Origin of the sequence: Pseudomonas abietaniphila, from assembly GCF_900100795.1 — a bacterium.
GTDB classification, from domain to species: domain Bacteria; phylum Pseudomonadota; class Gammaproteobacteria; order Pseudomonadales; family Pseudomonadaceae; genus Aquipseudomonas; species Aquipseudomonas abietaniphila.
Genome location: NZ_FNCO01000005.1, coordinates 115,343 through 227,191, shown reverse-complemented (window position 1 = coordinate 227,191; position 111,849 = coordinate 115,343). Strand labels below are relative to the sequence as shown.

The 111,849-nt window shown below is 59.1% G+C and carries 111 protein-coding genes, 4 tRNA genes and 2 pseudogenes (2 of these 117 only partly in view); 76 read left to right on the top strand and 41 right to left on the bottom strand.

Features of this window, described 5'->3' with window-relative positions:
* From BLS87_RS12065 to ispD, 5 genes are all read left to right on the top strand, one after another.
* Window positions 1-603, top strand: the 3' portion of a protein-coding gene (locus tag BLS87_RS12065; RefSeq protein ID WP_074752719.1) for a CTP synthase. 1,029 nt of this gene lie to the left of the window's left edge; the window shows 603 of its 1,632 coding nt (coding positions 1,030-1,632); the start codon falls outside the window, past its left edge; the stop codon is at window positions 601-603.
* Between the two features lie 16 nt (window positions 604-619).
* Window positions 620-1,465 (top strand): 3-deoxy-8-phosphooctulonate synthase, encoded by an 846-nt coding sequence (kdsA, locus tag BLS87_RS12060; protein ID WP_074752718.1) that lies wholly within the window; start codon window positions 620-622, stop codon window positions 1,463-1,465.
* A gap of 169 nt (window positions 1,466-1,634) precedes the next feature.
* Complete coding sequence (gene eno / locus BLS87_RS12055; protein ID WP_074752717.1) at window positions 1,635-2,921, top strand: phosphopyruvate hydratase; 1,287 nt, start codon at window positions 1,635-1,637, stop codon at window positions 2,919-2,921.
* Window positions 2,922-3,078: 157 nt separating this feature from the next.
* On the top strand, window positions 3,079-3,357 hold the full coding sequence (ftsB, locus tag BLS87_RS12050) for a cell division protein FtsB (RefSeq protein ID WP_074752716.1): 279 nt from the start codon (window positions 3,079-3,081) through the stop codon (window positions 3,355-3,357).
* Between the two features lie 10 nt (window positions 3,358-3,367).
* Window positions 3,368-4,078: a 2-C-methyl-D-erythritol 4-phosphate cytidylyltransferase gene (ispD, locus tag BLS87_RS12045; protein ID WP_074752715.1), complete on the top strand. Its 711-nt coding sequence runs from the start codon at window positions 3,368-3,370 to the stop codon at window positions 4,076-4,078.
* Between the two features lie 205 nt (window positions 4,079-4,283).
* Here the strand turns inward: ispD and BLS87_RS12040 are convergent, their stop codons facing one another.
* Window positions 4,284-5,177 carry a LysR substrate-binding domain-containing protein gene (locus BLS87_RS12040; protein WP_074752714.1) on the bottom strand — a complete coding sequence of 298 codons (894 nt, stop codon included), beginning with the start codon at window positions 5,175-5,177 and terminating at the stop codon, window positions 4,284-4,286.
* A 103-nt stretch (window positions 5,178-5,280) separates the two neighbouring features.
* On the opposite strand from BLS87_RS12040, the gene BLS87_RS12035 reads away from it, so the two are divergent.
* From BLS87_RS12035 to rpoS, 8 genes are all read left to right on the top strand, one after another.
* Window positions 5,281-6,393, top strand: coding sequence for an S-(hydroxymethyl)glutathione dehydrogenase/class III alcohol dehydrogenase (locus BLS87_RS12035; protein ID WP_074752713.1), 1,113 nt, complete (start codon window positions 5,281-5,283; stop codon window positions 6,391-6,393).
* A gap of 95 nt (window positions 6,394-6,488) precedes the next feature.
* Window positions 6,489-7,334 (top strand): S-formylglutathione hydrolase, encoded by an 846-nt coding sequence (fghA, locus tag BLS87_RS12030; RefSeq protein WP_074752712.1) that lies wholly within the window; start codon window positions 6,489-6,491, stop codon window positions 7,332-7,334.
* Window positions 7,335-7,443: 109 nt separating this feature from the next.
* Window positions 7,444-7,917 carry a 2-C-methyl-D-erythritol 2,4-cyclodiphosphate synthase gene (ispF, locus tag BLS87_RS12025; protein ID WP_074752711.1) on the top strand — a complete coding sequence of 158 codons (474 nt, stop codon included), beginning with the start codon at window positions 7,444-7,446 and terminating at the stop codon, window positions 7,915-7,917.
* Window positions 7,914-8,972: a tRNA pseudouridine(13) synthase TruD gene (gene truD, locus BLS87_RS12020; RefSeq protein WP_074752710.1), complete on the top strand. Its 1,059-nt coding sequence runs from the start codon at window positions 7,914-7,916 to the stop codon at window positions 8,970-8,972. Before ispF ends, truD begins: the two co-directional genes overlap by 4 nt.
* Window positions 8,960-9,709 carry a 5'/3'-nucleotidase SurE gene (surE, locus tag BLS87_RS12015; RefSeq protein ID WP_074752709.1) on the top strand — a complete coding sequence of 250 codons (750 nt, stop codon included), beginning with the start codon at window positions 8,960-8,962 and terminating at the stop codon, window positions 9,707-9,709. Before truD ends, surE begins: the two co-directional genes overlap by 13 nt.
* A gap of 41 nt (window positions 9,710-9,750) precedes the next feature.
* Window positions 9,751-10,386: a protein-L-isoaspartate(D-aspartate) O-methyltransferase gene (locus tag BLS87_RS12010; RefSeq protein ID WP_208605160.1), complete on the top strand. Its 636-nt coding sequence runs from the start codon at window positions 9,751-9,753 to the stop codon at window positions 10,384-10,386.
* 191 nt (window positions 10,387-10,577) lie between these two features.
* The gene (locus BLS87_RS12005) at window positions 10,578-11,498 is read left to right on the top strand and encodes a peptidoglycan DD-metalloendopeptidase family protein (protein ID WP_074752707.1); all 921 of its coding nucleotides are present in this window, start codon (window positions 10,578-10,580) and stop codon (window positions 11,496-11,498) included.
* A 104-nt stretch (window positions 11,499-11,602) separates the two neighbouring features.
* On the top strand, window positions 11,603-12,607 hold the full coding sequence (gene rpoS / locus BLS87_RS12000) for an RNA polymerase sigma factor RpoS (protein WP_074752706.1): 1,005 nt from the start codon (window positions 11,603-11,605) through the stop codon (window positions 12,605-12,607).
* Between the two features lie 584 nt (window positions 12,608-13,191).
* On the opposite strand, the gene fdxA is transcribed toward rpoS, so the two are convergent.
* Complete coding sequence (gene fdxA / locus BLS87_RS11995; protein WP_074752705.1) at window positions 13,192-13,515, bottom strand: ferredoxin FdxA; 324 nt, start codon at window positions 13,513-13,515, stop codon at window positions 13,192-13,194.
* Window positions 13,516-13,744: 229 nt separating this feature from the next.
* Window positions 13,745-16,312 (bottom strand): DNA mismatch repair protein MutS, encoded by a 2,568-nt coding sequence (gene mutS / locus BLS87_RS11990; RefSeq protein WP_167362057.1) that lies wholly within the window; start codon window positions 16,310-16,312, stop codon window positions 13,745-13,747.
* A 500-nt stretch (window positions 16,313-16,812) separates the two neighbouring features.
* Between mutS and BLS87_RS11985 the strand changes: the two genes are divergently transcribed.
* From BLS87_RS11985 to recX, 3 genes are all read left to right on the top strand, one after another.
* The gene (locus tag BLS87_RS11985) at window positions 16,813-17,313 is read left to right on the top strand and encodes a CinA family protein (RefSeq protein WP_482211657.1); all 501 of its coding nucleotides are present in this window, start codon (window positions 16,813-16,815) and stop codon (window positions 17,311-17,313) included.
* An 85-nt stretch (window positions 17,314-17,398) separates the two neighbouring features.
* Window positions 17,399-18,463 carry a recombinase RecA gene (gene recA / locus BLS87_RS11980; protein ID WP_074752702.1) on the top strand — a complete coding sequence of 355 codons (1,065 nt, stop codon included), beginning with the start codon at window positions 17,399-17,401 and terminating at the stop codon, window positions 18,461-18,463.
* A gap of 11 nt (window positions 18,464-18,474) precedes the next feature.
* Window positions 18,475-18,945 carry a recombination regulator RecX gene (gene recX, locus BLS87_RS11975; RefSeq protein ID WP_074752701.1) on the top strand — a complete coding sequence of 157 codons (471 nt, stop codon included), beginning with the start codon at window positions 18,475-18,477 and terminating at the stop codon, window positions 18,943-18,945.
* Window positions 18,946-18,983: 38 nt separating this feature from the next.
* Here recX and BLS87_RS11970 read toward each other — a convergent pair whose 3' ends face one another.
* Window positions 18,984-20,099, bottom strand: a complete 1,116-nt coding sequence (locus BLS87_RS11970; RefSeq protein ID WP_074752700.1) for an LOG family protein — start codon at window positions 20,097-20,099, stop codon at window positions 18,984-18,986.
* Window positions 20,100-20,595: 496 nt separating this feature from the next.
* Between BLS87_RS11970 and BLS87_RS11965 the strand changes: the two genes are divergently transcribed.
* Window positions 20,596-20,787 (top strand): hypothetical protein, encoded by a 192-nt coding sequence (locus tag BLS87_RS11965; protein WP_074752699.1) that lies wholly within the window; start codon window positions 20,596-20,598, stop codon window positions 20,785-20,787.
* Window positions 20,788-20,796: 9 nt separating this feature from the next.
* Here BLS87_RS11965 and BLS87_RS11960 read toward each other — a convergent pair whose 3' ends face one another.
* Window positions 20,797-21,222 (bottom strand): PA3611 family quorum-sensing-regulated virulence factor, encoded by a 426-nt coding sequence (locus tag BLS87_RS11960; RefSeq protein ID WP_074752698.1) that lies wholly within the window; start codon window positions 21,220-21,222, stop codon window positions 20,797-20,799.
* A 220-nt stretch (window positions 21,223-21,442) separates the two neighbouring features.
* On the opposite strand from BLS87_RS11960, the gene BLS87_RS11955 reads away from it, so the two are divergent.
* Window positions 21,443-22,171: a tRNA-uridine aminocarboxypropyltransferase gene (locus tag BLS87_RS11955; protein ID WP_074752697.1), complete on the top strand. Its 729-nt coding sequence runs from the start codon at window positions 21,443-21,445 to the stop codon at window positions 22,169-22,171.
* A 74-nt stretch (window positions 22,172-22,245) separates the two neighbouring features.
* On the opposite strand, the gene BLS87_RS11950 is transcribed toward BLS87_RS11955, so the two are convergent.
* Entirely contained in the window at window positions 22,246-23,136 is an 891-nt protein-coding gene (locus tag BLS87_RS11950) for a DMT family transporter (RefSeq protein ID WP_074752696.1), read from the bottom strand.
* 225 nt (window positions 23,137-23,361) lie between these two features.
* Between BLS87_RS11950 and erdR the strand changes: the two genes are divergently transcribed.
* Together erdR and BLS87_RS11940 are read left to right on the top strand one after the other, a co-directional pair.
* Window positions 23,362-24,009 carry a response regulator transcription factor ErdR gene (gene erdR, locus BLS87_RS11945; protein ID WP_074752695.1) on the top strand — a complete coding sequence of 216 codons (648 nt, stop codon included), beginning with the start codon at window positions 23,362-23,364 and terminating at the stop codon, window positions 24,007-24,009.
* Between the two features lie 105 nt (window positions 24,010-24,114).
* On the top strand, window positions 24,115-24,483 hold the full coding sequence (locus BLS87_RS11940) for a diacylglycerol kinase (RefSeq protein WP_074752694.1): 369 nt from the start codon (window positions 24,115-24,117) through the stop codon (window positions 24,481-24,483).
* A gap of 27 nt (window positions 24,484-24,510) precedes the next feature.
* Here BLS87_RS11940 and BLS87_RS11935 read toward each other — a convergent pair whose 3' ends face one another.
* Complete coding sequence (locus tag BLS87_RS11935; protein ID WP_074752693.1) at window positions 24,511-25,437, bottom strand: LysR family transcriptional regulator; 927 nt, start codon at window positions 25,435-25,437, stop codon at window positions 24,511-24,513.
* Window positions 25,438-25,558: 121 nt separating this feature from the next.
* On the opposite strand from BLS87_RS11935, the gene fpr reads away from it, so the two are divergent.
* Complete coding sequence (fpr, locus tag BLS87_RS11930; protein ID WP_002554680.1) at window positions 25,559-26,338, top strand: ferredoxin-NADP reductase; 780 nt, start codon at window positions 25,559-25,561, stop codon at window positions 26,336-26,338.
* 269 nt (window positions 26,339-26,607) lie between these two features.
* Here fpr and tsaA read toward each other — a convergent pair whose 3' ends face one another.
* The 3 genes from tsaA to BLS87_RS11915 all read right to left on the bottom strand — a co-directional run bounded on the left by tsaA (window position 26,608) and on the right by BLS87_RS11915 (window position 28,565).
* Window positions 26,608-27,309: a tRNA (N6-threonylcarbamoyladenosine(37)-N6)-methyltransferase TrmO gene (gene tsaA / locus BLS87_RS11925; RefSeq protein ID WP_074752692.1), complete on the bottom strand. Its 702-nt coding sequence runs from the start codon at window positions 27,307-27,309 to the stop codon at window positions 26,608-26,610.
* A 17-nt stretch (window positions 27,310-27,326) separates the two neighbouring features.
* Window positions 27,327-27,788: a YehS family protein gene (locus BLS87_RS11920; protein ID WP_074752691.1), complete on the bottom strand. Its 462-nt coding sequence runs from the start codon at window positions 27,786-27,788 to the stop codon at window positions 27,327-27,329.
* A gap of 66 nt (window positions 27,789-27,854) precedes the next feature.
* Window positions 27,855-28,565 carry an rRNA pseudouridine synthase gene (locus BLS87_RS11915; protein WP_074752690.1) on the bottom strand — a complete coding sequence of 237 codons (711 nt, stop codon included), beginning with the start codon at window positions 28,563-28,565 and terminating at the stop codon, window positions 27,855-27,857.
* Window positions 28,566-28,727: 162 nt separating this feature from the next.
* Here BLS87_RS11915 and BLS87_RS11910 point away from each other — a divergent pair, with 162 nt between their 5' ends.
* Window positions 28,728-29,723, top strand: a complete 996-nt coding sequence (locus BLS87_RS11910; RefSeq protein WP_074752689.1) for an alpha/beta fold hydrolase — start codon at window positions 28,728-28,730, stop codon at window positions 29,721-29,723.
* A gap of 140 nt (window positions 29,724-29,863) precedes the next feature.
* Here BLS87_RS11910 and BLS87_RS11905 read toward each other — a convergent pair whose 3' ends face one another.
* On the bottom strand, window positions 29,864-30,331 hold the full coding sequence (locus BLS87_RS11905) for a GNAT family N-acetyltransferase (protein ID WP_074752688.1): 468 nt from the start codon (window positions 30,329-30,331) through the stop codon (window positions 29,864-29,866).
* Between the two features lie 111 nt (window positions 30,332-30,442).
* Window positions 30,443-31,780, bottom strand: a complete 1,338-nt coding sequence (gene rimO, locus BLS87_RS11900; RefSeq protein WP_074752687.1) for a 30S ribosomal protein S12 methylthiotransferase RimO — start codon at window positions 31,778-31,780, stop codon at window positions 30,443-30,445.
* Between the two features lie 270 nt (window positions 31,781-32,050).
* Here rimO and BLS87_RS11895 point away from each other — a divergent pair, with 270 nt between their 5' ends.
* On the top strand, window positions 32,051-33,949 hold the full coding sequence (locus BLS87_RS11895; protein ID WP_074752686.1) for a potassium transporter Kup: 1,899 nt from the start codon (window positions 32,051-32,053) through the stop codon (window positions 33,947-33,949).
* Between the two features lie 194 nt (window positions 33,950-34,143).
* Here the strand turns inward: BLS87_RS11895 and BLS87_RS11890 are convergent, their stop codons facing one another.
* The 4 genes from BLS87_RS11890 to BLS87_RS11875 all read right to left on the bottom strand — a co-directional run bounded on the left by BLS87_RS11890 (window position 34,144) and on the right by BLS87_RS11875 (window position 38,834).
* The gene (locus BLS87_RS11890; protein ID WP_074752685.1) at window positions 34,144-35,445 is read right to left on the bottom strand and encodes a virulence factor family protein; all 1,302 of its coding nucleotides are present in this window, start codon (window positions 35,443-35,445) and stop codon (window positions 34,144-34,146) included.
* Complete coding sequence (gene mprF, locus BLS87_RS11885; protein WP_074752684.1) at window positions 35,445-38,087, bottom strand: bifunctional lysylphosphatidylglycerol flippase/synthetase MprF; 2,643 nt, start codon at window positions 38,085-38,087, stop codon at window positions 35,445-35,447. Before mprF ends, BLS87_RS11890 begins: the two co-directional genes overlap by 1 nt.
* Window positions 38,088-38,419: 332 nt before the next feature.
* Window positions 38,420-38,496: transfer RNA gene (locus tag BLS87_RS11880), tRNA-Met, on the bottom strand.
* A 261-nt stretch (window positions 38,497-38,757) separates the two neighbouring features.
* Window positions 38,758-38,834, bottom strand: a tRNA-Met gene (locus BLS87_RS11875).
* Between the two features lie 262 nt (window positions 38,835-39,096).
* Here BLS87_RS11875 and dinB point away from each other — a divergent pair.
* Window positions 39,097-40,155 (top strand): DNA polymerase IV, encoded by a 1,059-nt coding sequence (gene dinB, locus BLS87_RS11870; RefSeq protein ID WP_074752683.1) that lies wholly within the window; start codon window positions 39,097-39,099, stop codon window positions 40,153-40,155.
* Between the two features lie 7 nt (window positions 40,156-40,162).
* On the opposite strand, the gene BLS87_RS11865 is transcribed toward dinB, so the two are convergent.
* From BLS87_RS11865 to BLS87_RS11855, 3 genes are all read right to left on the bottom strand, one after another.
* Complete coding sequence (locus BLS87_RS11865; protein ID WP_074752682.1) at window positions 40,163-41,119, bottom strand: hypothetical protein; 957 nt, start codon at window positions 41,117-41,119, stop codon at window positions 40,163-40,165.
* Window positions 41,120-41,197: 78 nt separating this feature from the next.
* Complete coding sequence (locus BLS87_RS11860) at window positions 41,198-42,913, bottom strand: proline--tRNA ligase (protein WP_074752681.1); 1,716 nt, start codon at window positions 42,911-42,913, stop codon at window positions 41,198-41,200.
* A gap of 172 nt (window positions 42,914-43,085) precedes the next feature.
* Window positions 43,086-44,408 (bottom strand): OprD family porin, encoded by a 1,323-nt coding sequence (locus BLS87_RS11855; protein WP_074752680.1) that lies wholly within the window; start codon window positions 44,406-44,408, stop codon window positions 43,086-43,088.
* A gap of 1,001 nt (window positions 44,409-45,409) precedes the next feature.
* On the opposite strand from BLS87_RS11855, the gene BLS87_RS11850 reads away from it, so the two are divergent.
* The gene (locus BLS87_RS11850; protein ID WP_074752679.1) at window positions 45,410-45,841 is read left to right on the top strand and encodes an HIT family protein; all 432 of its coding nucleotides are present in this window, start codon (window positions 45,410-45,412) and stop codon (window positions 45,839-45,841) included.
* Complete coding sequence (locus tag BLS87_RS11845) at window positions 45,838-46,044, top strand: SlyX family protein (protein ID WP_074752678.1); 207 nt, start codon at window positions 45,838-45,840, stop codon at window positions 46,042-46,044. Before BLS87_RS11850 ends, BLS87_RS11845 begins: the two co-directional genes overlap by 4 nt.
* 57 nt (window positions 46,045-46,101) lie before the next feature.
* On the opposite strand, the gene BLS87_RS35200 is transcribed toward BLS87_RS11845, so the two are convergent.
* Complete coding sequence (locus tag BLS87_RS35200; protein WP_238591726.1) at window positions 46,102-46,299, bottom strand: cold shock domain-containing protein; 198 nt, start codon at window positions 46,297-46,299, stop codon at window positions 46,102-46,104.
* A 132-nt stretch (window positions 46,300-46,431) separates the two neighbouring features.
* A pseudogene (locus BLS87_RS35195) lies at window positions 46,432-46,707 on the bottom strand (cold shock domain-containing protein membrane protein); the annotation flags it as partial.
* A gap of 461 nt (window positions 46,708-47,168) precedes the next feature.
* Here BLS87_RS35195 and BLS87_RS11835 point away from each other — a divergent pair.
* The 17 genes from BLS87_RS11835 (at window position 47,169) to BLS87_RS11755 (ending at window position 60,921) form a co-directional block, all read left to right on the top strand.
* Window positions 47,169-47,642 (top strand): Dps family protein, encoded by a 474-nt coding sequence (locus BLS87_RS11835; protein WP_074752676.1) that lies wholly within the window; start codon window positions 47,169-47,171, stop codon window positions 47,640-47,642.
* A gap of 374 nt (window positions 47,643-48,016) precedes the next feature.
* Entirely contained in the window at window positions 48,017-48,358 is a 342-nt protein-coding gene (locus tag BLS87_RS11830; RefSeq protein WP_074752675.1) for a ribbon-helix-helix domain-containing protein, read from the top strand.
* A 288-nt stretch (window positions 48,359-48,646) separates the two neighbouring features.
* The gene (gene aspS, locus BLS87_RS11825; RefSeq protein WP_074752674.1) at window positions 48,647-50,422 is read left to right on the top strand and encodes an aspartate--tRNA ligase; all 1,776 of its coding nucleotides are present in this window, start codon (window positions 48,647-48,649) and stop codon (window positions 50,420-50,422) included.
* Between the two features lie 130 nt (window positions 50,423-50,552).
* Window positions 50,553-51,299 carry a YebC/PmpR family DNA-binding transcriptional regulator gene (locus tag BLS87_RS11820; RefSeq protein WP_074752673.1) on the top strand — a complete coding sequence of 249 codons (747 nt, stop codon included), beginning with the start codon at window positions 50,553-50,555 and terminating at the stop codon, window positions 51,297-51,299.
* 126 nt (window positions 51,300-51,425) lie between these two features.
* Entirely contained in the window at window positions 51,426-51,950 is a 525-nt protein-coding gene (gene ruvC, locus BLS87_RS11815) for a crossover junction endodeoxyribonuclease RuvC (RefSeq protein ID WP_074752867.1), read from the top strand.
* A gap of 114 nt (window positions 51,951-52,064) precedes the next feature.
* Window positions 52,065-52,673 (top strand): Holliday junction branch migration protein RuvA, encoded by a 609-nt coding sequence (gene ruvA, locus BLS87_RS11810; protein ID WP_074752672.1) that lies wholly within the window; start codon window positions 52,065-52,067, stop codon window positions 52,671-52,673.
* Complete coding sequence (ruvB, locus tag BLS87_RS11805) at window positions 52,674-53,729, top strand: Holliday junction branch migration DNA helicase RuvB (protein WP_074752671.1); 1,056 nt, start codon at window positions 52,674-52,676, stop codon at window positions 53,727-53,729.
* 138 nt (window positions 53,730-53,867) lie between these two features.
* On the top strand, window positions 53,868-54,338 hold the full coding sequence (gene ybgC, locus BLS87_RS11800) for a tol-pal system-associated acyl-CoA thioesterase (RefSeq protein WP_074752670.1): 471 nt from the start codon (window positions 53,868-53,870) through the stop codon (window positions 54,336-54,338).
* Complete coding sequence (gene tolQ / locus BLS87_RS11795) at window positions 54,328-55,023, top strand: protein TolQ (protein WP_074752669.1); 696 nt, start codon at window positions 54,328-54,330, stop codon at window positions 55,021-55,023. The genes ybgC and tolQ overlap by 11 nt, the downstream gene beginning before the upstream one ends.
* 14 nt (window positions 55,024-55,037) lie before the next feature.
* The gene (tolR, locus tag BLS87_RS11790; protein ID WP_062382730.1) at window positions 55,038-55,502 is read left to right on the top strand and encodes a protein TolR; all 465 of its coding nucleotides are present in this window, start codon (window positions 55,038-55,040) and stop codon (window positions 55,500-55,502) included.
* Window positions 55,502-56,572 (top strand): cell envelope integrity protein TolA, encoded by a 1,071-nt coding sequence (tolA, locus tag BLS87_RS11785; protein WP_074752668.1) that lies wholly within the window; start codon window positions 55,502-55,504, stop codon window positions 56,570-56,572. The genes tolR and tolA overlap by 1 nt, the downstream gene beginning before the upstream one ends.
* On the top strand, window positions 56,569-57,870 hold the full coding sequence (gene tolB / locus BLS87_RS11780) for a Tol-Pal system beta propeller repeat protein TolB (RefSeq protein ID WP_074752667.1): 1,302 nt from the start codon (window positions 56,569-56,571) through the stop codon (window positions 57,868-57,870). Before tolA ends, tolB begins: the two co-directional genes overlap by 4 nt.
* Before the next feature lie 52 nt (window positions 57,871-57,922).
* Window positions 57,923-58,423, top strand: coding sequence for a peptidoglycan-associated lipoprotein Pal (gene pal, locus BLS87_RS11775; RefSeq protein ID WP_074752666.1), 501 nt, complete (start codon window positions 57,923-57,925; stop codon window positions 58,421-58,423).
* A 6-nt stretch (window positions 58,424-58,429) separates the two neighbouring features.
* Entirely contained in the window at window positions 58,430-59,263 is an 834-nt protein-coding gene (gene ybgF / locus BLS87_RS11770; RefSeq protein ID WP_074752665.1) for a tol-pal system protein YbgF, read from the top strand.
* A gap of 179 nt (window positions 59,264-59,442) precedes the next feature.
* Window positions 59,443-60,090 (top strand): 7-carboxy-7-deazaguanine synthase QueE, encoded by a 648-nt coding sequence (queE, locus tag BLS87_RS11765; protein ID WP_074752664.1) that lies wholly within the window; start codon window positions 59,443-59,445, stop codon window positions 60,088-60,090.
* Window positions 60,091-60,106: 16 nt separating this feature from the next.
* Complete coding sequence (queC, locus tag BLS87_RS11760; protein WP_167362056.1) at window positions 60,107-60,781, top strand: 7-cyano-7-deazaguanine synthase QueC; 675 nt, start codon at window positions 60,107-60,109, stop codon at window positions 60,779-60,781.
* Window positions 60,782-60,845: 64 nt separating this feature from the next.
* Window positions 60,846-60,921: transfer RNA gene (locus BLS87_RS11755), tRNA-Lys, on the top strand.
* Window positions 60,922-60,994: 73 nt separating this feature from the next.
* Here the strand turns inward: BLS87_RS11755 and BLS87_RS11750 are convergent.
* Window positions 60,995-61,360: a hypothetical protein gene (locus tag BLS87_RS11750; RefSeq protein ID WP_244165829.1), complete on the bottom strand. Its 366-nt coding sequence runs from the start codon at window positions 61,358-61,360 to the stop codon at window positions 60,995-60,997.
* Between BLS87_RS11750 and BLS87_RS11745 the strand changes: the two are divergent.
* Window positions 61,341-61,826: pseudogene (locus BLS87_RS11745) on the top strand (O-methyltransferase); the annotation flags it as partial. The gene BLS87_RS11750 and the pseudogene BLS87_RS11745 sit on opposite strands and share 20 nt — an antisense overlap.
* 257 nt (window positions 61,827-62,083) lie before the next feature.
* The gene (nadA, locus tag BLS87_RS11740) at window positions 62,084-63,142 is read left to right on the top strand and encodes a quinolinate synthase NadA (RefSeq protein ID WP_074752660.1); all 1,059 of its coding nucleotides are present in this window, start codon (window positions 62,084-62,086) and stop codon (window positions 63,140-63,142) included.
* 108 nt (window positions 63,143-63,250) lie between these two features.
* Here nadA and BLS87_RS11735 read toward each other — a convergent pair whose 3' ends face one another.
* On the bottom strand, window positions 63,251-64,684 hold the full coding sequence (locus BLS87_RS11735) for a M48 family metalloprotease (protein ID WP_074752659.1): 1,434 nt from the start codon (window positions 64,682-64,684) through the stop codon (window positions 63,251-63,253).
* A gap of 150 nt (window positions 64,685-64,834) precedes the next feature.
* Between BLS87_RS11735 and BLS87_RS11730 the strand changes: the two genes are divergently transcribed.
* On the top strand, window positions 64,835-65,086 hold the full coding sequence (locus BLS87_RS11730) for a sulfurtransferase TusA family protein (protein WP_074752658.1): 252 nt from the start codon (window positions 64,835-64,837) through the stop codon (window positions 65,084-65,086).
* Window positions 65,087-65,132: 46 nt separating this feature from the next.
* On the top strand, window positions 65,133-66,203 hold the full coding sequence (locus tag BLS87_RS11725; RefSeq protein ID WP_074752657.1) for an AI-2E family transporter: 1,071 nt from the start codon (window positions 65,133-65,135) through the stop codon (window positions 66,201-66,203).
* Window positions 66,204-66,340: 137 nt separating this feature from the next.
* Here BLS87_RS11725 and BLS87_RS11720 read toward each other — a convergent pair whose 3' ends face one another.
* Window positions 66,341-66,814, bottom strand: a complete 474-nt coding sequence (locus BLS87_RS11720) for a peroxiredoxin (RefSeq protein ID WP_074752656.1) — start codon at window positions 66,812-66,814, stop codon at window positions 66,341-66,343.
* 10 nt (window positions 66,815-66,824) lie between these two features.
* Window positions 66,825-67,388 carry a glycine cleavage system transcriptional repressor gene (locus BLS87_RS11715; RefSeq protein ID WP_074752655.1) on the bottom strand — a complete coding sequence of 188 codons (564 nt, stop codon included), beginning with the start codon at window positions 67,386-67,388 and terminating at the stop codon, window positions 66,825-66,827.
* 313 nt (window positions 67,389-67,701) lie between these two features.
* Between BLS87_RS11715 and dapA the strand changes: the two genes are divergently transcribed.
* The 6 genes from dapA (at window position 67,702) to BLS87_RS11685 (ending at window position 71,983) form a co-directional block, all read left to right on the top strand.
* The gene (gene dapA / locus BLS87_RS11710) at window positions 67,702-68,580 is read left to right on the top strand and encodes a 4-hydroxy-tetrahydrodipicolinate synthase (protein WP_074752654.1); all 879 of its coding nucleotides are present in this window, start codon (window positions 67,702-67,704) and stop codon (window positions 68,578-68,580) included.
* A gap of 17 nt (window positions 68,581-68,597) precedes the next feature.
* Window positions 68,598-69,713: an outer membrane protein assembly factor BamC gene (gene bamC, locus BLS87_RS11705; RefSeq protein ID WP_074752653.1), complete on the top strand. Its 1,116-nt coding sequence runs from the start codon at window positions 68,598-68,600 to the stop codon at window positions 69,711-69,713.
* On the top strand, window positions 69,714-70,472 hold the full coding sequence (locus tag BLS87_RS11700; RefSeq protein WP_074752652.1) for an MBL fold metallo-hydrolase: 759 nt from the start codon (window positions 69,714-69,716) through the stop codon (window positions 70,470-70,472).
* 101 nt (window positions 70,473-70,573) lie between these two features.
* Window positions 70,574-71,287, top strand: coding sequence for a phosphoribosylaminoimidazolesuccinocarboxamide synthase (gene purC, locus BLS87_RS11695; RefSeq protein ID WP_074752651.1), 714 nt, complete (start codon window positions 70,574-70,576; stop codon window positions 71,285-71,287).
* 91 nt (window positions 71,288-71,378) lie between these two features.
* Window positions 71,379-71,468, top strand: a tRNA-Ser gene (locus BLS87_RS11690).
* A gap of 71 nt (window positions 71,469-71,539) precedes the next feature.
* Window positions 71,540-71,983, top strand: a complete 444-nt coding sequence (locus tag BLS87_RS11685) for a DUF86 domain-containing protein (RefSeq protein ID WP_143024364.1) — start codon at window positions 71,540-71,542, stop codon at window positions 71,981-71,983.
* Window positions 71,984-71,990: 7 nt separating this feature from the next.
* Here the strand turns inward: BLS87_RS11685 and BLS87_RS11680 are convergent, their stop codons facing one another.
* Window positions 71,991-72,218 carry a helix-turn-helix domain-containing protein gene (locus tag BLS87_RS11680; RefSeq protein WP_074752649.1) on the bottom strand — a complete coding sequence of 76 codons (228 nt, stop codon included), beginning with the start codon at window positions 72,216-72,218 and terminating at the stop codon, window positions 71,991-71,993.
* Between the two features lie 203 nt (window positions 72,219-72,421).
* Here BLS87_RS11680 and BLS87_RS11675 point away from each other — a divergent pair, with 203 nt between their 5' ends.
* Window positions 72,422-72,643: a hypothetical protein gene (locus tag BLS87_RS11675; RefSeq protein WP_074752866.1), complete on the top strand. Its 222-nt coding sequence runs from the start codon at window positions 72,422-72,424 to the stop codon at window positions 72,641-72,643.
* Between the two features lie 86 nt (window positions 72,644-72,729).
* Here the strand turns inward: BLS87_RS11675 and BLS87_RS11670 are convergent, their stop codons facing one another.
* Complete coding sequence (locus tag BLS87_RS11670; protein ID WP_074752648.1) at window positions 72,730-72,978, bottom strand: helix-turn-helix domain-containing transcriptional regulator; 249 nt, start codon at window positions 72,976-72,978, stop codon at window positions 72,730-72,732.
* A 338-nt stretch (window positions 72,979-73,316) separates the two neighbouring features.
* Between BLS87_RS11670 and BLS87_RS11665 the strand changes: the two genes are divergently transcribed.
* The 7 genes from BLS87_RS11665 (at window position 73,317) to BLS87_RS11635 (ending at window position 82,101) form a co-directional block, all read left to right on the top strand.
* Window positions 73,317-75,005: an NAD-dependent malic enzyme gene (locus tag BLS87_RS11665; RefSeq protein ID WP_074752647.1), complete on the top strand. Its 1,689-nt coding sequence runs from the start codon at window positions 73,317-73,319 to the stop codon at window positions 75,003-75,005.
* Between the two features lie 228 nt (window positions 75,006-75,233).
* Window positions 75,234-76,922, top strand: a complete 1,689-nt coding sequence (locus BLS87_RS11660) for a GMC family oxidoreductase (RefSeq protein ID WP_074752646.1) — start codon at window positions 75,234-75,236, stop codon at window positions 76,920-76,922.
* 246 nt (window positions 76,923-77,168) lie between these two features.
* Entirely contained in the window at window positions 77,169-78,818 is a 1,650-nt protein-coding gene (locus BLS87_RS11655; protein WP_074752865.1) for a phosphoethanolamine transferase, read from the top strand.
* The gene (locus BLS87_RS11650; protein ID WP_074752645.1) at window positions 78,811-79,476 is read left to right on the top strand and encodes a class I SAM-dependent methyltransferase; all 666 of its coding nucleotides are present in this window, start codon (window positions 78,811-78,813) and stop codon (window positions 79,474-79,476) included. The genes BLS87_RS11655 and BLS87_RS11650 overlap by 8 nt, the downstream gene beginning before the upstream one ends.
* A 133-nt stretch (window positions 79,477-79,609) precedes the next feature.
* The gene (gene rnd / locus BLS87_RS11645; protein ID WP_074752644.1) at window positions 79,610-80,743 is read left to right on the top strand and encodes a ribonuclease D; all 1,134 of its coding nucleotides are present in this window, start codon (window positions 79,610-79,612) and stop codon (window positions 80,741-80,743) included.
* A complete protein-coding gene (locus BLS87_RS11640; RefSeq protein ID WP_074752643.1) occupies window positions 80,740-81,033 on the top strand; it encodes a YcgL domain-containing protein in 294 nt (97 codons plus the stop codon). Before rnd ends, BLS87_RS11640 begins: the two co-directional genes overlap by 4 nt.
* A gap of 135 nt (window positions 81,034-81,168) precedes the next feature.
* Window positions 81,169-82,101, top strand: a complete 933-nt coding sequence (locus tag BLS87_RS11635) for a D-2-hydroxyacid dehydrogenase (protein WP_074752642.1) — start codon at window positions 81,169-81,171, stop codon at window positions 82,099-82,101.
* 329 nt (window positions 82,102-82,430) lie between these two features.
* Here the strand turns inward: BLS87_RS11635 and BLS87_RS11630 are convergent, their stop codons facing one another.
* A complete protein-coding gene (locus BLS87_RS11630; protein ID WP_074752641.1) occupies window positions 82,431-83,024 on the bottom strand; it encodes a nitroreductase family protein in 594 nt (197 codons plus the stop codon).
* A gap of 291 nt (window positions 83,025-83,315) precedes the next feature.
* Here BLS87_RS11630 and BLS87_RS11625 point away from each other — a divergent pair, with 291 nt between their 5' ends.
* Together BLS87_RS11625 and BLS87_RS11620 are read left to right on the top strand one after the other, a co-directional pair.
* Window positions 83,316-83,765 (top strand): YcgN family cysteine cluster protein, encoded by a 450-nt coding sequence (locus BLS87_RS11625; protein ID WP_074752640.1) that lies wholly within the window; start codon window positions 83,316-83,318, stop codon window positions 83,763-83,765.
* Window positions 83,766-83,833: 68 nt separating this feature from the next.
* The gene (locus BLS87_RS11620) at window positions 83,834-85,081 is read left to right on the top strand and encodes a hypothetical protein (protein ID WP_074752639.1); all 1,248 of its coding nucleotides are present in this window, start codon (window positions 83,834-83,836) and stop codon (window positions 85,079-85,081) included.
* A gap of 179 nt (window positions 85,082-85,260) precedes the next feature.
* On the opposite strand, the gene BLS87_RS11615 is transcribed toward BLS87_RS11620, so the two are convergent.
* From BLS87_RS11615 to BLS87_RS11600, 4 genes are all read right to left on the bottom strand, one after another.
* Entirely contained in the window at window positions 85,261-85,632 is a 372-nt protein-coding gene (locus BLS87_RS11615) for a YgaP family membrane protein (protein WP_074752638.1), read from the bottom strand.
* Between the two features lie 85 nt (window positions 85,633-85,717).
* Entirely contained in the window at window positions 85,718-86,206 is a 489-nt protein-coding gene (locus tag BLS87_RS11610; protein WP_074752637.1) for an RNA methyltransferase, read from the bottom strand.
* A 154-nt stretch (window positions 86,207-86,360) separates the two neighbouring features.
* Window positions 86,361-86,732 (bottom strand): YajD family HNH nuclease, encoded by a 372-nt coding sequence (locus BLS87_RS11605; protein ID WP_074752636.1) that lies wholly within the window; start codon window positions 86,730-86,732, stop codon window positions 86,361-86,363.
* Between the two features lie 59 nt (window positions 86,733-86,791).
* Entirely contained in the window at window positions 86,792-87,478 is a 687-nt protein-coding gene (locus tag BLS87_RS11600) for a spermidine synthase (protein ID WP_074752635.1), read from the bottom strand.
* A 111-nt stretch (window positions 87,479-87,589) separates the two neighbouring features.
* On the opposite strand from BLS87_RS11600, the gene BLS87_RS11595 reads away from it, so the two are divergent.
* Window positions 87,590-87,877 carry a hypothetical protein gene (locus tag BLS87_RS11595; RefSeq protein ID WP_074752634.1) on the top strand — a complete coding sequence of 96 codons (288 nt, stop codon included), beginning with the start codon at window positions 87,590-87,592 and terminating at the stop codon, window positions 87,875-87,877.
* A gap of 126 nt (window positions 87,878-88,003) precedes the next feature.
* Here the strand turns inward: BLS87_RS11595 and BLS87_RS11590 are convergent, their stop codons facing one another.
* A complete protein-coding gene (locus BLS87_RS11590; protein WP_074752633.1) occupies window positions 88,004-88,477 on the bottom strand; it encodes a Crp/Fnr family transcriptional regulator in 474 nt (157 codons plus the stop codon).
* Window positions 88,478-88,595: 118 nt separating this feature from the next.
* On the bottom strand, window positions 88,596-90,653 hold the full coding sequence (locus BLS87_RS11585; RefSeq protein WP_074752632.1) for a S9 family peptidase: 2,058 nt from the start codon (window positions 90,651-90,653) through the stop codon (window positions 88,596-88,598).
* Window positions 90,654-90,806: 153 nt separating this feature from the next.
* On the opposite strand from BLS87_RS11585, the gene BLS87_RS11580 reads away from it, so the two are divergent.
* The 7 genes from BLS87_RS11580 (at window position 90,807) to BLS87_RS11550 (ending at window position 96,099) form a co-directional block, all read left to right on the top strand.
* A complete protein-coding gene (locus BLS87_RS11580) occupies window positions 90,807-91,313 on the top strand; it encodes an MFS transporter (protein ID WP_074752631.1) in 507 nt (168 codons plus the stop codon).
* A gap of 46 nt (window positions 91,314-91,359) precedes the next feature.
* Window positions 91,360-92,133 carry a class II glutamine amidotransferase gene (locus tag BLS87_RS11575; protein ID WP_074752630.1) on the top strand — a complete coding sequence of 258 codons (774 nt, stop codon included), beginning with the start codon at window positions 91,360-91,362 and terminating at the stop codon, window positions 92,131-92,133.
* 13 nt (window positions 92,134-92,146) lie between these two features.
* Window positions 92,147-92,671: a DUF2937 family protein gene (locus BLS87_RS11570; RefSeq protein ID WP_074752629.1), complete on the top strand. Its 525-nt coding sequence runs from the start codon at window positions 92,147-92,149 to the stop codon at window positions 92,669-92,671.
* Between the two features lie 351 nt (window positions 92,672-93,022).
* Window positions 93,023-93,787, top strand: a complete 765-nt coding sequence (locus BLS87_RS11565; protein ID WP_074752628.1) for a 5-oxoprolinase subunit PxpA — start codon at window positions 93,023-93,025, stop codon at window positions 93,785-93,787.
* Entirely contained in the window at window positions 93,784-94,488 is a 705-nt protein-coding gene (locus tag BLS87_RS11560) for a 5-oxoprolinase subunit B family protein (RefSeq protein ID WP_074752627.1), read from the top strand. Before BLS87_RS11565 ends, BLS87_RS11560 begins: the two co-directional genes overlap by 4 nt.
* Window positions 94,485-95,405, top strand: a complete 921-nt coding sequence (locus BLS87_RS11555) for a 5-oxoprolinase subunit C family protein (protein ID WP_074752626.1) — start codon at window positions 94,485-94,487, stop codon at window positions 95,403-95,405. Before BLS87_RS11560 ends, BLS87_RS11555 begins: the two co-directional genes overlap by 4 nt.
* A 118-nt stretch (window positions 95,406-95,523) precedes the next feature.
* Window positions 95,524-96,099 (top strand): hypothetical protein, encoded by a 576-nt coding sequence (locus BLS87_RS11550; protein WP_074752625.1) that lies wholly within the window; start codon window positions 95,524-95,526, stop codon window positions 96,097-96,099.
* 67 nt (window positions 96,100-96,166) lie between these two features.
* On the opposite strand, the gene BLS87_RS11545 is transcribed toward BLS87_RS11550, so the two are convergent.
* The 3 genes from BLS87_RS11545 to BLS87_RS11535 form a co-directional block, all read right to left on the bottom strand.
* A complete protein-coding gene (locus BLS87_RS11545; protein ID WP_074752624.1) occupies window positions 96,167-97,099 on the bottom strand; it encodes a hypothetical protein in 933 nt (310 codons plus the stop codon).
* A 338-nt stretch (window positions 97,100-97,437) separates the two neighbouring features.
* Window positions 97,438-98,616 (bottom strand): vWA domain-containing protein, encoded by a 1,179-nt coding sequence (locus tag BLS87_RS11540; RefSeq protein ID WP_074752623.1) that lies wholly within the window; start codon window positions 98,614-98,616, stop codon window positions 97,438-97,440.
* 30 nt (window positions 98,617-98,646) lie between these two features.
* Window positions 98,647-99,492 carry an AAA family ATPase gene (locus tag BLS87_RS11535; protein WP_074752622.1) on the bottom strand — a complete coding sequence of 282 codons (846 nt, stop codon included), beginning with the start codon at window positions 99,490-99,492 and terminating at the stop codon, window positions 98,647-98,649.
* Between the two features lie 202 nt (window positions 99,493-99,694).
* On the opposite strand from BLS87_RS11535, the gene BLS87_RS11530 reads away from it, so the two are divergent.
* The gene (locus BLS87_RS11530) at window positions 99,695-102,529 is read left to right on the top strand and encodes an RHS repeat-associated core domain-containing protein (protein ID WP_167362054.1); all 2,835 of its coding nucleotides are present in this window, start codon (window positions 99,695-99,697) and stop codon (window positions 102,527-102,529) included.
* A 26-nt stretch (window positions 102,530-102,555) separates the two neighbouring features.
* On the opposite strand, the gene BLS87_RS11525 is transcribed toward BLS87_RS11530, so the two are convergent.
* Window positions 102,556-103,623 (bottom strand): DUF748 domain-containing protein, encoded by a 1,068-nt coding sequence (locus BLS87_RS11525; RefSeq protein ID WP_074752620.1) that lies wholly within the window; start codon window positions 103,621-103,623, stop codon window positions 102,556-102,558.
* Window positions 103,624-103,749: 126 nt separating this feature from the next.
* Between BLS87_RS11525 and cysK the strand changes: the two genes are divergently transcribed.
* Together cysK and BLS87_RS11515 are read left to right on the top strand one after the other, a co-directional pair.
* Entirely contained in the window at window positions 103,750-104,724 is a 975-nt protein-coding gene (gene cysK, locus BLS87_RS11520) for a cysteine synthase A (protein ID WP_074752619.1), read from the top strand.
* 180 nt (window positions 104,725-104,904) lie between these two features.
* Window positions 104,905-105,843 carry an aspartyl/asparaginyl beta-hydroxylase domain-containing protein gene (locus BLS87_RS11515; protein WP_074752618.1) on the top strand — a complete coding sequence of 313 codons (939 nt, stop codon included), beginning with the start codon at window positions 104,905-104,907 and terminating at the stop codon, window positions 105,841-105,843.
* Here the strand turns inward: BLS87_RS11515 and BLS87_RS34910 are convergent.
* The gene (locus BLS87_RS34910) at window positions 105,825-105,947 is read right to left on the bottom strand and encodes a hypothetical protein (RefSeq protein WP_279616210.1); all 123 of its coding nucleotides are present in this window, start codon (window positions 105,945-105,947) and stop codon (window positions 105,825-105,827) included. The two genes, BLS87_RS11515 and BLS87_RS34910, sit on opposite strands and share 19 nt — an antisense overlap.
* A gap of 270 nt (window positions 105,948-106,217) precedes the next feature.
* Here BLS87_RS34910 and BLS87_RS11510 point away from each other — a divergent pair, with 270 nt between their 5' ends.
* Window positions 106,218-107,072: a DMT family transporter gene (locus tag BLS87_RS11510; protein WP_074752617.1), complete on the top strand. Its 855-nt coding sequence runs from the start codon at window positions 106,218-106,220 to the stop codon at window positions 107,070-107,072.
* Between the two features lie 160 nt (window positions 107,073-107,232).
* Here BLS87_RS11510 and BLS87_RS11505 read toward each other — a convergent pair whose 3' ends face one another.
* Window positions 107,233-108,843, bottom strand: a complete 1,611-nt coding sequence (locus tag BLS87_RS11505; protein ID WP_074752616.1) for a methyl-accepting chemotaxis protein — start codon at window positions 108,841-108,843, stop codon at window positions 107,233-107,235.
* A gap of 205 nt (window positions 108,844-109,048) precedes the next feature.
* Here BLS87_RS11505 and aceK point away from each other — a divergent pair, with 205 nt between their 5' ends.
* Window positions 109,049-110,773, top strand: coding sequence for a bifunctional isocitrate dehydrogenase kinase/phosphatase (gene aceK, locus BLS87_RS11500; RefSeq protein WP_074752615.1), 1,725 nt, complete (start codon window positions 109,049-109,051; stop codon window positions 110,771-110,773).
* Between the two features lie 115 nt (window positions 110,774-110,888).
* Here aceK and BLS87_RS11495 read toward each other — a convergent pair whose 3' ends face one another.
* On the bottom strand, window positions 110,889-111,849 hold the 3' portion of the coding sequence (locus BLS87_RS11495; RefSeq protein WP_074752614.1) for a hybrid sensor histidine kinase/response regulator. It continues 2,513 nt past the right edge of the window; 961 of the gene's 3,474 nt are visible here — the last part of the coding sequence; its start codon lies off the right edge, out of view — the gene reads right to left on this strand; it ends in the stop codon at window positions 110,889-110,891.

The window sequence follows — 111,849 nt, the reverse complement described above, 5'->3', positions numbered from 1 at the left end:
GACGCGATTCTGGTGCCTGGCGGCTTCGGTCTGCGTGGCGTGGAAGGCAAGATCACGGCCGTCCAGTTCGCCCGCGAAAACAAGGTGCCTTACCTGGGCATCTGCCTGGGCATGCAGGTGGCAGTCATCGAGTTCGCACGTAACGTGCTGGGCTGGAAAGACGCCAACTCCACCGAATTTGACCGCACCAGCCCGCACCCTGTAGTCGGTCTGATCACCGAGTGGGAAGACGCCACCGGCGCGGTTGAAACCCGTACTGAGACGTCCGATCTGGGCGGCACCATGCGTCTGGGTGCTCAGGAGTGCCAGCTGGAACCAGGTTCTCTGGTGCACGACTGCTACGCCAACGATGTGATCGTCGAGCGTCACCGTCATCGCTATGAAGTGAACAACAAGCTGCTGCCGCAACTGATCGAGGCCGGTCTGAAGGTGTCGGGTCGCTCCGGTGACGGCGCGTTGGTTGAAGTGGTCGAGTCCAAGGACCATCCGTGGTTCGTGGCCTGCCAGTTCCACCCTGAGTTCACCTCGACTCCGCGCGACGGCCACCCGCTGTTCAGCGGCTTCGTGAAGGCTGCGCTCGCTCAACACCAGAAGAACAACTGATAGGGAATTCCATTACATGGCACAGAAAATCATCCGCGTCGGCTCCATCGACATTGCCAACGACAAGCCGATGGTCTTGTTCGGTGGCATGAATGTCCTGGAATCGCGGGACATGGCCATGCAGGTCTGCGAAGAATACGTACGAGTGACCGAGAAGCTCGGCATCCCTTACGTGTTCAAGGCCAGCTTCGACAAAGCCAACCGTTCTTCCGTGACCTCCTATCGCGGCCCGGGCCTGGAAGCGGGCATGCGCATCTTCGAAGAGATCAAGCGCACCTTCAACGTGCCCGTGATCACTGACGTGCATGAGCCGCATCAGGCGGCCGCCGTTGCCGAAGTCTGCGACATCATCCAGTTGCCGGCTTTCCTGTCGCGTCAGACCGATCTGGTGGTTGCGATGGCGAAAACCGGTGCCGTGATCAACATCAAGAAAGCCCAGTTCCTCGCGCCACAGGAAATGAAACACATCCTGAACAAGTGCGAAGAAGCCGGTAACGACCAGTTGATCCTCTGTGAGCGTGGTTCGAGCTTCGGCTACAACAACCTTGTGGTGGACATGCTCGGTTTCGGCATCATGAAAGCGTTCGAGTACCCGGTGTTCTTCGACGTGACCCATGCGCTGCAGATGCCTGGCGGTCGTTCGGACTCTGCTGGCGGTCGCCGTGCCCAGGTCACCGATCTGGCCAAGGCCGGCATCAGCCAGGGGCTGGCGGGCCTGTTCCTTGAGGCGCATCCTGATCCGGATAACGCCAAATGCGACGGTCCTTGCGCGCTGCGCTTGAACAAGCTGGAGCCGTTCCTGACCCAGCTCAAGGCGCTTGACGATCTGGTCAAGAACTTCCCGACCATCGAAACGGCTTAAAACCCGCTTCTCCGGCACTGAAGCCTCCGGTACAGTGCCGCTCGTTTCTTTCCCGACCAATGGGTCGGGAATTTTTGTCGTCTCGGGCCTGCCCGCTGTCTAGTGCCTCGAGATGCCAGTCGTTTTTCCCAGCTGCGTCGTTTTCGTCAATCTTGGAGTGTTAACAACAATGGCAAAAATCGTCGACATCAAAGGTCGTGAAGTTCTCGACTCCCGTGGCAATCCCACCGTGGAAGCAGATGTGCTCCTCGACAACGGCATCATCGGCAGTGCGTGCGCGCCGTCCGGTGCTTCCACCGGCTCGCGTGAAGCGCTTGAGCTGCGTGATGGCGACAAGAGCCGTTACATGGGCAAGGGCGTTCTGAAGGCAGTGGCCAACATCAATGGCCCGATCCGCGATCTGCTGCTGGGCAAGGACCCGGTTGATCAGAAAGCGCTGGATCACGCGATGATCAAGCTGGACGGCACCGAAAACAAAGCCAGCCTGGGTGCGAACGCAATCCTGGCGGTGTCCCTGGCGGCTGCCAAGGCTGCGGCACAGGATCAAGACCTGCCGTTGTATGCGCACATTGCCAACCTGAACGGCACACCAGGTGTTTACTCGATGCCGGTCCCGATGATGAACATCATCAACGGTGGCGAGCACGCCGATAACAACATCGACATCCAGGAGTTCATGATTCAGCCAGTAGGCGCCAAGACCTTCTCCGAAGGCCTGCGCTGGGGCACCGAGATTTTCCATCACCTGAAAGCTGTTCTGAAGGCCCGTGGCCTGAACACCGCCGTAGGTGACGAAGGCGGTTTTGCACCGAACCTGAACTCCAACGCCGATGCACTCGACGCGATCGCCGAAGCGGTGGCCAAGGCCGGTTACAAGCTGGGCACCGACGTGACCCTGGCGCTGGACTGCGCAGCCAGCGAGTTCTACAAGAATGGCAAGTACACCCTGAGCGAAGAAGGCGAGTATGACTCTGCCGGTTTCGCCGATTACCTGGCTGATCTGGTCAGCAAACACCCGATCATCTCCATCGAAGACGGCCTTGACGAGTCTGACTGGGACGGCTGGAAAGTCCTGACTGACAAGATCGGTGACAAGATTCAGCTGGTGGGCGACGACCTGTTCGTGACCAACACCAAGATCCTGAAAGAAGGCATCGACAAGAAAATCGGTAACTCGATCCTGATCAAGTTCAACCAGATCGGCACCCTGACCGAAACCCTGGAAGCCATCCAGATGGCCAAGGCCGCCGGTTACACCGCAGTGATCTCCCACCGTTCCGGTGAAACCGAGGATTCGACCATTGCTGATCTGGCAGTGGGCACGGCCGCCGGTCAGATCAAGACCGGTTCTCTGAGCCGTTCCGACCGTATCGCCAAGTACAACCAACTGCTGCGTATCGAAGAGCAATTGGGTGCCAAAGCGGTTTACCGTGGTCGCGGTGAGTTTCGCGGCTGATTGCAAGATGGTAAAAAGGCAGCAGGCGCTGTAGGGCATTTCGCTGAATGCGATTTATCCTGACGCCCTGATCCATGAGCCCGGTGACCACCGGGCTCTTGGTCATTTGAAATGGTCGGTTTTGCTGTCTTTCTCCACCGGGTAACAGATATTCACAATGCGCAGTCCTAACTGGTTGTTCCTCGTTCTGCTCTTGCTGCTCGCCGGCTTGCAATACCGCCTATGGGTGGGCAATGGCAGCCTTGCGCAGGTGGCCAGTCTGACCCAGCAAATCGCCGATCAACATGCCGAGAACGACGCTTTGCTCGAGCGTAACCGGGTTCTGGACGCAGAGGTGCTGGAGCTGAAGAAAGGTCTGGAAACCGTTGAAGAGCGTGCCCGTCATGAACTGGGCATGGTCAAGGACGGCGAGACCCTTTATCAGTTGGCACAGTGACGTTGGTGTAATGACTCAATCCCTTCCTGCCTTCTGGGCAGTGATTCCCGCAGCGGGTGTCGGTGCCCGTATGGCGGCAGACCGTCCCAAGCAATACTTGCTACTGGGCGGCCTCACCATTCTTGAACACAGCCTGCTTTGTTTTCTCGATCACCCCCGACTCAAGGGGCTGGTGATCAGTCTGGCTGTGGACGATCCTTACTGGCCGACCTTGCCCTGTGCCCTGGATTCACGAATCCAGCAGGTCGCGGGTGGCAAGGAGCGTGCGGATTCGGTCCTCAACGCGTTGCTTCATTTACACGCCAATGGCGCGGACGACAATGACTGGGTGCTGGTGCACGATGCCGCGCGGCCGAATCTTGCGCGCTCGGACCTGGACAACCTGCTCAGCGAGCTGAAGGACGACCCGGTTGGCGGCTTGCTGGCAGTGCCTGCCAAAGACACCCTGAAACGCGCGGACGCCAACGGCCGGGTCACGGAAACCGTGGATCGCAGTCTGATCTGGCAAGCCTACACGCCGCAGATGTTCCGTCTTGGCGCGTTGCACCGGGCGCTGGCGGACAGTCTGGTGTCGAATGTCTCGATCACCGACGAAGCGTCGGCAATCGAATGGGCCGGCCAGTCGCCGCGCCTCATCGAGGGGCGGGCCGATAACATCAAGGTCACACGGCCGGAAGACCTTGAGTGGCTGCGCCAGCGGCGCGGCGAGTTCAATCGCTGATCAGACCTGTGTTGCTACGGGTTGTACGCGCAGACTCCTGTAGGAGCGCGGCTTGTCCCGCGATCGGCTGCGAAGCAGTCGTGAAACCAGGCGCATTGGCCGTACCAGATACACCGCGCGTACAGGGTTTACGACGACTTCGGTCGGGCGCGACCCCGGCGCGATCGCGGGGCAAGCCACGCTCCTACAGGGGGCGCGTAGCGCTTCATCGGTATTCCTCGCGCATCGCCAACCCCGCTTTCAGATAATCCACCAGCTTCCGGACCTTGGGCGATAAGTGCCTTTGTTGCGGGTACAGCGCCCACACCGCCGTATTCGGCGGCTGATGGGCATCGAGCAGCGACACCAGCGCGCCGCTTTTAAGGTGCTCAAGCACGTAGTAATCCGGCAACTGACACAACCCCACACCGAGCAGCGCCGCATCCAGCACCGCCTGTCCACTGTTACAGCGCCAGTTCCCGTGGACACGCTGGGAAAACTCCTTGCCGTTCTGTTGCAGCAACCAACTGTCGGAACTGCCTATCAAGCAGTTATGGCGGCTCAACTCCGACACGCTGTGCGGCCGGCCGTACCGTTCCAGGTAAGAAGGCGATGCGCACAGGTACATGCGGCGGGGGGCAAGGCGCGTGGCGACCAGTCTGGATTCCTGCAAGCGACCAAGGCGGATCGCCAGGTCCATGCCTTCATGCACCAGGTCCAAGGTGTTGTTGGTCAATTCGATGTCGACTCGCAGCTGCGGGTATTCATCCATGAAGCGCGTCACCAATGGCGCAATGAATCGTTCCCCGTAAGCGACCGCGCAGGTCATGCGCAGCAGGCCCTTGGGCTCGCTGGTCAGATCGCCCACTGCCCGTAACGCTTCTTCACGCCCATCCTGTAAACGCTGGCAATGATGCAAGAACGTCTGACCCGCTTCGGTCAGTGCGACCTTGCGCGTACTTCGGTACAGCAGGCGTGTCTGCAAACGTTCTTCCAGGCGCGCGATCTGTCGGCTGATGTGGGACGAAGAGACACCCAGCCGCTCGGCGGCGGCCGTGAACTGACCGCACTCTGCCACGGCGACGAACTCGTCCAGACCTTCCCAACGATTGGCGTACATCGATTATCCCTGTACAGCATTAATGTTTTGCTTTTGCATGGATTATTAATCAAACGGCACTGCTTTACACTCCGGGTTCGTTTTTACTTCGCTGGAGATCATGATGATCAAGTCACGTGCCGCCGTCGCCTTCGCGCCCAACCAACCGCTGCAGATCGTCGAAGTGGACGTTGAGGCGCCGAAAGCGGGTGAAGTGCTCATCCGCACCGTGGCGTCAGGTGTCTGCCATACCGATGCCTACACCCTGTCCGGTGCTGACTCCGAAGGTGTATTCCCGTGCATTCTGGGCCATGAAGGCGGCGGTATCGTCGAAGCCATCGGCGAAGGCGTGACTTCGCTGGCCGTCGGCGACCACGTGATCCCGCTGTACACCGCCGAATGCCGCGAGTGCAAATTCTGCAAATCCGGCAAGACCAACCTCTGCCAGAAAGTCCGCGCCACTCAGGGCAAAGGCCTGATGCCGGACGGCACCACCCGCTTCAGCTACAACGGTGAGCCGGTCTATCACTACATGGGCTGCTCGACGTTCTCCGAGTACACCGTGGTCCCGGAAATTTCCCTGGCCAAGATTCCTAAAGAAGCGCCGCTGGAGAAGGTCTGCCTGTTGGGGTGCGGTGTGACCACTGGCATCGGTGCGGTGTTGAACACCGCCAAGGTGGAAGAGGGCGCTACGGTCGCAATCTTCGGCCTGGGCGGCATCGGTCTGGCGGCGATCATCGGTGCGAAAATGGCCAAGGCCTCGCGGATCATTGCGATCGACATCAACCCCGCGAAATTCGATGTTGCCCGTGAATTGGGCGCGACCGATTTCATCAACCCGAAAGAGCACACCAAGCCTATTCAGGACGTCATCGTCGAATTGACCGATGGCGGCGTCGATTACAGCTTCGAATGCATCGGCAACGTGCAGCTGATGCGCGCAGCGTTGGAATGCTGCCACAAGGGCTGGGGCGAGTCGGTCATCATCGGCGTCGCACCGTCGGGTCAGGAAATTGCCACGCGTCCCTTCCAACTGGTGACCGGTCGCGTCTGGCGCGGGTCTGCGTTCGGCGGCGTCAAAGGCCGTACCGAGCTGCCAAGCTACGTCGAGAAGTCTCAGACGGGCGAAATCCCGCTGGACACCTTCATCACCCACACCATGGGCCTGGACAAGATCAACGAAGCGTTCGACCTGATGCATGAAGGCAAGAGCATCCGTTCGGTCATTCACTTCTAACAGCAGGCCCAGGCTGCAAGCCGTAACGTGCAAGCAAGAGCGCCGCGCGCTTTTGCCGGTTGAGGCTTGCAGCTTAAGGCGGGGAGTTCACGACGTTGAACCTTGAAAATCTTTCGTGCCAGAAAAGCTTCGGCGGCTGGCATAAACGCTATAAACATCACTCCGATGTGCTGGGCTGCGACATGGTGTTTGCAGTCTATCTGCCGCCTCAGGCAGAACAGGGCGTCAAGCTGCCGGTGGTTTACTGGCTCTCGGGCCTGACCTGCACCGACGAAAACTTCATGCAGAAGGCGGGTGCTCAACGCATGGCGGCCGAACTCGGGCTGATCATCGTTGCGCCGGACACCAGCCCGCGTGGCGCCGATGTGCCGGGCGATCCCGACAACGCCTACGACTTCGGTCTGGGCGCAGGCTTCTACCTCAACGCCACGCAGCAGCCGTGGGCTCGCCACTACCGCATGTACGATTACGTGGTCAGTGAGCTTCCGGCGTTGATCGAAGCGCATTTCCCGGCCTCGGACAAGCGCAGCATCAGCGGCCATTCGATGGGTGGGCACGGCGCGCTGGTCTGTGCGTTGCGCAATCCGGGGCGCTACCAGTCGGTGTCTGCGTTCTCGCCGATCAGCAACCCGATGGATTGCCCGTGGGGCCAGAAAGCCTTCTCGCGCTATCTGGGCGAAGACCGCTCACGCTGGCGCGAATGGGACGCCAGTGTGCTGATCGCTGAAGCGCGGGAGCGTCTGCCGTTGCTGGTGGATCAGGGGGATCGTGACGATTTCCTCGCCCATCAACTCAAGCCCGAATCGCTGGTTCAAGCGGCGAAAGCCGCGGGTCATCCGCTGGAGTTGCGCATGCAGCCTGGCTATGACCACAGCTATTACTTCATCGCAAGCTTCATCGAAGACCATCTGCGCCATCACGCAGCGGCCTTGGCGGGCTGATGCCAGGGCACTCAATCGCAACCCGGTAACGTGCAATTGAGTGCCATCAGGCCCTAATGTCCGACAAAGTAGGTAGAATCACGCCCTGACTTTTTCAGGGCGTTTTTTTATGCGTATTGGCCACGGCTACGATGTGCACCGTTTCGCTGAGGGCGACTTCATTACCTTGGGTGGGGTGCGTATCGCGCACACGTTTGGGCTGCTCGCCCATTCTGATGGCGATGTCCTGCTGCACGCGTTGAGCGACGCCTTGCTGGGCGCTGCAGCGCTCGGTGACATCGGCAAACATTTTCCCGACACCGACCCGCAATTCAAGGGCGCGGACAGTCGCGTCCTTCTGCGTCATGTTCTGAAACAGGTGCAGGCCAAAGGCTGGAAGGTCGGTAACGTCGACGCCACCATCGTTGCCCAGGCCCCTAAAATGGCACCCCACATCGACACCATGCGCGCATTGATTGCCCAAGACCTGCAAGTCGACCTCGATCAGGTCAACGTCAAAGCCACCACCACCGAGAAGCTGGGGTTTACCGGTCGTGAAGAAGGCATCGCGGTTCATGCCGTTGCGCTGTTGATCGCCGCATGACCGAATTCGAACTTCTGGGCCCCCGAGCCTATGGCGATGCGTTGGGCACCGCAGTGCTCAAAGCGACGGCCGAGGACTTCCAGGTGGATGAGGTGCTGGACATTCCGCTATCTGGCGACGGCGAGCACCTGTGGCTGTGGGTTGAAAAACGCGGTTTGAACACAGAAGAAGCGGCGCGCCGGCTGGCCAAGGCGGCCGGCGTTCCCCTGCGCACGGTCAGTTACGCCGGTTTGAAGGACCGTCAGGCGCTTACCCGGCAGTGGTTCAGCATTCAATTGCCGGGCAAGGCTGATCCGCAGATGTCGGCAGCCGAGAACGACACCCTCAGGATTCTCGACAGCAAGCGGCACAAACGCAAGTTGCAGCGCGGCGCGCATGCTGCCAATGGCTTTACGTTGCGTCTGACGCAGTTGCAGGCTGAGAAGGCTGAACTGGATGCGCGCCTTGAAGCGATCAAGCTCGGCGGGATTCCCAATTATTTCGGCGCCCAGCGTTTCGGTCATGAGGGTGGGAACGTCGGCGAGGCGCGGCATTACGCCGAGCGTCAGGCTCTGCCGGAACAGCGCAATGTGCGTTCGCGCCTGCTTTCTACGGCGCGCAGCTATCTGTTCAATCGTGTATTGGCCGAGCGGGTTGCCAACGGCAGTTGGGACACGGCGCAAGTAGGCGATTTGCTGGCATTCACCGACAGCCGCAGCTTTTTCCCGGCGGGCGAGGCCGAGTGCAGTGATCCGCGTCTGGCGATTCTCGATCTGCACCCGACCGGGCCGCAGTGGGGCGAGGGCGATTCGCCTGCGGGCGGTGCCACGGCAGCGCTCGAAAACAAGGTCGCTCAAAACGAGTCGTCGCTCTGTAACTGGTTGATAAAAGCGGGAATGGAACACGAACGTCGCATCCTGCGACTGCCCATCGGGCGGTTGACGTGGCATTATCCCGAGCCTGACATTCTGCAACTGGAATTCGTCCTGCCGGCCGGATGCTTCGCCACCGCATTGGTGCGCGAACTCGTCGATCTGGCGCCTGCGGGACAGACGGACAGCTCATGCGTATTCTGATTTCAAATGATGATGGGGTCTCGGCACCCGGCCTGGCTGCGCTCTATGGAGCGCTGGCGGGCTATGCCGAGTGCGCAGTCATCGCGCCCGATCAAGACAAGAGCGGCGCCAGCAGTTCCTTGACGCTAGACCGGCCATTGCACCCCCATCTGCTCGACAACGGCTTTATCAGCCTGAACGGCACGCCCACCGATTGCGTCCATTTGGGGCTGAACGGCCTGCTGGAGCAGGAACCCGACATGGTGGTCTCCGGTATCAATCTGGGCGCCAACCTGGGTGATGACGTGCTGTATTCCGGCACCGTCGCTGCAGCGCTGGAAGGGCGGTTCCTGCAACGCCCGTCGTTCGCTTTTTCATTTCTGTCCCGTCAGGTCGATAACCTGGCAACGGCCGCGCATTTCGCCCGGCTCCTGGTCGAGGCCCACGAGCGACTCGATCTTCCACCGCGTACCGTATTGAATGTGAACATTCCGAATTTGCCGCTGGAACACGTCCGCGGCATCCAGCTGACCCGCCTGGGGCATAGGACACGCGCTGCTGCGCCTGTTCGGGTGGTCGATCCCCGTGGCAAGGCCGGCTACTGGATTGCGGCGGCCGGCGATGCCGAAGACGGTGGTCCGGGCACGGATTTTCACGCCGTGATGCAGGGGTACGTGTCGATTACGCCGTTACAGCTGGATCGGACCTATCAGGACGGTTTCAACAGCCTGAACGCATGGCTGGAGGGAATGGCCTGATGTCGCGTGAGCAAGATGATCTGTTACGTCGTGGCGTGGGAATGACTTCCCAGCGCACGCGTGAGCGGCTGATTCAGCGGTTGTACGAGGAAGGCATCAGCAACACGCACGTGCTGGACGTCATCCGCAAGACGCCTCGGCACCTGTTCGTCGACGAGGCACTGGCCCATCGTGCGTACGAAGACACCGCGTTGCCGATTGGCAACAACCAGACCATTTCCCAGCCTTACATGGTCGCTCGCATGAGCGAGTTGTTGCTGGCGGCCGGGCCGCTGGACAAAGTGCTGGAGATCGGCACCGGGTCCGGTTATCAGACGGCTGTGCTGGCGCAGCTGGTGGAGCGGGTGTTTTCCGTCGAGCGGATCAAGGTGCTCCAGGACCGAGCCAAGGAACGCCTGGTGGAGCTCAACCTGCGCAACATGGTGTTTCGCTGGGGTGATGGCTGGGAGGGCTGGCCGGCGCTGGCACCTTACAACGGCATCATTGTCACGGCGGTCGCGACTGACGTGCCGCAGGCGCTGCTGGACCAGTTGGCCCCGGGAGGGCGTCTGGTGATTCCGGTGGGGGCGGGTGAGGTGCAGCAGTTGATGCTGATCATCCGTGAAGAACACGGCTTCTCGCGTCACGTGCTTGGAGCGGTGCGGTTCGTGCCTTTGCTCAATGGGCCGCTGGCGTAACCACTGTTTTGCAGCTGCAATGAATTCCGTGAGGCGCAGCCTGTCTACAGGCTGGCGATTTGCGATGAGGGCCTTACCCACTCGCTGAGTGTCGTCATGAACACATTTGTAACTACTTTTTTCATGGCTGTCCGTCATCACCGCGACACAATGGGCAGCTTTAATTCAGTCACCAGTAAAGGGAGTGGCGGGTGAGTCTCACAGTCATTCGGCAGCGTACGTCTTCAACAAGCTTTCCACGTCTGGTGATTGGCATTGCCCTGAGTGTCCTTCTGGTTGGCTGCTCCAGCGCGCCGTCGGGCGGGGTGCGCGTTGTTGATCGCAACAATGGCAAGCCTGCAGCACCGACCCGTCAACCGGTGACCACGGGCCAGTACGTCGTCAAGCGTGGCGACACGCTTTTCTCGATCGCATTCCGTTACGGTTGGGACTGGAAGGCGCTCGCCGCCCGTAACAATATCCCGGAGCCCTACACGATCCACGTCGGTCAGGCGATTCGCTTCGACGGGCGTTCAAATTCAACATCCTCGGTCGTGGCGGTTGCACCTGTCGTTGTTCCTCAAACGGGGAGCGGTGGCGCCACCAGTAGCACGACAACCAATTCCAGTTCGCCTTCCGGCTCGCTAAAAACCACCGTTATTACACGGCCTGTCGGCTCAACTTCAGGTAGTGCGACAACCCCTGGCACTACCCCGATAACAACGCCGGTCAACACGCCTGTTGTGACAGGGGCGCGTTCAGCCAGCGGTTGGGGATGGCCAACGAGCGGTGTTTTAATCAGTAAATTTTCTTCAAACGGTAGTTTGAATAAAGGAATTGATATCGCCGGAGATTTGGGACAGCCTGTTTTGGCCGCGTCTGATGGTTCAGTGGTCTACGCCGGGAGTGGTTTAAGGGGCTACGGCGAGTTAGTCATCATCAAACACAGCGATACCTACGTCAGTGCTTACGGTCACAACCGTAGGCTGCTGGTTCGGGAGGGGCAACAGGTCAAGGCAGGGCAGACAATTGCCGAGATGGGTTCCACGGGGACTGACCGGGTGAAACTGCATTTTGAGATTCGCCGTCAGGGTAAGCCTGTTGATCCGCTGGAATTTTTGCCACGTCGTTGATCAGTTACCAGCCTGTTCCTGCCGTAGAGGGGACAGGCTCAAGTGTTGCCAAGGAAGAAGGCGTCACTGGAGCTTGAGGTCGAACTCACCAAAGGACTATAACAATGGCTCTCAACAAAGAAGTGCCGGAGTTTGACATAGACGACGAAGTTCTCCTTATGGAGCACGGGATCGTCCTGGATTCTGCAGCGGATGAGAAGCCAGCTACACCTTCTGTTCGTGCGAAGACCAAAAACTCCACAGCACTCAAGCAGCACAAGTACATCGACTACACGCGGGCGCTGGACGCCACGCAGCTGTATCTCAATGAAATCGGTTTTTCTCCTTTATTGTCCCCGGAAGAAGAGGTCCACTTTGCGCGTCTGTCGCAGAGCGGTGATCCGGCCGGACGCAAACGCATGATTGAGAGCAATCTTCGTCTGGTGGTGAAAATCGCCCGACGCTACGTCAATCGTGGTCTGTCATTGCTGGACCTGATCGAAGAGGGCAACCTTGGCCTCATTCGAGCGGTCGAAAAATTCGATCCGGAGCGCGGTTTCCGGTTCTCTACCTACGCGACATGGTGGATTCGTCAGACCATTGAACGCGCGATCATGAATCAGACGCGGACCATCCGCCTGCCCATTCATGTGGTCAAGGAGCTCAACGTCTACCTGCGCGCCGCACGTGAGTTGACTCAAAAGCTCGATCACGAGCCTTCCCCTGAAGAGATCGCCAACCTGCTCGAGAAGCCGGTCGGTGAGGTCAAGCGCATGCTCGGTCTCAACGAACGTGTGTCTTCGGTGGATGTTTCTTTGGGGCCTGATTCCGACAAAACCCTTCTCGACACGCTGACGGACGATCGCCCGACTGACCCGTGCGAACTGCTGCAGGACGACGACCTGTCGCAGAGTATCGATCAGTGGCTTTCGGAACTTACCGACAAGCAACGCGAGGTGGTGGTACGCCGCTTCGGCTTGCGCGGGCACGAGAGCAGCACGCTGGAAGATGTAGGGCTCGAAATTGGTCTGACCCGCGAGCGAGTGAGGCAGATTCAGGTCGAAGGCCTCAAACGTCTGCGCGAGATCCTGGAGAAGAACGGCCTTTCAAGTGAGTCATTGTTCCAGTAACGGTGCTCTCTGATTGCGCTGCTAGATAGCACATTAGCATCAACTAAAAACCCCGACGTGTCGGGGTTTTTTTATGCGACCGGTTCGAGTCCTCCCCATGAATAAACGATGAACTTCGCCTCCGATATGTCACGCTTTATATGAGTGATGCTCGTCGGCTGATATAACTTTCGTTGTAAGAAGCTTCGTACACGAGATGTCAGTTATTTCGCCAAATATCGGAGGCATAACTCCCGGTTGACAGAGCGAATATAGTCATGTTTTTGATTTTACAAGGGTTAATATTTTTAATTCGAACAGCCGTGTAGTGTTTTGAAAACTCAGGGGTGTTGCTCTCGCCGCTCAAATCACTAAGATCAGAACTGTGCCGAGGGATTGGCACAGGCGGTCAAGGAAGACAGCCGAAAGGACATCGCAGGATGCGATTCATCAGGATGATGAAAAAGGATTAAAGGGATTACGGAAAAAATGTGGGCGGGTCAAACCGCCCCTTTTTTTTGCCTGCTGAAAAGTGGGGCGATGGCGTTGCGATCCCGGCAATGCAAAAAGGCCCCGAGGGGCCTTTTGCAGAGTCCGGCTTGAGCTTAACGCTCCAGGTCGGCGATCTTGCCAGTCTTGCCGTCCCACTCTTCAGCATCCGGCAGCGCTTCTTTGCGCTCGGTGATGTTGGGCCAGACTTCTGCCAGCTCGGCGTTCAGCTCGATGAAGTTCTCCATGCCGGACGGAACCTCGTCTTCCGAGAAAATCGCGTTGGCGGGGCATTCAGGCTCGCACAGTGCGCAGTCGATGCACTCATCCGGGTGAATCACCAGGAAGTTCGGGCCTTCGTAGAAGCAGTCCACCGGACAGACTTCTACACAGTCGGTGTACTTGCACTTGATGCAGTTGTCGGTGACGACGAAGGTCATTTCTAATTCTCTCCTCAGGCGGCGGCAGCAGAGCCCTTCACGGCAGGGTTGCTCGGTTGGGAACGTTCCCGGGCCATTCAGAACGCAGTCAGCTCGCCTCATGCCGACAGGCGTGAGCGCGAAGCTTTGGTTCGCTGTGTTCGAACGCGGCTCGGATCTCTTACGGCCCGGCTACAAGCCGTACCATTCCCAAACCGCGCGGGATTCTAACAGCTTGTTGCAAATACCGTTAGATCCGGTTTTGCAGTCCATATAACCATTCGATAGCTTGGCGCGGCGTCATGTCGTCGATTTTCAGCTTCGACAGTTCCTCGAGCACCGGGTGCGGCAGCGTCGCGAACATGTCGGCCTGCTGCGGCGCTGGCGCCTTGCCGGGCTTTGGCTTGGGCTGTTCATGGGGCAGGCTGGTGGTTTCGAGGCGCTGCAAGTGCTCCTTGGCACGACTGATCACCTTGCCTGGAACGCCCGCCAGTTGGGCCACGGCCAGACCGTAGCTCTGACTGGCAGGGCCGGGCAGCACGCGGTGCAGGAACACGATACGTTCGTTGTGCTCCGTGGCATTGAGGTGAACGTTGGCCACCAGCGGTTCGCTTTCCGGTAGCACCGTCAGTTCGAAATAGTGGGTGGCAAACAGCGTGTAGGCGCGCAGCTGGGCGAGACATTCTGCCGCAGCCCAGGCCAGCGAAAGTCCGTCAAACGTGCTGGTGCCGCGGCCCACTTCATCCATCAGCACCAGGCTTTTGTCTGTGGCGTTGTGCAGGATGTTCGCGGTTTCGCTCATCTCGACCATGAACGTGGACCGTCCTCCCGCCAGATCGTCGCTGGAGCCGATACGGGTAAAGATGCGGTCAACCAACGAAAGCTCGCAACTGGCCGCGGGAACAAAGCTGCCAATGTGAGCCAGCAAGACGATCAACGCGGTCTGGCGCATGTAGGTGGATTTACCGCCCATGTTAGGACCGGTGATGACCAGCATGCGGGTGTTGTCGTTCAGGTCCAGATCGTTGGCCACGAAGGGCGAAGACAAGACTTGCTCGACCACCGGGTGACGACCTTGCTCGATGCGCATGCACGGCTCATCGGTGAAACGCGGTCGGTTCAAGTCAAGGTTCAGCGCACGCTCGGCGAGGTTGCTCAGCACGTCCAGTTCGGCAAGCGCTGCAGCGGTGTCCTGCAGCGGTGCCAGATGACCGATCAGGTCTTCAAGCAACCTTTCGTAGAGCATTTTTTCGCGAGCCAGTGCGCGGCTCTTGGCCGACAGCGCCTTGTCTTCGAATTCCTTCAGCTCCGGGGTGATGAAGCGCTCAGCACCCTTGAGCGTCTGGCGACGGATATAGTCGGCAGGCGCCTGTTCGGCCTGTTTGCTCGGCAGCTCGATGAAGTAGCCATGCACGCGGTTGTAACCGACCTTGAGGTTGGCAAGTCCGGTGCGCGCCTTTTCACGTGCTTCCAGATCGATCAGGAACTGGCCAGCGTTCTCGCTCAGTGACAGCAGCTCGTCGAGCTCGGCGTCATAGCCGGTTTTCAACACGCCGCCATCGCGGATCACGGCGGGCGGGTTATCGATAATGGCCCGTTGCAGCAGATCGGCCAGCTCCGGGTAAGTGCTGGTGGTCTGGGCCAGTTGCTGAATGTGCGGTGCTTCAAGGTCGGCCAGAGCCTGTTGCAGTTCCGGCAGCGCGCCAAGGGCGTCACGCAGACGCGCGAGATCACGAGGACGCGCATTACGCAGGCCGATGCGCGCGAGAATCCGTTCGATATCGCCAATTTCTTTCAACTGCGGCTGCAGGTTCTCGAAGCGATAGCGCTCAAGGAAGCAACCGATCGATTCCTGACGCGCCTGCAACACCTTCAAATCGCGCAACGGCCGATTCAGCCAACGCGTCAGCAGGCGCGTAGCCATGGCGGTCTGGCAGCGGTCCATGACCGATTGCAGCGTATTGTCGCGACCGCCAGCCAGGTTGGTGTCCAGCTCCAGGTTGCGGCGGCTGGCACCGTCCAGGATGACCGTGTCATCCATGCGTTCGTGACGCAGGCTACGCAAGTGTGGCAACGCCGTGCGCTGGGTTTCCTTGGCATAACCCAGCAGGCAACCCGCCGCGCCGATGGCGAGGGTCAGGGTCTCGCAGCCAAAGCCTTTCAGGTCTTGAGTCGAGAATTGCTGGCAGAGGCTCTTGTGCGCCGAGTCGCGCTCGAAATCCCAAGGGGCACGGCGACGCGCGCCTCGGCGTTTCTCGGCGGGCAGCCCTTGTGGCCAGTCGTCGGGAATCAACAGCTCAACCGGGTTGATGCGTTCAAGCTCGGCGAGCAGGTTTTCCCAGCCCTTGATTTCCTGAACGGTGAAGTTACCGCTGGTGATGTCCAGAACCGCAAGCCCGAACAGGCGCTCATCACCCAGCACCGCAGCAATCAGGTTGTCGCGACGCTCGTCGAGCAACGCCTCGTCACTCACGGTGCCCGGCGTGATGATGCGCACGACCTGGCGGTCGACGGGGCCTTTGCTGGTCGCCGGATCACCGATCTGTTCGCAGATCACCACGGACTCGCCCAGCTTCACCAGTTTGGCGAGATACCCTTCTGCCGCGTGATACGGGATGCCGCACATGGGAATGCTTTGCCCGGCCGACTGCCCACGGGCGGTCAGCGTGATGTCGAGCAGCTTGGCTGCCTTTTTGGCGTCTTCGTAGAAGATCTCGTAGAAGTCACCCATGCGATAGAACATCAACTGGTCTGGATGCTGATTTTTCAGCTTCCAGTACTGTTGCATCATTGGGGTGTGCGAAGAGAGGTCGGAAATTGCTTTATTCATCAGTTATTTAGGCAAATTCGTTGGGAGATTGAGGCAAATGAGGAGCGTCGCGTGGGACTCCACCTACGTGGGTCGACGTCAGATCCGATTGCTTTTTCGATGGGCGCAAGGTTACCACGCACGTTCGCAGGCCGCAGGTTCGGGTTATTCGTTGCCTCTCGTTTCCGAAGCGACACGAGGCGCTCCGGGCTGTCTAGGCTGTCGAGGCTGCTGTCCGATTCCGGGCAGGCATTTCGAAAAAGGACTTTGTGTATGCGACGTAAACGCGGAAGGGATTCCACCAATGGACGTTTTATCACCCTTGAGGAAGCGCGTCGGCGGCCTCGGGAAACCATCATCGAAACCGTGAGGAAACGATGCCCCGAAAAACAGGAGCGCACTTAGGTGACGGGAGCACGCGTGGCCGGGTTTTCAGTCACGCGTCTTCTTGCGCATGAGCAGGGCTCGTGTAGCGTGTGTCCATGGTGTGATCGATAGAGGAGCGTTTCGTGGACGACATCACTCAACTGGCTGCCACACTGGGCCATCGCTTGCTGGAGTCAGGTGCCCAGGTCAGCACCGCTGAATCCTGTACCGGCGGCGGAATCGCTGAAGCGATCACGCGTATCCCCGGCAGTTCGGCCTGGTTCGAGGCGGGATACGTCACGTATTCCAACCGCCAGAAGACGCAACAACTGAACGTGCCTGAAGTGTTGTTCAGTCAGGTGGGCGCGGTCAGCCGGGAAGTGGTCGAGGCCATGGCCCAAGGTGCTCGACTCAACAGCGCCGCGCAATTTTCGGTTGCGGTCAGCGGTGTTGCGGGCCCGGACGGAGGTTCTGCGGACAAGCCGGTGGGCACCGTCTGGATTTGCTGGGGCGCTGCGCAAGGGTTGATTGCGCAGCGCTTTCAGTTTGCCGGCGACCGCGATGCCGTGCGCCGACAAACGGTGAAGGCCGCGCTAGAGGGGCTGATTCAGCTCAGTCGCGGAGAAATACCAAATCAGGGGTAGGCGCGCGCCTAGCCCTGTGGAATAATACTGTCTACTTATACAGTTATATCGGCCATCAGGCCTAACCGATTACGAGAGGACTTCAATGGACGACAACAAGAAGAAAGCCTTGGCTGCGGCCTTGGGTCAGATCGAGCGTCAATTCGGCAAAGGCGCCGTGATGCGCATGGGTGACCATGACCGCCAGGCTATTCCTGCTATCTCCACCGGCTCGCTCGGTCTCGATATCGCGCTGGGTATCGGCGGCCTGCCAAAAGGCCGGATCGTTGAAATCTACGGTCCTGAGTCTTCCGGTAAAACCACGATGACCCTGTCGGTCATCGCTGAAGCACAAAAGATGGGCGCGACCTGTGCGTTCGTTGACGCCGAGCACGCACTCGACCCAGAGTACGCTGGCAAACTGGGCGTCAATGTCGACGACCTGCTGGTTTCGCAGCCAGACACCGGTGAGCAAGCGCTGGAAATCACCGACATGCTGGTGCGTTCCAACGCGATTGACGTCATCGTTGTCGACTCCGTTGCCGCGTTGGTGCCAAAGGCTGAAATCGAAGGCGAAATGGGCGACATGCACGTCGGCCTGCAAGCACGTCTGATGTCTCAGGCGCTGCGTAAGATCACCGGTAACATCAAGAACGCCAACTGCCTGGTCATCTTCATTAACCAGATCCGTATGAAAATCGGTGTGATGTTCGGCAGCCCGGAAACCACCACCGGTGGTAACGCGCTGAAGTTCTACGCCTCGGTTCGTCTGGACATCCGTCGTACCGGCGCGGTGAAAGAAGGCGACGAAGTGGTGGGCAGCGAAACCCGCGTCAAAGTCGTGAAGAACAAGGTAGCGCCTCCGTTCCGTCAGGCTGAATTCCAGATCCTGTACGGCAAGGGCATCTACCGTAATGGCGAGATCATCGACCTGGGCGTGCTTCACGGTCTGCTGGAGAAATCCGGTGCCTGGTACAGCTACCAAGGCAGCAAGATCGGCCAGGGCAAGGCCAACTCGGCCAAGTTCCTGCAGGACAACCCGGAAATCGGCGCGACCCTGGAGAAACAGATTCGCGAGAAGCTGTTGACCGCCGCTCCTGATGTCAAAGCCCAGTCGTCCCGGGTGGCCGAAGACGACATGGCTGCAGTCGAAGCTGACGCCGATCTCTGATTGTCGTCGTCATGCCGGTAGTGCTTGATACGCTCGTCGCCGTACGGCGTACCGCAATGGACCTGCTCGCACGTCGCGAGCACGGTCGAGTCGAGCTGACGCGTAAACTGCGTCAGCGCGGCGCCCCGCCTGAAATGATTGAAGCCGCCCTCGACCGGTTGACGGAAGAGGGTCTGCTTTCAGAATCCCGTTACCTCGAAAGCTTCGTGTCCTACCGTGCCCGGTCTGGCTACGGCCCTTTGCGCATTCGTGAAGAGCTGGGTCAACGAGGTCTGCAACGTTCGGATATCGAGCAGGCGCTGCGGGAATGCGGCGTCGACTGGCGAGAAAAGCTGGAAGAATCCTGGCAGCGAAAGTTCGCCGGACAGTTGCCCAGAGACGCCCGGGAGCGCGGCCAGCAGATGCGCTTTTTGAGCTATCGCGGGTATCCGCCGGAGCTCATCAGCCGCTTGTTAAGCGGGAAGGGCGGCGACGACTATTAGTCGCCGCGCCCATCTAAAGCCTGTTAACAGCTTTTCAGTCATGTCGCCTGCATTGGCTCTCGTCCGCGCGACGGTCTTGTCTGCGCAGGGTTTGCCCAGTTCTCGCTCTGATTAATGAAATCTACCAGCATGCGCAGTCGCCCGTGGTTGCGCCCGTTGAAGGTGAACGCCAGCCGGGTGAGGTGGCTGAACTGTTCTTCGTCATGCTCTTGTTGATACCCGTGCTGATGGAAATCATCGCTCAAACGCAGGTCGGCGAACGCCTGCTGCATATGGGCCAAGGCTTTCTCGCTCAGTGCGTGGTGCATGCGAATGACGAAGGTGTTTTTCAGCCAGCGGCTTGAATGAAAGTTGCTGTAGAACTGGTTGATCTCTTCGACCGCCTCGTCGGCGCTGTACACCAGTTTCAGCAGGTTCATGTCGGTGGGCAGGATATAGCGGTTGACCTCCAGCTCGTTTTTGATAAACGTCAGTGCGCCTTCCCAGAACGTGCCGCCAGGTGCGTCCAGCAACACGATCGGTACCAGTGGGCTTTTGCCCGTCTGAATCAGGGTCAAGACCTCCAGCGCTTCGTCCAGTGTGCCGAAGCCGCCGGGGCAGAGCACCAGCGCGTCGGCTTCTTTGACGAAGAACAGCTTTCGGGTGAAGAAAAAGTGGAACGGCAGCAGATTGCCGGTGCCATCCACGGTGGCGTTCGCGTGTTGCTCGAAGGGCAGGGTAATGTTGAACCCAAGGCTGTAATCCAGTCCCGCGCCTTCGTGGGCGGCAGCCATGATGCCGCCGCCGGCCCCGGTAATGACCATCAGATCAGACGCGGCGAGTTTCTTGCCCAGTTCCCGCGCCAACGCGTACATCGGATGCTCGACGGGGGTACGCGCGGAGCCGAACACCGTCACTTTACGACGGCCTCGGAATTGTTCGAGTACGCGAAAGGCATTATCCAGTTCGCGCAGTGCCTGGAGGGTGATCTTGGCGTTCCAGCGATTGCGGTCGTCCTGGGCCATGCGCAGGACGGTCAGTATCATGTCCCTGTACAGCGGAAGATTAGGGCTGTTGGGAGCGACCAGGTTCAACTGTTCTTCGACCTTGGCGGTGAGGTCGACGCCGTTGCTCTGGAAGTGACGAGACAACACATCATTGGGTACGTAAGGCATTCAGACTTTCTCCTTCTGCAGAATCATCGATCCTGACTGTCTCGACAGGATCACGACGCCTCATGCGTCGCTGCTGATAGCCCACCTCTGGCGAGGGTCAAGTACGGGATGGCGTCGCGTGGCGCCACACTGATTCTGTCTATGTCCTTGGGTTGAAAAGAAAAACGTTGAGATTGGCGACAGTGGAAAGGCAACCCCCTTTTGCCTGTAAAACGTGACCGAGACAAGACTGTCCGGGTAAAACCAATGGTTTGATGATGTGCCCGAAACATCGATGCTGGCAACGACTCTTTGTGCGGACAGCTGAATGTGTTTCCCGCTCGTCGGCGGGTGCGGTCAGCTCTTTTGCGTCTGATTTACTGAATGACAGGGCAGGTTAAATGCCTTTGCAACCTGGATAGCGCCGCCGCTGGCATCACTTGCAAATGCGTCGGCCGGAAGTCATCGAGGTTTGCCCGCGCAGGCACAGCGCGTGGACGAGCCAAGGAGGGATGAAATGGAAATCATCAGGCTGGAAGTCGATCAGGATCTGTTCCGCTCACTCAGCGAGGCGGCACGGTGTAACCATTCGACGCTGGAGCAGGAATGCGTGAAGCGCCTGAGGCAGAACGGCAGGCGTTCTTATTATCTGCAGGCCCTTGTGGCTGAACTGCGCGCCGAGGATCAGCAGCGGCGCGCGGCGCACTAGAGAGGGGAGTTACTTCTTCTTGGCAGGTGGTTTCGCGGCGCAATCGGCGGCAGTGATCTGCTGAGTCGTGATCGCGCGATTGGTTTTGTATTCCGTGAACTCGTAGCGCAGGATTGCGCCCTTGGCCATCAGTTGGCGGTAACCGGGGTTGCGGCATACGCTCGTGCCTAACTGACGCCCGACCAGCTCAGGGTTCTCGCGCATCTGCTGGGCTTGACCCGCCTGGACGCTCAGGTGGTCGATGAGGATGTTTCCCTGGACGGTGTAGCCTTGGTCAAGGATGTCTTCGCTGATCGCATTGGGCTTTCCGACGTTGCTTTTCGCCGCGACTTGTTCCAGCTCTTTGTTCAGTTCGTAATCCTGTTTGGACGCCGCGTTGGCGCACAGCGGAGCGATGAGCAAAAGCGTGAGAGCGGGGGCAATGAGGCGCAGCATTGGATTCTCCTGGGGCAGTGAACGAGGTTGGACCGGTGACATCCACGTGCGTTCACTCGTGACATAAGGCTTTCAAGGCCGGCCAGTATAGGTGAGTCGCATCGACGGACACCAGTGAACCGGGCGCCTCTGATAGACTGCGCCGACTTTTTTCCTGCCGGATATTCTTCGTGTCACTGCCTTCCTGCCGTCCAGCGCCGCGCTGCGGGTGCGTGAGCTCATGAGCCACGCAGTCTCGCGTTTGCGCGCCGAGCGATTGGCCCGCAGCACCAAGCCGTTCATTGCTCGCGGCTCGCGGGCGCCTCGGTGCCCTGGCTGTCGTGTCATCGAAAGTTATTGCCTGTGTGCCTGGAAGCCCTCGGTCAACGCCTCATCGGCCGTGTGCCTGTTGATGTACGACACCGAGCCCCTGAAACCCACCAACACCGGTTGGTTGATCGCCGACGTGATCAAGGACACCGAGGCATTTACCTGGTCGCGAACCGAGGTGGATGAAAAGCTGCCCGCGCTGCTGAACGATCCACAGTGGCAGCCCTATATCGTGTTTCCGGGGGAGTTCGTCGCGGCCGAGCGGGTGGTGACAGAGGTGAGCGTTGCGCCGGGTAAGCGGCCGCTGTTCATACTGCTCGATGCGACGTGGCCTGAAGCCCGCAAGATGTTTCGCAAAAGCCCATATCTGGATCATCTGCCGGTGCTGAGCCTGGCGCCGGAGCAGATGTCGCGTTACCGCTTGCGCCGTTCGAAGCGCGACGATCATTTCTGCACAGCAGAAGTGGCGGCCCTCTGCCTGGAGCTGGCGGACGACCAACAGGCGGCAGGTGTGCTGGATGCTTACCTGGATGTGTTCAGCGCTCATTACCTCGGGGCGAAGTTTCAGCGGTCCATCGATCCGGACGACGCCCCGCACAGCCACCTGAAAGCATTCATTCAAAAGGCCGTCCCGACCTGATGTCGCCCGGCGTATTCAAGGTGAACGTGGCCCCGTCGCAACCTCGGAGAAGCCGACCCGACCTGAGGAATGACTCAATGGGCGACGTCAGCTCTCCTTGGCCACAACTGTGCCAACAGCATCCCCGCCAACATCAGTGCGCAGCCCGCATAGCCGCGTAATTGCAGTGCTTCGCCCAGTAGCCAGGCACCGGCAATGGCGGCAAAGACGGCCTCAAGGGACAGGATGATCGCGGCGTGGGACGCGATGGCGTGCTTCTGCGCGACCACTTGCAACGTATAACCGATTCCCACGGCGACCACGCCGCCATACACCAGGGCGGGGCCCGCCGCGAATATGGCGTCCATTGCGATGGGTTCAAACACCAAGGCCAGGACCAGGCTGACCACCGAGCACGTCACGAACTGAAGAAACGCCAGGCGAATCGGGTCGTGGCGGCTCGCGAACACCCCGACCAGAATCACATGGCCGCCCCAGACGAACGCGCCCATCAATTGCAGCCAATCTCCGGAGGCGACATGGAAGTTGTCGCCTACGCTCAGCAAGAACATTCCGATGACGGCCAACAGGCAGCCCAGCCATGTGCCGATGCCGGTTTTATGGCCCAGGAACAGGCCCAGCAGCGGAACTACAATCACGTAAAGACCGGTGATGAAGCCTGCGTTGGTGACACTGGTGAACAGCAGGCCGACCTGTTGCAGGTTGATGCCCAGCGCCAATGCGAGGCCCATGACAATGCCGCCTTGCAGCAGGCCGCGGGTCAGTAATGGCTCGGGAGCGGGCCCCGTCGCAGGACGGCGTAACACCCATGGCAGCAGGCTAAGGGAACCCAATGCGAAGCGCAGCCCGGAATACAGATAAGGACCAATGTGGTCCATGCCGGCTGTTTGCGCGACGAAACCGGTGCCCCAGATCAGCGCGGTCAAGAGCATGAGCAGATCCGCTCGCAGGGCGTGTTTTTGCATGATGGCACTCGGAAGAATCGGGGGCGCAGACTGTGCCGCAAACCACCGAACTTGACCACCCTGAGTTCGCTGGGCATCCTTGGCGCCGCATGAGTGCTTGAACGCCACTCCCCGCGTGCGCTGGCGTTGTTTGCGTCGTACTGACGCGCTGTAAAAAAGTGGCATTTCCCGATGCCATCGTGAGCGCTGAATCCGTCGGCCCTCACCTATAAACAGGATCATGAAATGACCTACGAAATCCTGATCGCCGATGACCATCCCCTGTTCCGCAGTGCCTTGCACCAGGCCTTGACCCTGGGCTTGGGCCCCGACGCCCGACTGGTCGAAGCGGAAAGCATCGCCGACCTGGAGGCGCGTCTGACGGAGAAGTCCGATTGGGATCTGGTGTTACTGGACCTCAATATGCCCGGCGCGTACGGATTCTCAGGGCTTGTGCTGCTGAGGGGACAGTACCCGCAGGTGCCGGTGGTCATGGTGTCGGCGCAGGAAGAAGCGGCTGTGGTGGTCAAGTCGAAGGAGTTCGGCGCCAGCGGTTTCATTCCGAAGTCCAGTTCGCTGGAAACGATTCAACAGGCGGTGCGCACGGTGCTCGACGGCGACGTCTGGTGGCCGCCGCAGGTCAACGAAAATGTAAGCGTCTCGCCGGAGGCCAAGGCCGCCAGTGAAGGCCTTGCCAGCCTGACCCCGCAGCAGTTCCGCGTGCTGACCATGGTCTGTGAAGGCTTGCTGAACAAACAGATTGCTTATGAGTTGAGCGTGTCCGAAGCCACCATCAAGGCCCATGTGACCGCGATCTTTCGCAAGCTGAACGTGCGAACGCGTACGCAGGCTGCTTTGCTCTTGCAACAACTGGAATCGATTTCGCCCAACTGATGCGTCTGTTTTACCGCTTTTCGCGGCCTCCAGCGGCGGTTCTTCACACTTTTTTGACCGCCGCTGAACTAGCCTCCACCGTCTTCTTTTATCAGTAGTTTTCCTATGACGTCGCCTTTCAAAGGTCAAACCGGCCTTAAACGTATTCTCAATGCTTCCGGGTATTCACTTGACGGCCTGATTGCCGCCTTCAAAGGCGAAGCCGCGTTTCGCCAACTGGTGTTGCTCAACGTCATCCTGATCCCGGTGTCGTTTCTGTTTCATGTCAGCCGGGGCGAGCGGGCGATTCTCATCGCCGTGTGCTTGCTCGCGCTGATCGTCGAGTTGCTGAACTCGGCCATTGAAGCGGCCATTGACCGAATTTCCCTGGACCGCCACCCGTTGTCGAAGAACGCCAAGGACATGGGCAGCGCGGCGCAGTTCGTCGCGCTGAGCATGATCGCTGTGGTTTGGGCGTTGATTTTGTTGGGTTGACCGAACAGGCGTTTGCCCGGCGTCGCTTCAGGCGATACTGGGCAACACGATCTCGTCACTGCGCTGCACGCCGGCCGTGAAGGCGCGGCAAAGGTCCAGAAATTCGCGGATGGCCGAGGTCTGGTATTTTTGCTTGTGCCAGATGAAGTAGAACTGACGCACCAGATCCAGTTCCGGTGTTTCCACCGCCACCAGGCTGCCCCGGCGAAACGCGTCGCGCAACGCCAGCCGGGATATGCAACCAATCCCCAGCCCCGATTCCACCGCACGTTTGATTGCCTCCGTGTGCTCAAGCTCAAGGCGCACATTCAGGCTGTTGAGGTGGTGACGCATCGCCTGATCAAACGTCAGGCGCGTGCCTGAACCCTGCTCCCGAAGAATCCAGGCTTCCTGCGTCAATTCTGCCAGTGTGGCGTGCCCGCGCTTGGCCAGCGGGTGCTGAGGCGCACAAAACACCACCAACTCGTCCTCCACCCAGGTTTGCACCTCGATGTCGGGATGGCTGCAATCGCCCTCGATCAAGCCCAGGTCGATTTCGTAGTGCGCGACCTGCTGCACGATATTGGCAGTGTTCTGCACATGCAGCTTCACCTGGCTTTCCGGGTGACGTTGCATGAAGCTGCCGATCAACAACGTAGCCAGATAGTTGCCAATGGTGAGTGTGGCGCCGACCGCCAATGAACCGAAACCGGACTTGCCGTTGAGCAGGTCTTCGATTTCCTTGGCCTGATCCAGCAATGCAACGGCCTGAGGCAACAATTGCCGTCCGGTGGCATTCAGGCTCAGGCGTTTACCGGCGCGATCGAACAACTGGCAACTGGATTGCCGTTCGAGTTCGGTGATGGAGGTACTGGCCGCCGATTGCGACAGGGAAAGCTGCACGGCAGCGCGTGAAACGCTTTCCTGCTGGGCCACGGCGACGAAGACTTGCAGTTGACGAAGAGTAAATCGCATATCTATATAACCGATAACCCATATCTTGATAATTCAGTTAACAGATATTGTGTCTGCCACTAGAATATCGCGCAATGGCGCTTTGACCGGCGCAGGCACATTTCAGGAGTTCCCACGTACCATGAGCAACATGAATCACGAGCGTGTCCTCAGCGTTCATCACTGGAACGACACCCTCTTCAGTTTCAAGTGCACCCGTGATCCAGGCCTGCGCTTCGAGAACGGTCAGTTCGTCATGATCGGTCTGCAGCAGCCAAACGGGCGCCCGCTCATGCGTGCCTACTCCATCGCCAGCCCGAACTGGGAAGAGCATCTGGAGTTCTTCAGCATCAAGGTGCCGGACGGCCCGCTGACCTCGCAGCTGCAGCACCTCAAGGAAGGCGACGAGATCATCATCAGCAAAAAGCCTACCGGCACGCTGGTGCTCGATGACCTCAAGCCAGGCAAACACCTGTACCTGCTCAGCACCGGCACCGGTCTTGCGCCCTTCATGAGCGTGATTCAGGACCCGGAAACCTACGAGCGTTTCGAGAAGGTCATCCTGTGCCACGGTGTGCGTTACGTGAACGAAGTCGCCTACCGCGAGTTCATCACCGAGCACCTGCCACAGAACGAATTCTTCGGCGAAGCGCTGCGCGACAAGCTGATCTACTACCCGACCGTTACCCGCGAGCCGTTCGAAAACGAAGGCCGCCTGACCGACCTGATGCGCAGCGGCAAGCTGTTCAGCGATATCGGTCTGCCGCCGATCAACCCGCAGGACGACCGCGCCATGCTGTGCGGCAGCCCAAGCATGCTCGACGAAACCAGCGAAGTGCTGAACAGCTTCGGTCTGACCGTTTCGCCACGCATGCGTGAGCCGGGCGATTACCTGATCGAGCGTGCATTTGTCGAGAAGTGATACTGAACCCGCAGGTCTTCAAACTTGCGGGGCTTTTTTGACTGAAGATATTCAGCGTTTAATGCGGCCCCTTCCCGAGCACGCTCGGTCCCACAGGGTTTTGCAGCTGGCTGAATATCGGGGCTTCGTCTGGAGTCCTCTGTGGGAGCGAGTTTCCTCGCGAAGAAGTCAGTGCGGGCGCTAGAGGTTTAGTGCCTGACAAAAAAACCGCCTGGAGGTCACGGACCAGGCGGTTTTTTTGTGGGCGGTCGTTGAGTGGTGAGCAGGGATCAACGGGCAGGGACGACTTCCAGTACCCGAATCAGGCCGGCTTGCGGATAATGCCAGCGCACGTCCAGGTCCCAGAATTGCGCGCCATACACACGCTCTGGCGCTGGCACCTGATACGCCGGCCGCGGGTCCTGGGCCAGGCACTGATCGATCAGCTCCACCAGTGGCTCATCGAGGCGCAGGGCATGTTCACGCGCCTGCATGAGCGCTGCATCGTTCCATTGCACGGGAATCAGCGCCGGGGCGGCAGCAGCCATGCGGTTGCTCGCACCGGTCACAACATCGGCATAGGGCACATAAGGTTTGACGTCCAGCACCGGCGTGCCGTCCAGCAGGTCGATGCCCGACAGCCACAATCGTCCGGCCTCGACCTTCTCCAGCTTCACCACCGATTGCCCAATGCCGTTCGGCCGATGGGTAGCACGGGTGGCGAACACCCCCATCGACTGATTACCCCCAAGACGAGGAGGGCGCACTTTCAGTCGGGGTTTGTCCTCCAGCGCTTGATGGAACACAAACAGCAGCCAGACATGGCTGACCTGTTCCAACCCCTGTACGGCCTCACCCTGATCAAACGGCGCCACCAGTTCAAGTACGCCACGGGCGGCCGGTGCCAGTTGTGGCTGGCGCGGGATGGCGAACTTCTCCCTGAAGCAGGAGCGCACGAAACCGATGGGAGAGACGCTGTAACTCGGGTTCATTGGGTCATCGACAGCCTTCAGCCGCGTACGCGCAACGTCAGCCCGCGCAAGAAATTGCGCAGCAGCTGATCGCCGCATGGGCGATAGTTATTGTGCCCGGCTTTGCGAAACAGGGCGCTCAGCTCAGGCTTGGAGACGGGAAATTCGGCGGCCTTGAGGATCGCGTGCATGTCGTCTTCCTTCAGTTCGAAGGCGACGCGCAGCTTCTTCAGGACGATGTTGTTGGTCATCGGCAGTTCGATCGGCAACGGAGGGCGGGTTTCATCCTTGCCGCGCTTGAAAAACACCAGGCCGTCGAGAAAGTAGGCCATGACTTCGTCGCTGCAGGGTTCGAAACCTTCTTCTTCGTCTTTCTTCATGTAGGCCATGATCTGGGCCTTGGTCACGTCGAAGCCGCCCAGCTTGATGATATCCACCACCTTGGCGTCGCTGATATCGAGCATGTAGCGAATGCTACGCAGTACATCGTTGTTCATCATGATGCGTGAGTCCTGATCAATCGGGTGTGAGCGCGCGCGGGTGCCGCGCTGCGCTGGAAATGCGGGTTAGAACTTTTCTTTATCGGTCATGTAGCGCCATTGGCCTTCCGGCACCTTGCCGATCGAGACGCCGCCGACGCGGATCCGCCGGATCGACACGACTTTCAAGCCAACCGCTTCGCACAGTTGCGCGATGACACCGGGCTGGGGGTTCTTCATGGCGAAGCGCAGGCGGGTTTCGTTCTGCCAGCTGGCCTTGACCTTGGGCAGTTCCTTGCCCTTGTACATCAGGCCGTGGTTCAGGCGGTTGAGGCCGTGAGCAACCATCTCGCCATCGATCTCGACCACGTACTCCTGTTCGATCTTGCTGCGGTCGTCGGTCAGCTTGCGCAGGATTTTCCAGTCCTGGCTGAACACCATCAGGCCGCTGGCATTGGCCTGCAACGTCGAGATGGCTTCCAGGCGAAGGAAATGACCCTTGAGCGGACGCTTGCTGAAGCTGTGCTCGGCCGACAACGACTCGGGCGTAATCAGTGACAAGGCTTTTTCAGGGCTCATGCCGGCGGGGACGTTGAACAGGATGGTCACGGCTTCAGGGGTGACGGCCTTGGCATCGGGGCTGAGAACGACGGTCTGGTTCTCGACCTTGAATTGCGGCTCGTCGACGACAACGCCGTCCACCGTGACCCAGCCGCCTTCGATGAACAGCTCGGCTTCGCGGCGCGAGCAGCCGACCTGCTCGATAAGGCGTTTGGAAAGGCGAATGGGGTCAGTCATGAGAAAAGCCGTAACAGAAGGGAAAGGCGCCTATTGTACCCGTGCAAGCACCGTTAATCGCGGCAACATTGAAAATGCTTCTTGAATGAGACTCCATCTGAAGGATTTTTCCGGGAGTAGCGTTGGTCTGCTCTTGATTCCCACTTCATATGGAGCTTTTTCATGACCAAATGGTTACCCGCGCTGCTGATGGGCATCAGCTTGCCTTTGCTGGCGGCGCAGACGCCTTCCTATGGCCCGCAGCTGGAAGGGTTTCAATACCCGTTCGCGGCGCAGAATTTCAGCTTCGAGTCGCAGGGTGCGCAGGTGCAGATGGGGTACATGGACATCAAACCCACCGGCACGCCCAATGGCAGGAGTGTGGTGATGCTGCATGGCAAAAACTTTTGTGGCGCGACCTGGGAGGGCAGCATTAAAGCGCTGACGGCTGCGGGCTATCGTGTGGTGGCGCCGGATCAGATCGGCTTTTGTCGTTCCAGCAAACCCGCTGACTACACCTACTCGTTCGAGCAACTGGCGCAGAATACGAAGGCACTGTTGACTCACTTGGGCATCGATCATGTCACCGTGGTCGGACACTCCATGGGCGGCATGCTGGCGACGCGTTTTGCCTTGATGTACCCGGATCAGGTGGATCAGTTGCTGCTGGTCAACCCGATCGGCCTTGAAGACTGGAAAGCCAAAGGCGTGCCCGATCGAAGTTTCGACGATTGGTACGCCCGTGAACTGAAAACCAGTGCCGAAAGCATTCGCAAGTATCAGCAATCGACCTATTACGCCAACGAATGGCGGCCGGAGTTCGATCATTGGGTCGACATGCAGGCCGGCATGTTCAACGGCAAGGGCAAGGAAGAGGTCGCCCGGGCGTCGGCGAAGACCTACGGGATGATCTTCAATCAGCCGGTCTTCTACGACTTTGAAAAGCTGAAGATGCCGACGGTGTTGTTCATCGGCCAGAAGGACAACACCGCCATCGCCAAGGACGCCGCGCCGCAAGCCCTGCGCAAGACGCTGGGCAACTATCCCGAGTTGGGCAAGGCGGTCGCCAAGCGGATTGCGCAGGCGACGCTGATCGAGTTCGCCGGGTTGGGGCACGCGCCGCAGATTCAGGATCCGCAACAGTTCAATAAAGTGCTGCTGGAGAGCTTGAAGCGCTGAGCGAGTCGCTGATTTGCGCCTGACACGCTGCATGAACAACCCTGTAGTGTAGGAGCCGGCTTGCTGGCGAATGCTGTAGATCAGCCAACCATCAACGTGTCTGATTCAACGCGTTCGCCAGCCAGCCAGCTCCTACAGAATCACGCGTCACGTTCAAGTTTTGGTTTCAGGCGCATCCGCAACATCGGATACGGGCGTCCCAGACCGTCCACCTCAGAGCGGCCCACCTGCTCGAACCCCTGCTTCTCATAGAACCCCAAGGCTTGCGGGTTCTGCTCGTTCACGTCGAGTTCGGTCACCCTGTAGTGCTCGATGGCATAGTCCAGCAGCTTCTTGCCCAGCCCCAGGCCGCGATAATCCGGTGCGATGAACAGCATCTCCAGTTTGCCGGGGGTCGTTCCGCCGAAACCGGTAATGTTCAGGTGCGAGTCACGGGTGCAGAACAGGTTCACCGAGTCCAGGTACTGCGTCTCCAGCAGGTTCCTGAGCAGGGTGATGTAGTTTTCCGGCAGGAAGTCATGGGTGGCGCGAACCGAGGCCTCCCACACACGGGTCAGTTCGGCGTAATCGTGCTTTTTGGGCAGGTAAATGACCGAGTGGTGGGTCATGTTGCCTCTTCTCCTGTTCTGTCGTTGTCCTGATGTGGAGACGATAGCCAGAAAAAACAAACCCCGCCGTTTGAAGGGCGGGGTTGTCATGAAGCTTGACCGGATCGGCGCTTAGACCGGTTCGGCCCACAGGTCGTATTCGTCTGCGTCAACCACGCGGCACATGACCTTGTCGCCTGGCTTCAAATCACGATCGCTCTCGACAAAGACGTTGCCGTCGATTTCCGGCGCATCGAAGAAGGAGCGGCCCACGAAGCCTTGCTCGTCAACTTCGTCGATCAGCACTTCGATTTCCTTGCCGATCTTCATCTGCAGGCGTGCGGCGCTGATGGCCTGCTGGTGGGCCATGAAGCGGTCCCAACGGTCCTGCTTCACATCGTCCGGCACGATCGGCGCGTCCAGCAGGTTGGCGGGTGCGCCTTCGACTGGCGAGTACTGGAAGCAACCCACGCGATCAAGCTGCGCTTCGGTCAGCCAGTCCAGCAGGTACTGGAAGTCTTCCTCGGTTTCGCCCGGGAAGCCGACGATGAACGTCGAACGGATGATCAGGTCCGGGCACTGCTCGCGCCATTTTTTGATGCGCGCCAGGGTCTTGTCTTCAAAGGCCGGGCGTTTCATCAGCTTGAGGATCTTGGGGCTCGCGTGCTGGAACGGGATGTCCAGGTAGGGCAGGATCTTGCCCTCGGCCATCAACGGGATGATTTCGTCGACGTGCGGGTACGGGTAGACATAGTGCATGCGGACCCAGACGCCCAGCGAGCCGAGGGCCACGCAGAGTTCGGTCATACGGGTCTTGACCGGTTGGCCGTTCCAGAAGCCGGTGCGGTATTTGACGTCGACGCCGTAGGCGCTAGTGTCCTGGGAGATGACCAGCAGTTCCTTGACGCCGGCCTTGACCAAGCGCTGGGCTTCGTCGAGCACGTCACCGACCGGACGGCTGACCAGCTTGCCGCGCATGGACGGGATGATGCAGAAGCTGCAGCTGTGGTTGCAGCCTTCGGAAATCTTCAGGTAGGCATAGTGGCGCGGGGTCAGCTTGATACCTTGTGGTGGCACCAGATCGATCAGCGGGTTGTGATCGAGTTTCGGCGGCGCGGCGTCGTGGACGGCGTTGACCACTTGCTCGTACTGCTGCGGACCGGTCACGGCCAGCACGCTTGGGTGGACGTTGCGAATGACGCTTTCGTCCACGCCCATGCACCCGGTGACGATCACTTTGCCGTTTTCGGCGATCGCTTCACCGATGGTGTCCAGGGATTCGGCCTTGGCGCTGTCGATGAAACCGCAGGTATTGACCACGACCACGTCGGCGTCCTGGTAGGTCGGCACGACCTCATAGCCTTCCATGCGCAACTGAGTGAGGATGCGCTCGGAATCGACCAGGGCCTTCGGGCAACCGAGGCTGACAAAGCCGACCTTGGGGGCGGCAGACGTGGTGACGGTGGACATTGACTAACCTCGGCGTAGGTATGCCTGGGCGATTGACCGAGGCATTGATTGGGCGCTGGGTGCGCCTCTGATCAAAAAGTGCGCAATTCTAGCGATCAGTCGAACGATTGACCAGTGTTATACCGAGAATTACGACGAGTGCTGCGCTATGCTTCGCGCCTTGAGCCCGGCGGCGGTGTCGACCGGGCTCATCGGAATTTACCGGTGTGAGTCAGGTCCATGGGACAGCACCGCACCGTTGTGCTCGAGTCATGGTTTCAGGAGTGGTAAATGGGTCACGCAACTAGTCAGGCCGAGGCCGGACATCAAACGGCGAAACCACTGAGTCTGCTGGTAGGCGCGGTAGGGGTGGCGTACGGGGACATCGGCACCAGCCCGCTGTACACGATCAAGGAGGTATTCGTCGGTGGTTATGGCGTGCAGGCCGGTCACGATGCCGTGCTGGGTATCCTGTCGCTGATCTTCTGGTCGTTGGTGTGGGTGGTGTCGTTCAAGTACATGGCCTTGGTGCTGCGCGCCGATAACGACGGCGAAGGCGGCATCATGGCGCTCACGGCGCTGGCCCGTCGGGCATCGGCCAGGTTCCCGAAACTGCAGGCCACCATGATTGTGTTTGGTCTGTTCGGTGCGGCGCTGTTCTACGGCGACAGCATGATCACCCCGGCGATCTCGGTGCTGTCGGCGATCGAGGGGATGGAGCTGGCGTTCGACGGCCTCGATCACTGGGTCGTGCCGATCGCGCTGATCGTGCTGGTGGCCTTGTTCCTGATTCAGCGGCACGGCACCGCGCGGATCGGCGTGATGTTCGGTCCGATCATGGTGCTGTGGTTCGTGACCCTCGGCGCGCTCGGCATTTTCGGCATCGCGCGTCAGCCGGAAGTGCTCCACGCGGTCAATCCGGTCTGGGCTGTGCGCTTCTTTATCGACCATCCCGGTATTGGCGTGGCCGTGCTCGGCGCGGTGGTGCTGGCGCTGACCGGTGCCGAAGCCCTTTACGCGGACATGGGCCACTTCGGTCGCAAGCCGATTTCACGCGCCTGGTTCGGTCTGGTACTGCCCGCGCTGATGCTCAACTATTTCGGTCAGGGCGCGCTGGTCATCCAGGACCCTGAAGCCGTGCGTAACCCGTTCTACCTGTTGGCGCCGAGCTGGGCGCTGCTGCCACTGATCGGCCTGTCCACGCTGGCAACCATTATTGCGTCGCAAGCCGTGATCTCCGGCGCGTTCTCGATGACGCTGCAGGCGATTCAACTGGGTTACATCCCGCGCATGTACATCCAGCACACCTCGAGTGACGCACAAGGGCAGATCTATATCGGTGCCGTGAACTGGGCGCTGATGGTGGGTGTGATTCTGCTGGTGCTGGGCTTCGAATCTTCTGGCGCACTGGCCTCGGCATACGGCGTCGCGGTGACGGGCACGATGCTCTGCACCACCATTCTCGTTGCTTCCGTGATGCTGTTGGCATGGAAGTGGTCGCCCTGGATTGCAGTGCCTATCCTGGCGGGCTGTCTGTTTGTAGACGGTATGTTCTTCGCGGCCAACGTGCCGAAAATCTTTCAGGGCGGCGCTTTCCCGTTCCTGGCCGGCATCGCGCTGTTCATCTTGATGACCACCTGGAAGCGCGGCAAGCAACTGCTGGTGGACCGCATTGATGAAGGCGGCCTGCCGTTGCCGATCTTCATCAGCAGTATCCGCGTTCAGCCGCCGCATCGCGTTCAGGGGACGGCGGTGTTTCTGACTGCCCGTCCGGATGCAGTGCCGCACGCCCTGTTGCACAACCTGCTGCACAATCAGGTGCTGCATGAGCAGGTGGTGTTGCTGACGGTGGTTTATGAGGACGCGCCACGGGTGCCTGCTTCCCAGCGCTTTGAAGTCGAGGCGTACGGGGAGGGCTTCTTCCGGGTCATCCTGCACTTCGGTTTCATCGACGAGCCGGACGTGCCGGCGGCGCTGAAACTGTGCCATTTGCCTGACCTGGATTTCAGCCCGATGCGGACCACGTACTTCCTCAGCCGTGAAACCGTGGTGTCCACCAAACTGAAGGGCATGGCCCGCTGGCGTGAAGGGCTGTTTGCTTTCATGTTGAAGAATGCGAACGGCAACCTGCGCTTCTTCAAGCTGCCTTACAACCGGGTGATCGAGCTGGGGACGCAAGTGGAGATGTAGTCACCGCGGCTGCGCCTGTTTGCAGGCGCGAGCTTGCGTGGTCGCGATGCGGTGTGTCAGTCGACATACGCGTTTACGGACAGACCGCATTCGCCACCGTCGTAACCTCCGGCGGCTCCTAACGGTTGCAGTGTCTGGAGCCATAAAAAAATCCCCGCAGCCGTGAGAGTGCGGGGATTTTTTATGCTCCGGATTTACTCGGCGCCGGCCGACTCGGGCGCTTCCTTGCCTTTCCATTTGTCGATGACAGCAATCAGGCGCTTGGCCAGCGCCGGGTAGTCCTCGTCGAAGTGATGGCCACCCGGCAACTGCAGTTTCTGGCCAGGGGCGGTCGCTTCGGTGCAGCCGCTCTCATCCTTCTCTTCCACGCCATAGACGCAGAAGACCTTGTCACCCGGCAGCTTGGCCATTTCCGGACCGGTAGCCGCTTCCTTGCCCGACGCGCCGAGCCAGCCTTCGACAGCGATTTCGAAGCTGCCGCTGCGCGCGAAGGCGAGGAGGATGATGCCGTCGACACGGGCTTTGTCGTCTTCCGGCAAGCGGTTGTAGATCGCCGGCAGCACGTCGGCGCCGAATGAGTAACCGGCAAGAACGAAATGCTTGGCGCCCCATTTCTGGCGATAGTGGGCCATCAGCTCGGTGAGGTCCGCTGCGGTCTGCTCAGGGGATTTGTGCTCCCAGTAGTAGCGCAGGGTGTCGATGCCGACGACCGGATAGCCGCCCGACTTCGCCATGTCGCCGGCCACGTCCTTGTCCAGATCCCGCCAGCCGCCGTCGCCGGACAGGAACAGGGTGACGGTGTCCGATGGCTGGCTCGAAGGCACTTCAACCACGGGAATGTTCAGGCCGCCGCTGGCGTCATCGGCGATCAGCAGATGACGGACTTCGGTGTTCAGAATCTGTGGGTACTTGATGTCGTAGTCGCTGATTTTGGTCTCGGCGTTGGGCGTGTCACGCACGAATACAGCGGTTTCATCGTCCGGACCGTCGTTCCAGGCCACGGTCCATTTGCCGTGGGCAGCGGCCTTGGGTGGAGGGACCTTGCAGTGAGGCTGATTGAGGACAAAGTTCACGGAGATCGCTTGGGCTTTGTCATTGTTCTGGCCGGCCAGCCAGTCCCACGCCACCGACCCGCCAGCACTGATGCCAGCTACTACGTCCGGAGTGCCATCGAGCTTCTGCAACCCGGCGCTGAAGGTCTTCTCTTGCAGTTGGCAGTCGTCCTTCGGCAGGACAACCTGAATGACCTGAGCCGAGGCGTCGTAGCTGAGCGCGAGGACCTGCTTTTCGGTCAGTGCATCGTCAGTGGTCACGGCCAGTGCGACCCGTGTCTTGACCTTGGTCGATGGCGTGGCGCGAATCAACGCCGAGCCATCCTCCAGTGTCATGCGTTCCAGCGTCGGTTGTGCGGCAGGCCGGTTCCACAGCCAGAACCCCAATGCCACCACCAGAATTACCAGGGCTGCGAGTAAAAAGCGCCAGTAGCGTTGAATCATCAGCGTTTCACCAATCCAGTCAGGCCGCCCGCAATAAGGGCGGCGGTATCTGCCAGTGCCACCAGCGGATCGAGTCCTGCGGGCACAGCCATATAACGAGGTTCCCAGTCAGGCTGGAATTTGTCTTTGAAGCGGCGCAAGCCCTGGAAGTTGTAGAGCTGCTCGCCACGGCTGAACACCATCGAACCCAGACGCTGGGTCAGTGGGGCACCGCGCCGTGGCTGAAGGCCCGACAGCGGCACCATGCCGAGGCTGAAGCGCGCGTAGCCTTCCTTTTTGTAATGCAGAATCAGGCCGACCATCATGAATTCCATGGTCAGCTTCGGTGCTTCCGGGTGCGAACGCATCAGATCAAGGCTGGCCAGATCATGGCGAGAGGTTTCCAGCAGGTTGGAAAACGCCACGGGCTTGCCTTCGAAATGAACGATGGCGATGCGAAAGTGCTTGAGGTAATCCAGGCTGAAACGGCCGAGTGAGAAGCCTTTCTCGCGCACATTCTTACCGGTCAGCCAGGCATCGGAAATCACTTTCAGCTCATCCATCGGGGCCTGGCCGACTTCGTAGATTTCCAGTGACAGACCATCGCGACCACCCCGGTTCCAGGTGTAGCGCAGGTCCTTCATTTCCTTGCCCTTGGCCTCGATGTCGAACTTGTGCAGGTCGACGCGCGCCTCTTCACCCAATTTGATCGCGGTCAGGCCGATGTCCATGTAGAACGGCAGGTTTTCCGCGCGCACCTGATAGAACACGGGGCGGGCGTGGTGCACGTCACACAGGTCACGGAACTGCCAGATCAACTCGGCGCGCTGTTGGGTCGGGCCGATCGGGTCGTAAAGCGCGACCAGACTGCGGCCACGATGGGCATACATCAGAAAAGCATTGCCATCGGGGTGCAGCAACACCGCTTTGTCACCGGTCAGTACCAGGCCGCCGTCAGGCTGGTTGGAGGCCTTGATGATCTCGGCGGCCTTCGCCAGCTGTGCTTCGTCCGGCAAATCGATTTGCGGACGCGCGGTACGCAGCAGCCAGGTCAGCGAAACGATGACCAGCAACACCGCGCTGCCCAGTGCCGAGCGCAGCCCGCGCGGTGCATCGGCATCAAGGGTGAACTGCCACCACAGCTGATGGCTGTAAGGCACGTCCTGATAGGCGAACAGCAGCAACCAGAACGAGGCGCCCAGCACGCAGATACTGGCGACCAGATACAGCGGCGAGAACGGCAGTTCCAGCAGCCGGCTTGGGCGATAGAAGGAGCGACGGAAGATCGCCAACAGGCAGGCAGTCAGCAACAGCAGGCTGGCTTCTTCCCAGTCGAAGCCTTTGAGGATCGACAGGATGGAGCCGACGAACAGCAGAATCGTGGTCAGCATCCAGGCGGCGGACAGGCGACGACGCAGGCCCTGAGCGAGCAGCAGGCACAGCACGCCGATCAAGCTGGCGCCGAAGTGCGAGGCATCGATCAGGCGATGAGGGATCAAAAAGCCGAGGCTTTCCAGGCGCGTATCGATTTCGGGCGTCGCGCCGGAAAACAGCAGGACCACGCCGGACAGAAACACCAGCAGCGCCAGAATGGGTGCCCCCAATCCTGAGGCGACGCGCATGGCCTGACGGGCGAACAGGAACCGTTTGGCTTCGCTGAACAGCAGCACCAGGCACGCAATCAGCAACGGCAGGAGCACATAGATCAAGCGATACAGCAGCAGGGCCGCTGCAAGTGGCGCTGCTCCCAGTTCATCGGCAAAGGCGGTCAGCAGGATGGCTTCGAATACGCCAACGCCGCCCGGGACGTGGCTCAGCACGCCGGCCGCTAGCGCCAACAGGTACACCAGCAGGAACGCGCCGAACGGCGGGGCAGAAGGAAGCAGTAGATAAAGGACAGCGGCGGCGGCGGCCACGTCCAGCGCGGTGATCACCAGTTGCATCAAGGTCAGGCGCAGGCCGGGCAGACGCAGTGTACGGCGTCCGGCGCGCACCAGCAGATTGTGCGGGATGGTCTGTTCCGGGAGGCGACGGCGGTAAATCGCGAAGGCCAGAATCAGGCTGATCGCCAACACGGCAACCGCGACAGTCGCCAATACGGGAACCGACACATGCAGCGCCAGCGACGCCGCGGGCAGGTCACTCAACGTAGCCAGCGCGGCCAGCGGTGGCAGCGCGCAACCCAGCGACAGGCTCGCGAACAGGGTCATGTGGGCGACTTCGCCCGCCCCCAGTCCCAGTCTGGAATACAGCCGGTAGCGCACGGATCCGCCGGACAACATCGACAAACCTACGGCGTTACCGATGGCAAACGCGCAGAAGCCGCCCATGACCAATGACTTGGCGGGCAAATTAACGTTTGCATAGCGGCTGGCGGACCACTCATACCCCAGCAGGATGGTGAAGCCGATGGCGGTCGCCAGAACGGCGCCGCCCAGTGAAGGCAAAGGGACGCTGAGCAGGGAGTCCTGCAGGGCGTAAATGTCGAGTTCGGTCAGCATGTGCCGACAGGCAATCAACGCCAGGGCGAAGAGGAGGATAGTGACAGCCAGACCGATAGGCTGACGGTACTTGCTCACCAGTTCGCGCACGCGCAGTCGGGCAGGGGGGACCGGAGTATTCTCCGGAACTGCTTCGTTTGTGTCGGATGGGTTGGCGCGCATCAATCACTCCTTGGATCGTGCGCGACAGGATGGGGGTATACAGCCAAGTTACCAATCCCTACGCAAAAAATAATTCAGGATGTTAGCGCTTCAACGTCTAACGGGCGAATACAGCGGATACGTGTTGGTGACCGTTCAGTCTAGGTTCAGTTACTGGCAAGCGTATCGGCTGGGGGGACAAAAACTGTCGCACCCGGCAACATAAAGTAACAAGCCATTGAAGGCGAAGCCGTACTGACAATGAATTGTGACAAGCGTTTGGTCATGCTGTTCGGGAGCTTTTCGTCAGGGCAAAAAAAAGGCCACTCTTTCGAGTAGCCTTTTTAGACGTTTGGTTGCGGGAGCCGGATTTGAACCGACGACCTTCGGGTTATGAGCCCGACGAGCTACCAGACTGCTCCATCCCGCGTCTGTGAGGCGGCATTCTACAGTCGAACGACGAGGTGTCAACCTTTAATGCTCAGGATCGACAAAATAACCACATTCGTTGTGCCGGTACGCTTAAGTGACCGATGGACAAGGCTTTTATCCCGTCAGGCACTGATTGGCAGCTGGCCATGATCGACGGGCAATGTTTCAGTTGTATGAAGCGGCTGGGTCGGCGTGAAGGGGTAGCAAAAACAGACGCGCACAAAAAAGGCCACTCTTTCGAGTAGCCTTTTTTGATGTTTGGTTGCGGGAGCCGGATTTGAACCGACGACCTTCGGGTTATGAGCCCGACGAGCTACCAGACTGCTCCATCCCGCGTCTGTGAGGCGGCATTCTACAGAGGAACGACGGGCTGTCAAGCAAATGACAGAAAAAAGTGCTTTTTCTTCAATTGGTTAGCGCCCACCTTCAATAGAAGTGGCTTGCCGAGGCTTGCCACACGGGCCTGTCAGCGGATTCGAGTGGTTGCTTTTGCCGTTGAGGCTGCTGGTGCATTTCTCGTCAGTGATTTGGCGTGGTGAGTGTCAGACCGATACTTGAGTGAGATACTGCCCAACCTGTTTTCCTATGACCGCACGCTATGCCGCAGCGCAAAATTATCCATATCGACTGTGACTGCTTTTACGCTGCCATTGAAATGCGTGACGATCCGCGTTTGGCCGGCAAGCCGCTGGCAGTCGGTGGGTCGGCCGACCGGCGTGGCGTCATCGCAACCTGCAATTACGAGGCGCGCGCCTATGGCGTGCGTTCAGCGATGTCGTCGCGGCATGCGCTGACGTTGTGCCCGGATCTGACCATCGTGAAGCCGCGCATGGATGCATATAAAGAAGCGTCGAAGGAAATTCACACCATTTTTCGAGACTACACGGACCTCATCGAGCCACTGTCGCTGGATGAAGCCTATCTGGACGTCTCTGAATGCAGCCATTTTGCCGGGAGCGCCACGCGCATCGCCCAAGACATTCGCCGACGTGTGTCTAACCAACTGCATATCACCGTTTCCGCAGGTGTGGCCCCCAACAAGTTTCTGGCCAAGATCGCCAGCGACTGGCGAAAGCCGAACGGGTTGTTCGTCATCACGCCGGATCAAGTCGAAGCATTCGTGGCTGACCTTCCTGTCTCCAAGCTGCATGGCGTGGGCAAGGTCACCGCCGACAAGCTGGGTCGCCTGGGCATCGTCAGTTGTGCGGATCTGCGGGGATGGGCCCGGTTGTCACTGGTGCGCGAGTTCGGGTCGTTTGGCGAACGGCTGTGGAACCTGGCGCACGGTATCGATGAGCGGCCAGTCCAGAACGATAGCCGCCGCCAGTCGGTGAGTGTCGAGAATACTTACGACACCGACTTGCCTGATCTGGCCAGTTGCCTGGAAAAGCTACCCGCGCTGCTGGAGAACCTGAATGGTCGGATCGCCCGCATCGACACGCTTTACCGGCCAGGCAAACCTTTCGTGAAGGTGAAGTTTCATGACTTCACCCAGACGACGCTGGAGCAGGCCGGGGCGGGGAAGGATCTTGAAAGTTATGAGCAACTGCTGACTCAAGCCTTCGCACGCGGTGACAAGCCGGTGCGACTGCTCGGCATCGGGGTGCGGCTGCACGATCTGCGCAGCGCCCATGAGCAGCTGCAGTTGTTCAATTGACGTAACGTTATTCGCTGCCCACCGGCACAGCCACCAGACGACCCGCGTCTCTCGCCAGAGACTTCAGGAATTCATGCTGCAATTGAGGATCGTTGCGTGTCATCTCGATCAGCGACTGTTCGAGTTCGCTGGCTTCCTCTTCCAGGCCCAACTCCGACAAGCGTTTGACCCGGTGCACCCATTGGCTGACTTCATCGTCTTCCAGATCGTCGTAAATCAGGTCGTGTGCTTCGATCAACTTGCCGCGCAACGACTTGCTCAAGGGCAAGCTGGCGCTGGCTTGCACATGGGTTTGTTCATCCTCGACCTTGAGGCTTAGCTGGGTCACACGGCTCAGGTCCTTCTCGGCGAACGGGCTGTCCAGCAAGTTGACGCGCAGAACGCCGTTACGGTCTGTGTTCAGCTCGTCGGTGTCCTTTCCGGCTCTGACCTCAACCGGGCTCTCGCTCCACGGAAGGCTGGAGTGTTCGATTCGGTGGTCGCGCTGGACTTCGTCGATGCCGGCAAGGTTCTGTTGTGCGCGCCCATGCGAGGGGACGTTCATGAACGGGTTGATGCCTGCGATCCCGTAATTGAGCCAGTCTTTGGTCACGCTGTCGGGCAGGCTGCCAAAGGTCAGCACGTTGACCACATTCGCGCCGACCCCTGCGACGATTGCGACGGCCCCGAGCGGGATCTCGTAGATTTCGCGCCAGGGTTGGTAGGGGGTGTAACGGTCGTAATGACGAGTGACATCGTATTCGGTGATGTCGAAGGTCTTCAGCTCGTGAATACGGACACGGCGTTGCGGCAGCTCAAGGGTCTTGGGCTCGCCGACGTCGATTTGAAAGCTGTGGTCGAGCAGTTTGCGCTCGATGCGTTCTTCGTGTTCGCTGCGTTGAGACAGATGGTTGGCGCAACCGCTGACGAGCAGACTGCCGCACAATGCGGCGCCTGCGAGGCTTGAGGAACTTCGCTTAAACATGAGATCTCTTGTTGCAGGCGGACTTGCCTGGACAAAACAGGTAAAAGCGCGCCCGCTTGAAGCGGGCGCGCCATTGACTCAGCGCTTGATCCGGTCCTTGATGAAGGACAGTACGTCGGCCACCGGCAAGGCCCGAGCTTCAGCCTCGGTGCGGCTCTTGTACTCCAGATTGCCTTCGGCCAGACCGCGGTCGCTGACCACGATACGGTGCGGAATGCCGATCAGCTCCATGTCCGCGAACTTGATGCCGGGGCTGGTTTTCTTGTCACGGTCATCCAGCAATACCTCGAAACCGGCAGCGGTCAGTTCCGCGTAGAGTTTGTCGGTGGCTTCACGAACGGCTTCTGTTTCATAGCGCAGCGGAACCAGCGCGATCTGGAACGGTGCCAGTGCGTCGCTCCAGATGATGCCGTTCTCGTCATTGTTCTGCTCGATGGCAGCAGCCACCACGCGGGAAACGCCGATGCCGTAGCAGCCCATGGTCAGCGTGACCGGTTTGCCGTTCTCGCCCAGGACCTGACACTTCATCGCGTCGCTGTACTTGGTGCCCAGCTGGAAGATGTGACCCACTTCGATGCCGCGCTTGATGATCACGGTGCCGTGGCCATCCGGACTTGGGTCACCTTCGACGACGTTGCGCAGGTCGGCAACTTCCGGAACCGGCAGATCTCGCTCCCAGTTCACGCCGAAATAGTGCTTGTCGTCGATGTTGGCGCCAATGCCGAAATCGCTCATCAGCTCGACCGAGCGGTCGATGATGCAAGGCAATGGAAGGTTCAGCGGGCCAAGGGAACCGGCGCCTGCACCGATGGCGGCACGCAGTTCGGCTTCGCTGGCCATGACCAACGGGCCTGCAACCAACGGGTGGTTGGACGCCTTGATCTCGTTGAGCTCGTGGTCGCCACGAATGATCAACGCGATCAGCTTGCCTTCTTCAGCGGCATGAACCACCAGCGTTTTGACCGTTTTCTCGATCGGCAGACCAAACTGCTCGACCAGTGCGGCGATGGTTTTCGCGTTCGGGGTGTCGACCAGTCGCAACGCTTCGGTCGCGGCACCACGGGTTTTCTCCCGTGGGACGGCCTCGGCTTTCTCGATGTTGGCGGCGTAGTCGGAGGTATCGCTGAACACGATATCGTCTTCGCCGGATTCGGCGAGTACGTGGAACTCGTGGGAGCCCGCGCCACCGATCGAACCGTTGTCTGCCACCACAGGGCGGAAGTTCAGGCCCAGCCGAGTAAAGACGTTGCAGTACGCCTGATGCATGCGGTCGTAGGTTTCCTGAAGGGAATCCTGAGTCGCATGAAAGGAGTAGGCGTCCTTCATGATGAATTCGCGGCCGCGCATCAAACCGAAGCGTGGGCGGATTTCGTCACGGAACTTGGTCTGGATCTGGTACATGTTGATCGGCAGCTGTTTATAGCTGCTCAGTTCATTGCGAGCCAGGTCGGTGATGACTTCCTCGTGGGTCGGGCCGGCGCAGAAATCACGGTCGTGACGGTCCTTCAGGCGCAACAGCTCAGGGCCGTACTGCTCCCAGCGACCGGATTCCTGCCACAGTTCCGCAGGCTGAATACCGGGCATCAATACTTCCAGTGCACCTGCAGCGTCCATTTCTTCACGAACGACGGCTTCGACCTTGCGCAGCACACGCAGGCCCATCGGCAGCCAGGTGTAAAGACCGGAAGCGAGTTTGCGAATCATGCCGGCACGAAGCATCAGCTGATGGCTGATCACGACCGCATCGTTTGGCGTTTCTTTCTGTGTGGCGAGCAAATATTGACTGGTACGCATGGTCGGCCGTTGTCGGTTGCTGTGACTGGGAAATGACCTGGCATTGTACGGTGGTGATACGGTCGAGTACAGGGCGGACGGGGTTCGCAGCGCAAGGGATTGGCAGAGTTGCAGGCATGAAAAAGCCCGGCACAAGGCCGGGCTTTTCTATAACGAGTGTCAGACTGTTCGATTACAAGACCGAAATCGGGTAGTCGACGATCAGACGGAACTCGTTGATATCGCCTTCGCCCTCGTCGGTGTTGGCACGGTGCCAAGCTTGACGGATGCGGAACGACAGGTCTTTGGCCGGGCCAGTTTGAACGACGTATTTGCTCTCGAAGTCGATTTCGTGGTGGCTACCGTCAGCACCGTACAGACCGGCGTAGGTGCTGTTCGCTGGAGTGTTAGTACCATCGATATTGGTGCCGCTGACATAACGAGTCATGAAACTCAAGCCAGGTACACCATACGGCGCCATGTTCAGGTCGTAACGACCTTGCCACGACCGCTCACCCGGGGCGTTAAAGTCGGAGTATTGAATCGAGTTCGCCAGGAAGATCGAGTCGCCACCGCGGTTGTTGTCGCCGATACCGATGTAGTCGAACGGTGTATCACCGTTAACTTTCTGGAATGCCAGAGTCAGGGTATGGGCGGCCAGGAACGAGTAGGCTGCAGAAAGCGAGTAGGTGTTGTTGCTGATATCGCCTGCTTTCTTGCTGCCAGTGTCCTGGGTGTTGTAGTAGTTGAAGTCGAAGGCCAGGGACTGGTCATCGGTCAACGGCAGTGCGTAGTTCACGTTGCCGTAGTACTGGTTCCACACGTCTTCCAGTTTGTTGTAGTAGAAACCAACACCCAGGTTGTCGGTGATCGAGTACTTACCGCCACCGTAGGTGGACGACTTGGAGGTCACGCCCGCGTAGGTTGCCCAGATGTCGCCGTCACGGTTGGTTTCATCCTGGCTGGTACCCGACGTGAAGCGACCCGCTTCAACGTCCAGACCTTTGATCTCGCTGCTCTGCAAGGTCACGCCGGTCGCCGTTTGTGGCAACAGGCGGGAGCCGCCGACTGCAAAGACCGGGTTCTGCGGCTGCATGTCGCCGATTTTCAGTTCGGTTTTCGAAACGCGGAATTTAACAGCGCCACCGGCTTTGCCGAAGCTGTCTTCGTTTTTGCCGTTGCTGTCGGTGACCAGGTTGCCCGAACCGGAATATTTGTCGGAGCCGTCCAGTTTGAAGCCGGCATAGCCGAACGCATCAACGCCCACACCGATCAGACCTTGGGTGTAACCGGAGCTGTAGTTAGCCCAGAAACCTTGAGTCCAGTCTTTGTCGTCTACGGCAGTGTTCTTTTTGTCGCGGTTGAAATAGTAGTTGCGGGCTTTGACGTCCAGCTTGCTACCTTCAACAAAACCAGTTGCTTCGGACTGATCGCTTACGAATGCCGCAGCCGATGCCAATTGGGTACTGGCCGCAGTAACTGCCAGGGCGATTGCGCTCCACTTCATCACTCTCATCGTGACTTTGCTCCTTTGGTTTTAAGAAGAGTACTGCCGTCCACCTGTTTTTTTATCTGGGCGGCTCTTTCTTTTTGGTGTCGGCGAAACTTATAGCACGCTGACATTATTGGCGATAGTTACGAACCTATCCTTTCAATTTCTTTACGGCCATGTCGCAAATCAGCGCTGTCCATGTCGCTGCTGAACAGCTCCTTATCTACAGACGTACAACTACCGCAGTACTTTTCGACCGTCGGGGTCCGATCCGCAGTGATCGGGTCCCCGTCATTCCGAACGCCCCCACGCGCTTGCTCGCCGTTTTTCTCTTTGACCGCTGCTCAGGTCTTCGACCCGTGCTGTCCAATCCTGTGTGTGACAAAGCAACAACCGTGCACAAAGTTCCCACCTACGTGAAAAAAATGTGGTTCGGCGCCTAAATACTTTCATTTGTACGCCTAAATCATTGTTTTTAAAGAGTAAAAAAATTTCAGAAAAATGCTTTGCGATGGCTGTGGGAATGAGGTTAACCCCTAAAAATGTCACTGGCGTTACCTGTTACCGCGAGCAAGTGGGTAAATCGCGGATAGGTGTTGCAGTTTATGTGTCGGGAGTGAGTCGTTTTGGTGCGCAGAGGTGCCATGTCGCCTGAATTTGGTACGACTGTGCCGCTTCCGCAGGCGAGGTTGACCTGAGAGTCAGCGAGTGGATGACCCAAACATGCTGAATACCTTGATTCCCACGGTCTGTAGCCGGGTTCGCAACGCAGAGATGTTGTCCGGAGGTGCTTGATCGTCTGCGTCATGTCAGTGCGGGCACGATTTGCCTGAGCTGCGCTGGTGCGCCTGGAGCTTTTTATCTGGAGTGACTCCAGGCCAACAGCGTATGGGCAGAATGTTCGCAAAAAAGGAGTGGCGGGGTGATTCATCGTGTATTCCCGAGTATCCTGCTCGGTATTAAAGACAATGAGTTTCGACGGTTCAATATGTCGAAAACCTAACCCGGCGATCAGGAGTTATTGCGTGTTCGTTTTGGATCCGCGTTTGTTACAGGACACTTTACCAGTCGGCGATTTCCCGCTGTCTCGTCTTTTATTGTCGAATGACTCGCAATACCCCTGGTTCATTCTGGTGCCGCGCCGGGCGGAAATAAGCGAAATATTCCAGTTGCCCGACGCTGAGCAAACGCAACTGTGGAAGGAGGCAACTGCTCTGTCCAAGGCGCTTAGCCAGTTGTTTCAAGCGGACAAGATGAATGTCGGGGCTTTGGGTAACGTGGTGAGCCAGCTGCATATGCATGTCATTGTCCGTTACAGACACGACATTGCCTGGCCAGCGCCCGTCTGGGGCAAGCATCCGGCAGTGCCGTATTCGTCGGAGCAAGTGGCGGACATCCTCGCGCGTCTGAAGACGGTGCTGACAGAAGATTTCACGTTTACGGAAGCGCAGCCATGAACCTTGACGAGCGGGTAATGGAGTTGGAGAGCCGGCTGGCTTTTCAGGACGACACCATTCAGGCACTCAACGATGTCCTGGTCGCGCAGCAGCGCAGCCTGGAGCGCATGCAGTTGCAGATGGCGGCGTTGATCAAGCGTCAGGAAGAGATGGGTGGGCAGTTCGAAGCATTCGAAGAAGACGCGCCGCCACCTCATTATTAAGTGTCGGCTGGCATAAAAAAACCGCGCCCTTGAGCGCGGTTTTTTTTGAGGCAACGTTTAGCGACGTGGCAGTGCGGCGATCACGTCCTCGGCCTGCAGGCCTTTGTCACGGTTCATGACGGAGAACTCGACACGCTGACCTTCGACAAGCACACGATGGCCTTCGCCGCGAATGGCGCGGAAGTGCACAAAAATATCGTCGCCTGAGTCGCGCGAGATGAAGCCGAAGCCCTTGGAGGTGTTGAACCACTTCACGGTACCGGTATCACGGTTGCCGAGCTCATGGGGTTGCGCGACGGGAGAAGGAGACGACTTGTAGAAGCTGACGGCGAGGTGGATTGCCACAGCGACCACGACCGCCAGCAGGCTCACCAGAACAGCCGGCTGGCCAGCGATGGTTTCAAGCGGGACGAGCAGCGTAAGAATTTGAAGAACGACGGCCAGTACCAGCAACACACTGACCAGATTCTGCAGTTGGTGACGCGGACCTTTGTTCCAGTAAGGGATCACTGGCGCAAGCACCAGGTTGATAAGGCCAAAGAATGCCAGGTACAGCGCATCCGGTTGAGACAGGTAGGAAGACAGCGCTTCACTACGCAGGCTGGGTATGAATGAGAGCAGCAGGGCAGCTGCGCCCGTTAGCAGGTGGACTATTTTCAACATTTTGATAACTCACATTTAAGATGGATCACGAGGAAATAGCTGGCAGCGTTCGGTACGCTTCTGAAAAAAGGGAGGCGTAATACACGAGCGCGGGTCCAGCCTATGCGCTACAGCCTGTTGGCACGTCAGTAGCGACACATCTGTATTTAACAGCAAAGGCGAGAGCTACTCAAATCAAGCGCTTAGGGCGACTGATCACAGGGGATGCTGGCAATTTGTCCACTGTTTACGGGGTGTCGCTAAAGCCACGTTCCAGAGCCGTCATGGCGACAAACACGTATTTTCAAGGCGTGTGATGTTTACCAAGGCGTCCTTTGCCTGATGTTTAGTTGGGCAAGCGACTGCTCCGGCTCGTGTTCGCGTGCAGGTGTCATACCCTCAGATGGCTGCGCGGGCGTCCGTGTCTTGATAGAGTGCTGATAGCTAATTGGAAAAAAACCATCATATAAAGAGGGCAACGCATGGCAATCGATATCGGTATCAGCGAAGAAGATCGCAAGTCCATCGTGGAGGGTCTTTCCCGTCTGCTGGCAGATACCTATGTGCTGTATCTGAAAACCCATAATTTTCACTGGAACGTCACCGGGCCGATGTTTCGTACCTTGCACCTGATGTTCGAGGAGCAATACAACGAACTGGCGCTGGCCGTGGACTCTATCGCCGAGCGGATCCGTGCACTGGGCTTCCCGGCTCCAGGCACCTACTCGACGTATGCACGCCTTTCCTCAATTAAAGAGGAGGAGGGTGTTCCCTCGGCTGAGGACATGATCCGTTCGCTGGTGCAGGGCCAGGAAGCTGTCACGCGAACTGCCCGCGGTATTTTCCCACTGCTGGACAAGGTCAGCGATGAGCCTACAGCCGACTTGCTGACGCAGCGCATGCAGGTCCACGAAAAGACTGCATGGATGCTCCGTGCGATGCTCGAAGGCAAGTAATGCCTTGGGTGAGCGGCATGCATTGCCGCTCACTGAACCGCTTGAGTTCGAGACGCGCAGGCGGATTTACAGGCGCAAACGCAATGCTCAAAGCGCGAATACTGCAGTCCTGGGCTCGTGTTGAGTTGATACTTTTTTTGGCTGCGCCGTGTGCGTTTACTGGCAAAAATATACATATATAACGCCATTTTTTTATTTTGGATTTTTCGGGTCATGATTCTCGAAATTCCCCCTTTTACTGTGGTGATGTCCTACGCCATCTGAGTATGGGTTCTACTGGTTAACCCCCCGTGAATAGGGCTTGATAGACGTGTTGTTGATTTGATTTCAAACATTTCTATGGCCGTATTCGTCACTGCGTCAAAGGGGGTTAAATGAGTCAAGATGCTGCACGGGAAATCAAGGAAGCTCATCGATGTTTTAAGATTCAGCACGATCCATTCATCGAAAGCTTCAACATGAACCTCGCGCAGCCTCAAGCGCGTTCGGTCAGGCTTAACGGGCTGGCCACATGCCTGAGGCTGGAGGAGGTTTACTGGGGCATTCTGTCCGAGATTGCACGCTGTAACAGTTGCTCCATCAATGCCGTATTGTCTTACATCGATCGGGAAGTTCACCTGCGCTACGGCGGGGTAAAGAACTTCAGTGGTCTGATTCGCGTAGTGTGTGTCGCGCATCTGTTGAAAGCCCAAGGCTTCCAGCTGTCGCCTGTCTGAATCCGGATCAGTCCGGCAACATCTCTTTTTGCGGGTGCGCCCTCGGCGGGCCCGCCTTCGGTAACGGTTACCCGGCAGCGAGACACGTTCGTGCCGGGTGACTTCTTTACGCGTATCGCCCGACGCGGCTGCACAGCCTTGATTAACCCTATATAATCCCCCGCCTTACTATGGAAGGCAGGGACTGACCGTCGGGTTGAACTGCATGCCAAGGCTCCTGCACCATTGCGCACTGGCGACGGGCGAGAGCTCCACCGAATTCGAATTACGAGAAGTGAACACACGATCATGATGCGCAGCCATTATTGCGGCCAACTGAACGAAAGCCTGGAAGGTCAGGAAATTACCCTTTGCGGATGGGTCCACCGCCGTCGCGACCACGGGGGTGTGATTTTCCTCGACATACGCGATCGTGAAGGTTTGGCTCAAGTGGTCTTCGATCCGGATCGTGCTGACACCTTTGCAATCGCCGACCGTGTTCGCAGCGAGTACGTGGTCAAGTTGACCGGCAAGGTCCGTGCGCGTCCCGCCGGTGCGGTCAACCCGAACATGGCCTCCGGTGCCATCGAAGTGCTGGGTTACGAGCTGGAAGTCCTGAACGAATCAGAGACGCCACCGTTCCCGCTCAATGAATACTCGGACGTCGGCGAAGAAACCCGCCTGCGTTATCGCTTCATTGACCTGCGTCGTCCCGAGATGGCCGAGAAGCTGCGTCTGCGCTCGCGCATCACGTCCAGCATCCGTGGCTTCCTGGACGGTAACGGGTTCCTCGACGTCGAGACGCCAATCCTGACTCGCGCCACCCCCGAGGGTGCCCGCGATTACCTGGTCCCGAGCCGTACCCACGCCGGCAGCTTCTTTGCCTTGCCGCAATCGCCTCAGCTGTTCAAGCAACTGTTGATGGTCGCGGGCTTCGACCGTTACTACCAGATCGCCAAATGCTTCCGCGACGAAGACCTGCGTGCCGACCGTCAGCCTGAGTTCACTCAGATCGACATCGAGACCAGCTTCCTCAATGAAGCTGACATCATGGGTCTCACCGAGAGCATGATTCGCAAGCTGTTCAAGGAAGTGCTGGATCTGGAATTCGGCGATTTCCCGCACATGACCTTCGAAGAAGCCATGCGCCGCTACGGCTCCGACAAGCCTGACCTGCGTAACCCGCTGGAGCTGGTGGACGTTGCCGATCAGCTCAAGGACGTCGAATTCAAGGTTTTCAGCGGCCCGGCCAATGATCCGAAATGCCGTGTGACCGCCCTGCGTGTCCCGGGCGGTGCGAATATGCCGCGCAGCAAGATCGACGATTACACCAAGTTCGTCGGCATCTACGGTGCGAAGGGTCTGGCCTACATCAAGGTCAACGAGCGCGCCAAGGGCGTCGAAGGCCTGCAGTCGCCAATCGTCAAGAACATCCCGGAAGCCAATCTGAACGTGATCCTGGATCGCGTCGGTGCGGTTGACGGCGACATCGTGTTCTTCGGTGCCGACAAGTTCAAAGTCGTCAGCGAAGCGCTGGGTGCCTTGCGTATCAAGCTGGGTCACGACCTCAACCTGCTCACCTGTGAGTGGGCGCCGATGTGGGTCGTTGACTTCCCGATGTTCGAAGAGAACGACGACGGCAGCTTCACGGCGCTGCACCACCCGTTCACTGCGCCCAAGTGCTCGCCGGAAGAACTGGCAGCCAACCCTTCGACCGCACTGTCCCGTGCCTACGACATGGTATTGAACGGTACCGAACTGGGTGGCGGTTCGATCCGTATTCATCGCAAGGAAATGCAGCAAGCGGTCTTCCGTCTGCTGGGTATTGCCGAAGACGAACAGCAAGAGAAGTTCGGCTTCCTGCTCGACGCGCTGAAATACGGTGCACCACCGCACGGTGGTCTGGCGTTCGGTCTGGACCGTCTGGTCATGCTGATGACCGGCGCTCAGTCGATTCGTGAAGTCATCGCCTTCCCGAAAACCCAGAGTGCCGCCGACGTCATGACTCAGGCGCCTGGCCTGGTCGACGCCAAGCAGCTGCGTGAATTGCACATCCGCCTGCGCGAAACGCCGAAGGCTGAGTAACGACGGAGCGGGGCGAGTCGTTTCGACGATTCGCTCCGGTTCCCGGCCCGAGAGGGCAAGATTCGAGTAAAGCGTCCTCGTTCGAGTGATCGGATTGAGGACGTGTGTGTTTCAAGGTTTGGAGCGTGTTATGGCTGGTCATTCCAAGTGGGCGAACATCAAGCACCGCAAAGAGCGTCAGGATGCCAAGAAAGGCAAGATTTTCACCAAGTGGATTCGTGAACTGACGGTTGCGGCCCGTCAGGGTGGTGGCGATCCGGCTTCTAACCCGCGCTTGCGTCTGGCTCAAGACAAGGCGCTGGGCGCCAACATGAGCCGCGACATCATCGACCGGGCTATCGCTCGGGGCGCAGGCGCCGCCGATGCCGACGATATGGTTGAGCTGGGTTATGAAGGCTATGGCCCGGGCGGTGTGGCGGTCATGGTTGAAACCATGACCGATAACCGCAACCGTACGGCGGCGGCTGTGCGTCACGCCTTCAGCAAGTGCGGCGGCAATCTGGGCACTGACGGCTCGGTGTCGTATCTGTTCGAACGTAAAGGCCAGATTTCATTTGCGCCGGGCGTCGATGAGGATGCGTTGATGGAAGCGGCAATGGAAGCCGATGCCGACGACGTTGTGACCCATGAAGACGGTTCGATTGACGTATTCACCTCGTTCGCCGGTTTCTACGCTGTGCGAAACGCGCTGGAAGCGGCGGGTTTCAAGGCCGCTGACGCGGAAATCGTGATGCAGCCGACGACCAGTGCGGTGCTGGATCTTGAAATGGCGGAAAAGGTGCTCAAGCTGATCGACATGCTCGAGGACCTGGATGACGTGCAAAACGTTTATTCCAACGCAGACATTCCGGATGAGGTGATGGAGCAGCTTGGCTGATCACAACCCTTGTCTGGACCTGAGGCCGGAGGCACGAAGCGCTGATTCGATCATCGCTATCGGCCTCCGGCTTCTGCCTTTATGCTGCGTGCAATTGTGCGCATCACTTCTCAAGCTGCAGGCGTTATGACTCTTATTCTAGGTATCGACCCCGGTTCGCGAATCACCGGCTACGGCGTGGTACGTGACACTGGGCGCGGCTGCGAATACGTGGCTTCAGGTTGTATCCGCACCGGCAGTGGTTTGTTGCATGAGCGGTTGCAGATCGTTTATCGCGGAGTGCGTGAGGTGATTCAGACGTACGGACCGGTGACCATGGGCATTGAGAAGGTGTTCATGGCTCGCAACGCCGATTCGGCACTCAAACTCGGTCAGGCGCGGGGCGCTGCCATTGTCGCCGGGGCCGAGGAGGGGCTGGAGATTGCCGAGTACACCGCCACGCAGGTCAAACAGGCGGTCGCCGGTACGGGCGGGGCGACCAAGGATCAAGTCATGATGATGGTCATGCATTTGCTCAAACTCACACAAAAACCGCAGATTGACGCCTCGGACGCATTGGCAATTGCGTTGTGCCATGCTCATACGCGCTCCAGCCTGATCCCTCATGGTCTGAATACGGCGCGCAGTCGTGGTGGTCGCCTGCGTCTCTGATAGCATCATCCGCTTATAAATTTTCACTTGCAGCTCGTGTGAGTCCTGCAACCATGGCGACCAGGGTTCAGCCCGGTCCATCGCAGCGACGGGCTACTGGAAAGGATCTGATACGTGATTGGACGTTTACGTGGTGCGTTGGTCGAGAAGCAACCGCCGCACCTGGTGCTGGATGTGAATGGTGTGGGCTATGAGATCGAAGTCCCCATGACCACGCTGTATCGCTTGCCCCATCTGGGCGAGACGGTGACGTTGCACACCCATCTGGTGGTTCGTGAAGACGCGCACTTGCTGTTCGGCTTTTACGAGAAGCCCGATCGCGAAATGTTTCGTGAGCTGATCCGTCTCAACGGCGTCGGGCCCAAACTTGCGCTGGCATTGATGTCCACGCTGGAGGTCGATGAGTTGGTCCGCTGTGTTCAGGCGCAAGACACCTCCGCCCTGACGCGGGTGCCCGGCGTCGGCAAGAAGACGGCCGAGCGCCTGCTGGTCGAACTGAAAGACCGCTTCAAGGCGTGGGATGCGTTACCGGGTACGTTTGCGCTGGTGTCCGAAGGGCCGGGCGCGCCTGTTCAGGTTGCAACTGCCGAGTCGGATGCCATCAGTGCTTTGGTTTCGCTTGGCTACAAGCCGCAGGAAGCGAGTAAGGCGATAACCGCCATCAAAGACAAGAATCTAAGCAGTGAAGACCTGATTCGCCGCGCACTCAAGGGGATGATGTAAGTGATCGAAGCAGACCGGCTGATCGCCGCCACTGGCCGCGACCGAGACGAACAACTGGATCGTGCCATCCGGCCGTTGAGTCTCGCCGATTACATCGGTCAGCCGACGGTTCGCGAACAGATGGAGCTTTTCATTCAGGCGGCTCGCGGTCGCAACGAAGCGCTCGATCACACGCTGATCTTCGGCCCGCCAGGGCTGGGTAAAACCACGCTGGCCAACATCATTGCCCAGGAAATGTCGGTTTCGATCAAGAGCACCTCGGGACCTGTGCTCGAAAGGCCGGGGGATCTGGCGGCGATCCTGACCAACCTGGAGCCCCACGATGTGCTGTTCATCGACGAAATCCACCGTCTGTCGCCCATCGTCGAAGAGGTCCTGTACCCGGCCATGGAGGACTTCCAGCTCGACATCATGATCGGTGAAGGCCCGGCGGCGCGCTCCATCAAGCTCGATCTGCCTCCGTTTACGCTGGTGGGCGCAACCACCCGTGCCGGTATGCTCACCAACCCGCTGCGTGACCGCTTTGGTATTGTCCAGCGTCTTGAGTTCTATAGCACCGCGGACCTTGCCACGATCGTGTCGCGGTCAGCCGGTATTCTTGGCCTGCATATCGAAGACGAAGGCGCCTTCGAGATCGCTCGCCGCGCCCGAGGGACGCCTCGTATTGCCAACCGCCTGTTGCGGCGGGTCCGGGATTTCGCCGAGGTGCGAGCCCAGGGGCAGATCACCAAGGCCATCGCCGACCTGGCGTTGAACCTGCTGGATGTCGATGAGCGTGGTTTCGATCATCAGGACCGGCGCTTGCTGTTGACCATGATCGAGAAGTTCGATGGCGGTCCGGTCGGCGTAGACAACCTCGCAGCGGCGATCAGCGAGGAGCGCCATACGATCGAGGACGTACTGGAACCCTATTTGATCCAGCAAGGCTATATGATGCGCACACCTCGGGGGCGCATGGTCACGCGGCACGCGTATCTGCACTTCGGTTTGAACATCCCGTCCCGGATGGGCGAGCGGTCGATTCCGGATGAACCGGTCGGCGATGCTGATGAATAAAAGCAGCAGCGACCGATTTATTCGGGCGTTTGATGGTCAGACGGGCAGTCACGGCAATGTGATGGCCGCCTGACAGTGAAATTCGATGAAAAACAGTTGCCTGGCCGGATTGGCAACCTGAGGAGTAAGCACTAGAGTATGCGCGCGCAAAACGGGGCTCAGTCGTTCGCACATCGCTGTCGCGTTTATTACGAGGACACCGATGCCGGCGGCATCGTCTACTACGTCAATTACCTGAAATTCATGGAGCGGGCTCGGACCGAGCGGCTGCGGGAGTTGGGCTTCGCTCAATCCGCAATGGCCGGTGACGAGAACCTGTTGTTTGTCGTGCATTCGAGCGAGGCGCGGTATCACTCGCCGGCGCGCCTGGACGATGAGCTGCTGGTCAGCGCCGAAGTAACCGAATTGAACCGTGCCAGCCTGCGCTTTCTGCAACAGGTCAGGCGGGCCGCGGATGATGTACTGCTCTGCGAAGGGCAGTTTTTGGTGGCGTGTGTGCGCGCCGATAGTTTGAAACCCCGGGCCATTCCCGAAACTCTGCGCGCGGCCTTTGCCGGCCAGAGCGGCGCGGGTACACATTCAGAGCAGGAGATACAGCGTGGAAGCTAACGTCGTCGACCATTCCTCCATGTGGAGTTTGGTCAGCAATGCCAGCGTGGTCGTACAGTTGGTAATGCTGATCCTGGTGGCCGCATCGGTCACTTCGTGGATCATGATTTTTCAGCGCAGCGCCATGCTGCGTGCCGGGCGCCGTGCGCTGGACAGCTTCGAAGAGCGCTTCTGGTCGGGCATCGACCTGTCCAAGCTGTACCGTCAGGCGGGCAGCAACCCAGACCCTGATTCGGGCGTGGAGCAGATTTTTCGCGCAGGCTTCAAAGAGTTCTCGCGTCTGCGTCAGCAGCCGGGCGTTGATCCGGACGCCGTGATGGAAGGCGTTGCACGTGCCATGCGCGTCGCCATCTCCCGTGAAGAAGAGAAGCTGGAGCAAAGCTTGCCGTTCCTGGCCACCGTCGGTTCCACCAGCCCGTATGTCGGCCTGTTCGGCACCGTCTGGGGGATCATGAACTCCTTCCGTGGTCTGGCCACTGCGCAACAGGCCACACTGGCCACCGTCGCACCGGGTATCGCTGAAGCACTGATCGCGACCGCCATCGGTCTGTTCGCCGCAATCCCTGCAGTAATCGCCTACAACCGTTTCGCCGCCCGCGGCGAGAACCTGATCGGCCGTTACTACACATTCGCCGACGAATTCCAGGCCATCCTGCACCGTAAAGTGCACACCAGCGAAGACTAAGCAGGTATTTCCCAATGGCTTTAATCGCTCGCGGCCGACGCAGCAAACGCAAGCCGGTCGCCGAAATGAACGTGGTGCCTTACATCGACGTGATGCTGGTGCTGCTCGTCATCTTCATGGTGACGGCTCCAATGATTAACCAGGGCGTGAAAGTCGATCTGCCCAAGGTCTCCAGCGAGGCCTTGCCGCAGGACAACAACAATCAGGTCCTGACCATTTCGATCAAGGCTGACAAGACCTACTACTGGAACCTTGGCAGCGAAGTCGATACCGACAAACAGATGGACAAGGCCATGACCTTGCCACAGCTGACCAGCGCCGTGACCAAGATCATCGCCGCAGGTCGTGAAGCCGGCAAGCAGACCCAGGTCTTCATTCGTGGCGACAAAACCGTCGATTACGGTGCTGTAATGGGCACGATGGGCGGGTTGCAGAAGGCCGGAGTCGGGAACGTTGGTCTGATTACCGAGGCGCCCTGATGCAGCCGATTCGAGAGCCGTCAGCCTCGGAAAGCTACTTCTGGCCCTCAGTCTGGGCTGTGGCACTGCACGTCCTGATTTTTGGTCTGTTGTTCGTCAGCTTTGCGATGACGCCGGAGCTGCCTGAGTCGAAGCCGATCGTTCAGGCCACGCTCTATCAGTTGAAGTCGAAAAGTCAGGCGACGACCCAGACCAACCAGAAGCTTGCTGGCGAGGCAAAGAAATCCGCTGCGCGACAGACAGAAGTCGAGCAGATGGAGCAGAAAAAAGTTGAACAAGAGGCGATAAAGGCGGCGGAACAAAAGAAAGCCGATGCCGCTCAAAAAGCCGAAGAGCAAAAGGCCGAGGAAGCGAAGAAAGCAGAAGAGGCCAAGAAGGCCGACGATGCGAAGAAAGCCGAGGCCAAAAAAGCGGACGACGCGAAGAAAGCCGCAGAAGAGAAACAATTGGCTGATATAGCCAAGAAGAAAGCCGAAGACGACGCGAAGAAGAAAGCCGAGGAAGACGCCAAACGCGCGGCCGCCGAAGAAGCCAAGAAACAGGCTGCCGAGGACGCGAAGAAGCAGGCTGCTGAAGACGCGAAGAAAAAGGCCGCTGAGGACGCGAAGAAAAAAGCGTCTGAGGATGCCAAGAAAAAGGCTGCTGACGACGCGAAGAAGAAAGCCCAGGATGCTGCCCGTAAATCGGCGGAAGAGAAGAAGGCGCAGGCATTGGCCGACTTGCTTTCCGACAAGCCGGAACGCCAACAGGCGCTGGCCGATGAAAAGGGTGACGAAGTGGCTGGCAGCTTCGATGACTTGATTCGCTCGCGGGCTGCAGAAGGTTGGGCACGCCCACCGTCCGCGCGCAAAGGCATGACAGTCGTGTTGCAGATCGGCATGTTGCCGGACGGTACGGTTTCTTCGGTGACCGTGGCCAAGTCCAGTGGCGATGGTCCTTTCGACAGTTCGGCAGTAGCAGCGGTCAAGAATATTGGTCGTTTGACAGAGATGCAGGGTATGAAACCTTCGGATTTCGCACCTTACCGTTCATTCAAGATGACATTCACACCTGAGGACCTAGCCTTGTGATTAACCTTCTTCGAGGATTGCTTGTCGTTCTTTGTTGCGCAGCGGGTTTCGCCGCTGCCGACGAAAAGAACATTCTGGTCACCAGCGGCAGTGACCGCGCCACGCCGATCGCCATCGTGCCGTTTGGCCTGCAGGGTGGCAGCGTATTGCCAGAAGACATGGCTTCGATCATCAGCAATGACATGCTGAACTCGGGCTATTACTCGCCTATTCCAAAGGAAAACATGATCAGCCAGCCTAGCCAGGCCAGCGAAGTCATCTTCCGCGACTGGAAAGCGCTGGGTGCCCAGTACGTCATGGTCGGCAGCATCTCGCCGGCGGGTGGTCGTCTGCAGGTTCAGTACGCACTGTTCAACGTGGCGACCGAGCAGCAAGTGCTGACCGGTAACGTGTCGGGTACCACCGACCAGCTGCGCGACATGGCGCACTATATTGCCGACCAGTCGTTCGAGAAACTCACCGGCATCAAGGGTGCGTTTTCCACGCGTATCCTTTATGTCACCGCTGAGCGTTTCGCGGCCAATAACACGCGTTACACCTTGCAGCGTTCGGACTACGACGGTGCGCGCGCAGTGACCCTGTTGCAGTCCCGCGAGCCGATCCTTTCGCCGCGCTTCGCGCCGGATGGCAAGCGTATCGCGTACGTGTCGTTCGAGCAGAAGCGTCCGCGCATCTTCGTTCAGCACATCGACACCGGTCGTCGCGAGCAGATCACCAACTTCGAAGGCCTGAACGGCGCGCCTGCGTGGTCCCCGGACGGCAGCAAGCTGGCGATGGTTCTGTCCAAAGACGGCAACCCGGAAATTTATGTGATGAACCTGGCTTCGCGTCAGCTCTCGCGAGTCACTAATGATTCGTCCATCGATACGGAACCTTTTTTCGGTAAAGATGGCTCGACCATTTATTTCACTTCGGATCGTGGTGGTAAACCACAGATCTATAAAACGAGCATTAATGGTGGCGGCGCTGAACGAGTCACTTTCATTGGTAACTACAACGCCAACCCTAAGTTGTCGGCTGATGAAAAGACTCTGGTCATGATCCATCGTCAAGATGGCTTCACAAACTTCAAGGTAGCGGCTCAGGATTTGCAGCGCGGTAGCGTAAAAATCCTTACAGATAGCAACCTTGATGAGTCGCCTACTGTTGCGCCCAACGGCACCATGGTAATCTACGCCACCCGCCAGCAGGGCCGGGGAGTCTTGATGCTCGTGTCCATTAATGGACGCGTAAGGCTCCCGCTTCCTACCGCTCAAGGCGAAGTCAGAGAACCTTCCTGGTCCCCTTACCTGAACTGACGCGGCGCTTTACGTTTTACTTAACACACTGGGGTTCATTAGGAGTTTCACGATGGAAATGCTGAAGTTTGGTAAATTTGCTGCGCTGGCTCTGGCCATGGCTGTAGCTGTAGGTTGCTCGTCCAAAGGCGGCGACAATGCCGGTCAAGGCGCTGCTGTAGATCCAAACGCTGGTTATGGCGCAAACACTGGTGCCGTTGATGGCTCCCTGAGCGAAGAAGCTGCTCTGCGCGCAATCACCACTTTCTACTTCGAATACGACAGTTCTGACCTGAAACCAGAGGCCATGCGCGCTCTGGACGTTCACGCCAAGGACCTGAAAGCTAACGGCGCTCGCGTTGTTCTGGAAGGTAACACCGACGAACGCGGTACTCGCGAATACAACCTGGCACTGGGCGAGCGTCGTGCGAAAGCCGTTCAACGCTACCTGGTTCTGCAAGGCGTTTCGCCAGCTCAGCTGGAACTGGTTTCCTACGGTGAAGAGCGTCCAGTTGCTACCGGCAACGACGAGCAATCCTGGGCTCAAAACCGTCGCGTCGAACTGCGTAAGTAATTTGACATGCGAACGTGCCGCCGTGCTTTAACCGTTTTGGCTCTCACCCTTCCTCTTGCAGCGATGGGTGCGGTTCCTGTGGTCGATGACAACTCTGGCTCCGCTGGCAGCAGTTATCCGCCATCGGGTTATGGTACGGCGGGCGCCTACGCCGGAGGTGGGGTTACGACCCAACCTTCGGCGCAAGGTCAGCTGTTCATGCAGTTGCAACAAATGCAGGACGAAATTTCGCGCTTGCGCGGAATTGTCGAAGTCCAGCAGAACGATATCCAGCAAATGAAGCAAGAAGCGCTGGATCGTTACAAGGACCTCGATTCCCGCATCGGAGCTGGCGGCGCACCCGCTGCACCCGCTGCCAACAATTCTGCTTCCGACGGCGGCGTCAATGCCGGCGGAACACCCGTAGCACCTGCCGCCGGCGCAGCCGCCGGTCAGGCACCGCAAACCAGCAGCGAACCCGGTGATCCGGCGAAAGAGAAGCTCTATTACGACGCTGCTTTCGACTTGATCAAGGCCAAGGATTTCGACAAGGCCAGCCAGGCGTTCTCAGCGTTCTTGCGCAAGTACCCGAACAGCCAGTACGCAGGCAATGCCCAGTACTGGTTGGGCGAAGTGAATCTGGCCAAAGGCGACCTTCAAGGTGCTGGTCAGGCGTTTGCCAAAGTGAGCCAGTTGTACCCCAAGCATGCCAAGGTGCCTGACTCTCTCTATAAGCTGGCGGATGTCGAGCGTCGTCTCGGTCATACCGACAAGGTCAAAGGCATTCTGCAGCAAGTCGTCGCCCAGTACCCTGGTACGTCGGCGGCACAACTGGCTCAGCGCGACCTTCAGCGTCTGTGATGACCCGCTAGTTTGACCACCGATTCAAGAAAGCCGCGCGTTGCGCGGCTTTTTTCGTTAGAATCTCGCACCCGAAATTCCGGTATTGATTACGCTTCTGTGGATTCTGCGAGTGCAGGGTGTACGGAAGTGCCTGACGGAGGCGGATGGCCTGTTTAGCCGTTACGCCCGTGGCCCCTATGCAAGACACATTACGCATCACCGAAGTTTTCTACTCTTTGCAGGGTGAAACGCGCACGGCAGGCCTGCCTACCGTATTTGTGCGTCTCACCGGCTGCCCTCTGCGCTGTGGTTACTGCGACAGCGAATACGCCTTCACGGGCGGCACCCTTCAGACCCTCGATTCGCTCATGGAGCAGGTTGCCGGCTATCGTCCCCGCTATGTCTGCGTGACGGGCGGAGAACCTTTGGCTCAGCCAAACGCGATCCCGCTGCTCAAGCGCCTGTGTGATGCCGGGTATGAGGTCTCGCTGGAAACCAGCGGGGCGCTGGACATCTCGAAGGTCGATCCGCGCGTCAGTCGTGTGGTGGACCTGAAGACGCCGGGCTCTAAAGAAGTCACTCGCAACCGGTATGAAAATATCGACCTGCTGACCGCTAACGACCAGGTCAAGTTCGTGATCTGTTCGCGGGAAGACTACGACTGGGCGGTCTCGAAGATCATCCAGTACGGGCTTGATCGCCGCGCGGGCGAGGTGCTGTTTTCTCCCGTGCACCGCGATCTGAATGTCAGGGATCTGGCTGACTGGATCGTTGCTGACAATCTGCCGGTGCGGCTGCAGTTGCAGCTGCATAAAATTCTCTGGGACGACGAGCCGGGGCGCTGACATGAGTGAACAAACGATGACTGAGAAACGAGCGGTAATCCTGCTGTCGGGTGGTCTGGATTCCGCGACCGTGGTTGCCATGGCAAAAGCGGACGGTTTCGCCTGCTACACCATGAGTTTCGATTACGGCCAGCGCCATCGTGCCGAGCTTCAGGCTGCCGAGCGCGTGGCGAAAGATCTGGGTGTGGTCGAGCACAAGGTGATTGGCCTCAACCTGAATGGCATCGGTGGTTCGGCGTTGACTGACAGCAGCATCGCCGTGCCGGAAACCCCAGGTGAAGGTATCCCCGTCACTTACGTGCCTGCGCGCAATACCGTGTTTCTGTCACTGGCGCTGGGTTGGGCTGAGGTGCTGGGCGCGCGTGACATCTTTATCGGTGTGAACGCCGTTGATTACTCGGGTTATCCGGACTGCCGCCCCGAGTTCGTCGAGTCGTTCGAGCGCATGGCGAACCTGGCGACCAAGGCCGGTGTGGAGGGGCAGGGCTTCACGATTCAGGCGCCGCTGCAGATGCTCAGCAAGGCTGACATCGTCAAGGCGGGCACGCGTCTGGGCGTCGATTACGGTCTGACGGTTTCCTGCTATCAGGCTGACGATCAAGGCCGTGCGTGCGGGAAATGTGACAGCTGCCGACTGCGTGCAGAAGGCTTCTCGGCAGCGGGCGTAACGGACCCAACGCGTTATTTTTAATTTTATTTGCAATAAGGTGTTGAATTACTGAGAGAAAGCGGTAATATACGCGCCACCACGAAGCGGGTCGTTAGCTCAGTTGGTAGAGCAGTTGGCTTTTAACCAATTGGTCGTAGGTTCGAATCCCACACGACCCACCATCTTCAAAACCCGAGAGGTCCACGAAAGTGTGAATTCTCGGGTTTTTTTTTGCCCTGGATTCAGTGAATTCGCTCAGGCAATGCTGAGCCGTTCAAGGTAAGCGCAAAACATGTCGGCCATGGCGTTCGAGTAGTTCTCGATCTCGGCGGAGGTCCGAGGGTGCTCGGAAAACTCCTTGCCCACGGTGCTCAGCGTTGTCTTTATCAGCTCGGCTGCCTGGATTCTCGTCGTCTGCTGTGCCTCGGGCAGGACCTCCTCCATAAAACGTTGTATGGCGCGCTCGCCGGTCGCCTTGGCTTCCTGTGCCTCGGGCGCATGCCGATACAGCGGCGCTGCATCGTCGAGTGCGATTCGCATGTCGGCTTCCTCGCACTCGGAGCAGATGAAGGTGTGGACCAGGTCCCGTAGCCGCTTAAAGGGCGGCGTGTCGCGCGACACAGGCGCGCTGCTTTACATGCTGGCGTGCAGTTGCAAGGCACGCACCATCGTCGAGTTCGGCACATCGTTTGGGGTTTCCACGTTGCACTTGGCCGCAGCGCTGCGAGACAACGGCGGCGGTCTGCTGATTACCAGTGAATTCGAGTCGTCAAAAGTGGCGCAGGCCCGCAGCAATCTGATCGCTGGCGGCTTGCTGGACCTTGTGGAAATCCGTGAGGGCGATGCCCTGCTGACATTGGGCAAGGACCTTCCCGACAGCATCGACCTGGTCCTGCTCGACGGCGCCAAGGCCCTCTATCCCGAGATCCTGAACTTGCTGGAAAGCCGCCTGAAGCCTGGGGCGCTGATCGTTGCTGACAACGCCGACTACGCGCCTGAGTATCTGGCGCGTGTCCGTGCTGCGGAGCAGGGCTACATGTCCATCCCGTTCGCCGATGACGTCGAGCTGTCGATGCGGCTGGGGTGAAGAGGGCGGTCGGTAAGTGATCGCTCAACAGGTTACGTGATACATTCGCCGCCGCTTTGCGCGACCTCCCGCTGCTGTCCTCAAACGACTGCAATGCGGGAGGAAAGCGCGCCGCCAATACTATTCGCCGCACGCTCAACAAGGCGTGTGCAAGGCCGGAAACTTCATGACCGTGAGGGTTTCCCGCCTTGATTTGTTGCCTGTTGTTCAGGTGTAAACTCGACGTTCGCGCTTACGCGCATTCAGGTCCTGCGAACATGACACAGATTTCCGAACGCCTTCTGGTGCAGGCGCACCTAGACGCCAAGCAGCCCAAGCCACTGACACCGGAAGAAGAAGCCGAGTACCGCCGCCTGATCGCTGCCGAGCTGAAGGCTCAAGACGCCGTGCTCGTCGCCCACTATTACTGCGACCCGGTTATCCAGGCCCTGGCGGAAGAAACGGGCGGTTGTGTGGCGGATTCACTTGAGATGGCACGTTTCGGCAAGAACCATCCGGCGAAGACCGTGCTGGTGGCCGGGGTGCGTTTCATGGGCGAAACCGCAAAGATACTGACGCCTGAAAAACGCATTCTCATGCCGACCCTGGAGGCGACCTGCTCGCTGGATCTGGGTTGCGGTGTCGACGAGTTCACCGCGTTTTGCGATCAGCATCCCGAACGCACCGTGGTCGTCTACGCGAACACCTCGGCTGCCGTGAAGGCCCGTGCGGACTGGGTGGTGACCTCCAGCTGTGCGCTGGAAATCGTCGAGAGCCTGATGGACAACGGTGAGAAAATCATCTGGGCGCCGGACAAGCACCTCGGCCGCTACATTCAGCGGGAAACCGGCGCTGACATGCTGTTGTGGGACGGTGCCTGCATCGTGCACGAAGAATTCAAGTCGCGTCAGCTCGAAGACATGAAGGCGCTGTACCCGGACGCCGCGATCCTGGTGCATCCGGAGTCGCCGGAGTCGGTGATCGATCTGGCCGACGCGGTGGGCTCCACCAGCCAGTTGATCAAGGCGGCACAGACGCTGCCGAACACCACGTTTATCGTCGCCACCGACCGCGGCATCTTCTACAAGATGCAGCAGCTGTGCCCCGGCAAGGTTTTCATCGAAGCCCCCACGGCCGGTAACGGTGCGGCATGCCGCAGCTGTGCGCACTGCCCGTGGATGGCGATGAACACGCTGGCGCGCACGCTGCAGTGCTTGCGTGAAGGGACGAATGAGATTTTCGTCGATCCGGCGATCATCCCGCAGGCCGTTCGACCGCTGCAGCGGATGCTGGACTTCACGCAGGCCGCTCGCTTGAAGCTTTCAGGTAACGCCTAGTCAACAACTGCAGGAGCACGCCTGCCCGCGATAGCAGAGTGTCGGCCGCCACAACGGCTCAGGCACTCTGCAATTGCGGGCAAGCGCGCTCCTGCATCAGGCTTTTGATCAATTCATCATCTCTTTCACCGCCCGCTCCTGAGCGATGATTTCCTGCTGCCGCGCATCGATCCGCGAAGCCAGCTGGAAGTTGTTGTTCGCGCGTCGCTTGGCGAACTCGAGCTGTTGAACGGCCTGCTTGAAATCCCCCATCAAGGCGAAATATTCCGCGCGCGCCTGATGCAGGCCGATGGTGTTGCCTGAGAGGCCGCGGGTGTCGGCCACCTGATTCCAGATGTCCGGGTCATCCGGGCGGCTTTTAAGCAGCGTTTCCAGCGATTTCAGTGCTTCAGGTGCCTTGGACTGCTTCAACAGGACGTCGACCTTGGCCTGATTGAGCGGGTAGTTGTCCGGGTACAGGTTCAGCATCCGGTCAACCCGCTGCTGAGCGTCGGGCAAACGGTTGTTGGCAATGTCCAGATTGACCGCCGCCAGGTTGTACGTGATGTTGTCCGGCGCCTTGTCCAGCAGCGGTTTGAGCGTTTCGCGGGACTCGTTCAGCTGACCGGCTTTGGTTTGCGCCAGTGCCAGACCATAGCGAGCTGCATCGTTTTTCGGGTTCTCTGCCAACTGCGCGCGAAAGCGCTTGGCGGCCATGCCCGGTGTTTCCTCGTAGATCAGCACGACCCGCGAGCGCATCAGCTGATACCCAAGGCTGTCTTCCTTGCCTCCCGGTTTGGCCTGCTCGGCGCGGTTGCGGGTGTCGGCGATACGGGACTCCGTGACCGGGTGGCTCATGAGAAACTCAGGTGGCTTGGCGTCGTAGCGATACTGACGGGCCAACTGCTCAAACATGTTAGGCATGTTGCGTGGGTCGTAACCGGCTTTCTCCAGATTGAGGATACCGATTCGGTCGGCTTCCGCTTCGTTCTGGCGGGAGAAGCGGGCCTGTTCCTGAATCGCAGCGGCCTGTGTGCCGGCAATGGCGGCGATACCGGCGTCTCCCGCACCCGCAGCGGCCATGACAATGCCAGCGAGCATGGCCGCCATCACAGGCACCTGCATGCGTTGTTGCGCCTGAACGCCACGGGCAAAGTGGCGTTGCGATAAGTGAGCCAGTTCGTGCGCGAGCACTGCGGCGTATTCGCCTTCGGTTTCGGCGTGCAGGAAAAGACCGCCGTTGACCCCGATGATCCCGCCAGGCGCCGCGAAGGCGTTGATTTCGGGCGTGTTGATCAGAATGAATTCAAGGCGTCGGTCCTGTACCTGGCTGGTTTCGGCCAAGCGGTAAACCGACGTCTCGACGAAGTCCTTGAGTTGCGGATCGGAAAGCTGAGACACCTGCGCCCGCAGCAACCCGAGCCAGGCCCGGCCCAGGTCGTGCTCCTGCTGGGGCGAAACGATGGAGGAGCTGGCATCGCCCAGCGATGGCAGGTCGTCCGCGAAAGTCGGGCTTGCCATCAGGCAGGCGAGCGTCAGCAGTGTGGGGCGCAAAAAATTCATGCACGAAACTCTGAGGCAGAAAGTCGTTACTGTAGCTGGCTCAATGGCTTGCTGACCAGAGTGGGGTATTCTTGCACGCGTGTAAGAAGGTTCTTCCTCGTTTTGTTTAGCGTTTCCGTGCAATTGGATGTGTCTACCTGGAGAGAAACGATGTCTGACGCTGTAGGGCACCCTGCGACTTGCGATGCCGAGCTGGATGCCAGTGGCCTGAATTGTCCGCTGCCGCTGCTAAAGGCCAAGATGGAACTCAATCGTCTGGCCAGCGGAGCGGTGCTCAAGGTGACAGCCACCGATGCGGGTTCTCAGCGTGACTTCCGCACCTTCGCCAAGCTGGCCGGCCATGCCCTGTTACACGAAGAAGCCGCCGATGGCATTTATCGGTACTGGCTGCGCAAAGCCTGACGTTTCCACACCACCGCCTTCTACCCCTTGGCCCAAAGGTTCATTGATGTTCAAAGTGCTTCGCGACTGGATGCAACGCTATTTCTCGGATGAAGAGGCGGTGGTGCTGGCGGTGCTGTTGGTGTTGGCGTTCACGATTGTCCTGACACTGGGCGGCATGCTCGCACCTGTGCTTGCGGGTCTGGTGCTGGCGTTTTTGATGCAGGGGATGGTCGTTCAGCTTGAGCGTGTGCGCATGCCTGAAGGGGCTGCCGTCGGGCTGGTGTTCGCCTTGTTCATGGGCGCGCTGGCGGTGTTTTTGCTGGTGATCGTGCCGTTGCTTTGGCATCAATTGATCACCTTGTTCAACGAACTGCCAGGCATGCTCGCCAAATGGCAGTCGCTGCTGTTGCTGCTGCCTGAGCGCTATCCGCATCTGGTGTCTGACGAGCAAGTGTTGCAGGCCATCGAGGCCGCCCGTGGCGAGATCGGCAAGTTCGGTCAGTGGGCGCTGACCTTCTCGCTGTCCAGCCTGCCGCTGCTGGTCAACATGATGATCTACCTGGTGCTGGTGCCCATCCTGGTGTTCTTCTTCCTCAAGGACCGTCGGATGATTGGCCGCTGGTTCAGAGGCTATCTGCCCCGTGAGCGTACGTTGATCACGCGCGTTGCCGAGGAAATGAACCGGCAGATCGCAAACTACATCCGTGGGAAGGTCATCGAGATTTTCATCTGTGGCGCGGTGACCTACATCGCGTTTGTGACGATGGGCCTCAATTATTCCGCGTTGCTGGCGATGCTGGTGGGGATTTCCGTCGTCGTGCCCTACGTGGGCGCGGTGGTGGTGACGGTGCCGGTGGCGTTTATCGCGCTGTTTCAGTGGGGGTGGAGCGACCAGTTCATCTACCTGATGGCGGTCTACGGCATTATCCAGACGCTGGACGGCAACGTGCTGGTGCCACTGCTGTTCTCCCAGACGGTGAGCCTGCACCCGGTCGCGATCATCTGCGCGGTGCTGCTGTTTGGCGGGCTGTGGGGATTCTGGGGGATCTTCTTCGCGATTCCGCTGGCGACCCTGTTCAAGGCCGTGCTGGATGCTTGGCCGCGTAACGAACCGACGGTGGCGCCGCTGTTGTAAATGGCGCTCCGCGGTGTGTTTTTGTAGGCGCGCTTGCCCGCGAATGATGGGTGAGCGGACAGATTCTCTGGCGCCTGTTACATCCCTTCGCGGGCAAGCGCGCTCCTACAGCAAGCGCGCTCTTACAGAAGGACCACTCAGGCGTTATTGAGTGCCTGAGCCTGTTCCAGGACCGCAGTCACATGCCCCGGGACCTTCACGCCACGCCATTCCTTGCGCAGCACACCGTCCTTGTCGATCAGGAAGGTGCTGCGATCAACGCCCAGGTATTCCTTGCCGTACAGCTTTTTCAGCTTGATCACGTCGAACAGCTGGCAGAGGGATTCGTCCTTGTCCGAGATCAGCTCGAACGGGAATTCCTGCTTGGCCTTGAAGTTCTCGTGAGACTTCAGGCTGTCGCGCGACACACCAAACACCACGGTGTTGGCCGCCTTGAAGTCGGCGTACGCATCACGGAAGCCCTGGCCTTCGGTGGTGCAGCCAGGCGTGCTGTCCTTCGGGTAGAAATAAATCACCACTTGCTGACCCTTCAACGCAGACAGGCTCACGGCCTGATCGCTGGTGGCCTGCACCTGAAAGTCGGCAACGGGTTTGTCCAGTTCTACAGCCATTGTGGTTTCCTTACATAGGGGCTTGCGGGCGCCATGGTTCGATCAGCGCGTCGAGATTGAGTGCGTCGGCGAAGTCCAGGAACTGGTCGCGCAGCCAGCTGATCTGGGTGCCGGCAGGCAATGTCACGGTGAACGTCGCGTTGAGCATCGTGCCGCCGGTCTGCGGCGCCTGATAAGTGTCGCAGATCAGGTTTTCCAGCTCGACGTGATGGTCGATGAAGAACTGGCAGAGTTCATTGATGATGTCCGGGCGATACGCCGAGCTGACGTACGCCACGTACGGCAGGGCTTCTGGACGGCTTTCCAGCGATGCACTGCGCACGACGTTGACGGTGAACGCGTGTTTTTTCGACAGATTGGGCAGGCCGGTCTCGAGGCGCGCCAGAGCGTCCCAGCTGCCGGTGACCTGCAGGATCAACGCACTGCATTCGCCGTGGCGGGTGAGGCGCGAGCTGACCACCGAGCAACGGTTTTCATGACTGGCGCGGCACAGGACGTTGGTCAGCTCCATTGGGTTTGCGCCAAGGGCACTGATGACAAGGAATTGTTCGCGAACTGTGGGGATGGACGACATGCAGCATTCCTAAGCGATGAGCGGTCGGTACATTGTTGGCTTGTGCGGCGGATTCGATGATCGCACGACTTGCAACGTCGACCCGGCCCCTGTCGCGTGTGTCCGGGATGAACCGGTCAACCCGAGTGACAGGCGACGCTGGAGCGGGGTTTGCGACGATGAAAGCGGACAGTCGAACGAGCTGCGCAGATGACCAGTACCGATCAAAGACCGAAGGGTAGCGAAAACCGTCGCTCAGGGGAATGCTCGCCTTGTGCAAGGATCATGGCGCCAGTACCATTACCGCTCTCTTTTTCCGGCAGGAGCGGTTTGCATGATTGCGGGCAGTATGGTGGCACTGGTCACACCTATGGATGCACAGGGTCGTCTTGACTGGGACAGCCTGAGCAGACTGGTGGACTTTCACCTGCAAGAGGGCACCAACGCCATTGTTGCCGTCGGCACTACAGGTGAGTCTGCGACGCTTGACGTCAACGAGCACATTGAAGTCATTCGCCGTGTTGTCCAGCAGGTCGCTGGCCGCATCCCGGTGATTGCCGGCACGGGCGCCAACTCCACCCGCGAGGCGGTCGAACTGACCACCAACGCCAAGAATGCCGGTGCCGATGCCTGCCTGCTGGTGACCCCGTACTACAACAAGCCGACCCAGGAAGGCCTGTACCAGCACTTCAAGCACATCGCCGAAGCCGTGGACATCCCGCAGATCCTCTACAACGTGCCAGGCCGCACCGCCTGCGACATGTCGGCCGAGACCGTGATTCGCCTGTCCAAGGTCAAGAACATCATCGCCATCAAGGAAGCCACCGGTGACCTGCAGCGCGCCAAGGACATCCTGGCCGGCGTCAGCAGCGACTTCCTGGTGTATTCCGGCGACGACGCCACCGCGGTCGAGCTGATCCTGCTCGGCGGCAAAGGCAATATTTCGGTCACCGCCAACGTCGCCCCGCGCGACATGGCCGACCTGTGCAAGGCTGCCATGGCGGGTGACGCTGCCACTGCCCGTGCGCTCCACGAAAAACTGATGCCGCTGAACAAGACCCTGTTCATCGAATCGAACCCTATTCCCGTGAAATGGGCCCTGCATGAAATGGGTTTGATGCCGGACGGTATCCGTCTGCCGCTCACCTGGCTCAGCGAGTCCTGCCACGAGCCGCTGCGTCAGGCATTGCGCCAGTCCGGTGTATTGGTTTAATGAGGAAGCACTACGCAATGAAGCGACTGGCCGGACTTTCCGCACTAGCCTTGATTATCTCCAGCACCAGCGGTTGCAGCTGGCTGTTTGGTCAGGACGGTTACTTCCGTGATCGCAGCAGCGATTACCTGGAAGCGACCCAGAAACCTGCGATGCAGTTGCCTGAAGGCATTCAGGAATCCAAACGCCTGGACCCGCTGCTGCCGATCCCGCGCAACGTGGCCGACGACACCCAGAAGGGTGAGTTCACCGTGCCGCGTCCGCAGGCGCTGTCCACCGCTCAGGACTCCAGCGACTACACGCTGCAGAAGAGCGGCGACAACCGCTGGATTCTCGCTCAGCGCGCGCCTGCCGAAGTCTGGCCGGTGGCGCACCAGTATTTCGAAGACAACGGTTTCCGCATCGCCGAAGACCGTCCTGCGACCGGTGAATTCAACACCACCTGGCAGCGCATGGACGAATTGTCCGCGTCTGTTGCCAAGCGCATGGGCTCGGCCGGCGACGCCGCCAGCACCGAAACCCGCGTTCGCGTGCGTATCGAACCGGGCGTGCAGCGCAACACCAGTGAAGTCTATGTGGTCAGCGTTCAGCGTCCTGCCGGCAGCAGCGAAGAGCCTGCTTTCCCGTCACGCAGCACCAACGTTGGCCTGGACTCCGTCCTGACCGACGACATGCTGGCCAGCCTGACCCGTACCGCCGAGAAGGGTGGGTCGGTGTCCCTGCTGGCGGCGCGTGACTTCGATACCCCAAGCCGTGTCGCGCTGAGCGAAGACGGCAGCGGCAACCCGGTTCTGAACCTCGGTGCCGACCTCGACCGTGCATGGTCCAGTGTGGGTCGTGCGCTGAACCAGGGTGACTGGCGCGTAGAAGACATCAACCGCAGTCTGGGTCTTTACTACATCAACCTTGCGGAAAAAGCGGACAAGCCGGAAAACAAACCAGGCTTCTTTGCGCGCATGTTTGGCAGTGAAGAGACCAAGGAAGAGAAGGAAGCCCGCGCCGACCGTTACCAGGTTCGCCTGAGCAAAGTGGGTGACAACGTTCAGGTCACGGTCGAGAAGAACATCAACACCGTGGCGCCGACAGAAGTCGCCCGTCGCGTGTTGAGCGTCATTCAAGACAACCTCGGTTAAGTGCGTTTCGCGGTTCTGGGCAGCGGCAGCCGGGGTAACGGCACGCTGGTTGCGAGCAACGACACGTACGTGCTGGTCGACTGCGGTTTCTCCTTGCGGGAAACCGAGCGTCGGCTGGACAGGCTGGGCGTAAGCGGTCAACAGCTGAGCGCCATTGTGGTGACCCACGAACATGCCGATCATGTGCATGGCGTGGGTTTGCTGTCTCGGCGCTACGATGTGCCGGTCTATCTCAGCGACGGGACCTTGCGCGGCATGCGCAAGCCGGTCGAAGCGGGCATCAGGCTCGCGGGCGGGCAGGACTTACGGATTGGCGGTCTGAGCATCGATGTGGTGTCCGTCGCCCATGATGCGCTGGAGCCCACGCAGTTCGTCTTCAACGATGGGCGCAAGCGCTTTGGCCTGCTGACCGATCTGGGGTCTTACTGTCCGTCGGTGCTCGACAGCTATCGTGGGCTGGATGCCCTGATGATCGAGTCCAACCACTGTCGCGATTTACTGGCCCGAGGGGCTTACCCCTACTTTCTGAAACAGCGGGTGGGCGGGCAATACGGGCACTTGAACAATCATCAGGCCGCAGGTCTGGTGAGCGAGCTGGGATGGCAAGGCCTGCAACACTTGGTGTTGGCCCATCTGAGCAGCAAGAACAACCTGCCGCATCTGGCCCGGCAATGTTTCGTCGACACCCTCGGGTGCGATCCGGACTGGCTACAATTGGCCGACCAGGATTCAGGGCTCGACTGGCGCGAAATCGCCTAGCGTCCCAAACGGGGCGACAGCCCGGTTGTTGTTAATGGGCGACTCGCCCAGAACCTTTTTACTGGGCGCCTCGCCCGAACTTTTTGCAAGCGGAGCCCATCATGGAAAAACGTGAAGAACTCTACCGCGGCAAGGCCAAATCGGTTTACAAGACCGACGACGCCGACCGCTTGATCCTGCTGTTTCGCAACGACACCTCGGCGTTCGACGGCAAGCGCATCGAACAGCTCGACCGCAAAGGCATGGTGAACAACAAGTTCAATGCCTTCATCATGCAGAAGCTCGAAGCGGCCGGCATTCCGACCCAGTTCGACAAACTGCTGGCCGACAACGAAGTGCTGGTCAAGAAGCTCGACATGATCCCGGTCGAATGCGTCGTGCGTAACTACGCCGCAGGCAGCCTGGTCAAGCGCCTGGGCGTCGAAGAAGGCATGAAGCTCAATCCGTACACCTTCGAACTGTTCCTGAAGGACGACGCCAAGGGCGACCCGTTCATCAACGAATCCCACGTCGTGGCATTCGGCTGGGGCACCGCCGAGCAACTGGCGCGCATGAAGGAACTGTCCCTGAAGGTCAACGACGTGCTGACCAAGCTGTTCGACGACGCAGGTCTGCTGCTGGTCGACTTCAAGCTTGAATTCGGCGTGTTCAGCGACGGCTCCATCGTCCTGGGCGACGAATTCAGCCCGGACGGCTGCCGCCTGTGGGACAAGGACACCAAGAAGAAAATGGACAAGGACCGCTTCCGTCAGGGCCTCGGTGACGTCATCGAAGCCTACGAAGAAGTCGCCCAGCGTCTGGGCGTACCGCTCTAAAGCGAAAATCGCCGCAAGCATCTGAAAGAACGCGAAAAAATCCAAAAAAGGGTTCGCGTTCTTCGCCCAAGCTGTTATGATGCGCGCCGTTGGAGAGATGCCGGAGTGGCCGAACGGGACGGATTCGAAATCCGTTGTACTGGCGACAGTACCTAGGGTTCAAATCCCTATCTCTCCGCCATTACAAATAAAGCCCCAGAAGTTATGCTTCTGGGGCTTTTTTGTTTTTGACGGGCACAAAAGGAGCGGTCCGTGTTCGATCCAGGTAGGGAAATGTTCAATGACGCGCTGCAGATCAAAGCGGGTTCCATCGCGCAGCATGTCGCAAGAGCCAAGGAAGAGTTTGAGAAAGACTCTTCAACGTTTGCCGACGACATCAGTCGTTACGATGCGGCGATATTGAACATTATTCGCGCTTTCGAAGCTGCTGCGAGCGTCGGACAGTTGATCATCTTTCACGCAAAGCTGGGTGTCCCTCGGAATACCGACCACGTGTTCGATCTGCTGCTTTCTCGCTGCGGGTTAACGACGCTGATGCCGACCATGAGCCTGTTGGCGGATTACTGCCACAAGGCACTCCATGATGATCAGGTGCTCACGCCTCTCGAGACGTCTGCGGTCATAACAGACCATCTGGACGTTTTGATTCAATTCGCTGAGGCCATGCTGGCAAATGATCTGACATCGCCACCTTGACGCTTGGTTATTCCAGGCTGTCCAGCATTGTCTTCGGATCCTTTCCCATACCTCTACACATCTCGATGAATTCGATGACGTCCAATCTGCGCTCTGAATTCTCCGTTTTCGATACGAATGACTGGGGTCGGCCGAGCCTGTCGGCCAATTCTTTCTGTGTGAGTCCTTCGGCGACGCGTGTCTCCATGAGCAATCTCACGAGCGTTTGGTACCGAGCGTTGTGGATAGTCTTCACGGCGTGCTGCCTTTCATTGGGCCAGCCGTGTAAATAAACCTGATTTGGGATTAACCCAAAATAGGATATTGAGCTATGCTTCTGCCCATGGATATGTAAATGGTAGGGAGTTCTTCTTGGCTATGAATCAGAATGGGACCCGGATTAAGAACGCTCGGCATCGCGGCAGATTGGCAATCCGAGAACGCAAGCCCGCGCGGAAGATGACTGAAGATCAGGTCGTCAGCGCCATGTACGCCTACCTCATCACGAGTTGGGATGAGCTGCCTCACGCGCACAAGGTGGCGCTGGGATTTGACTCGGTGGTTGGCGATGAGCGAGAGGAGGTCGCGCTCAGGCGGCTTGCCAGGATATTCATGGACTACGCCGAGCTGTCCTGTAAGCGAGCGTTGGCAGCAAGGCGTAGACGGCTGAGCAACGCCTAGCTTGAGCCTGAAGGCGGGTTTCTCAGGCGTCTTGTTCTGTGATTGCCCGAACGCAGGTGTATAAATACCCCACCGCTTATTGATCGTCACCTTCGCACCCAGCGCACCCAGCAATATGAGCGTGGTGTCATATCGAGGCGTTGCGCCGGGGGCGAGGGGTTTGTGGAGGTTCTCCCTGTCTCAATCGCTTGCCAACCTTGCGCTTTGGCGACTTCGGCCAATGCCTTCAGAAAGACCTCAGGGTCTTCCTCCTCACGCGACGCCGTCAGAAACTCGGAAACCGTTTCAGCCTCCGTCAGGTATCTGGATATATCCAGCGGTTTGAGCTCGCTCATGGGTTTACCTCTGTCTCCAGGGCGCTGAAGGATCTGTTTTTCTGTGTGAGGTCACGCAGTAGGGATGATTGGCCGCCGCCGATCTGCAAACGATACACGACTTCTCCCTGACAACTCTTTCACTGTCCAACCCCGTCGCCCTCAGCCATCATTTCGCAATCGTGTGCGTGACAAAATGACGCAACCACGCCGAGACGAGTAAGATAGGCACCCTGATTTTTCATCTCCCCATTTTCTTCGGACGGATCCTGCGTTGAGTGTCGTGAAACATCGACCTCCGGGGCACCGTTTCGATTACGAATTGACAGAGCAAAACAGAGAAAAGGCGATCACTGAAAATGACCAAGACCTCGCGACCTTTATATATTTCCTACGCTGGCCCTTCGTTGCTGGAGATGCCGCTGCTCAACAAGGGCAGTGCGTTCACGCCGCAGGAGCGTGTGGATTTCAACCTGATCGGCTTGTTGCCGCAGAACGTTGAGACCATCGAAGAGCAGGTGACCCGCGTTTACAACCAGTATCAGCAGTGCGCGAGCGATCTCGACAAGCACATCTATCTGCGCTCGATTCAGGACAACAACGAAACGTTGTTCTTCCGCCTGCTGGATTCGAATCTGGAAGAGATGCTGCCGATTATCTACACACCGACCGTGGGTCAGGCGTGCCAGGAATTCTCGAAGATTTACCGCACCCACCGCGGTCTGTTCATCTCCTACCCCGAACGTGATCGCATCGACGATATCCTGCGCAGCGCAACGAAAGATCGCATCAAGATCATCGTCGTGACCGACAGCGAACGCATTCTGGGTCTGGGCGACCAGGGCATTGGTGGCATGGGCATTCCGATTGGCAAACTGTCGCTGTACACCGCGTGCGGTGGCATCAGCCCGGCGTATACGCTGCCGATCGTGCTGGACGTGGGCACCAACAACCAGGAGTTGCTGGACGACCCGATGTACATGGGCTGGCGCCACAAGCGTGTGACGGGCAAGGAATACGAAGATTTCATCGCGCTGTTCATCGAAGCGGTTCAGCGTCGCTGGCCAGACGTGCTGTTGCAGTTCGAAGACTTCGCCCAGACCAACGCCATGCCGTTGCTGGAGAAGTACCGCGACGAGCTGTGCTGCTTCAACGACGACATTCAGGGCACCGCGTCGGTGGCCGTGGGTACGCTGCTCGCGGCCTGTAAGGCGAAGAACGAAACGCTGGGTCAGCAACGCGTAGTGTTCCTGGGCGCCGGTTCCGCCGGTTGCGGGATCGCCGAGCACATCATTGCCGCGATGGTCATCGAGGGCTTGAGCGAAGCCGAAGCACGCAAGCGCGTGATGATGGTCGACCGCTTCGGCCTGCTGACCGACAGCATGGATAAACTGTTGGACTTCCAGAAGAACCTCGCCCAGAAAGCAGGCGACGTTGCGGGCTGGTCGACTGGCGCGGGTTACCCTGAGCTGCTGGACGTGGTCAGCAACGGCAAACCGACCGTGCTGATTGGTGTGTCGGGCCAGCGCGGTCTGTTCACTGAACAGATCATCCGCGAAATGCACAAGCACTGTGCCAAGCCGTTGGTGATGCCGCTGTCCAACCCGACCTCCAAAGTCGAAGTCACGCCGCAGGAAGTCCTGACCTGGACCAACGGCGACGCGCTGGTGGCCACAGGCAGTCCGTTCGCGCCCGTTACTGTGGGCGACCGCACGTTCCACATCGCCCAGTGCAACAACTCCTACATCTTCCCGGGCATCGGCCTGGGCGTAATCGCGGCGAAGGCCACGCGCATCACGGACAAGATGCTGATGGCGGCTTCCAATGCACTGGCTGAATGCTCGCCGATGGTCACGGGCAAGGGCGACGCGGTACTGCCGCCGCTGAAAGAAATCCAGGACGTGAGCAAGAAGATCGCGCTGGCGGTGGCCAAACAGGCGCAGGCCGAAGGCATGGCGCTGGAAACCACCGAAGAAATGCTGGTGGAGGCCATCGAGCGTAACTTCTGGATGCCGAGCTATCGCAGCTACCGTCGTAGCGCGGTGTAACGGCCTGCGCACTTCGCTTTATGTAGGAGCGCGCTTGCCCGCGATCACAGTGGGTCAGCTAAATATTGCTGGCTGACCCACTGCAATCGCGGGCAAGCGCGCTCCTACGTAGTGATACCTGCCGCTTCACAAAGACCGCCGCATGGAAACATGCGGCGGTCTTTTGTTTTGTGACGAAAAACTTCAGGATGTCCCCTCGATAAAAACAAAAAGATCGACGAGGGACGCATGCAAACGGACAGTGTGCTCTATGACTACGTGATCGTTGGCGCTGGCCCGGCCGGGTGCTTGCTGGCGAATCGGCTGTCACTCAACCCTTCACACCGTGTTCTGTTGCTCGAAGCGGGCGGGCAGGACAATTACGCCTGGATTCACGTGCCGGTGGGTTACCTCTACTGCATTGGCAATCCGCGCACCGACTGGTGTTTCAAAACCGAAGCCGAACCCGGCCTGAACGGGCGAGCCTTGAATTATCCGCGCGGCAAGGTGCTGGGTGGCTGTTCGTCCATCAACGGCATGATCTACATGCGCGGGCAGTCCCGTGACTATGACGCGTGGGCAGCGCAGGGCAACAAAGGCTGGGGCTGGAAGGACGTATTGCCGGTTTTCAAACGCTCGCAAAGCCACTACGCCGGCGACTCCGACCTGCACGGCGGGCAAGGCGAATGGCGGGTTGAGCAGCAGCGTCTGTCGTGGACCTTGCTCGATGCCTTTCGTGAGGCCGCCGCGCAGACAGGCATTCCCTCGATTCCAGACTTCAACGGTGGCGACAATGAAGGTTGCAGCTACTTTCAGGTCAATCAGCGGCGCGGCGTGCGCTGGAATGCGTCCAAGGCGTTTCTGCGTCCGGTGGCTCAGCGGCCAAACCTGACGGTGCTGACCCACGCCGAGGTCTCACGCATCGAGTTCGAAAATGGCCGGGCCAGCGCGGTGCTCGCCAAAGTCGGTCAGCAGGAACGACGCCTGAGTGCCAAACGCGAAATCATTCTGTGCTGCGGTGCTATCTGCTCACCGATGCTGCTTCAACGGTCGGGGATCGGGCCGCGCCCGTTGCTGGAAAGGCTCGGCATCGGCGTGCGTCATGAGCTGCCGGGCGTCGGCGCCAACCTGCAGGATCACCTGCAGTTGCGGTTGATCTACAAAGTCAGCAATGGGCAGACGTTGAACCAGATGGCCGGGAGCCTGTGGGGCAAGATGAACATGGGGCTGCGTTACGCGATCAATCGCAGCGGGCCGCTGGCCATGGCACCGAGCCAATTGGGCGCATTCGCCCGTTCAGGGCCGGAGCAGGCGACTGCGAATCTGGAGTACCACGTGCAGCCGTTGTCGCTGGAGCGCTTCGGGGAGCCGCTTCACCGCTTCCCGGCGTTTACCGCGTCGGTGTGCGATTTGCGCCCGCAGAGTCGCGGCACCGTGGAGATCCGCTCGGCCCTGGCGGACGCAGCGCCCCTCATTCGTCCCAACTATCTCAGCCACGAGACTGACCTGAAGGTCGCCGCAGATGCCATTCGCCTGACGCGTCGCATCGCATCAGCGCCCGCGCTCGCGCGTTTCGAGCCGGTGGAGTACCTGCCCGGCGCCAGCCTTCAAACCGATGAAGAGTTACGCCAAGCCGCAAGCAGCATCGGCACCACGATTTTTCACCCGGTCGGCACCTGCAAAATGGGGCAGGGACGCGACGCGGTCGTCGATGAAAGGTTGCGTGTGCATGGGGTGACGGGGCTGCGGGTGGTGGATGCGTCGATCATGCCGACCATCACCTCCGGCAACACATGCTCCCCTACCGTGATGATTGCCGAGAAGGCCGCGCAGATGATTATTGAGGATGCGATCGTCGACGACAAAGGGATCAGTGCTGGCACAGCGCCCCTTGCAGAACTGGCTGTCGAGCCCCTTAAAGGCTCGGCTTCTAGGTAAAGCGTTCTCTCAGACCGTTTCGAGATGACTGAGAGAACGTACTCGCCTGCAATCGTCTCCAAATGCCGCGCGTCTTGACCAACGCTTACTCTCGGACTCTTCCTACAGAAAAAGAAGTCAACGCCAGACCTTTTGTTCTCATCCTTTTCACAAAAAATTGATGGCACGCTGCCTAAAGTTTGCGACGTCGAAAGAGTTTCTTTCCTCTTGGTCGACGGTGTCTTTTTTTCAGTCAAGCAGACCCTCATGCCGAACCTAAAAGCAGTTCGCCCGGAGCTCGTGACCGCGCTCGCCAGCATTTTTTTATTGCTCGGGTTTAACCTCACGCTCTGGCAGCACCTTTTCGCCATTACCGATTTCAACGGTAAGGGACTTCTGTTGCGCGGTGCTTTTGCGTTGATGGTGTTTTGTGCTTTTAATATTTTTCTGACGTTATTCGCTTTCAAGCGCGTATTGAAACCGGTATTGATTGCGCTGTTTCTGATTAGCGCGGGCGTTGCTTACTTCATGAGCCAGTACGGCGTCATGATTGATGCCGGTATGTTTCGCAACTTTGCCGAAACCAATGCGACGGAAGTGCGCGACCTGTTGTCGTTGAAATTGGCAGCGTATGTGTTGTTCCTCGGCGTTCTGCCTTCGGTGATTCTGTGGAAGACGCCCATTATTTATCGTCGTTGGCCACGTGAAGTGTTGAGCAAGGTGGTGGTCAGTACCGTGTGTGCTTGTGCGATTGGCGGTGTGGCGCTCATCAATTATCAAGGCCTGTCCTCACTGTTCCGTAATCACCATGAACTGCGTTTGATGGTGGTGCCGAGTAACTACATCGGTGCCTCGGTGGGCTACCTGAGTGAACAGGTCAAATCAGCTCAACAGCCGTTTGTGAGTATCGGGCAGGACGCGACGCGGTCCACCGAGTGGCAACAACACAAGCGCAAGTCGCTGACAGTATTGGTGGTCGGCGAGAGCGCCCGTGCCGAGAACTTCGGCATCCTGGGCTATAACCGCGATACCACGCCTCAATTGAAGAAAGAACGAGGGCTGCTGACGTTCACCGACGTGCACTCCTGCGGGACGGAGACGGCCGTTTCGGTGCCGTGCATGTTCTCAAACATGGGCCGCAAGGATTACGACGCCAGCGCGGCCAAGAACAAGGAAGGCATGCTCGACGTGCTCAAACGCGCTGGTCTCGACGTGATCTGGCGTGACAACCAGTCCGGCTGCAAGGGCACCTGCGATCGCGTGACCCTGCAGGATGTGAGCAACCTGAAGGATCCTGTCCTGTGCGCCAACAATGAGTGCCGCGACGAGATTCTGCTGCAGGGCCTGCAGAACTTCATCGACCACCTGGACAAGGACACCGTGCTGGTACTTCACCAAATGGGCAGCCACGGCCCCGAATATTTCAAGCGTTACCCGAAAGCGTTCGAGAAGTTTACGCCGGTGTGCGAAAGCAATGCGCTGAACAATTGTTCGCGGGAAAGTATCGTCAACGGTTATGACAATACGCTGTTGTACACCGATCATGTGCTGGCATCGTTGATCGATACATTGCGCAGCAACCAGGACAAAGTCGATACCGCGATGTTGTATTTGTCCGACCATGGCGAATCATTGGGTGAATACAACCTGTTCCTGCACGGCACGCCTTATATGTTGGCGCCGGATCAACAGAAGCATGTGCCGATGATTGCCTGGTTCTCGGATAACTATCAGCAGTCTTTCGCTGTCGACACGCATTGTTTGCAAAACGAGCGTAATGCCCCGCTAAGTCAGGACAACCTGTTCCACTCGATGCTCGGCTTGTTGCAGGTTCACACCAGCGTCTACAACCCGGCGCTCGATATGTTCGCCGGCTGCCGGGGGATATATACGGACGGGGTACTGGCCAATGAGTGAGCAGGCGACCGATAAACGCCAGACCCAGCACTACGTTCAGCACCATGAACAGGGTCTGGCACGGCGTTTGAGCCTGTGGCGCGATGCGCAACTGGCGCGTCAGGCATTGCGTGATGCCGGGGAGCCCGGACTGGTGCTGGATCTGCCGTCAGGTGCCGGGCGGTTCTGGCCGGTGCTGGCCGAACACAGCAACCGCGTGATCCTCGCGGCCGACCCTTCGACTGACATGCTGGATATCGCTGAAGCGCAATCCTCCGCGGAAATCCGCAAGCGCATTCGCACGTTTCAAAGTTCGGCGTTTTCCATCGGCTTGTCGGCGAACGCCGTGGATTGCATCTTTTGCATGCGACTGTTTCATCACGTCGCCGACAGCGAAAAGCGGATGGCGATTCTCGAAGAATTCCACCGCGTGACCCGCGACACCGCGATTGTGGCGTTGTGGGTCGATGGCAACCTCAAGGCCTGGCGACGCAAGCGCCAAGAGGGCAGCCGCCTGGACGCGAGCGGTACGCCGACCGTGCGCAATCGCTTTGTGGTCTGCCGTTCCGACATTGAGTCGGAGTTTGCACAAGCCGGTTTCCGCGTTGTCGGGTATCACGACTTCTTGCCGGGTTACGCCATGTGGCGCGTCTATGTGCTGCGTAAAGCGGGCGAGTGATCCGATGAGCGGTCGTCGGAAAGTGCCTTGTCGATAAACACGCAAGATGAAGTTGTTCAAGACTTGCAGGACGGATGCCCGGTAAACGCTTAGAGCGATATATACTGCGCGCCATTCTTCAAGGGAGAGCCGTGTGGCCATCGATATTCACTGGATTCGCGACGACGACAGCCTCGCCCAACATTGCGCACAGTGGCAGACGCTGCCGTTTGTCGCGCTCGACACCGAATTCATGCGGGTCGACACCTTCTATCCCATCGCCGCGCTTTTGCAGATTGGCGATGGCTCGCGGGCCTATCTGATCGATCCGCTGCTGATCGATGACTGGAAACCCCTGTCTGCGCTGCTGGAAAACACCGACGTGATCAAAGTGGTTCACGCCTGCAGCGAAGACCTTGAAGTCTTGCTGCGCCTGACCGGCAGCCTGCCCGCGCCTCTGTTCGACACTCAACTGGCCGCTGCCTACCTGAACCTCGGGTTCTCGATGGGCTATTCGCGGCTGGTGCAGGAAGTGTTGAACATCGAGTTGCCCAAGGGCGAGACCCGTTCGGACTGGCTGCAACGACCGCTGTCCGAGACGCAGATCAGCTACGCCGCCGAAGACGCCGTGCACCTGGCCGAGGTCTACAGCCTGCTTCGCCCGCGTCTGTCTGACGAAAAATACGCCTGGGTGCTGGAAGACGGTGCCGAACTGGTTGCCAACCTGCGTCGTGAAACCGACCCGTATGAGGTCTACCGCGAGGCCAAGCTGGCGTGGAAGCTGTCCCGCGCGCAATTGAACGTGCTGCGCGAGCTGTGTGCCTGGCGTGAGCAGCAGGCACGGCTGCGCAATCAACCGCGCAATCGGGTATTGCGCGAACACTCGCTGTGGCCGCTGGCCAAGACCCAGCCGGACAACCTCGCCGCACTGGCGAAAATCGAAGACATGCACCCCAAGACCGTGCGTCAGGACGGCGAGTTTCTGCTCGACCTGATCCAGAAAGCCGGCAGCGTGTCCCAGGACCTGTGGCCGCCGGCATTGCCGGAGCCGCTGCCCATCGAAGCGTCCAACGTGTTTAAGCGCCTGCGCGCCATCGGTCAGCAACAAGCCGAACGCCTGGACATGGCGCCGGAGCTGATGCTGCGCAAGAAGACGCTCGAAGCCCTGCTCAAGACCGGTTTTCCAGACGGTCCCTATAAACTGCCCGACTCGCTGCGTGGCTGGCGCCGCGAGTTGATGGGTCAGATGCTGCTCGACAGCCTGGCCAATGCCGGAGAACAGCCTTGAAACGTATTTGCTCCATCTACCGCAGCCCTCGCAAGAACGAAATGTACCTTTACGTGCTCAAGAGCGATGCGCTCGAACGCGTCCCGGTCGAACTGCTCACCGCATTCGGCAAGCCGCAGCACGCGTTCGACCTGGTCCTGACGCCTGAACGCGCACTGGCCCGTGAAGACATTCACACGGTGCTGGCGAACCTCGAGAAGCAGGGGTACCACCTGCAGATGCCGCCTGCCGAAGACGAGTACATCGAGCATTTGCCCGAAGAGTTGTTGCGCCGCAACGACCCGGTCTGACCGACGTTCGACCCCGTCATTCATCACGGGGGTTTACCGGACCGCTGTCAGCTTCTGCTTGCCCCGTCTTCTTTGAGTTCGGTGGGCGCCAGATGCCTTGCGGTCGCATGTCCTGTTTTTCTGAGTTTTGAATCCATGCGCGTTCTGATTGCCGAACACGATTACCCTGTTTACACCGAGTTACTTCGCAAGGCCGCTCCCGACATCGAAGTGCTGAGCAGCGGCGACTCCGCCGAGCTGTCAAAAATGGCGGCCCAGACCTCGATCTGGCTGGGTCAACCCGACCTGCTCGCCAACCTGCTGCGCCAGGGCCACACCCCACAGTGGCTGCAATCGACCTGGGCAGGCATTACGCCGCTGCTGGCGCCGGGGCTGAACCGGGACTACCGGCTGACCCGCGCGGTCGGCATTTTTGGCCAGGTCATGGCTGAGTTCGTGCTGACCTATATGTTGGTGCATGAGCGTGAAGTGCTGGCCCGGCTGGTGAGCCAGGTCGAGCGCAAATGGGACGACCGGATGGGCCAGAGTCTGGCCGGGCGCAAAGCGCTGATCGTCGGTACCGGCGACATCGGTGTCCGTGTTGCCGGGTTTCTGGTGCCGTTCGGCGTTGAGCTGTATGGCATTGCATCCAGTGCGCGCACACAGGCGCCCTTCGTTGAAGTGGGTGCGCTGGAGGATTTGCCGCGTTTGGTGGGCGAGGTTGATTTCGTGATCAATCTGCTGCCCAACACGGCTCAGACCCACGATCTCTACGACGCGAAGCTGTTCGCCAAATTCAAACCCTCGGCGCTGTTCATCAACGTTGGGCGCGGCGTGGCGGTGGTCGATGCCGATCTGGTCCAGGCGTTGAAGGAAGGTCATCTGGCGGGCGCGGTGATTGACGTCTGCCGTCAGGAACCATTGCCGCAACGCCATCCGTTCTGGACGGCCTGGGGGTTGTTGCTGACCGGTCACAGTTCTGCACCGACCTCGCCACCGGCCATGACCCAGTTGTTCGTCGAGAACCTGAAAGCCTACGCCGCCGGTGAAGCGTTGCGCGGGGAAGTGGATTTCGCGAAGGGTTATTGAGCGTTAGTGGGGCGCCCTTGTAGGCGCGCGCTTGTCCGCGATCTGCCGGGAACCGGCAGCAAGACCTGTGCATGCGGGGTGTCAGGCATGATCGAGTTGCCTGATTTTGCTACCGCTGCGCGGTAGATCGCGGGCAAGCGCGCTCCTACAAAAGCTGCGTCAGCCTGACGTTTCGAACCGGCAGCAAGACCTGTGCATGCGGGGTGTCAGGCATGATCGAGTTGCCTGATTTTGCTACCGCTGCGCGGTAGATCGCGGGCAAGCGCGCTCCTACAAAATCTGCGTCAGCCTGACGTTTCGAACCGGCAGCAAGAGTGGCTCACACCGCCTTACAAACTGAAATCCCCTTCCGCCGCCAGCTCTGCCAAAGGGCGGCGCGGGCTTGGTGTTTCGCGGGCTTGCAGGTAGTCGGCCAAGGTCGATTTGTCGCCCAGTTTGCCAATCGCCACCGCAGCGTGAATCGCGTAACCCTCGGGGATTTTCAGCTCCTTGCGCGTCAGCTCCTGATCGAACCCCGCCATGCCGTGGGTGTGCCAGCCGCTGAGGCTGGCTTGCAGTGCCAGATGACCCCACGCCGAACCGGTGTCGAAGGTGTGCCACAGCGCAGGTGTTTCTTCTGTGGCGCCGGGTGCGGTAAAGGTTGTCTTGGAGATCACGATTACCAGCGCCGACGCGTGCTGCGCCCAGCCTCGGTTGAATTCGTTCAGCAGCCCCAGAAAGCGTTCCCAGTTCGGCGTATCGCGTCGGGCGTACAGAAAGCGCCACGGTTGGGAGTTGTAAGCCGAAGGCGCCCAGCGTGCGGCTTCGAAGAAGCTCAGCAGGGTTTCCTGAGGAATGCTTTCGCCGGTGAAGGCCCGCGGCGACCAGCGATCGGTGAATTGGGGGTCAATGGCGTATTCGGCAACGCGTGGGTTGGCGCTCATGGGTATTCTGATCCTGAAGAGTGAGTAAACCGCAGCGCGCGAACCAGCGTGCGGGATCAATCAGATGGGCCGTGGACGGCAGGCATCGTCGAACGGGCTGCTGTCGAAAGTGACAGTTGATGCGCAGGTCGCCCGCAGGGCTCTGGCGCCTGCGTGCGAGGGCATAAAGCTACTGCGCCGACCGTTCGCTGGCAAGTCTGTGCGTACCGACAGTCGCCAGCGCTTGGCCCGGCTGCGATGTGCCACTAGACTGGCGGCCTTTTCATTGCCCGATGCTGATTTCTCGAAACCATGGCCGCCAAAGTCGAACCGTTCTGGATGCGTAAAACCCTCGATCAACTCGATTCGGTCGAGTGGGAATCGCTGTGCGACGGTTGCGGCCTGTGCTGCCTGCAGAAACTCGAGGACGAAGACGACGGCAGCGTTTATTACACGCGCATCGCCTGCAAGCTGCTGGACCTGAAGACCTGCCAGTGCACCGATTATCCGAATCGGCGCGCCCAGGTGCCCGATTGCATTCAACTCACGCCGGGCCAGGCCGATGAATTCAAGTGGCTGCCACCGACGTGCGGTTACCGTCTGGTCAGCGAAGGAAAAGATCTGCCTCTTTGGCATCACCTTGTATGTGGCGATCGGGAGCAGGTCCACAAGGAACGCATTTCCCAATCGGGGCGCATGCTCAGCGAAAAGAATGTCGCTGAAGATGACTGGGAAGATTATCTGATCTTCCGCGCGGGCTGATTTGCCTGCGCCTCTACAGGCGTTCGCTACCCGATCCCTGAGCCTGTCGCAACAGGAGTGGTCTTTCCGTGCGTTACCAACTGCCGCTGTGTGCTGTTCTGCTGCTCTTCGGTCTGCCCGCGTGGGCGGCGAAAAAAGTCGATCTGGATTACCACGTCACCTTGCTCCCGCAAAGCGATCAGGCAGAAGTGCGGGTGACGCTGGAGCAGGGTACTGCGGTGCGCAGCCTGGATTTTGATCTGGGCGATCACGGCTATTTCAGCGACTTCAACGCAGACGGGCAATGGACGACCGCGCCAGGGCCGAACAGTGGCAGATTGCGTGGCGTGTGGAAGCCTGCCGCTGGCAAGGCAACGTTGACGTACCGCGTGCATGTCAGCCGCCCCGCGGCGAGCCCTTCGATGGAGAAGCCGCGCTACGACAGCCGCATGACCGCTGATTGGGCATTGTTTCGAGGCGAGGACCTGGTGCCAGGCGCACGCCTGGATCAGCAGGAGGGTGTGCGCCTGCAGGCGCGATTGACCTTCGATTTGCCGACCGGCTGGAAGCACATCGAGACGTCATGGCCGCGCATCGGCAAGAATCGTTTTCGCATCGACAACGTCTCCCGGCTGTTTGATCGCCCGACCGGCTGGATGCTGGCCGGCAACCTGATCAATCGGCGTGCGCGGCTGGGTGACACCGAGGTCACGGTGAGTTCGCCGAAAGGGCAGGGCATGCGGCGCATGGAAACGTTGACGCTGATGACCTTTGTCTGGCCGAAGCTGCAAGCGGTGTTTGCGCGTACCCCGGGCAAGTTGCTGGTCGTTGGCGTGGCTGACTCGATGGCGCGCAACGCCAGCGCCGGGCATGACTCGGTCTTTCTTAACAGCAATCGCCCGCTGATCAGCGAAAGCGGCGTGAGCCCTTTGGTGCGCGAGCTGGTGCAGGTGTTCGGTCGCGTGAAGGCCCGTGATCGCAGTGACTGGATACCCGAAGGCCTGGCCGAGTACTACGCTGTCGAGCTGCTGCGTCGGGCGGGCGGCATGAGCGAAGACCGGTATCAGGATTGGCAGTCGATACTCACGCGTATCAGCCGCAAAGTCAGCACGCTGCGCGCCGACCCTGTCGACCCCGCGATGACGGCCCGGGCGGTGCTGCTGCTGATTGCGCTGGATCAGGAAATTCGGCAACGGACCGACGACCAGAAGTCGCTGGATGACGTGGCTCAGGGTTTGATGCGGATGGGGCCGGTGAGCACGCAAGACTTCGTGCAGGTGGCCGCGGGGGTGATGGGGCAGCCGTCGAAGGTGTTGAGCAGCAGTCTGCTTGAATAACAGCCATCAAAACGGTGATCGCTTGATCGCCGTCTACAGCCTGTGGGAGCGAATTCATTCGCGAAAAATCGTTCAGCCGATACGCATGTGTCGACCGGACAGACGTCTCGCGAATGAATTCGCTCCCACAGTGATACGTTATTTTAAAGTTGAAGCGCCGGTGTACGCGCGGGCTTCGCTTAAACGCCCTTCGGCCCGCTCACGGCATCGATGGTGTTGACCACCGCCTCTTCGGCTGCGACCTCGGCTTTTGTTTTGAGCTTGCTCAGTTCAGCACCGGCTTCTTCGATCCGGGAGCGGGCGATGTCCATCTCACTGCGGCTTTTTTCCAGCAGCGCCTTGGTTGAGCAATGACCGGTGATACCACGCGCCAGCACTGCGCCGCCGATCGCCAGTTGCACCAGGCCGAAGATGCCGCCACGGCGCAAGCCTTTGCCCATCATCAGTACGCCACCTGCCAGCGAGCCGATTCGCTCCCAGCCTTGCACGTTCTGCTCTGGATAATCGCGCACGGTTCGTTCGACGCGTTTGATGATCGGGGTATCGCTCATGATGCGGTCTCCATGAATAGGTAAGGTCCCTTAAGCTGACTGCCGCGAGCGAAAACTGTTCAATGCGTTTGTCGTTGCGGGTCGATCAGGTGCGATCGGTTTCACGACCGAATTGCGGGCCGGAGCGGGTGTTGTTGCCCTTGGCCATGCGGTCGTAAAGCACCACGTTCACGGTTGCGGCCAGGTTCATGCAGCCGGTGGTGGGGATGTACACCACGTCTTCGCACCAGTCGCGAATCTCTTTGTCGAGCGAGCCGTCTTCCGGGCCGAAGATGTAGATCGCGCGGTCGGGGTGGGTGTATTCCGGCAGTGCGCGGGCGCCTTCGACCAGCTCGACGGCGACGGGCACGCAGCCCAGCGGAATGATCTTTTTCAGGTCGTCGATGCCGATCAGCGGAATGTCCTGATGGATCTTTTTGGTGTCGGTGACGAAGTCCCGCGCCCGCTCATAGCGTTTGCCGGTGTAGAACACCGACGCCACGCCATAACAGCCCGCCGCACGCATCACCGAACCGACGTTTTCCGGAGACTTGGGGTTGTACAAGCCGATGCAGGCATAGCGTTTGTTGGCCACGGGAGAGGGTGCTCTTCAAAGAAAGCGCGGGATTATACGGGAAGGTGGGGCTCAGCGAACGTGTAGGAGCGCGCTTGCCCGCGATTGTCCAGATCAGGCGATAAGGATCTGTCGGCTGAACGAACGCATCGCGGGCAAGCGCGCGCCTATAGGCTTATTCGTCTTTTTTCATCAATCCCGCCAGCGCAGCAAACGGGTTGTGCGTGGCCTTGGCAGTCTTCGGGCTGCTGGTCGAGCTGTCGGAGAAGTACTGCTGGTCGGTATAACGCGAGTGTTCGTTGTCGTGGCAGTACAGGCACAGCAGTTCCCAGTTGGAGCCGTCCTGCGGGTTGTTGTCGTGGTTGTGGTCGCGGTGATGCACGGTCAGTTCGCTCAGGCGCTTGCCGGAAAACTCACGGGCGCAGCGGCCGCAGACGTGCGGGTACATGCGCAGCGCCTTGTCGCGATAACCCATCTCGCGGTCACGCTGGGCATCGGCCAGGATGCGGTCCAGCTTGGAAGTGTTGGTCGGGGTTCCCGCGCTCATGGTGTCACCTGTTTCGTGTGCTGTTGGCAATGGGGCAAGTCTAGCGCTTTGATCGGCTGTCAGGCTTTGACTTTTTCAGCAATCCAGATCGTGTGCCGCGTTCCTTTGTTGCCGTGGGCGTAAACCTTGACCTCTTCGGCCTTGAATCCGGCCTTGCGCAGTTTGTCGCTGAAGGCGGCGTCGGCGCTGGCCGACCAGACCGCCAGCACACCTTTGGGGCGCAGAGCGCTCGCGCACGCGGCCAGACCACCGGCGGAGTAGAGCCAGCTGTTGGCTTTTTGGGTCAGGCCTTCAGGGCCGTTGTCGACATCGAGCATGATCGCATCGAACCCCTGAGGCTCGCTTTTCAGCACCTGGGCGACGTCCTGTACGACGACCCGGGCGCGAGGGTCCTGCAACGGGTTGCCGGACTTCTCACCCAGTGGTCCGCGATTCCACTCGACCACGCCAGGCACCAGTTCGGCCACCACCACTTCGCCGTTCTTGCCCAGATGCTTGAGTGCCGAGGCGAGGGTGAAGCCCATGCCCAACCCGCCGATCAGTACGCGAGGGTTCAGCCGTGACGCGATCTTTTTGCAGGGGATTTCGGCCAGCGCGTCTTCGGAGCCGTGCATGCGCGTGTTCATCAGCTGGCCGCCGTCGCCACCCTGAATCTTGATCACGAAGTCTTCGCCGTATTCGAACAGGCACAGGGCGCCGCCGTTGTCGGGGATCGGGGTGGTGTCGAGCAGAACGAAACGTTTCATGGAAAACCCGGTAGAAAGCCTGAAGGTGTGCGCATCAATTTGTCAGCGCACGAAGCGCCGCGCAGGAGTAGCCTGAGCGTCACAGCAAAAGATTGGCAGTGGAGGCCAACGATGAAGCGGTCCATTCTAGCGGCGATTGCCTTGATGATGCTCGGTGCATCGCAGGGGTTTGCCGAGAACCTGCAACCTGTCCTGAATACCCCCGAACCGATCGCCGCGACATCCGGCTCGCCGGGAACTGCCACCCCGACACCTTATCCCCAGGTCACTCCACCGAGTGTGCCGCGCGCGGGAGGCCAGGGTAATCCGCCATTACTGCCGAAGATCCCGCAACCCGGCCCGCCAAAAGAAGATGAGCCGTTGCCGGGGTTGCCGCCGCCCGCCAAGCCCAGTCCTTGATTCACACTGCTGCACTGCAACATTGTAGGGGCGGGCCTGCTGGCGAACCCATGAGGCCAGCCGCCCTGATGTCGAGTGGCACACCGGGTCCGCCAGCAAGCCGGCTCCTACAGGGAGTGGGATGACCTATTCCTGCTGAGCCAGCACCTGTCCGTCCATCATCCGCAGGCGCTTGGACATCGCGATCGCTATCGCGCGGATGATCTTGGCTGCCACTTTCGGGGCGTCGTTGAGCATCTTGTCCAGGGAGTCCTTGCCCAGGTTCAGCAGGTAGCAAGGCGACGCCGCGATGCAGCTTGCCGAACGACGTTCGCCATCCAGCACCGCCATTTCGCCGAATGCCCGACCGCTGCGCAGGATCGCCGTTTCGACCTGTTTGCCTTCGCCATTGAGCTTCTGCACCGACACCGTCCCCGAATGGATGATGCACATGAAGGTGCCTGCATCGCCTTCGTTGAAGATCGGCTGGCCTTTGTCGATGTTGCTGATGCTGAAATAACCTGCCGCCGCGGAAAAGTCGGCGGGCGTCAGGGCGAGGAACAGACCGCAGTCCATCAGCATCTCGCGGATCTCATTGTTCAGGGATGACGGTGTTGGCATGTGATGTTCTTGTTGAGTCGTGAAGAATGGAGACTGAAACAGCTGACGTGTAAAACGTCCCCGGACTACGCATCGTCCGGGGATCGTCTGGTATGACACACGGGGATGAGGGAGTTCCTCAGGCCAGTTGCAATACCTTGAATATAAAACCGTATTCGAGCGCTACGTCACGCAATCCCTGATAACGCCCGCTCATCCCACCGTGCCCTGCACCCAGTTCGGTCTTGAGCAGCAACAGGTTGTCATCGGTCTTGGTGTCGCGCAATTTTGCCACCCACTTGGCCGCTTCCCAATACTGCACACGGCTGTCGTTGTACCCGGCAATCACCAGCATGGACGGGTATGCCTGTGCGGTGACGTTCTCGTACGGGGCATAGGCCTTGATGCGAGCATATACCGCCGGTTCCTGCGGATTTCCCCACTCGTCGTATTCCGTCACGGTCAGTGGCAGCTCAGGGTCGAGCATGGTGTTTAGCACATCGACGAAAGGCACTTCGGCGATGGCGGCCTTGAACAGATCGGGCCGCTGATTGACCACGGCGCCGATCAGCAATCCGCCGGCACTCCCGCCGCTGATCACCAGCTGGTCTGGCGTGGTGAGGTTTTGTGCGATCAAGTGCTCTGCGCAGGCGATGAAGTCGCTGAAGGTGTTTTGCTTGTGCTCCTGTTTGCCGTTGAGGTACCAGGCCTCACCGAGTTCGCCACCGCCGCGCACATGGGCGATGGCGAAGGCGACGCCCCGGTTCAGCAGACTCAGCCGGGCGTGTGAGAACCATGGGTCCAGACTCTCGCCATACGCACCATAGCCGTAGAGGTACAGCGGCACCGGTTGGCCGGCCAGTTCGCGTTTGACCACCAGGCTGATCGGCACCTGAGTGCCATCGGCAGCGGTGGCCCACAGACGCTGGCTGACGTAGGCATCGGCGTCGAACACGCCCAGCACGGGCGTCTCTTTGAGCACCGCTTGCTCGCCGGTGGCCAGGGTCAACTGACGCACCTGCGGCGGGCGATTCAGCGACTGGTAACGCAGGCGAATCTTGTCGCTGTCGAACTCAAGCGTGTCCTGCACATACAGGTTGTAGGCAGCGTCCGGCAGTTGCACCCGATAGGCCGGCAAGCTCTGTGGGTGAACTTCGACGACGGGCAGGCCGCCTTCACGCAGACTCAGGGTCAGGCCTTTGGCATTGAGGCTGAAGCCGTCGAGCATCACCGATTCGCTATGCGGGATCAGCGTCTGCCAGTCCTTGCGCTCGGGCACGCCGCTGGTTTTTTCCGGCGCATGAAACAGCGCGAAGTTGATGCCGTCCTGGTTGCTGCGGATCAGCCAGCTCCAGGTGCCGTTGACCAGGCCATGGTCCACGGAGTACTCATGACCCTCACCGCGTGGCGCCATGCAGACAAACGCCTGCTCCGGCTTGCTCGCATCCAGCACCCAGGATTCGCCGGTGGTCTTGCTGTCGAGGGCCAACACCAGTTGCCGCTCGGAGCTGGTGCGGTAGCAGTGCAGGAAGAAACGCCCGTCCGGCTCGTTGAACACGAGGTCGGCAGAATCGTTACCCAAGGTGTGGCGGTACAGCTTATGGGGGCGGTGGGTGTCGTCCAGCTCGCCGAAGAACAGCGTCTGGCTGTCGTTGGCCCAGGTCATGCTGCCGTCACAGTCCTCGAAGGGGAGATTGATGACGTTGCCGCTGCTCAGTTCTTTGACGTAGAGCTGATAGACCTCCTCGCCAGTGGTATCGAGGCTGTACGCCAGGCGCTGGTGATCCGGACTGATGCTGAACGCGCCGAGCGAAAAGAAGCCGCCGTTGGCCAATACGTTGGGGTCCAGCAGCAACTCTTCGGCGCTTTCGTCGACCGTCTGTGAGTCGTCTGCGGGGCGAGGGCAGCGATAGTGGCGGGCGTATTCGTCGCCTTCGGTGGTGCGGGTGTAATACAGATACGGGCCCCAGGGCGAGGGCAGCGACAGGTCGGTTTCGAGGATGCGGCCCTTGATCTCCTGAAACAGGGTTTCACGCAGCGCCTGCTGATCGGCGAGCTGACGCTCCTGGTAGTCGTTTTCGGCCTTGAGGTAATCGAGCACCTCGTCGGTGTCGCGGTTCTGCAGCCAGGCATACGGGTCGGCGCCGTCGGCCTTGCGGGCCAGCGGGGCGCTAGGAGCAATGTGGGAAGAAGGCATGCTGGGCTCTCTCAATGGGCGTTCTCGAATAAACCGTCCGGCCCGGCGTTGCCCGGTCGGGGGCAGTGCAGACCGATAACTGAAGCCGGGGAAGCCGGGCTTGCGAAAAGTCGTTATCATAAGCGCCTCTTTACCTGCCTTACCACGGACGTCATGACCGACAACGACTATCTGATTGCCTGGGGCCTTTACGCATTCGCTGCGTTGGGTTGTCTGTTGGTGTGGTTCAAGCTGACCGGCTGGATGTGGCGCTACCTGCGCGAGCCGCTGCGCGTGATCGGCGCGGTCCTGCTGTTCTGCCCGACCATCATCGATCCAGTCAAAGACAAGTACGCTCCCGCGCTGGCCATCAGCGTGCTGGATCTTGCACTCAAGGTCGGCAATAACGTCTGGCGCGCGATGCTGGATCTGTCGACCTACGGCGCCGTTGCTCTGGGCCTGTATGTCATCTTCGCGCTGATCCGCCTGCCGTTTCTGCGCAAGAAAAAAGCCCGCCAGGCCCACGCCGAGGAAGCTGCGGCGCAGGCGGCTGCGGAGCAGAAGCAGGCTGAGCAGGACGACGAACCGTTCGCAAACCAGGGGCCGAGCCGCTTCGCCAACCCACCCGCTGCGCCGGCCAATGGCAGCAGCGGCCGCTACCGGGTCGAACCCAAGTTGTGATGACGCCTGCCGTGTGATCTGCGGTTAAGCCTACCGAGAGCCGAGCATGTGTGAACTTCTGGGCATGAGTGCCAACGTACCCACCGACATCGTGTTCAGCTTTACCGGGCTGATGCAGCGGGGTGGGCGAACCGGTCCGCACCGTGATGGCTGGGGCATCGGCTTCTACGAGGGGCGCGGCTTGCGCCTGTTTCAGGACCCTGCGGCCAGCAGCGAGTCGGAAGTCGCCCAACTGGTGCAGCGTTACCCGATCAAGAGCGAGGTGGTCATCGGTCACATTCGTCAGGCCAACGTGGGCAAGGTCTGCCTGTCCAACACCCATCCCTTTGTCCGCGAGCTGTGGGGCCGTAACTGGTGCTTCGCCCACAACGGCCAACTGGCGGATTTTCACCCCCGTGCCACGTTCTATCGGCCGGTGGGGGACACCGACAGCGAAGCCGCCTTCTGCGATGTGTTGAACCGCGTGCGTGAAGGTTTTCCAGAACCTGTCGAGATCGAACAGCTGCTGCCGACCCTGGTCGAAGCCTGTAGCGAATACCGCAGCAAGGGCGTGTTCAATGGCTTGCTCAGCGATGGCGACTGGCTATTTTGTTTCTGCTCCACCAAGCTGGTGCACATTACGCGCCGCGCTCCGTTCGGTCCGGCTCGCTTGAAAGATGTCGACGTGATCGTCGATTTTCAGGCCGAAACCACCCCGAACGACGTGGTCACGGTCATCGCCACCGAGCCGTTGACCGAGAACGAAACCTGGAATCGCTACGAACCTGGCCACTGGAGCTTGTGGCGTCGCGGCGAATGCGTGGCCGAAGGCCGAACCTGACAGAGAGGGACCTATGCTGCGAAGCTATCTGCGACTGGTGTTGTTCACGGCGGGCCTGTTGATCGGCGTGCAGATTCCCGGCTTTATCAGCGATTACAGCAAGCGTGTCGAAGCGCACCTTATCGAGGCGCAGAAGAGCCTCGGTGGCTACAACGACACGGCTCAGCGGTTCTTCAAAGGTGATGTTCAGGCGCTGATCCAGCACTACCGCAGCAGTGACGATCCTGTGTTTCGCACCGACGCCGACAACATCAACACCCTGCTGACGCGAACACAAACCCTCGACCGCGAATGGCTCGCCCTGCAAGGCCCGTGGTACATGCGGGCTTACCACGTGCTCACCGCCGCTGACCCGGACATCCGCAAGGAAACCTGGAACGGGTATTCCTGGCAGGTCTTGCTGTCGCCTGACGTCATCGGTTGGGGCCTGGTCTGCGCGCTGCTGTTTTCGCTGGTCATCGAAAGCTTCGTGCTGTTCATCGACTGGGTGTTCGTGGGACGGCATCACGTGCGACCCGTCAACCGCGACTGGCGCTAGGGAGCGAAACCGTTCAGGCACTTCGCACAGGCCTGTGGGAGCAAATTTATTCGCGATGCATTGGTACATTCGTCACGAATGTGCCGTCTTGCTGATTTTTCGCGAATGAATTCGCTCCCACAGTGGTAAAGCACCTGTGACCGTACCGACGATGTCCCCTATTGCGGCGCTGAAGAAAGCCGTTCACTTTTTCTTATCTCCCCCTCTCGCTTTTATTCGTTGGACGCCCCAACCCCTCCCGTCCAAGAATGCGCCTGCACATGACAGGCTCGTTTCAGCGCTGCAAAGGGACGCTTCCCACGCGTAGACTCAAGGCCCGTCTTCAACCTTCCTTTGCACAGGAGATACCCCTTGGGCCGCCTGTTATTGAACTGTGATATCGGCGAAAGCTACGGCGCGTGGACCATGGGTCTGGATGCCGACGTCATGCCGTACATCGATTGCGCCAACATCGCCTGTGGTTTTCATGCGGGCGATCCCAGTGTCATGCGCAAGACCGTGGCCTTGGCGTTGACCCATAACGTGACCCTCGGTGCACACCCTGCGTACCCGGACCTCGTGGGATTCGGCCGCCGCTCCATGGCCTGTTCGCCGCAAGAGATTCAGGACCTGCTGCATTACCAGATCGGCGCACTCGACGGGGTCGCCCGTGCTCAGGGCGGTCGTGTCAGCTACGTCAAACCCCATGGCGCGATGTACAACGACATGATGGCCAATCCGGCGCAACTGCGTGCGGTCATCGAAGGCATCGCCCGCTACAACGCTGAATTGCCCTTGATGCTGCTGGCCATGCGTGACAACAGCGCAGCGCAAGCGATGGCCGATGAGTTCGGCGTCACCCTGTGGTTCGAGGCGTTCGCCGACCGTGCTTATGACAACGTGGGGCGTCTGGTGTCGCGCAGCGTGCCGGGTGCGGTGCACCATGACCCGGAAACCATTATTGCCCAGGCGCTGACGCTGTCCCGCGGTGAACCCTTGATTGCCAGCGACGGCAGCGAACTGCTGCTTAACGCCGACACGCTGTGCGTGCATGGCGACAACGCCAGTTCCATCGCCGCCGTTCAACGGATCCGTCAGGCGTTGGGCAACACCCCGGCGCAGTTGTCCGCCTCATGAATGTGCGCGTCGAAGTCGTCGCGATCGATTGTTTGATGGTGCGTCTGTTCGATGCCATCGATGAAGCCAACATGCCGTGGATGCTTGCGGCCAGCCTTCGGCTGCGCGAGGGCTTCGGTGCGCATTTGATTGACCTGGTGCCGTCGTACACCACCTTGATGGTGCATTACGACCTGATGGCGCTTGATCCCCTCCATGCGCGCGAGGTGATCGCGCAGGCCATGACCGACCTGTCGCCTGACGCCGCCAAAAGCGGGCGGCAGCATGTGTTGCCGGTCTGGTATGACCTGAGCGTTGGCCCCGAACTGACGTTGCTGTCCCGACGCAGTGGATTACCGGTGGACGAGGTGATTCGACGCCACAGCCAGCGGCAATATCAGGTGTTCGCGCTGGGCTTTGCACCCGGATTTGCGTTCATGGGACTGGTCGAAGAGGTCCTGGCGGCACCACGGATAAACACGCCGCGTAAACGCGTGGTGGCGGGCAGCGTCGGCATCGCCGAACGCCAGACAGCGGCTTACCCGCTGGAGTCGCCGGGCGGCTGGAACATCCTGGGCCGCACGCCCGCGAAGTTGTTTGATCGCCGGATGGATGGTTACAGCCTGATGCAGCCCGGCGACACCGTGCGTTTCGAGGCTGTCGATCACGCCGAATTCATTCGCCTGGGTGGCGACGACACTGCGCTGGAGGCGCTGGCATGACTGTGCTTACCGTAAAAAGCAGTACGCCGCTGTGCCTGCTTCAGGATGCCGGACGGTTTGGCGTCCGCCATCTGGGCGTGACGCAGGGCGGGGCGCTGGACTGGGTGTCGATGTCCTGGGCCAACAAACTGCTGAACAACCCGCTGGATGCCGCCGTCATCGAAATTACCCTCGGCGGCCTGACCCTGATCGCCGAAGCCGATTGCTGCCTCGCATTGGCGGGAGCGGATCTGGGCGCGATGCTCGATGACCGCTCGATGGCGCCTTGGCGCAGCTTCTTCGTCCGCAAGGGGCAGCAACTGCGCTTTACCCAACCGATGCTCGGCGCACGTGCTTATCTCGCCGCCCCCGGCGGGTTCGACGCCGTCGAGGTGTTGGGCAGCCGCGCCACGGTGGTGCGTGAAGGGCTGGGTGGGTTGCAGGGCGACGGCAGAGCGCTGGTCGAAGGTGATCAACTGAGGTATTCAGGCGCAACATTTGAGTTGCATGCCTTGCCTGACGGTTTGATTCCCGACTTGACCGATGCGCGCCCACTGGATGTTGTGCTCGGCGCGCAGATCGGCCAGTTCAGCGGCCTGAGCCTGTTCGACGCTTTCAACAATGACTGGACCCTCGACAGCCGCGCCGACCGCATGGGCATGCGTCTGTTGGGGCCGGAGTTGGTGTATCAGGGCAAACCGATGATCTCGGAAGGCATTCCTCTTGGCGCCATTCAAGTCCCGCCCGACGGCCAGCCCATCGTGCTGCTCAATGATCGCCAGACCATCGGCGGCTACCCCCGACTTGGCGCGTTGACGCCGCTGTCACTGGCCCGCCTGGCGCAGAAGCTGCCGGGGACGGTGGTGCGGATGAGGGCGGTGGTGCAGGAGATGGCACATCGGGAGCAGGTGGGGTTTTTGCAATCGCTCGCGCATTAATCAGTTCTGTAACTTTTGTCCTACGTGTTTATCGGAAATACTGGTCAGGATGACGAGGTCATCATTTTCGGGCGAAGGTCGTTAAGCACTTCATGTATTCACGACATGAGGTGTGCGTATGAACCTGACATCCATTGGCAACCAGAACCGTTTAGTTGCACAGGCTGCTGAAGCCGTCGGTGGCAAAGGAAATATAGAAGCCACGGGGCATCCCATAACCGGCCAGATAGAGGTGGCCGCACCAGCCCCTCCCTATCCGGACGCCGTGTATCATGAGGTCAAACTCGACGGGACGTTGCGACCCACCGGCGATGGTGGTGTTATCTTCAGAACCCTTAGCTCATGGGAATTTCGAGAGCAGGCCAAACTGGATGCCTACAAGCACGCTGCTGAGTGTCGGGCCGCTGATATGGAAAACATGCGGGATGAGATGAAATCCAGACTTGCAGATTCGGAGCCGGAGTTGGCAACAAAGCCGTTTGGTTTTTCTATCGATGAAACGGGTCTGATCAAGCCCGTTGGATTAGGTTGTGAGCTGACTCAGCGCGAGAAAAATATCCTGTCCAGCCTGATGAATGAAGATGAGGCTTTCAGATGCGCGGCTCAGGAATATATAAAAATGTTGGCTGGCATCGTCCATCGATCGCTGGAGGGACTGGGCGCCAAGTATGCGAGGTTTTTTTCACCTGCCTGAAGAGAAACCCAATAGAACCAATTGGTTCTATTGGGTTTTACGAGGTTTTACGAGGTTTTACGAGGTTTTATCGGATGGGGGTTGCGCTGCAGAGCTGCGTCAGCGTTGATGGAGTTATGTCGCTTGTGCTATTTCCTCGGACGGCGAGCTGCCAGTAGCCAGTGTTGTATGTGGCTTTCCATTTTGTTTTGTATTTAGGGTCGAGTACGAAGGGTGGAGTCTTATTTTTACCAATGCACTCATCGAATTTCATGGAGTCAATAATAAATCCTGATGCGTCAGTGATGTATTCTTTAGTCACGAGTTTATGTGGTTTGTCTTCGTCTGCGCTGATGATAAAGTGGACGACTGCTCCAGCAAGCGGATGACCTTTTGAGTCTGTAATCCTACTTCTCCAGCTCAGTTGGTGTTTGAAAAGATGGGCAGGGAAATAGGTCAGGAACCATTGATAGTCGCCGGATACTTCTGTTTTTCCGCTGTCTACGTAGGGGGCTGAACCAAACTCGATCGCAGATCTGTCACCCGTTACGACACGCTTCCCAGCTGATCGGGAAACTCTCATGAAAACCTTCTGGTTGGGAACTAGCTCTGATGATATAAAGCTGTGATCCGTCGGGACCTGAATCCATTCTCCATCAATTTTATATTCGACGTTCCAGTCAGGCCCTTCGGCCATGGTACGCATATTGTAGATCATAACTTTTTGTCCGCGAGTGGACGTGAAGCTGTAGTAAACTTTATCGTTCGCGTCATTAGGTTGAGCGAATACTCGGTTGATTTTATCAGGCAATTCAATGATCTCAGGTTCGGCAGCTGTTAGAAGTTCAGCCGATCTGTCGGTCGTAGGTGCTCTATTGCTTGATTCGATTTTAAGCTTGACCGAGTCCTGATGCTCAGTATCAAAAAAGCCCATGGCACTTACAGGCCCTGTATTCAAGCTAGAGAGTGTCAGTGCCATAGCCATGTGCAAAGTGGTTTTTCCGAAAATATTGTTCTTCATTGTCAATTCCATTGTGTATTTGGCTAAAACTCAGGCAGCCGTGTTCGTCGGAATATTTTCCACCGCAACAGATGAATACCCTGCTTAGAAGGCTGCGATTTTCAGTTGTACTTTCAACTGATAAAACGACGTAATAGGCGTCGGAGATAGGCGTCAATGCCGAGAGTGTAAGAATTTATTTATTGGAGGAGTGAAGATATAGACGGCGGTGGGGGGCTTGTAGCAGCACGCCCGGGCGGCGTTCCGATGTCGGCGGTTGCGGTGTGTCAGACAACACTTAGATCACAGACACACCACCCCGCCGGCAAGCCGTGCTGCTACGAGGAAGGTGCTCTCAGTTACTTCGCCAAATACCGCATCCCTTCCTCCAACCCGCGCAACGTGAGCGGGTACATCTGATCTTCGATCAAATCCCGCACGATGTTGGTCGAGGTGGTGTAGGCCCAGGCGTCTTTGGGGTACGGGTTGATCCAGATGATCTTCTTGAACTTGGCCATGAAACGGTGCATCCAGACGTAGCCTGCTTCTTCGTTCCAATGCTCGACGCTGCCGCCAGGCTGGGTGATTTCGTAGGGCGCCATGGCGGCGTCGCCGATGAAGATCACTTTGTAGTCGGCGCCGTATTTGTGCAGCAAGTCTTGGGTTGATGTGCGTTCCGAGGTGCGGCGCAGGTTGTTCTTCCACACGGATTCGTAGATGAAGTTGTGGAAGTAGAAGTATTCCATGTGCTTGAACTCGGTCTTGCAGGCCGAGAACAGTTCTTCGCAGATTTTCACGTGGGCGTCCATCGAGCCGCCGATGTCGAACAACAGCAACAGCTTGATGGTGTTTCGGCGTTCCGGGCGCATCTGGATGTTCAGCAAACCGGCATCGCGAGCGGTGTGGTCGATGGTGCCGTCGATGTCCAGTTCGTCCGCCGCACCCTGACGCGCGAACTTGCGCAGGCGGCGCAAGGCCACCTTGATGTTGCGGGTGCCCAGTTCGACCTGGTCGTCGAGGTTCTTGTACTCGCGCTGATCCCAGACTTTCGCCGCCTTGCCCTGACGCTTGCCCGCATCGCCGACCCGAATGCCCTCCGGGTTGTAGCCGCCCGAACCAAACGGGCTGGTGCCGCCGGTGCCGATCCATTTGTTACCGCCCGCGTGGCGTTCCTTCTGTTCTTCGAGGCGTTTCTTGAACTCTTCGATGAGTTTGTCCAGCCCGCCGAGGGATTGAATCTGCGCGCGCTCTTCATCCGTCAGCGAACGCTCGAACTCCTTGCGCAACCAGTCCTCGGGAATCAGCGCCTGTAAATGGTCGTCGAGTTTTTCGAGGCCATTGAAATAGGCGCCGAAGGCCCGGTCGAACTTGTCGAAATGGCGCTCGTCCTTGACCAGAATCGCCCGCGACAAGTAGTAGAACTCGTCCAAGTCGGCGAAGATTACCCGCTGTTTCAGGGCGTTGATCAGGTCCAGCAGCTCACGCACCGAGACCGGCACCTTGGCGGCGCGCATTTCGTTGAAGAGGTTGAGCAGCATGTTGGTTGTCCCGCACTTATCCCAAAGAGCTTAGCGATTGCCACGACGGCTCATGAATGCGAGACGCTCAAGCAATTGCACGTCTTGCTCGTTCTTCACCAGTGCGCCCGCCAGCGGCGGAATGGCCTTGGTCGGATCGCGCTCGCGCAGCACCGCTTCGCCGATGTTGTCGGCCATCAGCAGTTTCAGCCAGTCCACCAGCTCCGAGGTCGAAGGCTTCTTTTTGAGGCCCGGGACCTTGCGCACGTCGAAGAACACATCGAGCGCTTCGCTGACCAGGTCTTTTTTGATGTCGGGGTAGTGCACATCGACGATCCGCTGCAGGGTGGTGCGGTCAGGGAAGGCGATGTAATGGAAGAAACAGCGGCGCAGGAACGCGTCAGGCAGCTCTTTTTCGTTGTTCGAGGTAATGATGATGATCGGGCGCTTTTTCGCCTTGATCGTTTCGTCGATCTCGTAAACGTAGAACTCCATCTTGTCGAGTTCTTGCAGCAGGTCGTTGGGGAATTCGATGTCGGCCTTGTCGATCTCGTCGATCAGCAGAATCACGCGTTCTTCCGACTCGAACGCTTCCCAGAGCTTGCCCTTCTTCAGGTAATTACGCACGTCGTGGACTTTGTCGACGCCCAGTTGAGAGTCGCGCAGACGACTGACCGCATCGTACTCATACAGGCCCTGATGGGCCTTGGTGGTCGATTTGATGTGCCAGGTGATCAGCTTGGCGCCGAAGGATTCGGCCAGTTGCTCGGCGAGCATGGTCTTGCCCGTGCCCGGCTCGCCTTTGACCAGCAGTGGACGCTCCAGGGTAATGGCAGCGTTGACCGCCAGCTTCAGGTCGTCGGTAGCGACGTAGGCAGAAGTGCCTTCGAATTTCATGGGTTCTCCTTCAAGGCGACTGGCCTGGCCGATCACTATATCGCGGCACGTGGGCCAACGTGCAAGGCGAATGGGCCTCAGCGACAGGGCAATTCTGCCTTTCAGTAGGTCGGTTTTAAGGCGGAGGACTGTCATTTGTGACAGTTACGTCGCCCATAGGTGCACGTATATGCTGGGGGTAAGCTGAACGAGGGTTATGCGCATGGCCTCTGAATCTGTTCACACTGCAACGCCGGAGATTTTCGTCACGGACGGTCGCGGGCTGTCGGTGCGCAGCGTTGCCTGTTTGCGCAGTGCCGTGGGCGAAGAGGCCGAGTTATTGATTGGGCGCCAGAACTACGACCTCGCAGGACGCCCGGTGTCCAGCCAGGATCCGCGTTTAGGCGCTCTTGGCGGGGATGCAGTCTTCAACACAGTCGCCATCTACAGTCTCGGCGGACTGCCTTTGTGTGTGTCGAGTGTGGACTCGGGTTCGCACGTCGCGCTGTTCAACGACAATGCTGAACGTGTTAACAGTTGGGATGGCCGAGCGACCGAGTGGGGGATAGAACTGGACGTCTTGGGGCGACCCGTTGTGTTGCATGAGCAGCAAGATGGCGGACCCCGTAAAGCGGTTGAACGTTACGAATATGCCGCGATGTCGTCGGAGGCCGCAGGGCACAACCGGTGTGGGCGTCTGATCCGACACGACGATCCTGCCGGGAGCCTGGAAATCGAAGACTATGGGCTCGGTGGAAATACGCTGAGAGAGACCCGAACCTTCCTGCCCGACATGGACGCCCCAGACTGGCCGGCGTCCTTGGGAGAGCGGGATGCGATGCTTGCGCCGCAAAACTACACCACCCATAGCCTCTATGCCCCGACAGGCGAGCTCATCGAGCAGATGGATGCCAGAGGCAACCGACGGTCGTTGTTTTTTGATCGTGCTGGCCAGGCGGCTGATCTGAAGTTGCAGCAAGCGGAAGGCGCCGAGCAAACGCTGGTTTCGGCGAGGGAATACGATGCAGCCGGGCGAATGCTTGGACAGCGCCTTGGCAATGGCGTGGCCGAGCAATACCAGTTCGACCCGCGCGATGGACACGTGCTCAGGCAATTCGCCAGCCGTGATGCGGGGCCTTCTTTGTACGATCACTGCTACGTGACTGACCCTGTGGGTAACGTATTGAGCATCACGGACCGCAGCCAGGCGGTTAGTCATTTCCGTAATCAGCGTATCGAGCCGGTGCAGACTCGCACCTATGATTCGCTGTATCGCTTGATACAGGCCAGCGGTTACGAAATGCAGGTTCCGTCTCTGGGCCCTGATCTTCCGCCGCTTGCGACCGAGCTCGCTGATGGGGCTCAATGGCGCAACTATACGCAGCATTATCAGTACGACGCCGCCGACAATATGCTGATGTTGCGGCATGAAGCCCAGTCAGGAAATTTCACGCGCCGCATGCAGGTTATGGCACACAGCAATCGGGCGATGCCCCTGTTCGAGGACGCGGAGCCGCCTGACCTGGAAAACGGCTTTGACGCGAACGGCAACTTGCTGTTTCTTCAGCCCGGTCAACGCTTGATCTGGGATGCGCGCAACCGTCTGACGGACGCAAACGGGCAGCGCAATGCCTACGGTGCCGCTGGCGTGCGTCTTCGTAAACGCTCTGCGTGGAGCACCGGTACGCTGACGCACCACCATGACGTGCTTTATTTGCCCGGCCTTGAACTGCACGACAAGACTGCAACGGGTGAACAGTACTGCGTATTGATCGCGGAGGATCAGCACCTTGCGGCCCGTTGTCTTCATTGGGATGAGGGGCTGCCGGAAGGCGTCTTCAACGACGCTTTGCGCTATGGGCTCGGGGATCACTTACGGTCTGTTTATCTGGAGGTTGACCGAGACGCAGATCTGATCAGTGAGGAACTTTATTACCCCTTCGGCGGGACGGCCTGGTGGGCCGCCCGTTCAGCGGTGGAGGCTGACTATAAGACCGTTCGTTACAGCGGACGTGAACGTGATGACAGTGGTTTGTATTACTACGGTGCGCGTTATTACGCGCCGTGGTTGCAGCGATGGATCAGCCCGGATCCGGCCGGCGCGGTCGATGGACTGAATCTGTATGCCTTTGCGCGAAACAATCCGACGACGCTGATCGATGACGGCGGCTTGCAGGCCGTTTGGTCAAAAGCCAGGATATGCTTGGGCGTTCCGATTCAAGTGAACACGGACCGTACCAACCATGAAGAGTCGGCGCAAATTCGTGTGCGGACCAACGATTTGAATATGTTGCCCCGCCGTTCGTCGAGCGGATTCGCGACGGAGTTGAAGTCCAGGAAGCTGAATGTGCCAGCGGTTCTATACAGAGCGGAGGTGGACAGCGAAGACACCGACTACACGATTCTCCATACTCAATTTGCTATTCCGGAAAGTTGCATCCAGTCAACGGAATACATCATCACCTACTTGGCCGGGGACACCCGTCCGTTCCCCTACTCTCCAGAGGCGCGGAATAGTCCCGGCATGCCGTTAAGGATGCCAAACGTAGAGGCTGTGGGCTGGGGAAGTCCAGTCAATATCAGTGACTCCTATAAGGTCGATGAAACTTTCAAAACGCTCAATGCAGCGGGTCTGAATGAGAGGACGCTGCCAGTCACGCTTGGGCAGGGACTGGTGTTTGCCAATTCGGCAAATAGCAACCAGTGGATTAAGGAGAACTCGATTCATTTCATGGCGGTCACGGCAGTCGTGGTGAATGACAGAATGGAAACGGCCTGGGCTGTGATGAGCGATCTTGTAGAGCCCGCGAGGACCGAAGACAATGAGCTTTTAAGGGCGGTCGACAACTGGGCGCCGACCCTGGTCAAATCCATTACTGAGGCCAGGAAAAATCCATTGATGGGCAACTTGTCACAGGGAAGCTTCAGCGTTGGTGTAGTCCAGGCCATGTCCGATGAAGCGAGTTCACCCGTGCGAACGCCCAGAGCAGACGCCGGCCCCGTAGGCAATGCAGCGCGTCGGGCGGGGCGGCGCGGGAATCGGGCTTTGTTCCATTAGGGATCTGCTGGAGGCGCCATTCCGCGTCACTTAGCCTCACTTTTCCCACTGTCGTATCGCGTGTTGAACGCCTGCACGAAGGCGTTGCGCAGGATCTGCAGAAACGCCTGGAAAGCACTGACATCCTGCTTATGCACGCTGCCACTGAGTTCGACGCGGGTGGCGAACTGGTTTTCGCGCTGGTTCTTGAGCACGGTTTCGCCACCGCCCACCATGGCCTCCCAGATGGAGCGGAAGAATCCCTTGTTCTTGTTTTCGACGTCTTGTTGCCAGTTGAAAATGTCGACGTCGCGCAACAGCGGTTTGATGTAGCCACTGAGCTGGCCTTTTTTGGCCTGAGCTTCGATCACGATGTCGCCATTTCCCGCGTTGAAATCAAATTTGCCATAGGCCGAGGCGAAATCGTTCATCTGTTTGAGTTGCACGCCGGTGGCGCGCAGCTTGAAATCGAAATTCTCGAAGTTGCTCAATGGGTCGAAGGTGGCACTGCTTTCCAGTGGCGCATGGCCCAGCAGCATTGCCTTGCCTTCGAAGCGCGCGTCGCGCTGGCCTGCGATGTTGGTCAGGTTGTAGATGCTGGCATTGACCTTGTCGGCTTCGATTTTCACCTTGGGCGTGGAGCTGAAATTGTTGAACGTGATCTTGCCGTCTTCGACCCGGAGTTCGTTGAGGGTGATCGGCAGCAGTTTGTTCAATTGAGCCCGCCAGTCGGTGCCGGCACCGGTCTGTGATTGTCGTTTGTCGGGGCCGCCGTCGACGAAGTTGAGCTGCGGGCTGATAAACGCAACCTCTGCCACCACGGCGTGGTCGTACCAGAGTGAGTGCCAACTGACCGCCAGATCGATCACCGGGACTTTGAGCAGCGGAACGGGGACCTTGCCGTCGACCTTGACGATGTTCAGGCCATTGATCTTGTAGGCGCCGCGCCACAGGGCCAGGTCGACGTCAGTGACCTGGCCCCGGTAATCGCCCATGTCGGCGAGCTTGTTGTTCAAGTAATTGCGCACCACGTAAGGCAGCGCGATGTGAATGGCGATCAACAACACGACGAGGCCCACGACTGTCCACAGTGGCCAGCTATAGCGACGTTTCATGGCAACGCTCTCCGGTGACTTAGAGGTGTTGACTGTCGGCGTGGTCATCCGTTCGCTACGACTGGACGCATCATGTGCTCAAGGCATAGGCTTTGGGCTTTTCCCCACCTGCACAAGGACTCGGTCATGAGCCGTATTTACGCAGACAACGCCCACTCCATCGGCAATACGCCTCTGGTGCAGATCAACCGCATCGCGCCGCGCGGGGTCACCATTCTGGCCAAGATCGAAGGGCGTAATCCGGGTTATTCGGTCAAGTGCCGTATTGGCGCCAACATGATCTGGGACGCGGAAAGCCGCGGCAAACTCAAGCCGGGCATGACCATCGTCGAGCCCACGTCCGGCAACACCGGCATCGGCCTGGCATTCGTCGCTGCTGCGCGCGGCTACAAGCTGATGCTGACCATGCCGGCGTCCATGAGCATCGAGCGGCGCAAGGTGCTCAAGGCGCTGGGCGCAGAACTGGTGCTGACCGAACCTGCCAAAGGCATGAAAGGCGCCATCGCCAAGGCCGAAGAGCTGGTGGCGAGCGAACCGGACAACTACTTCATGCCTGCGCAGTTCGAGAACCCGGCCAACCCGGCGATTCATGAAAAGACCACCGGCCCGGAAATCTGGAACGACACCGATGGCGCCATCGACGTACTTGTGGCAGGCGTCGGCACAGGCGGCACGATCACCGGCGTTTCGCGTTACATCAAACACACCATGGGCAAGCCAATTATTTCGGTGGCGGTTGAGCCGATGATTTCGCCGATCATCACGCAGGCGATGGCCGGCCAGGAAATCACCCCCAGTCCGCACAAGATCCAGGGCATCGGCGCGGGCTTCATTCCGAAGAACCTCGACCTGTCCATCGTCGACCGGGTTGAACTGGTCAGCGACGAAGAAGCCAAGGAGATGGCACGGCGGTTGATGCAGGAAGAGGGGATTCTCTGCGGTATTTCCTGTGGCGCGGCGATGCACGCCGCCGTGCGCCTGGCCGAGAAGCCGGAAATGCAGGGCAAGACAATCGTCGTGGTGCTGCCGGATTCGGGTGAGCGTTACCTGTCCAGCATGCTCTTCAGTGACCTGTTTACTGAACAGGAGCTGACCCAATAGTCGCATCGCGGGCTGCTTCGGCTTTTTACCGGGCCGACTAAGGCTTATGATGGCCGCCATCCAGACCCGCCGGAACTTGTCACAGGTCGTCCGGCGGTACGCTGCAGTGATTCAGACTTATAAGGTCAACGACAGCAGCGTATCAACACTTGGCGATTTGCCTGCTCCAAGGAGAGTTTCATGACCCTTTCTTTTGCTGCCAAAGCGGCGATTCTGCTGCTGTTTCTTGGCAGCACGATGTACGTGCACTTGCGCGGCAAGGCGCGTTTGCCGGTGCTGCGGCAGTTCGTCAACCACTCCGCATTGTTCGCTCCGTACAACGCCTTGATGTACCTGTTCTCCAGTGTGCCGTCCAAACCTTATCTGGACCGCAGCAAGTTCCCCGAGCTTGACGTGCTGCGCGACAACTGGGAAACCATCCGCGACGAAGCGATGCACTTGTTTGACGAGGGTTATATTCGCGCCGCCGCCAAGGACAACGATGCTGGTTTTGGCTCGTTCTTCAAGAAAGGCTGGAAGCGGTTTTACCTGAAGTGGTACGACAAACCCCTGCCGTCCGCCGAGGCCCTGTGCCCGAAAACCGTGGAGTTGGTCAGCCGTATTCCCAACGTGAAAGGCGCCATGTTCGCGTTGTTGCCGGGCGGCAGTCATCTGAACCCGCACCGTGACCCGTTCGCCGGTTCCCTGCGTTATCACCTTGGGCTCTCGACGCCGAACTCCGACGATTGCCGGATCTTCGTCGACGGCAAGGTCTACGCCTGGCGCGATGGCGAGGACGTGATGTTCGACGAGACCTATGTGCATTGGGTCAAGAACGAAACCGACGTCACCCGGGTGATTCTGTTCTGCGACATCGAGCGCCCGCTGAGCAACCGCTTCATGACCTCGATCAACCGCAGCGTCAGTGCGTTTCTCGGTCGCGCCACGGCGCCGCAGAACACCGATGACGAGCGCGTCGGCGGGATCAACCAGGCGTATGCGTTCAGCAAGCGCTTCAGCAATGCGTTCAGCGGCAAGGTGAAACAGTTCAAACGCGCCAATCCCAAGGCCTACCGCATTCTGCGCCCAGTGCTGGCAGTGATCGTGCTGACCCTGCTGGGTTACTGGCTGTTTGGCTGATAACTAAACGTTGCGTCGCGCACCGCGCGCTGGTTATATTCAGCGCCGGTGTTTTGAATCGTATCGAAACACTCAACCCCCATTCCGAAGAAGATCAGCGCCATGCCTGCTCCCCACCTTCAGTTCGTGTTCGACACCGCAGCCCCGTCTGCTGTTGATCCGTGCGGGTGCATGCAAATCGCCTTCATCACGCGTTACCCCCCACCGTCTCCTGTGAGCAGCCCGGTCGTGTGCGTCGTCGCACCACCAGGCGTCGTTGTGCTCGGCTGATCGACCGCTCCACCGCGTTCGATCCACGCCTGCACACGCCAACAAAACATCCGTGAATCCGGTTCTGCGCCGGGTCCGATTTTGTCTGAATCACAGGTGACACCATGTTTGCGAATAAAGCCCTGGCCTCAATGGCCACGACCACGCTGTTTGTCCTGCTCTGGAGTAGCGGGGCGATCGTTTCCAAGTGGGGTCTGGCGCACGCATCCCCCTTTGCGTTTCTGTTTTTCCGTTTCGTGCTGGCGCTGATTGCGTTGGCGATCCTGATCCCGACCCTGGGTTACAAGCTCCCCGGCACGCGTCAATCGATGCTTTATGCGATTGCTACGGGCGCTGTGTTGTTGGGCGCTTACCAGATCTGCTACCTGCTGGCGCTGGACATGAAAGTCGCCCCAGGCGTCATGGCAACGATCATGGGGGTTCAGCCGATCCTCACCGCCGTACTGGTTGAGCGCAGCCGCTCTGGCTCAAGGATGTTCGGGCTTTGCCTGGGGCTGGCGGGCCTGGTGCTGGTGGTCTATCAAGGCATCGGCGACGGCGGCTCGCTGGCCGGCATGGCGTTCGGGGTGCTGGGCATGTTGAGCATGACCGGCGGCTCGATCATGCAGAAACGCATCACCGCCAACCCGCTGGGCACACTGCCGGTTCAGTACTTTGCCGGTGCCATCGTGTGCGCGGTGTTCGTGCCGTTTCAGCCGTTCCATTTCGAGCACAGCGTCGGGTTTTACGTGCCGGTGCTGTACATGGGGCTGGTGGTGTCGGTGCTGGCGACCTTCCTGCTGTATCGGCTGATCGCTCAGGGCAATCTGGTTAATGTGACCAGCCTGTTCTATCTGGTGCCCGCCGTGACCGCGATCATGGATTACCTGATCTTCGGCAATCGCCTGGCCTTGCTGAGCATGCTGGGGATGGTGCTGATCGTGGTGGGGTTGGTGTTTGTGTTTCGCAAGGTGAAATAGCGCGGACCTCCGTATCCCTGCGGCACGATTCTGGTCGAAGACCGTGGGCCGGCTTGCTGGCGAATGCAATATGACATTCAACATGGTCGTTGACTGACCCTATCCATTCGCCAGCAGGACGTTTCCCATATGGAAGTGAGGTTGATTCGGACGACCGCGGCTACAACACAAATCGCGTGACCAACCCGTTCAAATCCACCGCCAGTCGCGACAGTTCCTGGCTGGCGGCGGAGGTCTGGGTGGCGCCCGCTGCGGTCTGGGTAGACAGGTCTCGGATGCTCACCAGGCTGCGATCGACTTCCCGTGCCACCAGCGATTGCTGCTCGGCTGCGCTGGCAATGACCAGGTTGCGCTGGTTGATCTGCGAAATTGCCGCCGTGATTTTTTCCAGTGCCTGACCCGCGCCGCTCGCCCGTTGCAGCGTTTGCTCCGCCCGGCTGGCGCTGTTCTGCATCGCGCCGACCGTGTCCTGCGTGCCGGTCTGGATGCCACTGATCATCTCTTCGATTTCCTGCGTCGAGTCCTGGGTGCGTTGCGCCAGCGAACGGACTTCGTCGGCGACCACGGCAAACCCGCGTCCTGCTTCGCCGGCGCGTGCGGCTTCGATGGCGGCGTTAAGCGCCAGCAGGTTGGTCTGCCCGGCGATGCCACGAATCACTTCCAGCACCTTGCTGATGTCCTGCGCTTGCGTCGCCAGCCCTTGCGCCTGCGTCGAGGCATGCATGACCTCGCTGACCAGGCCTTGAATCGACTCGATGGTTTCGGTCACCTGCTGGTGGCCGTGCTGGCTGTCGGCGTCAGAGGCTTTGGACGCCTCGGACGTGGACACCGCATTGCTCGCGACTTCGTCCACCGCCGCGCTCATCTCGGTCACCGCGGTCGCGGCCAGTTCGATTTCATCGTTCTGCGCCTGCAGGCTTCGCGTGCTTTCCTCCATCACCGAGCTCATTTCTTCGGCGGCCGACGCCAGTTGCTGTGAGGAGTCGCTGATGCCGCGAATCGTGGCGCGCAGGTTGTCCTGCATGGTCGCCAGCGCAGCAAGCAGTTGTGCCGACTCGTCCTTGCCCTGATGGACGATGGGCGTGGTCAGGTTGCCAGAGGCGATGGTCCGGGCGACGCCCAGCGCCTGTTGAATGGGGCGAACGATGCTGCGGGTCAGTGCCATGGCAAGCACCAGGGTGAGGATCAGGGACGCGACGATGATCGCCACCACAATCAACTGAGTGCGTTCATAGAGGGTGGCTGCGTCCCTGGCCGCGGCATCGGCCCCTTGCTGGCTGTAGGCGATGAGGGCACGCAGATGCCCGTCCAGTTTGCTGCCTTCCGGTGCCAGTTGTTCACTCAAAACGGTATAGGCATCGGCGGCCTGCCGAGCCTCTATTTTCTCGATGACCTGATCCAGGATGCTCGAATAGGTCGCTACCGAGCGTTCAAGGTTGTCAAGCAACAGGCTTTCCTGGGGCGTTCCGACCTGAGCCTTGTACGTCCTCAATTGCTGCAGCAACTGACTGCGGCTGTCGTTGATGACGGCCTTGCTTTTGCGCTGCACGTCCGCCTCCGGAATGGCAATCAGCCGCAAGGCTTCCATGCGAATGGCGGTGATACGGTCTGCCATCGCGTGGGTGTCTTCGATATGGGGCATCCAGGATTGTTCGATCACCTGCGCGCTTGAGCGCAGCACCGACATCTTTGCAAGGCAGAGCACGCCAACAGCTGCCAGCAACAGTGCGACCAACCCGAAACCCAGGCTGGCCCGGCTACCGATCCGCATATTTCTAATCAAGACTCATCGCTCCTAATGGCTTTTTTTCAGGTCATCCAGAGGCCATGTTGTTTTTGTCATGTGTTGGCTGGGGATGGTTGTATATCAAATTGATATCACTTGAAGCGGTCTGACTGTTGCCAAATGAAAGCGTTCCGGTGGTCCAGCCGATCCGCTGCTAAGCTCGGCGCTGGAACGATTACGAGATATTTCAATGTCCTCGCCTTGGCCTGCTGCCGACATCGCCCGCCTGATCCTTGAAGGCTTTGACGATTACCGCGATCACTTCAGACGCATCGCCGATGGGGCTCAACGCCGGTTTGAGCAAGCGCTGTGGCAGCAAGCGCAGGCCGCGTCGGCGGCGCGAATCAGTCTGTATGAGGAGAAGGTCGGTGAACTCACCGCTCGGTTGATCAAGACCTTCGCGGGCGATCTTTTGCTGGACGCCGACCGCTGGCCGCAGGTCAAGCGTGCCTACATCGAGCGGATCGACCCGCGTCTGGACGATGAGCTCGCGGAGACCTGGTACAACTCGATCTTCTGCAACCTCTTCAGTCATGACCTGATCAGCGACGACTGCATGTTCATTCACACCACCCGGCCTGCGTCACGCCATCATGAAAGTTCGCCGCAAACGCGTACGTACCGGCCAAAGGGCGATCTGCCAGCGATGCTGGCTGAGGTGTTCAGCGACTACCGCTTCAGCGTCGCCTATGCCGACCTGAAAGGCGATCTGCAACGCCTGGAGGCCCTGCTGCGCGAAAGCCTGCCTGAGTGGGTCTGCAAGGATCCGGCGCTGACGCTTGAGCTGTTTTCTTCTGTGTTGTACCGCAACAAAGGCGCTTACCTGGTCGGCCGCATCTACACCCTCGACGAACAATGGCCACTGGTGATCGCGCTGCTGCACCGCGAAGGGCAGGGCGTGCAGATCGATACGTTGATCACCGACGAGGCGGAGGTGTCGATCATCTTCTCGTTCACGCGTTCGTATTTCATGGTCGATGTGCCGGTGCCTGCCGAGTTCGTCGGTTTTCTGAAAGGCATTCTGCCGGGCAAACACACGGCCGAGTTGTACACCTCGATCGGTTTCTACAAGCACGGCAAATCCGAGTTTTATCGCGCACTGATCAAGCACCTGGCCGACACCGATGACCGGTTCATCATGGCGCCGGGCGTGCGGGGCATGGTCATGAGCGTGTTCACGCTGCCGGGTTTCAACACCGTGTTCAAAGTCATCAAGGATCGGTTTTCGCCGTCCAAGAATGTCGACCGCGCCACGGTGATCGAGAAATACCGGCTGGTGAAAAGCGTGGACCGGGTAGGGCGCATGGCCGACACCCAGGAATTTGCTGACTTTCGCTTTCCGGTTGCCCGGTTCGAGCCGCAGTGCCTGAAGGAGTTATTGGACGTCGCCCCGTCGACGGTCGTGCTCGAAGGCGACGTGGTCTTGATTCGTCATTGCTGGACCGAGCGCCGCATGACGCCGCTCAACCTGTACCTGGAAAACGCCAGTGAGGCACAGGTGCTCGAAGCGCTGGATGATTACGGGTTGGCGATCAAACAGCTGGCGGCGGCCAATATCTTTCCCGGCGACATGCTGCTGAAAAACTTCGGCGTCACACGGCATGGGCGCGTGGTGTTTTACGACTATGACGAGATCTGTTATCTGACCGAGGCCAACTTCCGGCGCATCCCTGAGCCGCGCACACCGGAGGACGAAATGGCGTCCGAGCCCTGGTACTCGATTGGTCCGCTGGACGTGTTTCCCGAAGAGTTTCCGCCATTTCTGTTCGCCGACCTGAGCCAGCGCCGACTGTTCAACAGCCTGCATGGCGAGCTGTACGACGCCGATTACTGGAAGGGCGTGCAGGCAGCGATTCGGGCGGGGAAGGTGATTGATGTGTTTCCGTATCGCAGGAAGCCGGACCAACCTCTGTAGGAGCGCGCTTGCCCGCGAACCCGTACTTCAGACACTACGGCGGTGACCTGAAAAACTGTGCGCGGGCAAGCGCGCTCCTACAAGAGGTCAGCAATCAATCAACGCGATCTTGACCTCACGTCAGGCTCACATGCCGACTCAACAACGCCCGCAATGCCGCAGGTTTGACCGGTTTGGCGAGGTACTCCAGCCCCGCCGCATGCACTTGTGCGATCAGCTCGGGGCGACCATCGGCGCTGATCAGCACGCCCGGCACCGGCTCGCCCAATTGGGTGCGCAGCCAGGCCATCAGCTCGGTGCCGGTCTCGCCGTGGTCCAGGTGGTAGTCGACTAGCGCGAGGTGCGGACGGATGCCGTCGTCGAGCAGTGCCTGACACTCTTCACGGTTACGCGCGGTCCACACCTGACAGCCCCAGCGACTCAACAAGCTGTTCATGCCGATCAGGATGCTGTCTTCGTTATCGATGCACAGCACCTGCGTGCCGTTGAGCGCAGTCTTTTTAGGCTCGGCGGTCGTCGGTTGCGGCAACGTTTGCGAACGTGCCAGCGGCACCGTCACGCTGAAGACGCTGCCTTTGCCCGGCCATGAACGCACCTCCAGCGTATGGCCCAACACACGACACAGGCCGTCGGCGATCGCCAGACCCAAGCCAAGCCCTTTTTCTGCGCGCGTCTGATGGCTGTCCAGGCGTTTGAATTCCTCGAAGATCACCTGGCGTTTGTCTTCCGGAATGCCCGGTCCGCGGTCCCAGACTTCCAGGCTCAGGTGGTCGCCTTTGCGTCGCACGCCCAGCAGTATCGGCCCCTTGGCGTAGCGGAAGGCGTTGGTCAGGAAGTTCTGCAGCACCCGGCGCAGCAGTTTTACGTCGCTGGCGATCCGAAGTTGACTGCCGCGCACGCGGAAGCTCAGACCTTGCTCCTGCGCCAGGGCCTTGAACTCTGCGCCCAGGGTGTCGAACAGATTATTGAGCGGGAACGGTGCGACGGTTGGGGTGAACTTGCCGTTTTCCAGGCGGGAAATGTCCAGCAGGTCGCTGATCAGGTCCTCGGCCGAACGCAGTGAACTGTCCAGATGA

What these genes read in the sequence shown, in the direction of transcription:
- kdsA (WP_074752718.1), top strand. Translation starts at nt 620, where the DNA reads ATGGCACAGAAAATCATCCGCGTCGGCTCCATCGACATTGCCAACGAC.
- eno (WP_074752717.1), top strand. Translation starts at nt 1,635, where the DNA reads ATGGCAAAAATCGTCGACATCAAAGGTCGTGAAGTTCTCGACTCCCGT.
- ftsB (WP_074752716.1), top strand. Translation starts at nt 3,079, where the DNA reads ATGCGCAGTCCTAACTGGTTGTTCCTCGTTCTGCTCTTGCTGCTCGCC.
- ispD (WP_074752715.1), top strand. Translation starts at nt 3,368, where the DNA reads ATGACTCAATCCCTTCCTGCCTTCTGGGCAGTGATTCCCGCAGCGGGT.
- BLS87_RS12040 (WP_074752714.1), bottom strand. Translation starts at nt 5,177, where the DNA reads ATGTACGCCAATCGTTGGGAAGGTCTGGACGAGTTCGTCGCCGTGGCA.
- BLS87_RS12035 (WP_074752713.1), top strand. Translation starts at nt 5,281, where the DNA reads ATGATCAAGTCACGTGCCGCCGTCGCCTTCGCGCCCAACCAACCGCTG.
- ispF (WP_074752711.1), top strand. Translation starts at nt 7,444, where the DNA reads ATGCGTATTGGCCACGGCTACGATGTGCACCGTTTCGCTGAGGGCGAC.
- truD (WP_074752710.1), top strand. Translation starts at nt 7,914, where the DNA reads ATGACCGAATTCGAACTTCTGGGCCCCCGAGCCTATGGCGATGCGTTG.
- surE (WP_074752709.1), top strand. Translation starts at nt 8,960, where the DNA reads ATGCGTATTCTGATTTCAAATGATGATGGGGTCTCGGCACCCGGCCTG.
- BLS87_RS12010 (WP_208605160.1), top strand. Translation starts at nt 9,751, where the DNA reads ATGACTTCCCAGCGCACGCGTGAGCGGCTGATTCAGCGGTTGTACGAG.
- rpoS (WP_074752706.1), top strand. Translation starts at nt 11,603, where the DNA reads ATGGCTCTCAACAAAGAAGTGCCGGAGTTTGACATAGACGACGAAGTT.
- fdxA (WP_074752705.1), bottom strand. Translation starts at nt 13,515, where the DNA reads ATGACCTTCGTCGTCACCGACAACTGCATCAAGTGCAAGTACACCGAC.
- recA (WP_074752702.1), top strand. Translation starts at nt 17,399, where the DNA reads ATGGACGACAACAAGAAGAAAGCCTTGGCTGCGGCCTTGGGTCAGATC.
- recX (WP_074752701.1), top strand. Translation starts at nt 18,475, where the DNA reads ATGCCGGTAGTGCTTGATACGCTCGTCGCCGTACGGCGTACCGCAATG.
- BLS87_RS11970 (WP_074752700.1), bottom strand. Translation starts at nt 20,099, where the DNA reads ATGCCTTACGTACCCAATGATGTGTTGTCTCGTCACTTCCAGAGCAAC.
- BLS87_RS11965 (WP_074752699.1), top strand. Translation starts at nt 20,596, where the DNA reads ATGGAAATCATCAGGCTGGAAGTCGATCAGGATCTGTTCCGCTCACTC.
- BLS87_RS11960 (WP_074752698.1), bottom strand. Translation starts at nt 21,222, where the DNA reads ATGCTGCGCCTCATTGCCCCCGCTCTCACGCTTTTGCTCATCGCTCCG.
- BLS87_RS11955 (WP_074752697.1), top strand. Translation starts at nt 21,443, where the DNA reads ATGAGCCACGCAGTCTCGCGTTTGCGCGCCGAGCGATTGGCCCGCAGC.
- BLS87_RS11950 (WP_074752696.1), bottom strand. Translation starts at nt 23,136, where the DNA reads ATGCAAAAACACGCCCTGCGAGCGGATCTGCTCATGCTCTTGACCGCG.
- erdR (WP_074752695.1), top strand. Translation starts at nt 23,362, where the DNA reads ATGACCTACGAAATCCTGATCGCCGATGACCATCCCCTGTTCCGCAGT.
- BLS87_RS11940 (WP_074752694.1), top strand. Translation starts at nt 24,115, where the DNA reads ATGACGTCGCCTTTCAAAGGTCAAACCGGCCTTAAACGTATTCTCAAT.
- BLS87_RS11935 (WP_074752693.1), bottom strand. Translation starts at nt 25,437, where the DNA reads ATGCGATTTACTCTTCGTCAACTGCAAGTCTTCGTCGCCGTGGCCCAG.
- fpr (WP_002554680.1), top strand. Translation starts at nt 25,559, where the DNA reads ATGAGCAACATGAATCACGAGCGTGTCCTCAGCGTTCATCACTGGAAC.
- tsaA (WP_074752692.1), bottom strand. Translation starts at nt 27,309, where the DNA reads ATGAACCCGAGTTACAGCGTCTCTCCCATCGGTTTCGTGCGCTCCTGC.
- BLS87_RS11920 (WP_074752691.1), bottom strand. Translation starts at nt 27,788, where the DNA reads ATGATGAACAACGATGTACTGCGTAGCATTCGCTACATGCTCGATATC.
- BLS87_RS11915 (WP_074752690.1), bottom strand. Translation starts at nt 28,565, where the DNA reads ATGACTGACCCCATTCGCCTTTCCAAACGCCTTATCGAGCAGGTCGGC.
- BLS87_RS11910 (WP_074752689.1), top strand. Translation starts at nt 28,728, where the DNA reads ATGACCAAATGGTTACCCGCGCTGCTGATGGGCATCAGCTTGCCTTTG.
- BLS87_RS11905 (WP_074752688.1), bottom strand. Translation starts at nt 30,331, where the DNA reads ATGACCCACCACTCGGTCATTTACCTGCCCAAAAAGCACGATTACGCC.
- rimO (WP_074752687.1), bottom strand. Translation starts at nt 31,780, where the DNA reads ATGTCCACCGTCACCACGTCTGCCGCCCCCAAGGTCGGCTTTGTCAGC.
- BLS87_RS11895 (WP_074752686.1), top strand. Translation starts at nt 32,051, where the DNA reads ATGGGTCACGCAACTAGTCAGGCCGAGGCCGGACATCAAACGGCGAAA.
- BLS87_RS11890 (WP_074752685.1), bottom strand. Translation starts at nt 35,445, where the DNA reads ATGATTCAACGCTACTGGCGCTTTTTACTCGCAGCCCTGGTAATTCTG.
- mprF (WP_074752684.1), bottom strand. Translation starts at nt 38,087, where the DNA reads ATGCGCGCCAACCCATCCGACACAAACGAAGCAGTTCCGGAGAATACT.
- dinB (WP_074752683.1), top strand. Translation starts at nt 39,097, where the DNA reads ATGCCGCAGCGCAAAATTATCCATATCGACTGTGACTGCTTTTACGCT.
- BLS87_RS11865 (WP_074752682.1), bottom strand. Translation starts at nt 41,119, where the DNA reads ATGTTTAAGCGAAGTTCCTCAAGCCTCGCAGGCGCCGCATTGTGCGGC.
- BLS87_RS11860 (WP_074752681.1), bottom strand. Translation starts at nt 42,913, where the DNA reads ATGCGTACCAGTCAATATTTGCTCGCCACACAGAAAGAAACGCCAAAC.
- BLS87_RS11855 (WP_074752680.1), bottom strand. Translation starts at nt 44,408, where the DNA reads ATGAGAGTGATGAAGTGGAGCGCAATCGCCCTGGCAGTTACTGCGGCC.
- BLS87_RS11845 (WP_074752678.1), top strand. Translation starts at nt 45,838, where the DNA reads ATGAACCTTGACGAGCGGGTAATGGAGTTGGAGAGCCGGCTGGCTTTT.
- BLS87_RS11835 (WP_074752676.1), top strand. Translation starts at nt 47,169, where the DNA reads ATGGCAATCGATATCGGTATCAGCGAAGAAGATCGCAAGTCCATCGTG.
- BLS87_RS11830 (WP_074752675.1), top strand. Translation starts at nt 48,017, where the DNA reads ATGAGTCAAGATGCTGCACGGGAAATCAAGGAAGCTCATCGATGTTTT.
- aspS (WP_074752674.1), top strand. Translation starts at nt 48,647, where the DNA reads ATGATGCGCAGCCATTATTGCGGCCAACTGAACGAAAGCCTGGAAGGT.
- BLS87_RS11820 (WP_074752673.1), top strand. Translation starts at nt 50,553, where the DNA reads ATGGCTGGTCATTCCAAGTGGGCGAACATCAAGCACCGCAAAGAGCGT.
- ruvC (WP_074752867.1), top strand. Translation starts at nt 51,426, where the DNA reads ATGACTCTTATTCTAGGTATCGACCCCGGTTCGCGAATCACCGGCTAC.
- ybgC (WP_074752670.1), top strand. Translation starts at nt 53,868, where the DNA reads ATGCGCGCGCAAAACGGGGCTCAGTCGTTCGCACATCGCTGTCGCGTT.
- tolR (WP_062382730.1), top strand. Translation starts at nt 55,038, where the DNA reads ATGGCTTTAATCGCTCGCGGCCGACGCAGCAAACGCAAGCCGGTCGCC.
- tolA (WP_074752668.1), top strand. Translation starts at nt 55,502, where the DNA reads ATGCAGCCGATTCGAGAGCCGTCAGCCTCGGAAAGCTACTTCTGGCCC.
- pal (WP_074752666.1), top strand. Translation starts at nt 57,923, where the DNA reads ATGGAAATGCTGAAGTTTGGTAAATTTGCTGCGCTGGCTCTGGCCATG.
- ybgF (WP_074752665.1), top strand. Translation starts at nt 58,430, where the DNA reads ATGCGAACGTGCCGCCGTGCTTTAACCGTTTTGGCTCTCACCCTTCCT.
- queE (WP_074752664.1), top strand. Translation starts at nt 59,443, where the DNA reads ATGCAAGACACATTACGCATCACCGAAGTTTTCTACTCTTTGCAGGGT.
- queC (WP_167362056.1), top strand. Translation starts at nt 60,107, where the DNA reads ATGACTGAGAAACGAGCGGTAATCCTGCTGTCGGGTGGTCTGGATTCC.
- nadA (WP_074752660.1), top strand. Translation starts at nt 62,084, where the DNA reads ATGACACAGATTTCCGAACGCCTTCTGGTGCAGGCGCACCTAGACGCC.
- BLS87_RS11735 (WP_074752659.1), bottom strand. Translation starts at nt 64,684, where the DNA reads ATGAATTTTTTGCGCCCCACACTGCTGACGCTCGCCTGCCTGATGGCA.
- BLS87_RS11730 (WP_074752658.1), top strand. Translation starts at nt 64,835, where the DNA reads ATGTCTGACGCTGTAGGGCACCCTGCGACTTGCGATGCCGAGCTGGAT.
- BLS87_RS11725 (WP_074752657.1), top strand. Translation starts at nt 65,133, where the DNA reads ATGTTCAAAGTGCTTCGCGACTGGATGCAACGCTATTTCTCGGATGAA.
- BLS87_RS11720 (WP_074752656.1), bottom strand. Translation starts at nt 66,814, where the DNA reads ATGGCTGTAGAACTGGACAAACCCGTTGCCGACTTTCAGGTGCAGGCC.
- BLS87_RS11715 (WP_074752655.1), bottom strand. Translation starts at nt 67,388, where the DNA reads ATGTCGTCCATCCCCACAGTTCGCGAACAATTCCTTGTCATCAGTGCC.
- dapA (WP_074752654.1), top strand. Translation starts at nt 67,702, where the DNA reads ATGATTGCGGGCAGTATGGTGGCACTGGTCACACCTATGGATGCACAG.
- bamC (WP_074752653.1), top strand. Translation starts at nt 68,598, where the DNA reads ATGAAGCGACTGGCCGGACTTTCCGCACTAGCCTTGATTATCTCCAGC.
- purC (WP_074752651.1), top strand. Translation starts at nt 70,574, where the DNA reads ATGGAAAAACGTGAAGAACTCTACCGCGGCAAGGCCAAATCGGTTTAC.
- BLS87_RS11675 (WP_074752866.1), top strand. Translation starts at nt 72,422, where the DNA reads ATGACTGAAGATCAGGTCGTCAGCGCCATGTACGCCTACCTCATCACG.
- BLS87_RS11670 (WP_074752648.1), bottom strand. Translation starts at nt 72,978, where the DNA reads ATGAGCGAGCTCAAACCGCTGGATATATCCAGATACCTGACGGAGGCT.
- BLS87_RS11665 (WP_074752647.1), top strand. Translation starts at nt 73,317, where the DNA reads ATGACCAAGACCTCGCGACCTTTATATATTTCCTACGCTGGCCCTTCG.
- BLS87_RS11660 (WP_074752646.1), top strand. Translation starts at nt 75,234, where the DNA reads ATGCAAACGGACAGTGTGCTCTATGACTACGTGATCGTTGGCGCTGGC.
- BLS87_RS11655 (WP_074752865.1), top strand. Translation starts at nt 77,169, where the DNA reads ATGCCGAACCTAAAAGCAGTTCGCCCGGAGCTCGTGACCGCGCTCGCC.
- BLS87_RS11650 (WP_074752645.1), top strand. Translation starts at nt 78,811, where the DNA reads ATGAGTGAGCAGGCGACCGATAAACGCCAGACCCAGCACTACGTTCAG.
- BLS87_RS11635 (WP_074752642.1), top strand. Translation starts at nt 81,169, where the DNA reads ATGCGCGTTCTGATTGCCGAACACGATTACCCTGTTTACACCGAGTTA.
- BLS87_RS11630 (WP_074752641.1), bottom strand. Translation starts at nt 83,024, where the DNA reads ATGAGCGCCAACCCACGCGTTGCCGAATACGCCATTGACCCCCAATTC.
- BLS87_RS11625 (WP_074752640.1), top strand. Translation starts at nt 83,316, where the DNA reads ATGGCCGCCAAAGTCGAACCGTTCTGGATGCGTAAAACCCTCGATCAA.
- BLS87_RS11615 (WP_074752638.1), bottom strand. Translation starts at nt 85,632, where the DNA reads ATGAGCGATACCCCGATCATCAAACGCGTCGAACGAACCGTGCGCGAT.
- BLS87_RS11605 (WP_074752636.1), bottom strand. Translation starts at nt 86,732, where the DNA reads ATGAGCGCGGGAACCCCGACCAACACTTCCAAGCTGGACCGCATCCTG.
- BLS87_RS11600 (WP_074752635.1), bottom strand. Translation starts at nt 87,478, where the DNA reads ATGAAACGTTTCGTTCTGCTCGACACCACCCCGATCCCCGACAACGGC.
- BLS87_RS11595 (WP_074752634.1), top strand. Translation starts at nt 87,590, where the DNA reads ATGAAGCGGTCCATTCTAGCGGCGATTGCCTTGATGATGCTCGGTGCA.
- BLS87_RS11590 (WP_074752633.1), bottom strand. Translation starts at nt 88,477, where the DNA reads ATGCCAACACCGTCATCCCTGAACAATGAGATCCGCGAGATGCTGATG.
- BLS87_RS11585 (WP_074752632.1), bottom strand. Translation starts at nt 90,653, where the DNA reads ATGCCTTCTTCCCACATTGCTCCTAGCGCCCCGCTGGCCCGCAAGGCC.
- BLS87_RS11580 (WP_074752631.1), top strand. Translation starts at nt 90,807, where the DNA reads ATGACCGACAACGACTATCTGATTGCCTGGGGCCTTTACGCATTCGCT.
- BLS87_RS11575 (WP_074752630.1), top strand. Translation starts at nt 91,360, where the DNA reads ATGTGTGAACTTCTGGGCATGAGTGCCAACGTACCCACCGACATCGTG.
- BLS87_RS11570 (WP_074752629.1), top strand. Translation starts at nt 92,147, where the DNA reads ATGCTGCGAAGCTATCTGCGACTGGTGTTGTTCACGGCGGGCCTGTTG.
- BLS87_RS11560 (WP_074752627.1), top strand. Translation starts at nt 93,784, where the DNA reads ATGAATGTGCGCGTCGAAGTCGTCGCGATCGATTGTTTGATGGTGCGT.
- BLS87_RS11555 (WP_074752626.1), top strand. Translation starts at nt 94,485, where the DNA reads ATGACTGTGCTTACCGTAAAAAGCAGTACGCCGCTGTGCCTGCTTCAG.
- BLS87_RS11550 (WP_074752625.1), top strand. Translation starts at nt 95,524, where the DNA reads ATGAACCTGACATCCATTGGCAACCAGAACCGTTTAGTTGCACAGGCT.
- BLS87_RS11545 (WP_074752624.1), bottom strand. Translation starts at nt 97,099, where the DNA reads ATGAAGAACAATATTTTCGGAAAAACCACTTTGCACATGGCTATGGCA.
- BLS87_RS11540 (WP_074752623.1), bottom strand. Translation starts at nt 98,616, where the DNA reads ATGCTGCTCAACCTCTTCAACGAAATGCGCGCCGCCAAGGTGCCGGTC.
- BLS87_RS11535 (WP_074752622.1), bottom strand. Translation starts at nt 99,492, where the DNA reads ATGAAATTCGAAGGCACTTCTGCCTACGTCGCTACCGACGACCTGAAG.
- BLS87_RS11530 (WP_167362054.1), top strand. Translation starts at nt 99,695, where the DNA reads ATGGCCTCTGAATCTGTTCACACTGCAACGCCGGAGATTTTCGTCACG.
- BLS87_RS11525 (WP_074752620.1), bottom strand. Translation starts at nt 103,623, where the DNA reads ATGAAACGTCGCTATAGCTGGCCACTGTGGACAGTCGTGGGCCTCGTC.
- cysK (WP_074752619.1), top strand. Translation starts at nt 103,750, where the DNA reads ATGAGCCGTATTTACGCAGACAACGCCCACTCCATCGGCAATACGCCT.
- BLS87_RS11515 (WP_074752618.1), top strand. Translation starts at nt 104,905, where the DNA reads ATGACCCTTTCTTTTGCTGCCAAAGCGGCGATTCTGCTGCTGTTTCTT.
- BLS87_RS34910 (WP_279616210.1), bottom strand. Translation starts at nt 105,947, where the DNA reads ATGGCGCTGATCTTCTTCGGAATGGGGGTTGAGTGTTTCGATACGATT.
- BLS87_RS11510 (WP_074752617.1), top strand. Translation starts at nt 106,218, where the DNA reads ATGTTTGCGAATAAAGCCCTGGCCTCAATGGCCACGACCACGCTGTTT.
- BLS87_RS11505 (WP_074752616.1), bottom strand. Translation starts at nt 108,843, where the DNA reads ATGCGGATCGGTAGCCGGGCCAGCCTGGGTTTCGGGTTGGTCGCACTG.
- aceK (WP_074752615.1), top strand. Translation starts at nt 109,049, where the DNA reads ATGTCCTCGCCTTGGCCTGCTGCCGACATCGCCCGCCTGATCCTTGAA.